Annotated in this window: 101 protein-coding genes and 5 pseudogenes (2 of these 106 running past the window's edge); 45 read left to right on the forward strand and 61 right to left on the reverse strand. The window is 70.9% G+C overall.

The features are described from left to right. From ACIRA5_RS25785 to ACIRA5_RS25835, 11 genes are all read right to left on the reverse strand, one after another. A protein-coding gene (locus ACIRA5_RS25785; protein ID WP_403694091.1) for a DUF3566 domain-containing protein crosses the window boundary here: on the reverse strand, positions 1-164 show its 5' portion. It extends 607 nt beyond the left edge of the window; the window shows 164 of its 771 coding nt (coding positions 1-164); its start codon is at positions 162-164; the stop codon falls past the left edge of the window. 285 nt (positions 165-449) lie between these two features. Next, positions 450-980, reverse strand: coding sequence for a hypothetical protein (locus ACIRA5_RS25790; RefSeq protein ID WP_403694092.1), 531 nt, complete (start codon positions 978-980; stop codon positions 450-452). A 309-nt stretch (positions 981-1,289) separates the two neighbouring features. Next, positions 1,290-3,383, reverse strand: a complete 2,094-nt coding sequence (locus tag ACIRA5_RS25795; RefSeq protein ID WP_403694465.1) for an SWIM zinc finger family protein — start codon at positions 3,381-3,383, stop codon at positions 1,290-1,292. A 110-nt stretch (positions 3,384-3,493) separates the two neighbouring features. Then, a complete protein-coding gene (locus ACIRA5_RS25800) occupies positions 3,494-6,352 on the reverse strand; it encodes a DEAD/DEAH box helicase (protein ID WP_403694468.1) in 2,859 nt (952 codons plus the stop codon). Between the two features lie 106 nt (positions 6,353-6,458). Continuing rightward, complete coding sequence (locus ACIRA5_RS25805) at positions 6,459-7,040, reverse strand: sugar kinase (RefSeq protein WP_403694094.1); 582 nt, start codon at positions 7,038-7,040, stop codon at positions 6,459-6,461. Then, entirely contained in the window at positions 7,037-8,182 is a 1,146-nt protein-coding gene (locus ACIRA5_RS25810; protein ID WP_075032911.1) for an ROK family glucokinase, read from the reverse strand. Before ACIRA5_RS25810 ends, ACIRA5_RS25805 begins: the two co-directional genes overlap by 4 nt. 150 nt (positions 8,183-8,332) lie before the next feature. Then, positions 8,333-9,157, reverse strand: coding sequence for an ATP-binding cassette domain-containing protein (locus ACIRA5_RS25815; RefSeq protein WP_403694471.1), 825 nt, complete (start codon positions 9,155-9,157; stop codon positions 8,333-8,335). Positions 9,158-9,174: 17 nt separating this feature from the next. After that, on the reverse strand, positions 9,175-10,236 hold the full coding sequence (locus ACIRA5_RS25820) for an ABC transporter permease (RefSeq protein ID WP_403694096.1): 1,062 nt from the start codon (positions 10,234-10,236) through the stop codon (positions 9,175-9,177). Beyond that, positions 10,233-11,237, reverse strand: a complete 1,005-nt coding sequence (locus ACIRA5_RS25825; RefSeq protein WP_095851797.1) for a sugar ABC transporter substrate-binding protein — start codon at positions 11,235-11,237, stop codon at positions 10,233-10,235. The genes ACIRA5_RS25820 and ACIRA5_RS25825 overlap by 4 nt, the downstream gene beginning before the upstream one ends. A gap of 140 nt (positions 11,238-11,377) precedes the next feature. Continuing rightward, positions 11,378-12,370, reverse strand: coding sequence for a sugar ABC transporter substrate-binding protein (locus ACIRA5_RS25830; RefSeq protein WP_403694097.1), 993 nt, complete (start codon positions 12,368-12,370; stop codon positions 11,378-11,380). A gap of 149 nt (positions 12,371-12,519) precedes the next feature. Beyond that, the gene (locus ACIRA5_RS25835; protein ID WP_352044860.1) at positions 12,520-13,257 is read right to left on the reverse strand and encodes a GntR family transcriptional regulator; all 738 of its coding nucleotides are present in this window, start codon (positions 13,255-13,257) and stop codon (positions 12,520-12,522) included. 128 nt (positions 13,258-13,385) lie between these two features. Between ACIRA5_RS25835 and ACIRA5_RS25840 the strand changes: the two genes are divergently transcribed. Beyond that, positions 13,386-14,396 (forward strand): Gfo/Idh/MocA family oxidoreductase, encoded by a 1,011-nt coding sequence (locus tag ACIRA5_RS25840; protein WP_060898450.1) that lies wholly within the window; start codon positions 13,386-13,388, stop codon positions 14,394-14,396. A gap of 58 nt (positions 14,397-14,454) precedes the next feature. Here ACIRA5_RS25840 and ACIRA5_RS25845 read toward each other — a convergent pair whose 3' ends face one another. Then, complete coding sequence (locus ACIRA5_RS25845) at positions 14,455-15,648, reverse strand: cytochrome P450 (protein WP_403694099.1); 1,194 nt, start codon at positions 15,646-15,648, stop codon at positions 14,455-14,457. Positions 15,649-15,689: 41 nt separating this feature from the next. Next, entirely contained in the window at positions 15,690-16,364 is a 675-nt protein-coding gene (locus ACIRA5_RS25850; RefSeq protein ID WP_403694100.1) for a response regulator, read from the reverse strand. A 114-nt stretch (positions 16,365-16,478) separates the two neighbouring features. Here ACIRA5_RS25850 and ACIRA5_RS25855 point away from each other — a divergent pair, with 114 nt between their 5' ends. After that, entirely contained in the window at positions 16,479-17,507 is a 1,029-nt protein-coding gene (locus tag ACIRA5_RS25855) for an aldo/keto reductase (protein WP_403694102.1), read from the forward strand. A 13-nt stretch (positions 17,508-17,520) separates the two neighbouring features. Here the strand turns inward: ACIRA5_RS25855 and ACIRA5_RS25860 are convergent, their stop codons facing one another. Further along, positions 17,521-18,783 carry a sensor histidine kinase gene (locus tag ACIRA5_RS25860; RefSeq protein WP_403694103.1) on the reverse strand — a complete coding sequence of 421 codons (1,263 nt, stop codon included), beginning with the start codon at positions 18,781-18,783 and terminating at the stop codon, positions 17,521-17,523. A 204-nt stretch (positions 18,784-18,987) separates the two neighbouring features. Continuing rightward, on the reverse strand, positions 18,988-19,380 hold the full coding sequence (locus ACIRA5_RS25865; RefSeq protein WP_403694105.1) for a ribonuclease domain-containing protein: 393 nt from the start codon (positions 19,378-19,380) through the stop codon (positions 18,988-18,990). A gap of 198 nt (positions 19,381-19,578) precedes the next feature. On the opposite strand from ACIRA5_RS25865, the gene ACIRA5_RS25870 reads away from it, so the two are divergent. Then, positions 19,579-20,586 carry a CorA family divalent cation transporter gene (locus ACIRA5_RS25870; protein ID WP_403694107.1) on the forward strand — a complete coding sequence of 336 codons (1,008 nt, stop codon included), beginning with the start codon at positions 19,579-19,581 and terminating at the stop codon, positions 20,584-20,586. A 34-nt stretch (positions 20,587-20,620) separates the two neighbouring features. Here the strand turns inward: ACIRA5_RS25870 and alc are convergent, their stop codons facing one another. Both alc and allB read right to left on the reverse strand, forming a co-directional pair. Continuing rightward, the gene (gene alc, locus ACIRA5_RS25875) at positions 20,621-21,736 is read right to left on the reverse strand and encodes an allantoicase (RefSeq protein WP_403694109.1); all 1,116 of its coding nucleotides are present in this window, start codon (positions 21,734-21,736) and stop codon (positions 20,621-20,623) included. A gap of 62 nt (positions 21,737-21,798) precedes the next feature. Beyond that, positions 21,799-23,130, reverse strand: coding sequence for an allantoinase AllB (gene allB, locus ACIRA5_RS25880; protein WP_403694474.1), 1,332 nt, complete (start codon positions 23,128-23,130; stop codon positions 21,799-21,801). 353 nt (positions 23,131-23,483) lie between these two features. On the opposite strand from allB, the gene ACIRA5_RS25885 reads away from it, so the two are divergent. Next, a complete protein-coding gene (locus ACIRA5_RS25885; RefSeq protein ID WP_403694111.1) occupies positions 23,484-24,287 on the forward strand; it encodes an IclR family transcriptional regulator in 804 nt (267 codons plus the stop codon). 16 nt (positions 24,288-24,303) lie between these two features. Here the strand turns inward: ACIRA5_RS25885 and ACIRA5_RS25890 are convergent, their stop codons facing one another. Continuing rightward, positions 24,304-24,804 carry a universal stress protein gene (locus ACIRA5_RS25890; RefSeq protein ID WP_403694112.1) on the reverse strand — a complete coding sequence of 167 codons (501 nt, stop codon included), beginning with the start codon at positions 24,802-24,804 and terminating at the stop codon, positions 24,304-24,306. Continuing rightward, positions 24,804-25,028, reverse strand: coding sequence for a hypothetical protein (locus ACIRA5_RS25895; RefSeq protein WP_403694114.1), 225 nt, complete (start codon positions 25,026-25,028; stop codon positions 24,804-24,806). Before ACIRA5_RS25895 ends, ACIRA5_RS25890 begins: the two co-directional genes overlap by 1 nt. A 106-nt stretch (positions 25,029-25,134) precedes the next feature. Between ACIRA5_RS25895 and ACIRA5_RS25900 the strand changes: the two genes are divergently transcribed. Further along, positions 25,135-26,610, forward strand: coding sequence for a PLP-dependent aminotransferase family protein (locus tag ACIRA5_RS25900; RefSeq protein WP_403694116.1), 1,476 nt, complete (start codon positions 25,135-25,137; stop codon positions 26,608-26,610). Positions 26,611-26,663: 53 nt separating this feature from the next. Here ACIRA5_RS25900 and ACIRA5_RS25905 read toward each other — a convergent pair whose 3' ends face one another. Next, positions 26,664-26,981, reverse strand: a complete 318-nt coding sequence (locus tag ACIRA5_RS25905; protein WP_054237073.1) for a DUF5955 family protein — start codon at positions 26,979-26,981, stop codon at positions 26,664-26,666. Positions 26,982-27,189: 208 nt separating this feature from the next. Between ACIRA5_RS25905 and ACIRA5_RS25910 the strand changes: the two genes are divergently transcribed. Continuing rightward, positions 27,190-27,789 (forward strand): NTP transferase domain-containing protein, encoded by a 600-nt coding sequence (locus tag ACIRA5_RS25910; protein ID WP_403694118.1) that lies wholly within the window; start codon positions 27,190-27,192, stop codon positions 27,787-27,789. A gap of 187 nt (positions 27,790-27,976) precedes the next feature. Beyond that, a complete protein-coding gene (gene aceB, locus ACIRA5_RS25915) occupies positions 27,977-29,611 on the forward strand; it encodes a malate synthase A (RefSeq protein ID WP_403694120.1) in 1,635 nt (544 codons plus the stop codon). Positions 29,612-29,624: 13 nt separating this feature from the next. Here the strand turns inward: aceB and ACIRA5_RS25920 are convergent, their stop codons facing one another. From ACIRA5_RS25920 to ACIRA5_RS25940, 5 genes are all read right to left on the reverse strand, one after another. Beyond that, positions 29,625-29,900: a SelT/SelW/SelH family protein gene (locus ACIRA5_RS25920; RefSeq protein WP_403694122.1), complete on the reverse strand. Its 276-nt coding sequence runs from the start codon at positions 29,898-29,900 to the stop codon at positions 29,625-29,627. Continuing rightward, entirely contained in the window at positions 29,897-30,811 is a 915-nt protein-coding gene (locus ACIRA5_RS25925; RefSeq protein ID WP_403694124.1) for a HipA family kinase, read from the reverse strand. Before ACIRA5_RS25925 ends, ACIRA5_RS25920 begins: the two co-directional genes overlap by 4 nt. A gap of 191 nt (positions 30,812-31,002) precedes the next feature. Beyond that, positions 31,003-32,943, reverse strand: a complete 1,941-nt coding sequence (locus ACIRA5_RS25930) for an FHA domain-containing protein (RefSeq protein WP_403694125.1) — start codon at positions 32,941-32,943, stop codon at positions 31,003-31,005. Positions 32,944-33,276: 333 nt separating this feature from the next. Continuing rightward, on the reverse strand, positions 33,277-35,043 hold the full coding sequence (locus ACIRA5_RS25935) for a protein kinase (protein ID WP_403694127.1): 1,767 nt from the start codon (positions 35,041-35,043) through the stop codon (positions 33,277-33,279). A 290-nt stretch (positions 35,044-35,333) separates the two neighbouring features. After that, a complete protein-coding gene (locus ACIRA5_RS25940) occupies positions 35,334-36,878 on the reverse strand; it encodes an IucA/IucC family protein (RefSeq protein WP_403694128.1) in 1,545 nt (514 codons plus the stop codon). A gap of 86 nt (positions 36,879-36,964) precedes the next feature. Between ACIRA5_RS25940 and ACIRA5_RS25945 the strand changes: the two genes are divergently transcribed. Genes ACIRA5_RS25945 through ACIRA5_RS25955 form a run of 3 tightly spaced genes read left to right on the forward strand, consistent with a single transcriptional unit; the run spans position 36,965 to position 40,591 of the window. After that, positions 36,965-38,461, forward strand: a complete 1,497-nt coding sequence (locus ACIRA5_RS25945) for an IucA/IucC family protein (protein ID WP_403694130.1) — start codon at positions 36,965-36,967, stop codon at positions 38,459-38,461. Between the two features lie 49 nt (positions 38,462-38,510). Beyond that, a complete protein-coding gene (locus ACIRA5_RS25950) occupies positions 38,511-39,776 on the forward strand; it encodes a VWA domain-containing protein (protein ID WP_403694131.1) in 1,266 nt (421 codons plus the stop codon). After that, on the forward strand, positions 39,776-40,591 hold the full coding sequence (locus tag ACIRA5_RS25955) for a hypothetical protein (RefSeq protein ID WP_403694132.1): 816 nt from the start codon (positions 39,776-39,778) through the stop codon (positions 40,589-40,591). Before ACIRA5_RS25950 ends, ACIRA5_RS25955 begins: the two co-directional genes overlap by 1 nt. Before the next feature lie 129 nt (positions 40,592-40,720). Here ACIRA5_RS25955 and ACIRA5_RS25960 read toward each other — a convergent pair whose 3' ends face one another. Both ACIRA5_RS25960 and ACIRA5_RS25965 read right to left on the reverse strand, forming a co-directional pair. Then, positions 40,721-41,107, reverse strand: coding sequence for a hypothetical protein (locus tag ACIRA5_RS25960; protein ID WP_403694134.1), 387 nt, complete (start codon positions 41,105-41,107; stop codon positions 40,721-40,723). A gap of 104 nt (positions 41,108-41,211) precedes the next feature. Further along, entirely contained in the window at positions 41,212-41,847 is a 636-nt protein-coding gene (locus tag ACIRA5_RS25965; RefSeq protein WP_403694136.1) for a winged helix-turn-helix transcriptional regulator, read from the reverse strand. 85 nt (positions 41,848-41,932) lie between these two features. On the opposite strand from ACIRA5_RS25965, the gene ACIRA5_RS25970 reads away from it, so the two are divergent. From ACIRA5_RS25970 to ACIRA5_RS25985, 4 genes are all read left to right on the forward strand, one after another. Beyond that, complete coding sequence (locus tag ACIRA5_RS25970; protein ID WP_403694138.1) at positions 41,933-43,141, forward strand: pyridoxal phosphate-dependent aminotransferase; 1,209 nt, start codon at positions 41,933-41,935, stop codon at positions 43,139-43,141. 89 nt (positions 43,142-43,230) lie between these two features. After that, positions 43,231-43,830, forward strand: a complete 600-nt coding sequence (locus ACIRA5_RS25975; protein WP_403694139.1) for a histidine phosphatase family protein — start codon at positions 43,231-43,233, stop codon at positions 43,828-43,830. Positions 43,831-43,873: 43 nt separating this feature from the next. After that, positions 43,874-44,503, forward strand: a complete 630-nt coding sequence (locus ACIRA5_RS25980) for a hypothetical protein (RefSeq protein ID WP_403694141.1) — start codon at positions 43,874-43,876, stop codon at positions 44,501-44,503. An 80-nt stretch (positions 44,504-44,583) separates the two neighbouring features. Next, positions 44,584-45,006, forward strand: a complete 423-nt coding sequence (locus ACIRA5_RS25985) for an acyl-CoA thioesterase (RefSeq protein WP_351306670.1) — start codon at positions 44,584-44,586, stop codon at positions 45,004-45,006. 20 nt (positions 45,007-45,026) lie between these two features. Here the strand turns inward: ACIRA5_RS25985 and ACIRA5_RS25990 are convergent, their stop codons facing one another. Further along, positions 45,027-45,428: a winged helix-turn-helix transcriptional regulator gene (locus ACIRA5_RS25990; RefSeq protein WP_403694143.1), complete on the reverse strand. Its 402-nt coding sequence runs from the start codon at positions 45,426-45,428 to the stop codon at positions 45,027-45,029. A 205-nt stretch (positions 45,429-45,633) separates the two neighbouring features. On the opposite strand from ACIRA5_RS25990, the gene ACIRA5_RS25995 reads away from it, so the two are divergent. After that, positions 45,634-47,040 (forward strand): MFS transporter, encoded by a 1,407-nt coding sequence (locus ACIRA5_RS25995; protein ID WP_403694477.1) that lies wholly within the window; start codon positions 45,634-45,636, stop codon positions 47,038-47,040. A gap of 157 nt (positions 47,041-47,197) precedes the next feature. After that, positions 47,198-48,025: a chitosanase gene (locus ACIRA5_RS26000; protein ID WP_403694145.1), complete on the forward strand. Its 828-nt coding sequence runs from the start codon at positions 47,198-47,200 to the stop codon at positions 48,023-48,025. A gap of 42 nt (positions 48,026-48,067) precedes the next feature. On the opposite strand, the gene ACIRA5_RS26005 is transcribed toward ACIRA5_RS26000, so the two are convergent. The 7 genes from ACIRA5_RS26005 to ACIRA5_RS26035 form a co-directional block, all read right to left on the reverse strand. Continuing rightward, positions 48,068-49,465, reverse strand: coding sequence for a nucleobase:cation symporter-2 family protein (locus ACIRA5_RS26005; RefSeq protein WP_403694147.1), 1,398 nt, complete (start codon positions 49,463-49,465; stop codon positions 48,068-48,070). 222 nt (positions 49,466-49,687) lie between these two features. Further along, positions 49,688-51,076 (reverse strand): 8-oxoguanine deaminase, encoded by a 1,389-nt coding sequence (locus ACIRA5_RS26010; protein WP_403694149.1) that lies wholly within the window; start codon positions 51,074-51,076, stop codon positions 49,688-49,690. 156 nt (positions 51,077-51,232) lie between these two features. Beyond that, positions 51,233-52,180, reverse strand: coding sequence for a factor-independent urate hydroxylase (pucL, locus tag ACIRA5_RS26015; RefSeq protein WP_403694151.1), 948 nt, complete (start codon positions 52,178-52,180; stop codon positions 51,233-51,235). Positions 52,181-52,185: 5 nt separating this feature from the next. Further along, entirely contained in the window at positions 52,186-52,584 is a 399-nt protein-coding gene (uraH, locus tag ACIRA5_RS26020; protein ID WP_352044525.1) for a hydroxyisourate hydrolase, read from the reverse strand. After that, positions 52,581-53,096, reverse strand: a complete 516-nt coding sequence (gene uraD, locus ACIRA5_RS26025) for a 2-oxo-4-hydroxy-4-carboxy-5-ureidoimidazoline decarboxylase (protein WP_403694153.1) — start codon at positions 53,094-53,096, stop codon at positions 52,581-52,583. The genes uraH and uraD overlap by 4 nt, the downstream gene beginning before the upstream one ends. Positions 53,097-53,229: 133 nt before the next feature. Then, complete coding sequence (locus tag ACIRA5_RS26030; protein WP_403694155.1) at positions 53,230-53,598, reverse strand: helix-turn-helix domain-containing protein; 369 nt, start codon at positions 53,596-53,598, stop codon at positions 53,230-53,232. Then, positions 53,595-53,846, reverse strand: a complete 252-nt coding sequence (locus ACIRA5_RS26035; RefSeq protein WP_054237051.1) for a hypothetical protein — start codon at positions 53,844-53,846, stop codon at positions 53,595-53,597. The genes ACIRA5_RS26030 and ACIRA5_RS26035 overlap by 4 nt, the downstream gene beginning before the upstream one ends. Positions 53,847-54,016: 170 nt before the next feature. On the opposite strand from ACIRA5_RS26035, the gene ACIRA5_RS26040 reads away from it, so the two are divergent. From ACIRA5_RS26040 to ACIRA5_RS26055, 4 genes are all read left to right on the forward strand, one after another. After that, complete coding sequence (locus ACIRA5_RS26040; RefSeq protein WP_403694156.1) at positions 54,017-54,874, forward strand: TIM barrel protein; 858 nt, start codon at positions 54,017-54,019, stop codon at positions 54,872-54,874. 44 nt (positions 54,875-54,918) lie between these two features. Then, on the forward strand, positions 54,919-55,845 hold the full coding sequence (locus ACIRA5_RS26045; RefSeq protein ID WP_403694157.1) for a 2-hydroxy-3-oxopropionate reductase: 927 nt from the start codon (positions 54,919-54,921) through the stop codon (positions 55,843-55,845). Positions 55,846-56,475: 630 nt separating this feature from the next. Further along, entirely contained in the window at positions 56,476-57,933 is a 1,458-nt protein-coding gene (locus ACIRA5_RS26050; protein WP_403694159.1) for a catalase, read from the forward strand. Positions 57,934-58,242: 309 nt separating this feature from the next. After that, the gene (locus ACIRA5_RS26055; protein ID WP_403694161.1) at positions 58,243-58,479 is read left to right on the forward strand and encodes a hypothetical protein; all 237 of its coding nucleotides are present in this window, start codon (positions 58,243-58,245) and stop codon (positions 58,477-58,479) included. A gap of 273 nt (positions 58,480-58,752) precedes the next feature. Here ACIRA5_RS26055 and gcl read toward each other — a convergent pair whose 3' ends face one another. Continuing rightward, positions 58,753-60,537, reverse strand: coding sequence for a glyoxylate carboligase (gcl, locus tag ACIRA5_RS26060; RefSeq protein WP_403694163.1), 1,785 nt, complete (start codon positions 60,535-60,537; stop codon positions 58,753-58,755). A 280-nt stretch (positions 60,538-60,817) separates the two neighbouring features. Here gcl and ACIRA5_RS26065 point away from each other — a divergent pair, with 280 nt between their 5' ends. Then, a complete protein-coding gene (locus ACIRA5_RS26065) occupies positions 60,818-61,705 on the forward strand; it encodes a hypothetical protein (protein ID WP_403694479.1) in 888 nt (295 codons plus the stop codon). Between the two features lie 21 nt (positions 61,706-61,726). Here ACIRA5_RS26065 and ACIRA5_RS26070 read toward each other — a convergent pair whose 3' ends face one another. Continuing rightward, the gene (locus ACIRA5_RS26070) at positions 61,727-63,334 is read right to left on the reverse strand and encodes an AMP-binding protein (RefSeq protein WP_403694164.1); all 1,608 of its coding nucleotides are present in this window, start codon (positions 63,332-63,334) and stop codon (positions 61,727-61,729) included. Then, positions 63,331-65,010: an AMP-binding protein gene (locus tag ACIRA5_RS26075; protein ID WP_403694165.1), complete on the reverse strand. Its 1,680-nt coding sequence runs from the start codon at positions 65,008-65,010 to the stop codon at positions 63,331-63,333. The genes ACIRA5_RS26070 and ACIRA5_RS26075 overlap by 4 nt, the downstream gene beginning before the upstream one ends. A 116-nt stretch (positions 65,011-65,126) precedes the next feature. On the opposite strand from ACIRA5_RS26075, the gene ACIRA5_RS26080 reads away from it, so the two are divergent. The 3 genes from ACIRA5_RS26080 (at position 65,127) to ACIRA5_RS26090 (ending at position 70,082) form a co-directional block, all read left to right on the forward strand. Next, positions 65,127-65,966, forward strand: a complete 840-nt coding sequence (locus tag ACIRA5_RS26080) for a LuxR C-terminal-related transcriptional regulator (protein WP_403694166.1) — start codon at positions 65,127-65,129, stop codon at positions 65,964-65,966. 264 nt (positions 65,967-66,230) lie between these two features. Further along, entirely contained in the window at positions 66,231-69,053 is a 2,823-nt protein-coding gene (locus ACIRA5_RS26085) for an AAA family ATPase (RefSeq protein WP_403694168.1), read from the forward strand. Between the two features lie 237 nt (positions 69,054-69,290). Next, entirely contained in the window at positions 69,291-70,082 is a 792-nt protein-coding gene (locus tag ACIRA5_RS26090) for a serine protease (RefSeq protein WP_352044513.1), read from the forward strand. A gap of 160 nt (positions 70,083-70,242) precedes the next feature. Here ACIRA5_RS26090 and dmpI read toward each other — a convergent pair whose 3' ends face one another. Further along, positions 70,243-70,425 (reverse strand): 4-oxalocrotonate tautomerase DmpI, encoded by a 183-nt coding sequence (gene dmpI / locus ACIRA5_RS26095; RefSeq protein WP_054237041.1) that lies wholly within the window; start codon positions 70,423-70,425, stop codon positions 70,243-70,245. 104 nt (positions 70,426-70,529) lie between these two features. Beyond that, positions 70,530-71,397: pseudogene (locus ACIRA5_RS26100) on the reverse strand (LysR substrate-binding domain-containing protein). 52 nt (positions 71,398-71,449) lie between these two features. Between ACIRA5_RS26100 and ACIRA5_RS26105 the strand changes: the two are divergent. After that, positions 71,450-72,097 (forward strand): LysE family translocator, encoded by a 648-nt coding sequence (locus tag ACIRA5_RS26105; protein WP_403694170.1) that lies wholly within the window; start codon positions 71,450-71,452, stop codon positions 72,095-72,097. A 9-nt stretch (positions 72,098-72,106) separates the two neighbouring features. Here ACIRA5_RS26105 and ACIRA5_RS26110 read toward each other — a convergent pair whose 3' ends face one another. Beyond that, positions 72,107-73,327, reverse strand: a complete 1,221-nt coding sequence (locus ACIRA5_RS26110; RefSeq protein ID WP_403694172.1) for a winged helix DNA-binding domain-containing protein — start codon at positions 73,325-73,327, stop codon at positions 72,107-72,109. Positions 73,328-73,494: 167 nt separating this feature from the next. On the opposite strand from ACIRA5_RS26110, the gene ACIRA5_RS26115 reads away from it, so the two are divergent. From ACIRA5_RS26115 to ACIRA5_RS26145, 7 genes and pseudogenes are all read left to right on the forward strand, one after another. After that, entirely contained in the window at positions 73,495-74,655 is a 1,161-nt protein-coding gene (locus ACIRA5_RS26115) for a CorA family divalent cation transporter (RefSeq protein WP_403694173.1), read from the forward strand. 295 nt (positions 74,656-74,950) lie between these two features. Next, a pseudogene (locus ACIRA5_RS26120) lies at positions 74,951-75,211 on the forward strand (mobilization protein); the annotation flags it as partial. 431 nt (positions 75,212-75,642) lie between these two features. After that, positions 75,643-77,286, forward strand: a complete 1,644-nt coding sequence (locus ACIRA5_RS26125; RefSeq protein ID WP_403694174.1) for a purine-cytosine permease family protein — start codon at positions 75,643-75,645, stop codon at positions 77,284-77,286. A gap of 1,033 nt (positions 77,287-78,319) precedes the next feature. Continuing rightward, positions 78,320-78,856 carry a GNAT family N-acetyltransferase gene (locus ACIRA5_RS26130; RefSeq protein WP_403694175.1) on the forward strand — a complete coding sequence of 179 codons (537 nt, stop codon included), beginning with the start codon at positions 78,320-78,322 and terminating at the stop codon, positions 78,854-78,856. 85 nt (positions 78,857-78,941) lie between these two features. After that, on the forward strand, positions 78,942-80,447 hold the full coding sequence (locus ACIRA5_RS26135) for an ABC transporter substrate-binding protein (RefSeq protein WP_403694177.1): 1,506 nt from the start codon (positions 78,942-78,944) through the stop codon (positions 80,445-80,447). Positions 80,448-80,497: 50 nt separating this feature from the next. Next, a complete protein-coding gene (locus ACIRA5_RS26140; protein WP_403694178.1) occupies positions 80,498-82,333 on the forward strand; it encodes an ABC transporter permease subunit in 1,836 nt (611 codons plus the stop codon). Next, complete coding sequence (locus ACIRA5_RS26145) at positions 82,330-83,643, forward strand: MDR family MFS transporter (protein WP_403694180.1); 1,314 nt, start codon at positions 82,330-82,332, stop codon at positions 83,641-83,643. The genes ACIRA5_RS26140 and ACIRA5_RS26145 overlap by 4 nt, the downstream gene beginning before the upstream one ends. A gap of 135 nt (positions 83,644-83,778) precedes the next feature. Here ACIRA5_RS26145 and ACIRA5_RS26150 read toward each other — a convergent pair whose 3' ends face one another. The 6 genes from ACIRA5_RS26150 to ACIRA5_RS26175 form a co-directional block, all read right to left on the reverse strand. Then, positions 83,779-84,063 carry a hypothetical protein gene (locus tag ACIRA5_RS26150; RefSeq protein WP_403694182.1) on the reverse strand — a complete coding sequence of 95 codons (285 nt, stop codon included), beginning with the start codon at positions 84,061-84,063 and terminating at the stop codon, positions 83,779-83,781. Positions 84,064-84,715: 652 nt separating this feature from the next. After that, entirely contained in the window at positions 84,716-85,093 is a 378-nt protein-coding gene (locus tag ACIRA5_RS26155) for a DUF5134 domain-containing protein (RefSeq protein WP_403694480.1), read from the reverse strand. A 34-nt stretch (positions 85,094-85,127) separates the two neighbouring features. After that, on the reverse strand, positions 85,128-85,535 hold the full coding sequence (locus ACIRA5_RS26160) for a copper resistance protein CopC (RefSeq protein ID WP_403694183.1): 408 nt from the start codon (positions 85,533-85,535) through the stop codon (positions 85,128-85,130). A gap of 3 nt (positions 85,536-85,538) precedes the next feature. Then, a complete protein-coding gene (locus ACIRA5_RS26165) occupies positions 85,539-85,724 on the reverse strand; it encodes a hypothetical protein (protein ID WP_403694185.1) in 186 nt (61 codons plus the stop codon). Beyond that, on the reverse strand, positions 85,703-86,293 hold the full coding sequence (locus tag ACIRA5_RS26170; protein ID WP_403694186.1) for a superoxide dismutase family protein: 591 nt from the start codon (positions 86,291-86,293) through the stop codon (positions 85,703-85,705). Before ACIRA5_RS26170 ends, ACIRA5_RS26165 begins: the two co-directional genes overlap by 22 nt. Positions 86,294-86,546: 253 nt before the next feature. After that, positions 86,547-87,818, reverse strand: a complete 1,272-nt coding sequence (locus ACIRA5_RS26175; RefSeq protein WP_403694188.1) for an FAD-dependent monooxygenase — start codon at positions 87,816-87,818, stop codon at positions 86,547-86,549. 62 nt (positions 87,819-87,880) lie between these two features. Between ACIRA5_RS26175 and ACIRA5_RS26180 the strand changes: the two genes are divergently transcribed. The 4 genes from ACIRA5_RS26180 (at position 87,881) to ACIRA5_RS26195 (ending at position 90,303) form a co-directional block, all read left to right on the forward strand. Further along, positions 87,881-88,177 carry a hypothetical protein gene (locus ACIRA5_RS26180; protein WP_403694189.1) on the forward strand — a complete coding sequence of 99 codons (297 nt, stop codon included), beginning with the start codon at positions 87,881-87,883 and terminating at the stop codon, positions 88,175-88,177. A 100-nt stretch (positions 88,178-88,277) separates the two neighbouring features. Continuing rightward, a complete protein-coding gene (locus tag ACIRA5_RS26185; protein WP_403694191.1) occupies positions 88,278-88,523 on the forward strand; it encodes a hypothetical protein in 246 nt (81 codons plus the stop codon). A 161-nt stretch (positions 88,524-88,684) separates the two neighbouring features. Next, the gene (locus ACIRA5_RS26190) at positions 88,685-89,449 is read left to right on the forward strand and encodes a DUF4142 domain-containing protein (RefSeq protein ID WP_403694194.1); all 765 of its coding nucleotides are present in this window, start codon (positions 88,685-88,687) and stop codon (positions 89,447-89,449) included. A gap of 113 nt (positions 89,450-89,562) precedes the next feature. Next, the gene (locus tag ACIRA5_RS26195) at positions 89,563-90,303 is read left to right on the forward strand and encodes a DUF4142 domain-containing protein (RefSeq protein ID WP_403694197.1); all 741 of its coding nucleotides are present in this window, start codon (positions 89,563-89,565) and stop codon (positions 90,301-90,303) included. Between the two features lie 24 nt (positions 90,304-90,327). Here the strand turns inward: ACIRA5_RS26195 and ACIRA5_RS26200 are convergent, their stop codons facing one another. The 3 genes and pseudogenes from ACIRA5_RS26200 to ACIRA5_RS26210 form a co-directional block, all read right to left on the reverse strand. Beyond that, the gene (locus ACIRA5_RS26200; RefSeq protein ID WP_403694200.1) at positions 90,328-90,975 is read right to left on the reverse strand and encodes a hypothetical protein; all 648 of its coding nucleotides are present in this window, start codon (positions 90,973-90,975) and stop codon (positions 90,328-90,330) included. A gap of 209 nt (positions 90,976-91,184) precedes the next feature. After that, a complete protein-coding gene (locus ACIRA5_RS26205; RefSeq protein WP_403694203.1) occupies positions 91,185-91,724 on the reverse strand; it encodes a MarR family winged helix-turn-helix transcriptional regulator in 540 nt (179 codons plus the stop codon). 34 nt (positions 91,725-91,758) lie between these two features. After that, positions 91,759-92,127 (reverse strand): annotated as a pseudogene (locus tag ACIRA5_RS26210) (PP2C family protein-serine/threonine phosphatase); the annotation flags it as partial. 4 nt (positions 92,128-92,131) lie between these two features. Between ACIRA5_RS26210 and ACIRA5_RS26215 the strand changes: the two are divergent. Further along, positions 92,132-92,395, forward strand: a pseudogene (locus tag ACIRA5_RS26215) (SpoIIE family protein phosphatase); the annotation flags it as partial. Continuing rightward, a pseudogene (locus ACIRA5_RS26220) lies at positions 92,393-92,485 on the forward strand (ATP-binding cassette domain-containing protein); the annotation flags it as partial. The pseudogenes ACIRA5_RS26215 and ACIRA5_RS26220, both read left to right, overlap by 3 nt. Before the next feature lie 39 nt (positions 92,486-92,524). Here ACIRA5_RS26220 and ACIRA5_RS26225 read toward each other — a convergent pair. Both ACIRA5_RS26225 and ACIRA5_RS26230 read right to left on the reverse strand, forming a co-directional pair. Next, positions 92,525-93,061 (reverse strand): MarR family winged helix-turn-helix transcriptional regulator, encoded by a 537-nt coding sequence (locus ACIRA5_RS26225; RefSeq protein WP_403694205.1) that lies wholly within the window; start codon positions 93,059-93,061, stop codon positions 92,525-92,527. A gap of 551 nt (positions 93,062-93,612) precedes the next feature. Further along, positions 93,613-94,119, reverse strand: a complete 507-nt coding sequence (locus ACIRA5_RS26230; protein ID WP_403694207.1) for a MarR family winged helix-turn-helix transcriptional regulator — start codon at positions 94,117-94,119, stop codon at positions 93,613-93,615. 146 nt (positions 94,120-94,265) lie between these two features. On the opposite strand from ACIRA5_RS26230, the gene lgt reads away from it, so the two are divergent. Next, on the forward strand, positions 94,266-95,150 hold the full coding sequence (gene lgt / locus ACIRA5_RS26235) for a prolipoprotein diacylglyceryl transferase (RefSeq protein ID WP_403694210.1): 885 nt from the start codon (positions 94,266-94,268) through the stop codon (positions 95,148-95,150). Positions 95,151-95,603: 453 nt separating this feature from the next. On the opposite strand, the gene ACIRA5_RS26240 is transcribed toward lgt, so the two are convergent. Continuing rightward, complete coding sequence (locus ACIRA5_RS26240) at positions 95,604-95,813, reverse strand: hypothetical protein (RefSeq protein WP_403694212.1); 210 nt, start codon at positions 95,811-95,813, stop codon at positions 95,604-95,606. Between the two features lie 453 nt (positions 95,814-96,266). Between ACIRA5_RS26240 and ACIRA5_RS26245 the strand changes: the two genes are divergently transcribed. The 5 genes from ACIRA5_RS26245 to ACIRA5_RS26265 all read left to right on the forward strand — a co-directional run bounded on the left by ACIRA5_RS26245 (position 96,267) and on the right by ACIRA5_RS26265 (position 102,088). Next, positions 96,267-96,473, forward strand: a complete 207-nt coding sequence (locus ACIRA5_RS26245) for a three-helix bundle dimerization domain-containing protein (RefSeq protein ID WP_403694214.1) — start codon at positions 96,267-96,269, stop codon at positions 96,471-96,473. Between the two features lie 57 nt (positions 96,474-96,530). Then, positions 96,531-97,079 carry a GIY-YIG nuclease family protein gene (locus ACIRA5_RS26250; RefSeq protein WP_403694217.1) on the forward strand — a complete coding sequence of 183 codons (549 nt, stop codon included), beginning with the start codon at positions 96,531-96,533 and terminating at the stop codon, positions 97,077-97,079. Between the two features lie 451 nt (positions 97,080-97,530). Further along, positions 97,531-98,793 carry an EfeM/EfeO family lipoprotein gene (locus ACIRA5_RS26255; protein ID WP_403694220.1) on the forward strand — a complete coding sequence of 421 codons (1,263 nt, stop codon included), beginning with the start codon at positions 97,531-97,533 and terminating at the stop codon, positions 98,791-98,793. Continuing rightward, positions 98,790-100,010, forward strand: coding sequence for an iron uptake transporter deferrochelatase/peroxidase subunit (gene efeB, locus ACIRA5_RS26260; protein ID WP_403694223.1), 1,221 nt, complete (start codon positions 98,790-98,792; stop codon positions 100,008-100,010). Before ACIRA5_RS26255 ends, efeB begins: the two co-directional genes overlap by 4 nt. Before the next feature lie 185 nt (positions 100,011-100,195). Next, complete coding sequence (locus ACIRA5_RS26265) at positions 100,196-102,088, forward strand: phospholipase C (protein ID WP_403694226.1); 1,893 nt, start codon at positions 100,196-100,198, stop codon at positions 102,086-102,088. Here ACIRA5_RS26265 and ACIRA5_RS26270 read toward each other — a convergent pair. The 5 genes from ACIRA5_RS26270 to ACIRA5_RS26290 all read right to left on the reverse strand — a co-directional run bounded on the left by ACIRA5_RS26270 (position 102,009) and on the right by ACIRA5_RS26290 (position 106,399). Next, complete coding sequence (locus ACIRA5_RS26270) at positions 102,009-102,626, reverse strand: class I SAM-dependent methyltransferase (protein WP_403694229.1); 618 nt, start codon at positions 102,624-102,626, stop codon at positions 102,009-102,011. The genes ACIRA5_RS26265 and ACIRA5_RS26270 overlap by 80 nt on opposite strands. A 30-nt stretch (positions 102,627-102,656) precedes the next feature. Then, complete coding sequence (locus tag ACIRA5_RS26275; protein ID WP_403694232.1) at positions 102,657-103,955, reverse strand: SLC13 family permease; 1,299 nt, start codon at positions 103,953-103,955, stop codon at positions 102,657-102,659. Continuing rightward, positions 103,952-105,202 (reverse strand): cation:proton antiporter, encoded by a 1,251-nt coding sequence (locus ACIRA5_RS26280; protein WP_403694235.1) that lies wholly within the window; start codon positions 105,200-105,202, stop codon positions 103,952-103,954. Before ACIRA5_RS26280 ends, ACIRA5_RS26275 begins: the two co-directional genes overlap by 4 nt. A 178-nt stretch (positions 105,203-105,380) precedes the next feature. Next, complete coding sequence (locus ACIRA5_RS26285; RefSeq protein ID WP_393025728.1) at positions 105,381-105,845, reverse strand: CBS domain-containing protein; 465 nt, start codon at positions 105,843-105,845, stop codon at positions 105,381-105,383. Positions 105,846-106,036: 191 nt separating this feature from the next. Beyond that, positions 106,037-106,399, reverse strand: a complete 363-nt coding sequence (locus ACIRA5_RS26290; RefSeq protein ID WP_403694238.1) for a hypothetical protein — start codon at positions 106,397-106,399, stop codon at positions 106,037-106,039. Positions 106,400-106,726: 327 nt separating this feature from the next. Here ACIRA5_RS26290 and ACIRA5_RS26295 point away from each other — a divergent pair, with 327 nt between their 5' ends. Further along, positions 106,727-107,293 carry a MaoC family dehydratase gene (locus tag ACIRA5_RS26295; RefSeq protein ID WP_403694241.1) on the forward strand — a complete coding sequence of 189 codons (567 nt, stop codon included), beginning with the start codon at positions 106,727-106,729 and terminating at the stop codon, positions 107,291-107,293. A gap of 41 nt (positions 107,294-107,334) precedes the next feature. Here ACIRA5_RS26295 and ACIRA5_RS26300 read toward each other — a convergent pair whose 3' ends face one another. The 3 genes from ACIRA5_RS26300 to ACIRA5_RS26310 all read right to left on the reverse strand — a co-directional run. After that, complete coding sequence (locus ACIRA5_RS26300) at positions 107,335-112,221, reverse strand: DNA repair ATPase (protein ID WP_403694244.1); 4,887 nt, start codon at positions 112,219-112,221, stop codon at positions 107,335-107,337. 79 nt (positions 112,222-112,300) lie between these two features. Continuing rightward, positions 112,301-114,379 carry a flotillin family protein gene (locus ACIRA5_RS26305; RefSeq protein WP_403694246.1) on the reverse strand — a complete coding sequence of 693 codons (2,079 nt, stop codon included), beginning with the start codon at positions 114,377-114,379 and terminating at the stop codon, positions 112,301-112,303. 66 nt (positions 114,380-114,445) lie between these two features. Then, positions 114,446-114,795, reverse strand: partial view of a hypothetical protein gene (locus ACIRA5_RS26310; protein WP_403694249.1) — the 3' portion only. The gene runs 265 nt beyond the window's last position; only the last 350 of its 615 coding nucleotides appear in the window; its start codon lies off the right edge, out of view; it ends in the stop codon at positions 114,446-114,448.

The following is a 114,795-nucleotide window of genomic DNA, read 5'->3' on the forward strand; positions in this document are numbered from 1 at the left end:
ACCGGCGCCGCCGGGTCGCAGGGGCGGCCGGCGGCCGGCAGCGGCTGTTCATCCCGGTGCAGGGGCGGGCCGTCGGCCACTGCGGTCACGGGCGCCGGATCCGTCTGGGAGCGGTCCTGCGCGTCGTTCTCGCGGGGCTGCGCCGGCTGCTGAGCAGCGGACACAGGTGCACCGTCCCTGGCGGCGTCTGCCGGTGGTCGCCCGGTGCGGCGGGGCACGTCCTGGGGGTCTCGTTGCCGGCGGCCGGCGGCACCGCCTTGTCCCGAGGTCTCTATGTTGCGGGTACCACGGGTCCTGCGCTTGGCCCGGCTCATGTCTTCCTCCCCGGGTGATCGGGCGCCCACTGGTCTCACGGCACACGTGACGCGCTGGGCTGGGTGCTTGGGCTGTGTCTGAGCGCTGATCCCCACGCGGTGGCGGGGGGCCTTGAGCGGCCGCCGGGCCTGGCCTCAAGCGACTGCGCGGACGCCGCTGGCGGCCGCTGTGCGGGTGATCCGGCCGACCTCGTGCCAGAACGGCCTCGCTGTCAGATATGCGCCCAGCACGGACAGCACGCCGAAGGAGACGTCGACACTGATGCGACCCTCGCTGGCCCAGTAGACGTCCTGCAGATCCAGCAGCAGCGCGAACTCGTCGCAGATCAGCGCGGTGCCGCATCCGTAGGCGGCCGCCACGACGGGATGTCCGATCGCCCGCTCGTCACCCCGGACGGCGATCAGGCCGAGCCCGGCGAGCGTAGCGATGCCGAAGTTGTAGTGGTGCAGATGCTCGCCGCCTGCGGAGATGTTTCCCCAGGGCAGCCACCCGCCGCGAATGCCGTGCGTGATGACCCGTACGGTGCCGAAGGTCACCCCGAACGAGATCCATGTGATCAGCAGCGACCGCTGCAGCGGCGTCAAATGCCGTTCCGCTGCCTGCCGCCACCGCCGCACCAGCAGCGGCCTGGTCCGGTCGCGGCGGCCCGCCGTGGCGAGTCTCATCACTGACGGACCTCCCATGCCGAACAGGCCCCTGCACACCGTCGGCAGATGCCCGCTTTCAACAACTCGTTTGCGAATCCGACGTTATGTGCAGGTTTGCGGTCATGCATCCGGAGCGCTTTCCACGAGGTGCGGACACCCACCCGAGCATGAGCTGCGCAACATCCCGGATGCGATCTCGTATGTGGACCGCATCGGTCACTCTGCCCGGCGCGACGATCCATGCCATGACGACCGTCACCGGGGCCCACGGACTGTGGGAGGCGGACGGTGGGATGCCGCGTGACTCGGTCGGCGCGGGCGGTCGGGTCAGAGTTCGTCCGGTGCGCCGAGGCCGGTCAGGGCGCCGACCGGGTCGAGGTCGGGGGTGCCCCGGGGCCACCAGTCCTCGTGGCCCGGTTCCGATTCGTAGGCGTACCAGAGACCGTCGTGGCCCAGGCGGAGCTGGGCGTGGCCGCGGGGGTGGGTGAGGTGGTTGCGCCAGGGGCGGAAGGCGGGGAGGTCGGCGGCGAGGAGGAGGGGGCGGGCGCGGTCGAAACGGCCCGCGGGCGGGTCCCAGGGCTCTTCGAGGACGGTGAGGCCCTCGAGCCCGCCCTGCCGCCAGGCGGCGACCGCGCGTGCCAGGTCGGCGGGGGTACGGTCGGCGGCGGAGGCCAGTGAGGAGTAGAGGGCGCGGGTCGCGGCGGTGAGGCCGGAACCGGGGCGGGCGGCGGCGAGCCGGACCGCGTCCTGCCACAGCGTCAGCTCGGCGACCGGGTCGCGGCCCGTGGTGAGCAGCGCGTGCGCGCGGGCGGCCGCGTCCGTGGCGAGCTGGTCCAGCGCGAACGGGTCGGGGTCGCCCGGCGCGCCCGGGTAGGTCGGCGGCTGCTCGGGATGCCCGGGGGCGGGCAGCGGCGCCGGGAGGGGCGGCAGCGACCGGCGCGCGAGGGCGTCACGGGCCCGTACACCGGGCAGCGGCGCCGCCTGCTGTTCCTGGGCGGCGCGGGCCGCGCGGGTGGCGTTGCGGCGGGACAGCGCGTCCAGCAGCTCGCGCTCGCCCCTGCCGCGCAGCAGAAGCAGTACGAAGGGGTCCTCGTCGAACAGACGTGCCGTCTGGTAGCAGAGGGCGGCGGCGTGTTTGCAGGGGTGGCCGTAGTCGGGGCAGCTGCACTGGGGCGCGAGGTCGCCGGGGCCGGGGAGCAGGTCGGCTCCGCAGTCCGCGAGCGACTTGGGCATCTCCTTGTCGAGGAGCGCCGCGATGTGCCCGGGGCGCTCGGCCGCCGCGTCGAGGAAACGGTCCCAGTCGCCGTCGTCCAGCGTCCGCAGTCGGACCTGGACGCGGTATGGCCGCGGGCGGCTCCCGTGGACATAGGCCAGCACGAGTCCCGGTGTGACGGTGATGGCGTCGACGTGCCCCTGGTCGGCGTACGCCCGTCCGCGCGCCAGCCGCGCCGCGTCCAGGGCCCCCTCTTCGAGGGCGCTCACCCAGGCGTTGCCCCACCAGGTCTCCGCGAAGGTGTCCGCGCGCGAGGTACGGGCGGGGAGCGCTTCGAACGTGCGGCGCAGCTCGCCGTCGCGGCGCGGGGACGCCATGGAGCGCGGCGCGGCGGCGGTCAACGAGAGCATGCTCGGCTCGCCGAGCCGGGGCTGCGTCGGGAGCATCGGCCGCGCCGGGCGCACCGACCTGCGGTGTCCCTTCTCGGCATCTGTTTCGGCGTCTGTTTCGGCGTCGGTCTTGGCCTCGGTCTTGGTGCCGCTGTTGGCGTCGGGGGCGGTCTCGGTGCTGGTGCCGATGTCGGTGTTGGTGCCGATGTCGGTGTTGGTGTTGGTCTCTGCGTCTGTCGTGGTGTCCGTGTCGGGGTGCGCCGGACGGCCGGTGGCGGTTGTGTCGCGGGGCGCTGCGGCGCCGGGCAGCTCGAAGGCCTCCGCGAGCACCTCTCGTACGTCCCGGACCCGGCCTCCCCGGTCGTGGTCCCGTCGGTCGCGCCGGGCCCGCGCACCGGCCGCCGCACGGTCTGCCGACCGGTGCGTGCCTCCGGCTGCCTTGGTTTCCGCCGCCGTCCGCGCCTGTCGGGCTTCCGTGCGCGCCGCGCGCAGTGCCTCGCGGGCGATGTCACCAGGACGCGTGCCGGCTACGGGCACGTCGGCGGACGGGGCGTCCGCCGTCTCCGCACGGGCGGAAGGCCGTACCGGGCCGGGTTGGGCGCCTGCCTCGGTCTCCGGATCCGGGACGGTGTCGGCACCCGCATCCGCACCCGCGCTCGGGTCCGGATGCGGATCGCTCCCCCTCGTGGCCGCCCGGCGCAGGGCCTGCCTGGCCGCGTCACCCGGTCGGGCCGCCGGGGAGGTCACGCCGTCGGACCGCGAACCCGGCTCGTCCCCTGCCGCCGCACCCCGGGTGTCGCGCTCCCGCGCGGCCCGCAGCGCGCGACGCGCCACGTCGGCGGGGCGCGGCCCGGCCGCGGGAGCAGACGACTCGGCGTCCGGCACGTCCACGCCCCCGGTCACCGGTGGTGTCTCCTCCTCGGCGCCGCTCACGACGACCTCCGCAGTGACACCAGGTCCGACAGCTCGCGGTCGGTCAGTTCGGTCAGGGAGGCCTCTCCGGAGCCCAGGATGGCGTCGGCGAGCGCCCGCTTCGCTTCGAGCATCTCGGCGATGCGGTCCTCGACCGTGCCCTCGGTGATGAGGCGGTGGACCTGGACGGGCTGGGTCTGGCCGATGCGGTAGGCGCGGTCGGTGGCCTGTTCCTCGACGGCCGGGTTCCACCAGCGGTCGAAGTGGACGACGTGGCCCGCCCGGGTGAGGTTCAGGCCGGTGCCCGCGGCCTTGAGGGACAGCACCAGGATCGGGGTGGCCCCGCTCTGGAAGCGGTCCACCATGTGCTCGCGTTCGGCGACCGGGGTGCCGCCGTGCAGGAGCTCCACCGGGACGGCGCGCGCGGCCAGGTGGGCGGTGATCAGCCGGGCCATCCCCACGTACTGGGTGAAGACCAGCGCCGAGCCGTCCTCGGCGAGCAGTGTGTCCAGCAGCTCGTCGAGCAGGGCGAGCTTGCCGGAGCGGGCGGAGGGTCCGAGGGCGGCCGCCCGGGCGTCCTCCTTCAGGAACAGCGCCGGGTGGTTGCAGATCTGCTTGAGGGAGGTGAGGAGCTTCAGGACCAGGCCCCGGCGGGCGATGCCCTCGGTCGTCTCGATGGCGAGCATCGACTCGCGGACCACGGCCTCGTAGAGGGAGGCCTGCTCGCGGGTCAGGGGGACCGGGTGGTCCGTCTCCGTCTTGGGCGGGAGCTCGGGAACGATCCCGGGATCGGACTTCTTGCGACGGAGCAGGAAGGGGCGGATCAGCCGGGCCAGGCGGGCGATCGCCTCCTCGTCCTCGCCGTTCTCCACGGCGCGCGCGTGGCGGGCGCGGAAGGACTTGAGGGGTCCGAGCAGGCCGGGCGTCGTCCAGTCCAGCAGGGCCCACAGCTCGGAGAGGTTGTTCTCCACGGGGGTGCCGGTGAGGGCCACGCGCGCGGGGGACGGGATCGTCCGTAGGGCCTTCGCCGTCGCCGAGTAGGGGTTCTTGACGTGCTGGGCCTCGTCGGCGACGACCATGCCCCACGTCTGCTGGGCGAGCCGGGGCGCGGCCGAGCGCATCGTGCCGTAGGTGGTGAGGACGAAACCGCCGTCGAGGTCCTCCAGGGTGCGGTCGGGGCCGTGGAAGCGGCGGACGGGGACGCCGGGCGCGAAGCGGTTGATCTCCCGCTGCCAGTTGCCCATGAGCGATGCCGGGCAGACGACCAGGGTGGGTTCGCCGCGCTCCCGGCGCAGGTGCAGGGCGATGACGGTGATGGTCTTGCCGAGGCCCATGTCGTCGGCGAGGCAGCCACCGAGGCCGAGCGAGGTCATGAGGTCGAGCCAGGCGAGGCCCCGCAGCTGGTAGTCCCGAAGCCGGGCCTGGAGACCCGGGGGCGGCTCCACCGGGGTGATGCCGGCCGTCAGACGGTCGCGCAGCGTGGCGAGGGCGCCGACCGGCACCGCCTCGACCGTCTCGCCGTCGACCTCCGCGGTGCCGGTGAGCGCCACGGACAGGGCGTCGACCGGGTCGAGCAGGCCCAGCTCGCGCTTGCGGGCCTTGCGGACGAGGGCGGGGTCGACGAGGACCCACTGGTCGCGCAGCCGCACGACCGGGCGGTGGGCCTCGGCGAGGGCGTCCATCTCGGCCTCGGTGAGCGGGTCGCCGCCGAGGGCCAGCTGCCAGCGGAACTGGAGCAGTTCCTCGCTCTCGAAGAATCCGGTGCCGTCCGTGGCCGAGCCGGGCGCGGGGCGCACCACCGCGGCGGCGCTGAGGTCGTGGGCGAGGTCGCGAGGCCAGTGGACGGCGACGCCGGCCGCGCCGAGGCGGGTCGCGGCGATGCCGAGCAGGTCGGAGAGCTCCTCTTCGGAGAGTGCGAGGACGTCGGGCACGTCCTGTTCGGACAGGCGGTCCAAAGGCGGCCAGACGCGGGCGGCGCGGCGCACGGCGAGCGCCGCGTCCACGCGCGCGCGGGGGCCGAAGGCCGTGTCGGCGTCGCCCGCCCACAGGCCCGCGGCGTCGACGACGAGAGTGGGGTCGGCGAGGCTGTGCACCTGGACGACGGCGGCGCCCGCGCGGTGCGCGCCCTCGCCGTCGTCGAAGAGCTGGTACGCCGACAGGTCCAGGCGGAGCGAGATCCGTACGCCCGCGTCCATGCCCGCGGCGACCTCGGCGGCCCAGTCGTGGGCTCCGGGCAGCCGCTGTGGCTCTCCGGCCGCGAAGGGTTTGCCTGAGGTGTGGGGAGCGGCGGGGGTGCGCGGCAGGATGTCGGCGACCGCGTCCAGGAAGGAGCGCATCAGCGCTTCCGGGTCGGGCAGCCGGAGGGGGCCCTTGCCGGGGAGCGGGACGGCATGCCCTTCGTACGGGAGAGCGGCGGCCACGGCCCGCAGGTGGGCGATGTCGTCCGGGTCCAGTGGGCCCGCGCGCCAGGCGTCGTGGCCCTCGGGGGTGAGCCCGGGCAGCAGTCGGCCCCGCGCGACGAGCCGCAGTGCGTGCAGCGCGACCGCACCCCAGCAGGTCGTGGCCGGATGCGCGGCGCGGTCGTGGCGGGCGCCGGCGAGCAGCGGAAGGGCCTCGGCGATCGGCAGGGTCAGCGCGGGGACGGTGCCGCGGCGGGCTCCCGAGCCGTGCGGTCGTACCACCGTCAGCTCGGTCGGCTCGGCGGACGACGTGTTCTCGGCGGGCGGGACGCTCCCGGCGCCGTCGCCGGAGGGCAGCGGCCCGCCGTCCGGGTCCCAGAAGGCGACGCGCCCCTGGCGGGGCACGGGTGCGGGCAGGAAGACGGCGGCAAGCCGCACCGGCACAGCCGTAACGCTCTTCACGGCCTCGTCGCCCATACGTCCGGTCACCTCCCGCCCCTCGGTCGCATCAGTTGTCTTCGACTCTACGGGCGGGCTCTGACAATCGGTCCCGACGGTGGCTCCGGCGCGGGGCCGGGGCGGCTCAGGGGATCGTGCGGGAGACGACGTAGACCATGGCGCGCCCGGGCTTCGGCCAGTTCACGACGATGTCCTGGGTGGGCGCCGGGTCCTTCTGTTCGTGGACCAGGCCCCACCACGAGCCGGGGCCCGTGAAGTCCCAGCCGACGACCTTCTGGTCACGGGTACCGATGGTGATGTCGTTCTTGCGCAGGGTATCCCGGCTGGTGCCGACCTCCGCGAGGAACTGCTCCAGCCCCACGCCGTTGGTGGCGAACTGCACGTAGAGACGGCTGGTCTTCCAGTTGTTCGTCTCGTAGTAGGCGACGGCGACGCCGTTCAACGGGATCGGCACCTGGTAGAGGCGGCGCTGGACGCGCGAGGGCCAGCCCACGGTGAGGCCGGTCGCCGAGTACTTCTCCTCCTTCTGCTTGCCGCTGTCGCGGCTCTGGTTGGCGGAGATCACCAGGTAGCCGGCCGGGACGCCGATGAGCAGCACGATGATCAGCAGCGTCAGGGCGCGGCGTCGGAACTTGTGGCGCGGGTCCTCCGGCGGGCGCCGGGGCTCGTCCGGAGGTGAGGCCTGGCGCGGCAGCGAGGCCGTCACAGCGTCCCCTGGGTCGTACGGCGCGACTCGGAGTAGCGCTCGTACCGCTCGTAGCGCTCCACACGGCGGCGCTTGGCGCGGCGGAAGCGGCGGGCGACGAGGCGGGCGAGGTCGGCGGCGCCGACCATGCCGGCCTCGGGGCCGAGCTGGGCGCGGGCGATACGGGCCTCGGGACGGTAGCCGCGGCCGGTCAGGTGGCGGCGGAAGGCGTCGCGCGCGGGGCCGATGAGGAGGTCGTCGGCCGCGCTGACGCCGCCGCCGATGACGAAGCAGGAGGGGTCCAGGGCCGCCGCCAGATTGGCGATGCCGACGCCGAGCCACTGGCCGATGTCCTGGAGCAGCTCGATGCACATGGCGTCGCCCTCGCGGGCGAGCTCGGTGATCATCGGGCCGGTGATGTCGCCGATGTTGCCCTTGACGTGCTCGATGATCCCGTACGCGACCGGGGAGTCCGCGGCGGCGAGTTCGCGGGCCTCGCGGACCAGCGCGTTGCCCGAGCTGTACTGCTCCCAGCAGCCGCGGTTGCCGCACGGGCAGCGGTGACCGCCGGGGACCACCTGCATGTGACCGAACTCGCCCGCGACGCCGAACTTGCCGCGCTTGACCTGGCCGTCCTCCAGCAGCGCGCCGCCGATGCCGGTGCCGAGCGTGATCATGACGAGGTTGTCCTCGCCACGCCCCGCGCCGAACCGCCACTCCGCCCAGGCGGCGGCGTTGGCGTCGTTGTCGACCAGGACCGGGACGGCGAGCCGCCCGGCGAGGCGGTCGCGCAGCGGCTCGTTGCGCCAGGACAGGTGGGGGGCGAAGAGGACGCGGTTGCGCTCGGCGTCGACCCAGCCGGCCGCACCGATGCCCACGGCGTGCACGTCGTGCCGGTCCGAGAGGTCCAGGACCAGCTCCACGATGGTGTCCTCGACGACCTTGGGGCTCTTGGACTTGTCCGGCGTCTCGGCGCGGAGCTTCTCCAGGATGTTGCCGTCGGCGTCGACGACGCCCGCCATCACCTTCGTGCCGCCGATGTCGATACCGACGGTGGGGACGCGGGGAGCCGTCAGGTGGGAACGGCGCTCACGCGTCCCTACGGTCCGCAGGACAGTGGCCCGCGCGGAGCCGCGGTGTGCGAGGTCGCGGTAGGTGCTCATCGGGCCGATTCTGCCTCACCGCGCCAGGGGGGCGCATGGCGGAGTCCCCCCTGAGCGCTCCAGGACGCTCCGCCGGAGCGCCCTGGAGAGCCTTGGGCCGTCTGTGAGCCGCGGGACGTGTGTGACGGGTTGCACAGTTCCCCGCGCCCCTTAAGAGGCGCTCCGCTCCAGCTCGTGCCGGAGGTCGTCCAGCTCGCTGCCGCCCGCCATCTGGCGGGTCAGCTCGTCGAGGGTGATCTCGTCGCGGGTGTGACTGCCGAACATGGCGCCGCGCTTCAGGAGGACGAAACGGTCGCCCACCAGGTACGCGTGGTGTGGGTTGTGCGTGATGAGGACCACGCCGAGGCCGGCGTCCCGCGCGGCGGCCACGTACTTGAGGACCACTCCGGACTGTTTCACACCGAGCGCGGCGGTGGGCTCGTCGAGGACGAGGACCTTGGCGCCGAAGTGGACGGCGCGGGCGATCGCCACGCACTGGCGCTCACCGCCGGAGAGGGTGCCGATGGGCTGGTCGACGTCACGCAGGTCGATGCCCATGCGCAGCAGCTCCGCGTGGGTGGTCCTGCGCATGCGGTCGACGTCCATGCGCTTGAAGGGACCGGTGCCCGTCGACAGCTCGGAGCCGAGGAAGAAGTTCCGCCACACCGGCATCAGCGGGACCACGGCGAGGTCCTGGTAGACGGTGGCGATGCCCCGGTCCAGGGCCTCGCGCGGGGAGGTGAGCCGGGTCTCCTCGCCCTCGATGCTCAGGGTGCCCGCGTCGTGCTGGTGCAGGCCCGCGATGATCTTGATCAGCGTGGACTTGCCCGCGCCGTTGTCGCCGAGCACGCACGAGATCTCGCCCGCGTGCACCACCAGCGAGACGCCCTCGAGGGCGCGGATGTTGCCGTAGTACTTGCTGACGTCGTCGAGTTCGACGAGCGCTGTGCGTTCCGTGGCGGCCGCGCCGGTCGTCTTTCCCGCGTCCGTCGTCATGCCGTCGCCGTCCGTCGTCATGCCGTCGCCTCCGCGCGCTTGCGGACCCAGTGGTTGAGCAGGGTCGCCAGGAGCAGCATCACTCCCAGGAAGAACTTGAACCAGTCCGGGTTCCACTCGGCGAACACGATGCCCTTGCTCACCATGCCGAAGATCAGCGCGCCGACCGCCGCGCCGACCGCGGAGCCGTAGCCGCCGGTGATCAGACAGCCGCCGATGACGGCCGCGATGATGTAGATCAGCTCGTTGCCGACGCCCTCGCCGGACTGCACGACGTCGAACGAGAACAGCAGGTGCTGCCCGGAGATCCAGGCGCCGAAGGCGACACCCATGTAGAGGCCGATCTTCGTCTTGTTGACCGGTACGCCGACCGCGCGGGCCGCGTCCTCGCCACCGCCGACGGCGTAGATCCAGTTGCCGAAGCGGGTGCGCAGCAGGATCCAGGTGGCGACGACGACCAGGGCCAGCCACCACAGGATGGTGATCTTGAAGTCGACGCCGCCGATGGTGAGCGTCGAGGCGAAGACGTCCCTGGCCGAGGAGAAGCCCTGCATGTCGGAGATCGACTTCGTGGACACCGTGCCGCTGATCAGCTTGGTGAAGCCGAGGTTCATGCCGGTCAGCATCAGGAAGGTGCCGAGCGTGATGATGAAGCTCGGCGGGTCCGTGCGGGTCAGCATGACGCCGTTGAAGACGCCGATCGCCAGCGTGACGACCAGCGACACGAGGACGCCGACCCAGACGTTCGCGGTCATCTGGTAGCTGAACATCGAGGAGATCAGCGCGGAGCTGGTCACCATGACGCCCGCGGAGAGGTCGAACTCGCCGCCGATCATCAGCAGCGCGACCGGTACGGCCATGATGCCGATCGTCGAGGAGGCGTACAGCACCGTGCTGAGACTCGCGGCCCGTACGAAGCTGTCGGCGAAGATCGCGAAGAAGAGGAAGACCGCGATCGCGCCGACCACGGAGCCGAGCTCGGGCCGGCCCATGAGTCTGCGCAGGGGCGAGGTCTTCAGGAGGCGCTCGTCGGCCTTGGTGTCGGGCGACGGCGCGGGTGCAGGCGCAGTGGCGCTCATCGGGTCCCCCGCTTGGTGTACTCCTCGAGCGCGGCGGCCTGATCCTTGGTGATGATCTGCGGGCCGGTGAGGACCGGCTTGCCGCCGCCGAGGACATCGGCGTTGTACTTGTAGAGCCACAGCAGGTCCACGGCCTCGTACCCCTGGAGGTAGGGCTGCTGGTCGACCGCGAAGCCGAGTGTGCCGTCCTTGAGCTCCGCGGCCACCTTCGCGTTCAGGTCGAAGGTGTCGATCTCCGCCTTGCTGCCCGCGTCGGCCTTCGCCTTCACCGCGGTGTCCGCGTACGGGGCGCCGAGCGTGACGACCGTGTCGATGGACTTGTCGGCCTGCAGCTTGGCGCCGATGGAGGACTGCACGTCGGGCATGCTGGTGCCCTGGACGTAGAGGTTCTGCACGGTGCCGTGGAAGGTGTTCTTCACACCCGCACAGCGCTGCTCGTGGCCGACGTTGCCCTGCTCGTGCAGGATGCACAGGGCCTTCTTGCGGCCCCGCTTGTTCAGCTCCTCGCCGACCGCCTCACCGGCGATCGTCTCGTCCTGCCCGATGTGGGCGAGCGCGCCGAACGCCTTGGACTGCTCGGAGCCGGAGTTCACCGTGATCACGGGAATGCCGGCCTTCTCGGCGCGCGCGACGGCCGCCTTCATCGCGTCCGGCTTGGCCAGCGTGACGATGATGCCGTCGACCTGCTTGTCCACGGCTGCGTCGACGAGCTGCGCCTGCTGCTGCGCCTCGGCGTTGTGCGAGTACAGGAAGTTGATGTTGTCCTTGACCGCGGCCTGCTTGGCGCCGTTCTGCACGATGTCCCAGAACGTGTCGCCATCGCCCGAATGGGTGATCATCGCGAAGGTCCACTTGGGCGTGTTCACCGCGGCCCTGCCCTGGGCCGCCGCCGCCTTACGGGCATCCTCGGCCCGCTTCCCGCCGGTGCTGCTGCATCCCGCGAGGGACACCCCCAGCGCCCCTGCGAGCGCGATGCTTACCCAGGTCCGAGTCCGTGCCACGAGGCCGTGCCCTTCTTGCTGTGTTCTTTGGTGCGCCGGGGCCCGCGAAGCGGCCCGGCGGGCCGTTCCGCAGGCCCCGGGGGCCGACATCTCGCCGGCCCCAAACGCCCAAGTATCGAACACTGGGATCGTGCACCCCATCAGCGGGTCCCGCGCGCGGTGTACTTCTCGAGGGTCGAGGCGTCCTTCTCGGTGATGATGGCCGGGCCGGTCAGGACCGTTTTGCCGCCGCCGAGGATGTCGCCGTTGGTCTTGTAGAGCCACAGCATGTCGATGGCCTCGTACCCCTGGAGGTAGGGCTGCTGGTCGACCGCGAAGCCGACCTCCTTGGCCTGGAGGCGCTTGACCACCTCGGCGTTCAGGTCGAAGGTGTCTATCTCCGCCTTGCTGCCGGCGTCGGCCTTGGCCTTCACCGCGACGGCGGCGATCGGGGCGCCCAGGGTGACGAGGGCGTCGATGCCCTTGGTGGCCTGGAGCTTCGCCTCGATGGAGGACTGGGTGGCGGGGGCGTTGGTGCCGTCGACGTTGAGGTTCTCGAGCGTGCCCTTGAAGGTCTTCTTCACACCCGCGCAGCGCTGCTCCAGCGAGACGTTGCCCTGCTCGTGGATGACGCAGACGGCCTTCTTCAGGCCCCGGTTGTTCAGCTCCTCGCCGACGGCCTCACCGGCGACCGACTCGTCCTGGCCGAAGTGCGCGAGGGCCCCGAACCGCTTGGAGAACTCGGCACCGGAGTTGATCGTGACGACCGGGATGCCCGCCTGCTCGGCCTTGGCGAGGACGTCCTTCATGGCATCGGGCTTGGCCAGGGTGACGACGATCCCGTCGACCTTCTTGTCGATGGCGGCCTGGACGAGCTGGGCCTGCCCGCCCGCTTCCTTGTCGTTCGAGTACAGGAAGTCGACGTTGTCCTTGCTCGCCGCCTGCTTGGCGCCGCTCTGCACGATGTCCCAGAAGGTGTCGCCCTCGCCGGAGTGCGTCACCATCGCGATCTTCAGACGGGGCGTACTCGCGGCCTTGCCGCCGCTCCCGCCGGCGCTCGCCTTGTTCTCGGAGTCCTTGCCACCGGAGTTGCTGCAGCCGGCCGCGAGCGCGATCACGGCGATCACCGCCGCTGCCGTTCGGGCTGTACGCATGGTCGGAACACCCTCTTTTCCGCCGCACCTTTGCGGCTGAGGGGAGTTCTAGCTTTGCGCCCGCACACCAGTCAATGGACTTTTTAGAACATTCTTACGATTCAAATTCGGCCTCGCCGAAGCCGATTCACCACCCCTTCACGACCGCTTCACGGCCGTACGAGGAGCTGGAATTCGAAGGAGTAGCGCGAGGCACGGTACATGTGGCTGCCGAACTCCACCGCGCGTCCGGTGTCGTCGAAGGTGGTGCGCTGCATGGTGAGCAGCGGCGCCCCCGCGGGCTCACCGAGCCGCTCCCCCTCCTCCGCGGTGGCCGCGCGGGCGCCGACGGACTGGCGGGCGCTGTGCAGCGTGATGCCCGCGGCCCGCATCAGCCGGTACAGACCGGTGGCCTCCATCTGCTCACTGTCCAGCTCCAGCAGCTCCGGGGGCAGATAGTTGCAGAGGTACGCCATCGGCTCCCCGTGGGCGAGCCGCAGCCGCTCCACCCGGTGCACGTCGCTGCCCTCGGCCACGCCCAGAGCGGCCGCGACCTCGGCGGACGCCGGTACGACGGTGTTGACGAGCACCCGGGTCGCGGGACGCTGTCCGGCCGCCTCCAGGTCGTCGTACAGACTGCTGAGCTCCAGGGGCCGCTTGACCTGGCTGTGCACGACCTGGGTGCCGACACCGCGGCGGCGCACCAGCAGACCCTTGTCGACGAGGGACTGGATGGCCTGGCGGACCGTGGGACGGGACAGCCCGAGCCGCCCCGCGAGCTCGATCTCGTTGCCGAGAAGGCTGCCCGGGGTCAGGGTCCCGTGCTCGATCGCCGCCTCCAGCTGTTGGGACAGCTGGAAGTACAGCGGGACCGGACTACTGCGGTCGACGCTGAGCTGGAGCGACACGGTCGGTTCCTCATCTGGTTTCGGCACGGGCCGAGCGTAGCTCCGCGAGATGTTGACGGGAAGTTGTGTAGTTCGATTGTCCGGACAAAGCATTGACAGCGTGCCTGGTGCGCCCTCACTTTGTTCCCATGCGCATCGGACTGATCGGAACGGGTCGTATCGGCACATTTCACGCGACCGTTCTCAACCGCCACCGCGAGGTCGGCTCCCTCATCGTCACGGACGCGGACTCGGTGAGGGCACATGCGGTCGCGGACCGGTTGGGCGCCACGGCCGCGCCCAGCGTGGACGAGATCTTCACCTGGGGTGTGGACGCCGTGGTGATCACGGCGGCCACCTCGGCGCACGGCGAACTGATCGGTAGGGCAGCGCGCATGGGGCTCCCGGTGTTCTGCGAGAAGCCCATCGCCGTCGACCTGCCGGGCACGCTGTCCGCGCTCGCCGAGGTCGACGCGGCCGGCACGGTCCTGCAGCTGGGCTTCCAGCGCCGCTTCGACACGGGCTACGCGACCGCGCGCGAGGCGGTGCGCTCGGGGCGGCTCGGACGGCTGCACACGATCCGCGCGATGACCTCCGACCAGTCGCCTCCCCCCGCCGCGTACCTCCCGATCTCCGGCGGCATGTACCGCGACTGCCTCGTCCATGACTTCGACATGCTGCGCTGGATCACCGGCCGCGAGGTCGTCGAGGTGTACGCGATGGGATCCGACGCCGGGCCCTCGATGTTCCGTGAGGCACATGACATCGACACGGCCGCCGCCGTCCTCACCCTGGACGACGGCACGCTCGCCACGGCGACCGCGACCCGGCTGAACGGCGCGGGCTACGACGTGCGCATGGAGCTGGCCGGCGAGCTGGACCAGATCGGCGTCGGCCTGGACGACCGTACGCCGATCGCCTCCACCGAACCGGCCGGACCGCCGGCCGCCGACAAGCCGTGGACCGGTTTCCTGGAGCGCTTCGGCCCCGCCTACGAGGCCGAGCTCGCCGCCTTCGTCGACGTCGTGCGCGGCGAACGCGCCAACCCCTGCGACGGGCAGGAGGCCCTGCACGCACTGCGCATCGCCGAGGCCTGCGAGCTGTCGCGGCTGGAGAGACGCCCGGTGTATCTGGCGGAGATCCCCGGCAGACGGGACTGAGCGGACACGTCGGTGCCGCTCCCCACCCGAGGCCGCCGCACCACCGTCACCCCTTCACTCACCCCCACGCACCACCACTCACCCAGCGCACGGGCAGACTGCGCAGACCGCGCATCAGCATGCCCGGGAGCCAGTCACCAGGGGGCCCGTCCAGCGCGAGACCCGGGCATCTCGCCAGCAGGGAGCGCAGCGCGACCCGGGCTTCGAGACGGGCCAGCGGCGCACCCAGGCAGTAGTGGATGCCGTGCCCGAAGGAGAGATGGCCCTGCGGGGCGCGGTGGATGTCGAAGCGGTCCGGATCCGGGCAGCGCGCCGCGTCACGGTTCGCGGCGTCGAGCCCGATCATCACCGAGTCACCCGCCGCGATGGCCCTGCCACCGATCTCCAATGGCTCCGCCGCATAGCGGTACGTCGCCGTCTCGACCGGTCCCTCGAAGCGCAGCACCTCCTCCACCGCGCCGTCGAGCAGCGTCATGTCGGCCCGCAGCGCGGCGAGCTGGCCGGGGTGGGTGAGCAGGGCGTGCACACCGTTCGTGATCAAGTTGACCGTGGTCTCGTGGCCCGCGACCAGCAGGATGAACGCCATCCCGCGCAACTCGTCACGGGAGAGCCGGTCGCCGTCCTCGGCCCGGGTGCGGATGAGGTCGCTGAGCAGGTCGTCGCCGGGTGCCGTGCACCGCTTGTCCTCGATGAGCTCATCGAGATAGGCGGCCAGCTGCCGCACGGCCGCCAGCTCGGAATCCCCGTCGGTCGGCGTCACGATCTCGTTCGACATCGCGCGGAACGCCACCCGGTCGATGTCCGGGACACCCAGCAGCTCGCAGATGACGGTGATCGGCAGCGGATAGGCGAACGAGTCGACGAGGTCGGCGCCCCCCTTCGGCACCATCTCGTCCAGCAGTTCGTCGGTGATCTGCTGGACGCGCGGGCGCAGCGCCTCCACCCGCCGCATGGTGAACGCGCCCGTGACGAGGGAGCGCAGCCGGGTGTGCTCCGGCGGGTCGGCGATCAGCACATACCGGCCCATCAGCTCTTCTTCGAGTGAACTCCACCCGCCTCTCCTCGTGTCCTTGGAGAGCCTCGGGTCGGCGAGAGCGGCCCGCGCCTCCTCGTACCCGACGACGAGCCAGCCCTCGTACGCGCCCGGCTGCGGTGTCCGCACCCAGTGGACGGGGCCGCGCTCGCGCAGCGCCGCGTACACCGGATACGGGTCCCTCGTGAACCCCGCTCCGTACTCCCCCAGATCGATCATGGTCCCCCTCCCGTTGTCCTTCCAACGTGCGGGCCCCACGCTCAGTGCCCGTCCTCTCCCTCCAGAAGTCCCGCGTCGTACGTCAACAGGGCGATCTGCACACGGTTGTTGAGGCCGAGCTTGGCGAGGATGCGTGAGACATGGGTCTTGACGGTGGCGACGCTCATGTACAGCGCGGCGGCGATCTCGGCGTTGGAGGAGCCCCGGCCGACAGCCACGGCGACCTCGCGTTCACGGTCGTTGAGCGCGCCGATCCGGTCCCGGGCGCCGGTACGCCGCCCACCCGGCGCCCCACCGGCCGCGTGCTCCATCAACTGGCGGGTGACGGCGGGCGAGAGCACGGGATCACCGGCCGCGACCCGGCGTACCGCGTCGAGGATCTGCACAGGCGGCGTGTCCTTGAGGACGAACCCGGCGGCACCCGCGCGCAGCGCCCGCAGCACCTGGTCGTCGGCGTGAAACGTGGTGAGGACCACGACCTGCGGCGCGTCCTCGCGCCCCCGCAGCCGTTCGGTGGCCGTGAGTCCGTCGATCACCGGCATCCGGATGTCCATCAGGACGACGTCCGGGCGGGTGCGGTCGACGAGCGCCTCGACCTCGCCGCCGTCCGCGGCCTCGCCGACGATCTCGATGTCGTCGGCGCCGCCCATCATGAAGGACAGGCCGGCCCTGACCAGCGGATCGTCGTCGACGAGAAGCAGCCGGATCGCGTTCATGGTGCCTACCGTAGGTGCCCGCCGGGGCATTACCCACGCCTCGACCGCGACGAACGACTACCGTCGGCCGCCACGACAGTCTCGACGGGGTCTCTCCCGGGAGTGAGGAGTTCAGTGCGCTATCGGCTCTTGGGCAGGACCGGCCTGCGCGTCTCGGAGCTGTTCCTCGGTGCCATGACGTTCGGGGAGCAGGGCGGGGTGGGAGCGCCGAAGGAGGAGTGCGCGCGGATCCTCGACACGTACGCGGAGGCGGGCGGCAACGTGGTGGACACGGCCGTCAACTACCGCGGCGGCGCCAGCGAGGAGATCGTGGGGGAGTTACTCAGAGGCCGACGCGACCGTTTCGTCCTCTCCACCAAGTACACCGTCTCCCGTGACGGCACCGACCCGAACGCCGCCGGGAACCACCGCAAGAACCTGGCCCTCTCCCTGGAGACGAGCCTGCGGCGCCTCGACACGGACTACATCGACGTCTACTGGGTGCACATCTGGGACCGGAACACACCGGTCGAGGAGACCATGCGCGCCCTGGACGACGCCGTACGGTCCGGCAAGGTCCTGTACGTGGGTATCTCGGACGCGCCCGCCTGGGTGGTCTCGCGGGCCAACACCCTTGCCGAGTGGCGGGGTTGGTCCCCCTTCGCCGCACTCCAGGTGCCCTACAGCCTGCTCAGCCGCGACGCGGAGCGCGAGCTCCTCCCCATGGCGGAGACCCTCGGCATGTCGGTGGCCGCGTGGAGCCCGCTGCACAACGGCATCCTGTCGGGCAAGTACACACGTCCGGGCGGCGTGGCCCCCGGCACGGCGACCCGCCTCTCCCCCGAGGCGATCGGGGAACTCGAACGGACGGTGGCCGAAGCGGTCCAGTCGGCGGCCGACGAGCTCGGCGCCTCCCCCGCCCAGGTGGCCATCGCCTGGACCATGGCCCACTCCCCCACCGTCCACCCCATCATCGGCGCCCGCCACGTCACCCAGCTCACCGACAACCTGGGCGCGGCCCAACTCGCCCTCCCCGACCACATACTGACGAACCTGGAGGAGGCCACGGCCTTCCGCACCGGCTTCCCGACGGACTTCATCAACGAAACAGCAAGCTGGGTGTACGGCACCGCGGGCCACCGAGTAATCCCCCGCAAGCCCTGACACACCCGCACCCTCACCCACCCCACGGCAGCCACGCCCGCACCAAGAAGCCCCCACCCCCGTCGGACCCGTGCTCCAGACGCCCCCCGGCCAGAGTGGCCCGCTCGGTCAGCCCGATCAGCCCCTGCCCGGAACCCGGCACATGCGGCACCTCCCCCGGAGGAGCGGGGTTGCGCACGGACACACTCACACCGTCGCCCGGGGCCCCCGAGACGCCCACCGTGACCTCGGCCCCCGGAGCGTGCTTACGAGCGTTCGTCAGCCCTTCCTGGGCGATGCGATACACGGTCCGCCCGACAGAGGCGGGCACCGCCGCGGCATCGGCGACCCGCAGATCGAGGGCCACCTTCATCCCCGCCTCACGCGATTCGCAGACCAGCGCGTCCAACGCGCCGAGCGTCGGCTGCGGCCGCCCCGCGTCGTCGGAGTCACCCGCCCGCAGCACCCCGATGATCTCCCGCAGATCCTGCAGGGCCTCGTGCGCACTCTCCCGGATCACCCCGGCGGCCCGCGCGACCTCCTCGCGAGGCGCGTCCGGACGGAACTCCAACGCCCCCGCGTGCACGCTCAACAGCGTCAGCCGGTGCGCGAGCACATCGTGCATCTCGCGCGCGATCGCCTCGCGCGCCAGCCGCTGCGCCTGCTCGGCCCGCAGCGCGGCCTCCGTCTCGGCCCGCCGTGCCCGGTCCCGCAGACTCAGCATGAGCTGCCGCTTGGACCGTACGAACATGCCCCAGCCGACGACCGACAGGGTCAGCAGCGCGGTGACGGCGATGGCGGCGGCGTAGGAAAGATCGGGATCGGGGCGCAGCCAGAAGTAGACCGGAAGCAGGGCGAGCTGGAGACCGGCGACCCAGCCCACGTACTTGAGGGGCCGGTGCACGGCGAGCGTGAAGAGAGCGACCATGCTCGCGCCACCCGCGGTGTTCGAGAGCACTCCGACGGGGATCATCGCCACGGCCAGCCCCAGCGGCCACCGACGGCGCGACCACACGGCGAGGCAGGCGAGTCCGCCGATCCACTGGTCGACGACGGCGAGGGCGTGCGGGGTGTCCGGGTCGCGGGTCAGCGTGTGCGCGGCCATCGCCCCGATGACGACGGCCAGCACGAAGCAGCCGAAGTCGACCACCCAGTCACGCGCGGTACGCCGGGGCCGTCCGCCCCGCCCCGTCCGCTCGGGGTCGAGCTCCGCGACCACGGCCGACGGCAGCAGCCAGCGCCGCCCGGGCAGAACGGGTGCCGTCGGCACCGGATTGTCACCACTCACGGTCGACAAATCTAGGAGGCCCGCCGCGCGGGCACCTCCCCCGCGGGGGCGATCGTCGACCAAAGTAGCGGCGCCGCATACTTTCGTCCGGACGTACCTCGCCCCGCGGCCCATGAACGTGGGGGGAACCGCGGGGCGAGGATCTTCCGCAAAGCGGTCAGAACAGTCGAACCGGATGAAGCGGTCGAACCGGTCGTACGCGCAACCCTTGGCTCAGCAGCCGAAGTTGATCAGCTTGAACGTGACGTAGTGGTCCGAGGTGTAGTAGTCCTCCTGCGTCTTCTTGCCGGTCACGATGCGCTTGGCGCCACGCGTCGAGGAGCCCGGCGTGATGACGGTGTACTCGTGGTAGTACCCGGTGGACTGGGAGGGCAGGACACCCTCCCGGTTCTGGAAGACGACCCCGTCCTGCGAGTACGGGAAGGGACCGCCGGACGCGATCAGGTCCAGCGTGTCGTACGCCTGCGACGGCAGCCTGCTGTAGCAGATGCTGCCCACGGCGGTGGCCGCCGCGTTGGCGGGGACCACGGTGGTGCCGCCGATGAGCAGCGCGGACATGAAGGCGACCAGGGCGCCGATACGAGTGATTCGTGGGGGGAATCTCATGACTTTAGGATGACGCGCGTAGACCCTGGCATGTCAATGTCAAGGCAGAGGATTTCTCCCGCCAAGTCCGATGAATTTTCCGGGAGTTAACGAAGCCCGACACGACGCCGTGTGCGGTCAGCTGCTCGCGGGGCCTTCGGCGGTAGTGTGCCGAGGGACGGTGCACTGCGCACACGACGCCATCCACGGTGAGGGGCGATGATCGTTTCGGTGGTGTCGATGCCGGAGGGCGTCGTCGCTCGCACCGGTCTGGCACAGGCCCGGGAGCGTCTCGCGGCGACGACCGGCTTCGTGATCGTGGACATCGACCTGGGGGACGAACCCCCGCCCGGCGAAGAGCCGCTCTCCCGTCGGCTCGGACTGGACGACGCGGCCGGCGAGTGGCTCGGCAGAGCGGACGAACACGTCCGGGCCGAGTACCACGACGGGACTGTCATCGGCGTCGTTCCGGTGGTCAGCGGAGACGACGTCACCCCTATCCATGTCCTTGCCGACCAGCGCCGCTTCATCACGGTGCATCACGGGCCCGTCGAACTGATCGAGGCCTTCCTCGACCAGGTGCCTCAGGACCTGCCCCCCGACGCGGTGACGACGCTGTTCCTGTTTCTGCAAGGGGTCCTGGAGACCTTTCGCCGGGCCGTCACGCAGGCCCATCTGGAGGTCGAGGACCTGGAGGAGGCGATGTTCGAGCGGCGGCAGCCGGAGCATGTCCAACGGCTGGCCCAGCTGCGACGGCGTGCGGCCCGTCTGCATCGCGCGTTCCTGCCGTACGCCGCGGTCGCCCAGGAGATCCTGGTGCGCCACAGGATGGCGGCGCACCACCTCTCCGAGGAGCGGCAGGCGATGAACCGGCTGCACGAGCACACCGTGCAGCTGGTCCTCGTGGAGATCGAGGCGCTGCGGGACGCGGCCCGGCGGGCCGCGGCCAGCTACGCGTCGCTCGTCGCCGATCAGCAGAACGTCGTGATCAACAGACTCACGATCGTCTCGATGATCTTCTTGCCGCTGTCGTTCCTGACCGGCTTCTTCGGCATGAACTTCGCCTACCTCACCAACCGGCTGATGAGCGAGGACTCCTTCCTGGAGTTCGGCGTGGGTCTGCAGGTGGGTGCCGTGGTCGTCGCCCTGTACTACGTGCTGTACCGCACGCACTGGCGGCAGCTGCGCGACAGCCGCACCCGTGACGCCGCCGACGACCAGTCCTGAGCGCAGCCCGCCGGGGCCCCCCGCGGCAGCGCGGCTAGCCGCCGAGCTCCTGGTACCTGGCCGTCAGGGCCGTGGCGCCCTCCTCCGTGAGGGAGCCGAACAGACGCAGGCGGGAGATGCCTCCGTCGGGGAAGATGTCCACGCGCGTGTGCGTCCCGGTCACGGGCGCGGCGAGGACGAAGCGGTGGTTGGTGTCGGGCTGGAGGCGGGTACGGGGGAGGACCTCCGTCCAGTCGCCGTCGTCGCCGTCCTTCACCGACACCGACGCCCAGCCGGCACTGTTGCCCTTCAAGTACGCCGTGTCGATCTCCAGGGCGCGGATCTCGGACTGGGCGACCAGCCGGTAGCGGATCCAGTCGTTGCCCTGGTCGCGGCGGCGGCGGGTCTCCCAGCCGTCGTCCATCTTGCGGGAGCGTCCCGGCTGGATGGTGTTCGTGGCGGGCGAGTAGAAGAGGTCGGAGGCGTCCTCGACCCGGCCGCCGTTCTCCAGGGCGAGGACGTCGAAGGTGCCGAGCGCGCAGAGCCACTCCGGGTCGGCCACGACCTCGCCGTAGACACGCAGTCGGGCGATGCCGCCGTCGGGGTGCTGATTGACGCGGAGGTGGGTGAAGCGCTGCTCGACGGCGACGGCGAAGCCGTTGGCGGCGTGGCCGCCGACCGCCGTGCGCGGTACGAGCGTCGTCCACTTCACGTCGTCCGCGAGGAGTTCCTCCGGCGACGGGGAGCCGGGCACCGAGGCGCCCTCGACCGACACCGCCTGGGGGTAGTTGCCGCGGAAGTGGGCCGTGTCGACCACCACCCCACGTACGACACCGGGTGCGCCGAGCCGGACGAGCGCCCAGTCGTGGTCCTCGGCCGTCGGCCACGGGTGCTCGGCCGAGGCGCCGCGGCGCCGTCGCGTCTCCCAGCCGTCCATGACCTTGCCCTTGTGCCCGAAGTGCTCGGGATCGAACTCGGCGCGCCCCGGCAGCAGGAGGTTCTCGCGCTGGGCGAAGAACTCGTCGTTGGCGGCGATGACCCCGGCGCCGAGCTGCCGGTCGGCGAGGTTGGCGTACTGGGTGAAGGGGAAGTCGGCGGTGCGGTGGTCCGCGTACGGGTCGCCGCCTCCGTAGGGGTTCGCGTCGCCGGTGAAGTGAGGAATCGCCGTCACGTTGATCAGGTCTGCCTTTCGAGGTCGGCCGCTACGGGGGCGGGTGCGGGTGCGTTCGAGGACTACGGGGTGCGCGTCAGGAGTTCACCACCGGGGGCGCCGAACTCGCCGTCGGCCACGATGCGCTCGCCGCGCAGCCAGGTGGACTTCACGACCCCGCTGAGCGATCGGCCGGCGTAGGCCGTGATCCGGTTGCGGTGCTGCAGCGCGGCGGGATCCACGGTGAAGGTCTCGTCGGGGGCGAGGACGGCGAAGTCGGCGTCATGGCCGACCACGATGGCGCCCTTGCGGGAGTCGAGGCCGACCAGTTGAGCGGTGCGCGTGGACATCCAGCGGACCACGTCCTCCAGGCTGTGACCGCGCTTGCGTGCCTCCGTCCAGACCGCCGACAGGCTCAGCTGGAGCCCGGAGATGCCGCCCCAGGCGGTCGCGAAGTCGTCCGTCTTCAGGTCGGCCGTGGACGGCGAGTGGTCGGTGACGACGCAGTCGATCGTGCCGTCGGCCAGCGCCTGCCACAGCAGGTCCTGGTTGGCGGCCTCACGGATGGGCGGGCAGCACTTGAACTCGCTCGCCCCGTCCGGGACTTCCTCCGCTGTCAGGGTCAGGTAGTGGGGGCAGGTCTCCACCGTGATCCGCACGCCCGCACGCTTGGCGTCGGCGATCAGGGGCAGCGCGTCGGAGGACGACAGGTGCAGCACGTGCACACGCGCGTGGAGGCGTTCGGCCTGCGCGATGAGGTTGCCGATGGCGGTGTCCTCGGCGTCGCGCGGGCGTGAGGCCAGGAAGTCCGCGTACTTGGTGGCCTTCCGCCCGCCCATCTGAGGGGCGGCGGCGAGGTGGTGCGGGTCCTCCGCGTGCACGATGAGCAGGCCGTCGAACGCGGCGATCTCGGCCAGGGACCGGGCCAGTTGTTCCTGGTCCAGCTCGGGGAACTCGTCCACGCCGGACGGCGACAGGAAGGCCTTGAAGCCGAAGACTCCCGCGTCGTGCAGCGGGCGCAGGTGCTTGACGTTGTCGGGGAGGGCACCGCCCCAGAAGCCGACGTCGATGTGCGCCTTGGAGCGGGCGACGTCCTGCTTCGTACGGAGATGCTCGACCGTGGTCGTCGGCGGGAGGGAGTTGAGCGGCATGTCGACCAAGGTGGTGATGCCGCCGGCCGCGGCGGCGCGCGTCGCGGTCCAGAAGCCCTCCCACTCCGTGCGGCCGGGGTCGTTGACGTGCACGTGGGTGTCGACCAGACCCGGCAGGAGGACGTCGTCGCCGAAGTCCTCCAGGCGGGCGCCGGGCGGCACCTCGGCGTCGTACGCGAGCACGGCCGTGATCTTGCCCGCGGCGACCGCGACCGTGGCGGCGCGCGTCCCTTCGGGAGTGATGACGCGCGTCGAGCGCAGCATCAGTTCGACCCATCCGACGTCGGACACCCGGACCCCTCTCTCTGCCGCTGTCGACTCCCGCTGCCGCGGTTGACTTCCACGTAACGGAATTCAACGTTCTGTTGAAGGAGTCTTCACTCAAGCCCTCACGTCGTCAAGGGCTCACCCCTCCACCCTGCCCCCGAACGCGCCCCTCTGGATATTTCCACAGTATGGAATTAGAATTCCACAGAGCAGAACTTAGCTACGCACCCCCCGAGGAGTCAACCAACAGCCGGGTAGGCTGCATCACTGCCCGCCCGTCACCCGCCACCGCCCTGTTCGAGGCCCTTCGGGCCGCCCTTCTTGATTCTGAGCCGCGAAAGGACCGCGCCGTGCCTGCGTCCAGCGCCAGCACCACCGACGCCGCCAAGTCATCCGCCCCGAGCGGTGGTGTCCAGTCCCTCGAGCGCGCCTTCGACCTGCTCGAGCGCATGGCCGACGCCGGCGGGGAGGTCGGCCTGAGCGAGCTCTCCGTGAGCAGCGGGCTGCCACTGCCCACCATCCACCGCCTCATGCGCACACTCGTGGCCTGCGGTTACGTACGCCAGCAGCCGAACCGCCGCTACGCGCTCGGCCCCCGCCTGATCCGCCTGGGCGAGTCCGCCTCCCGGCTGCTCGGCACCTGGGCGCGCCCCTATCTCGCCCGTCTGGTCGAGGAGACCGGCGAGACCGCGAACATGGCGCTGCTCGACGGGGACGAGATCGTCTACGTGGCCCAGGTGCCCTCCAAGCACTCGATGCGCATGTTCACCGAGGTGGGGCGCCGGGTGCTGCCGCACTCCACCGGCGTCGGCAAGGCGCTGCTCGCGAACACTCCGGCGGACGAGGTGCGCGCGCTGCTCGCCCGTACCGGCATGCCCGCCGCGACGGAGAAGACGATCACCACCCCGGACGGCTTCCTCTCCGCGCTGGAGGAGGTGCGCCGGCTCGGTTACGCGGTGGACGACAACGAGCAGGAGATCGGCGTGCGCTGCCTCGCCGTCTCGGTCCCCGACTCCCCCACGGCCGCCGCCATCTCGATCTCCGGTCCCGCGGGCCGGGTCACGGACGTGGCCACGGAGAAGATCGTGCCCGTGCTCCAGCAGGTCGCGGCGGAGCTGTCGGAGGCGCTGGCGAGCTCGGGCCCGGGGGCCTGACCGGAGCGCCTCCGGTTCACCCGGCGGCGATGTCGGCGAAGTCCCGCGCCATGGCCCGGCGCAGGGCACGGCGTTCGCGCCGCGCGAAGGCCGGTGCGGGCACCGTCAGGACCGGGCAGCGGGCGTGCGCCGACACCTGGCGGCGGACCGCGGCCCTGCGAGCCCCGGCGCGGGCACCGAGGACCAGCAGGTCGTCCGGGTGCGCGGCCAGTCGGCACAGCGCCCGGTCGGGACGGGCCCGAACCACCCTGCGGACGACGGTGACCCCGGAGGGCGTACCGCCGAAGGCCTCCTCGAAGGCGCGGTCGAGCCGGGCAGCGGCCTCGCGGGCGCAGCGGGCGGCCCAGGCGCTGTCGGGGCTGCGGACGTAGAGGACCTCGCCCTCGGGCGGCTCCCACGCGAGTACGGCCACGAGCACGCGGCCGCTGTCGCGGGCGGCGCGGGCGGCGGTCCGCAGCGCGGCGAGGCTGGCGAACGAGCCGCTGACGCCGACGACGACCTGTCCAGCGGCGGCCATCAGGACTCGCCTCGGCGTGGCCGCGGCAGCCCGAGCCCCCCAGCGGCACGGGCCGCGAAGCGCCCCCCGACCAGCCCGCGCAGCCACTCGCGCACCGGTACGCCCGGCATCCGCTCCTCCTGGCGCCGCTGCATCTCCCGCTCCCCACGATCGGTGAGGCAGTGGTCGCTTCCCTTGGCGCTGACGCTTCCCTTCTCGCAGACGTGTCCGGCGTCGATCGACATCGCTCCGCTCCCCTTCCCAGGCCAATATGGTGGGACGATTTCCCCTGGTCCCCGAAGTCTGTACGCTGATTGGCCTGCCCCACAGGGCCAATGCAAGGGAGTTGGCATGGTGAACGGACCGGTGGTCCACGGAATGGACAGGACGCTGGGAAGCCGCCAGCTCGCCGCACTGCTGTCCTCCGTGCTCCACGCCGACGGCCGCCCCGGGTATCGCGCGCTGGCCGACGGTGTACGCAGGCTGCTCCTCGACGGCCGGATCGCGCTGCACGTCCGGCTGCCCGCCGAGCGCGAGCTGGCCTCCGCGCTCACGGTCAGCAGGGCCACGGTGACGGCGGCGTACGACCTGTTGCGGGAGGACGGATTCGCGCGGAGCCGGCGGGGCGCGGGGACGTGGACGGAGCTGCCCGCCGGTCACCGCCCGGCCAATGTGGCCTCCTTCCCAGCCGACGACGGAGTGATCGACCTGGCCATCGCGGCCCCCGGCGCGCCCGAGGCGGAGCTCGCCGCGGCCTTCGCGGAGGCGGGCGTCCTGCTGGCCCGGCGGGCCTCGACGCCCGGCTATCACCCCTATGGAATCCCGGAGTTGAGGGCCGCCGTCGCCGAGCGGTTCACCCGGCGCGGGCTGCCGACACTGCCGGACCAGATCCTCATCACGAACGGCGCGCAGCAGGCCCTCTCGCTGACGCTCGGGCTGCTCGGGCGGCCCGGTGACCGGATCCTGGTCGAGAACCCCTCGTATCCGAACGCGCTCGACGCGATGCGCCGCGTGGGACTGCGCACCACTCCCGTGCCCGTCAGCGCGGAGGGCTGGGACCCGGGGCTGATCGACTGCGCGCTGCGGCAGGCGGCGCCCCGGCTCGCGTATCTGATCCCCGACTTCCACAATCCGACGGGTCATCTGATGCCGCTCGAACAGCGCCTGGCGGTACTGGAGTCGGCGCGTGCGACCGGCACCTGGCTGGTGATCGACGAGACGATGACGGACATCGCGCTGGATGTGCCCGGGGCCTCGCCGTTCGCCTCGCTCGCACCACGCGGAATGAGCGAACAGGTCGTGACGGTGGGGTCGTTGAGCAAGACGCACTGGGGCGGTCTGCGCCTCGGCTGGGTGCGGGCGGGATCCCGGCTGATCACGGAGCTGGCGACCGCGCGGGTGCCCACGGACATGGGCGGTTCGGTCCTGGACCAGCTGGTCGCGCTCGGACTGCTGGCGCGCACGGACGAGGTGCTGCGCGAGCGGCTGCCGCGGCTGCGCGCCCAGCGGGACGCGCTCGCCGACTCACTGGCCCGTCATCTCCCCGACTGGCGCTGGCAGTTGCCGCCCGGCGGACTGACGCTGTGGATCGACCTGGGCCGCCCGATCGCCTCGTCGCTGGCCCGCGCGGCCCTGGCCCAGGGTCTGCGCATCGAGGGCGGTTCCCGCTTCGGCGCCGACCCGGGCACCCATGAGCACCGGCTGCGTTTCCCCTACACCCTGCCGTCCGACGTGCTCGACGAGGCCGTACGCCAGCTCACGACCGCCCTGGACAGCGGGCTCACCGCGGCCGGAGTGGAGGCGGGCCGCCCGCACTGGGTGGCGTGAGCGGTACTGCGGAAACGCACCCGGAGCCGGAGCGGAACTCCCGCCCCGCCCCCTCAAGGGCGCCGGGGCGGTTCCCCGAACAGCTCCACCGCGCTGCGTACGCCCGCGAGGCCGGTCGACAGCGCGCTGACCGAGCCGATCGCGCCCGCGATCAGCAGCAGGGAGCGGCGCAGCCGGGGTATCTCGGGCATGCCGCTGAGGGCCATCGCCGCGAGCGCGGCGAGCTCGTCCTCGGCGATGCCCCGGTCGGGGAACTCGGCCGGATGCGTGGCGAGTTCACGGCGCAGCCGGGAGACGGCGGTCCGCAGTTCCGCCACCCTCGGATCCTCGTCGCTGCCGGTCACTGGCCTCTGTCCCAAGCTCCGCAACACAGCTCGCCCCCTCGCACGTCCTTGTGCGCACGCCCTCGCCGCTCTGCCCCACACCCCATGGCGATGGTCGGGCGCCGGGGGACGCGGGCCAGTAAACGCCACCCGATGCGGTGGCGCCACCGCGTGGACCGAAATTCAGCCCCGTGAACCCGTGCCCCCGGCGCCGGGTCAGGTATGCAGGAGGTATGACGCACAGGGAAGACGGCGTATGACGCACACAGAAGACCAGGTGGCCGGGCTGCTCCTCGCGGCGGGCGGGGGGCGACGGCTCGGCGGGCGGCCCAAGGCGCTGCTCGAACACCGGGGGCGCCCCCTCGTGGAGTACGCGGTGGGGGTGCTGCGCGCGGCCGGATGCACGCGCGTCCACGTGGTGCTGGGGGCGCGGGCCGACGCCGTACGGGAGCGGGCGCGGCTCGACGGGTGTGTGCTCGTGGACAACCCGGAGTGGGAACACGGCATGGGTTCGTCGCTACGGGCCGGGCTCGGCTCGCTGGCCGGCACGGGCGCGCGGGCGGCACTGGTCTCGCTGGTCGACCAGCCCGGCATCGGGCCGCGGGCGGTCGCCCGGGTGCTCGCCGCCTACCAGGACGACACCTCGCTGGTCTCCGCGGCGTACGACGGCGCGCGCGGCCATCCCGTCCTCTTCGGCGCCGCCCACTGGGCCGGTGTCGCGGCGAGTGCCACCGGCGACCGGGGGGCACGCGCCTATCTGCAGGAACACGAGGCCGCGATCACCCTCGTCGAGTGCGGTGATGTGGCGCAGCCGTACGACATCGACACGGAGGACGACCTGGGACACCTTGAGTGAACGGCGTGGCACTGAGCGCCACGGTGCCTCGGCCTGGAGAATCTCGACATCAACAAACCATTGAACTTCCACTATGAGGAAACTAATATCCACTGTTCAGAAGCGCCGGGCTGCTCTCCAGGCGCTGATCGCCCTACCCGGGTCGTCTGGCACCCGGTGCCACGCTCGCTGAAGGAAGTGACAGCTCATGTCCGCACCAGCGCCGTCCCCGCTGGCCATCGTCGACGCCGAGCCCCTGCCCCGGCAGGAAGAGGTCCTCACCGACGCGGCCCTCGCCTTCGTGGCCGAGCTGCACCGGTTGTTCACGCCCCGGCGTGAGACGCTCCTCGCCCGCCGCGCGGAGCGCCGCGCCGAGATCGCCCGCACCTCCACGCTCGACTTCCTCCCCCAGACCGCCGCCATCCGCGCGGACGGCTCCTGGAAGGTGGCCCCCGCTCCGGCCGCCCTGAACGACCGCCGTGTCGAGATCACCGGCCCCACCGACCGCAAGATGACCATCAACGCCCTCAACTCGGGCGCGAAGGTCTGGCTCGCGGACTTCGAGGACGCCTCGGCGCCCACCTGGGAGAACGTGGTCACCGGTCAGCTCAACCTGATCGACGCGTACACCCGCAGCATCGACTTCACGGACCCGAAGTCCGGGAAGTCGTACGCCCTGAAGGCGAACGACGAACTCGCGACGGTCGTCATGCGTCCACGCGGCTGGCACCTGAACGAGCGTCACCTCGTCGACGCGGACGGCACCCCCGTCCCGGGCGCGCTCGTCGACTTCGGCCTCTACTTCTTCCACAACGCGCAGCGCCTGCTCGACCTCGGCAAGGGCCCGTACTTCTACCTCCCGAAGACGGAGTCGCACCTGGAGGCCCGTCTCTGGAACGACGTCTTCGTCTTCGCGCAGGACTACGTCGGCATCCCGCAGGGCACCGTCCGCGCGACCGTCCTGATCGAGACGATCACGGCGGCGTACGAGATGGAGGAGATCCTCTACGAACTCCGCGACCACGCCTCCGGGTTGAACGCGGGTCGCTGGGACTACCTCTTCTCCATCGTCAAGAACTTCCGTGACGGCGGCCAGAAGTTCGTGCTGCCGGACCGCAACGCGGTGACGATGACGGCCCCGTTCATGCGCGCCTACACCGAACTCCTCGTCCGCACCTGTCACAAGCGCGGCGCGCACGCGATCGGCGGCATGGCGGCCTTCATCCCCTCCCGGCGCGACGAAGAGGTCAACAAGGTCGCCTTCGAGAAGGTCAAGGCCGACAAGGACCGCGAGGCGGGCGACGGTTTCGACGGCTCGTGGGTGGCCCACCCGGACCTGGTGCCGATCGCGATGGCCTCCTTCGACGCCGTCCTCGGCGAGAAGCCGAACCAGAAGGACCGGCTGCGCGAGGACGTGTCGGTCGCCGCCGGGGACCTGATCGCCGTCGACTCCCTCGACGCCAGGCCGACGTACGACGGGCTGGTCAACGCCGTCCAGGTCGGCATCCGTTACATCGAGGCCTGGCTGCGCGGGCTCGGCGCGGTCGCGATCTTCAACCTCATGGAGGACGCGGCCACCGCCGAGATCTCCCGCTCGCAGATCTGGCAGTGGATCAACGCGGGCGTCGAGTTCGAGCACGCGGGGCACACCGTGAAGGCCACCCCGGAGCTGGCCCGCGAGGTCGCCGCCGAAGAGCTGGCGAACATCCGCGCCGAGATCGGCGAGGAGGCCTTCGCGGCCGGCCACTGGCAGCAGGCCCACGACCTGCTCCTGGAGGTCGCGCTCGACGAGAACTACGCCGACTTCCTGACGCTGCCCGCGTACGAGCAGCTCAGGGGCTGACCTCCCGGGCGGCTCACTTGTCCGAGTGGCCCAGGGACCTTCCCGGGGCCACTCGGTCACGTACGAGCTTCTTCACGGCCGTCGGCTCCGGGAAGTCCTGCTCGCGCCGGTCCCAGACCACCTCGTCGTTCACGCGGACGACGAACACGCCGCCGGTGCCGGGCTTCAGGGACAGCTCGGTGAGCTCCGTCTCGAAGGTGGTGAGCAGCTCCTGGGCCAGCCAGGCCGCGCGGGGCAGCCAGCGGCACTGGGTGCAGTATTCGATCTGGACGCGCTGGACGTCTGTCATCCGAGGTGCACCGACCAATCCTGTTCCGCCGCCGGTTTGCCGTGCAGGTCGGGGACCCGCTTGAGCCAGTTCGGGCGGCCCTGCTGGGTTTTCGTCGCGCGGTCCGCGTCCTCGGCGGCGAGCTGTTCACGGCTCGGGAAGTCCGTGGGGAGCCAGTCCGCTGAGGCCTTCACGCGGGCGAGGAGATAGCGGACGTACGCCTCCCGCGCCTCGTCCGGGGTCGCGAAACCGGGTTCTTCCGCGAGCCAGGCGTCCGGCACCGCGGCGGTGACCTCGCGCAGCAGTTCCTCCGTCACCTTGGGCGCCAGCTGCGCGTCGGCGGCGCGGGTGTCCGGGGCGTAGCCGCCGAGGGCGTGGCGGCGGAAGTCGTACGCCTTCTCCGGGGCCGAGGCGTCCCAGCGGTGGTGGAAGACGAGGGCGGCGCCGTGGTCGATCAGCCACAGCCGCGGGGGCGCGATGCCGAACGTCGGCCAGACCATCAGGTTCGAGCTGTGCACCGTGCGGTCCACGTTGACCGTGAGGGCGTCCAGCCAGATCACCTTGCCCGCCTCCAGCGGGTCGACGGGGAACGTCCTGGCCATCTCCGGGGTGAAGTCCTTCGCGCCCGGCAGATAGTCCATGCCGAGGTTGAGCCCTGCGCTGACGCGCAGCAGGTCCTGGACCTCCTGGTGCGGCTCGTGCTCGGCGACGGCCGGGTCGAAGTGGACGAGGACCAGCTCGGGGAAGCGCAGCCCGAGGGCGCGCGCCAGTTCACCGACGATCACCTCGGCGACCAGCGCCTTGCGGCCCTGCGCGGAGCCCGTGAACTTCACGACGTACGTCCCCAGGTCATCGGCCTCGACGACTCCGGGCACGGAGCCACCGGACCGCAGGGGTGCGATATAGCGGGTCGCAGTGACCTCGTTCAGCATTTTCTCAGGCCATACATTTTCTTGACCTTACAATCCATGACCAACCTCAGACATATGCAACCAAGGTAATCGACGTGCGCCCCTTGCCTCCATCATGATCATGCCCTGGACGACTTCGAAGAACACGGCTCCTCCCCTTCAGGGAAGAGGAGGAGCCGTGTTCTCCTCGCCGCGGAATGTCCCGCCCGGCCTCAGACCGGGTTGGAGGGCACGGAATCCCGCGGCGTGCGGGCCGGCGGGCCGATGCGCGGGTCGGTGGGGCGAGGGACGTAGACGGGGGAGTCCGACTGGTAGAAGAGGTCGATGTCGGCCTCTTCGCCGCCGACGATCAGCGTGTCCCACGCGCCGCTTTCCTGGAGCGTGCGGAGCGTGGCCGGGTCCAGCGTCACGAGGTGGTCGCGCAGTTCCTCGTCCGTGGGCATATCAGGGAGACGGGTCGCGAGGCGCTCGCGGATCGCGCTCATGCGCTCCAGCAGGACGTCGAGGGACGCGTGCTCGGGTGCGGAGCCGTCGCCGGGTTCCGGTTCCATGCTGCGGGCGATGATGTCCTTGATGGCGCGGGTGACGCCCTGTTCGTCAGTGGTGACCATGGCGTTCCAGGCCCGGCTCTTGTGCCGGTACTGGAGCATGGACATGGCCGCCTCGTGCCGGATGAAGTCGGCGTCACGCAGCGGCTTTCCCTGCCAGGTGCGGCTGAGGGAGCGAGCGAGCGAAGTGGCGGAGGCGAGACCGCTGTTGAGACCGCGACCCGGCCAGAAGTGGATGGCGTTGGCCGCATCGCCCAGCAGGAGGCCGTACGTGCCGGGGCCCGTCGCGGTCGGGCGGCTCAGCTGCGCCGTGAACCGCGGGCGCTGCACCATGTCCAGTCGGAACGACGTGATCGCGGTGAGGTCGTTCTCCGGGACGCCGAACAGCTTCAGTCCCTCCCGGATCCGCCTCCACAAGGGCGAACTGCGCAGCAGGGCGGGCAGGAAGAGGGTTCCGTGCGTGGGACAGCGGAACTCGTGGTCCTCTTCGCGGCTCATGACGCAGGGGCGAGCGGCGATGCACTCCTCGAAGACCTGACGGACCGGGTCGATGCCGATCACGTTGCGGGCCTCCTCGCGGGTGAGCCGCATGTTCAAGAAGCCCTCGCCGCGCAGCGAGTTGAGAAGAAACCTGTTCTGCGACACGGTCAGCAGGACGCTCATCCGGTCCGAGAGCGGGGACTTCACCCGGAGCCCCAGCACCACGTCCTGCAAGTGGTCGCCGTCAAGGGAGTAGATCGAGGCGTCGGCCGCGCCGAAGCGGTCGGCGTAGTGCTCCCGCGTGCGGGATCGTCCGCCTTCGCAGATCGCCAGGACGTGTTCCTGCGAGAGCCGGCCCTGATGCTCCGACGGGTCGAAGCGCTCCGGCACCAGCCGGATCGCGGCGTTCTCGTTCGCCAATTCCAGCAGGCGGTCCTCGATGTACGCGATCCGGATGTTGCGGGGAGGCAGGCCGTCCACGGAGTCCGGTCCGACGGGCCACATTTCCGAATAGTCGCCCACGTCGCCGAACAGCGCCGACTGGATGTCCTCGGGCAGAGCGAGGTACTGCCGGCTCTGGACGGTCACGACCTGTTGGCGGCGGACGTTTCCCTGGGTCTCGTCCTTCCAGACGACGCTGGAGCCGTTCTTGGTCCACCGCCCTTCGTAGACCGTGATCGAGACCCTCCCGCGCAGCATGTTCTCCAGCGTCAGCGCGAAGGCGAGGCCCACCGGGCCTCCGCCGGTGATGGTGACCCGGAGGACGCCAGGGTCCGCGGAGGCGCTCACCCGGGGTGTGTCGAGGTGGGAGAGATCCATCATCGTCTCGATGGCGTCCTCCGACTCGAAGAGGAAGGTCTCCTCACCGATTCGGATGCGGTCGCCCGAGCGCAGTGCATGCCGTGTGATGCGCTGGTCGTTGACGAAGGTGCCGTTCCGGCTGTTGCGGTCGTGGAGCACGAAGCCGGCGTCCTCCTCGAGGATTTCGGCGTGCAGACGGGAGGCGTTGGCGCTGACGATCACGACGTCGTTGTCGCTCTTGCGACCGAACGTCAGTGGAGCAGCGCTCAGGACCACGCTTTGACCAGTGAAGGGGCCCGTTTGCCCCAGGATGACCGATGGCACTGATACTCCTTATGAACGACATCCAACTGCGAAAGAGAGGCCGCACGACGCGGCTGACCCGACACGAGACCGGAGCCTTCACTCAAACGTGAACGTGACCTGGTTTAGTTCGATTCTTGCGACAAATTCGTTCCGCGCCTCGTCGCGGGGCCGCGATCCGGACACCTCGCCGCGCCGCAGAAGAACTCCGGGCACGGGGCGGCAGGGACCGAGGGCCGCCCCGATCCACGCACTCTGCATGCGGCGAAGAGCGGTGGAACCCTTTCCGCGGCGGCCCGTTGCGATCGTCGGCACCGCGGTCCGAGCCGTCGGTCGGTGCCCGGACGGCGTGCCTCAGCCCGTTCCGGCCTCGCAAGTCAGCGACAGGGGCACCGTGTTGGACTTGCCGTTCAAGGGTGCCTTGAACTCCACGCCGATGTCGCTCTCGAGCTTTCCGGCTTCCGCCCACGTGGTCAGGCTCACCGTGTCCTGCTTGCTGAGCCCTCCGTCGTCCGAGAACACCAGCGTCCTCCAGTGCGGATCGGTCACCGAGCCGTCCTTGGACACCCACCGGTAGGAGAACTGGGCCGGGAGCCGGTCCACCGTGAACGTCGCCGTAAAGGTGGGTGCCTGCTCGCTCGGTGGCGGGCACGGTCCCGAGTACGTCGTGTGCGAACCCGCCACCGTCACCCGTACCCCCAGCGTGCCGGAGGCGCCTTGGCTGTCGCCCTGTGTGCTCGCGGCGGTGGCGTTTCCGGCGTTCTGCCGATCTCCGCTTCCCTTTCCGTTTCCGCCGTTCATGAGCGCATAGCCCACCCCGGCCAGCGCCAGCACGCACAGGGACACGCCCGCGGCGACGAGCGCGACGCTGCGCCGGCTGCGCCGCGCGTCAACCGGGGGGACGGTGGGGGCGGGTGTTCCGGCGGCGCGCGGATCCGGCACCGCAGGGTCCGCGACCGCGGGCCGTGCCCCAGGATCCGCGTCCGCCGCCCGCGCCAGGGGATGCGTGACCGTGGGCTGCGCCGAAGGATCCGCGACCGCCGCCTGCACCGAGGGATCCGCGAGCGTGGGCTGCGTCACGGGATCCGTGTCCGCCGCCTGCGTCGAAGGTTCCGCGACCGTCGCCTGTGCCAAGGGATCAGCGACCGTGGGCTGCGCCAAGGCTTGCGTGACCGTGGGCTGTTCTCCGGGATCCGCGGGAGACGTTCGTGTCGTGGACTGCGTCGATACGGTCGTGGAGTCGGAGGAGGGCTGCGCGATTCCCGTGTCGGGGATGCCGCCCTGGCCGATGAGCCGCAGGTCCCGTTCCGCCTGCTCGGCGGTGAGGCGTTCGTCCGGATCCTTGCGCAGCAGCCCCTCGATGACCGGAGTAAGAGCGCCGGCCCGGCGGACTTGCGGCAACTCCGCGTCCACGATGGCCCGCAGGGTGCTGAGCGGGGTGTTCTGGCGGAAGGGGGAGCGCGCCTCGACGGCCGCGTAGAGCAGCACGCCGAGCGACCACAGGTCCGACGCGGGCCCGCACCGCCGGCCCAACGCCCGCTCCGGAGCCAGGAACTCGGGCGATCCGACGACTTCACCGGTCATGGTGAGCGCGGAGTCGCCCTCGATCATGGCGATGCCGAAATCGGTGAGCACCACCCGGCCGTCCTTGGCTATCAGCACGTTGGCCGGTTTCACGTCGCGGTGCAGCACGCCCGTCCCGTGGGCGGCGTGGAGCGCGGCGAGCACCTCGAGGCCGATGGACGCGGCACGCTGCGGGGAGAGCCGGCCCTCGGCCTTGAGCAGGTCGGCCAGCGACTGACCGCGGACCAACTCCATGACGATCCACGGGCGGCCCTCCTCCATGGCCACGTCGTAGACGGTCACCACGTTGGGATGCGCCACCCGGGCCGCGGCCCACGCCTCACGCTCCAGCCGCGTGTACATCCGCTCGATGTCGGGCGCCGCCAGTCCGCCGGGCGCCCGGACCTCCTTGATGGCAACCTCGCGGTGCAGCACCTTGTCGTAGGCGCGCCACACGGTGCCCATGCCGCCCGCGCCGAGGGGCGACAGCAGACTGTAGCGGCCGGCGATCACACGCTCGCTGCCCGACTCTTGGGACGCGGCGTCCTCATTGGCCATCGGAGCGATTCTCCCTTTCCCTACCCGAGCTGCTCGTCAGAGCGCGGACATCGCACGTGGACCATGCACCTGGTCTGCCCGGAAAGCAGGGTACGGACGGAGTGACCCCACAGCGGAGGAACCCGCGGCGACCCAACGGACCAATCCGACGGTGATCGTACCGTCGTTCACCGGACGCGGGTGCCGACGTGTGCGCGGCACCGCCCGGGTCAAAACGCTCCCTCATCACGTTCATCCGCCGTTCCCTGCTGGTCAATCACCAGGTCGGGAGCGTGAAGAGCAACCCGGTACTAGGCGCGGGCCAGCGGGTTCGGCAGCGGGAGGTAGCGGGCGTCCGCGCCGTCCGCGCCCGTCCAGCGAAGCAGCAGGTTCGTCTTGCCGGGGAGCGTCGGGGCGTCGAGCAACTCCGTGATCTCGTGCGCGATCCCGGGCAGGCCGTGGTGGGCGAGCTCGGTCCGTACGGCGGGCCACGGGTCCCAGCCCGGGTGGTCCTCCGCGAGCAGGGCGGCGAGTTCTGACACGTTGTTGACGATCAGGCAGTAGACAAGGCGCTCCCATCCGGCGGCCCGGTCCACGTCCGTGAGCAGCTTCACGCCCTCCGCGTCCCGGAACAGCGCCTGCACGGGGATGCCGTCGGCGTCCACGGCGACCACCGTGTTCTGCAGATGCGCCTCCAGAACGACTCCGTAGCGCGCGAACGCCTCCAGGGCCGGGGGGACGACCTGGCGCAGATACGCCGTCCACCAGGCGGACGGGTCGGCGAGACCGTCGAGGGGGCTGCCCTCGAAGCCCTCGACAAGGGCGGCGGCGAGGAGCGGGGTCGCGCCGGGGACGACGTGCTCGCGCAGCCCGTCGCGGACGAGGACCGCGAGTTCTTCGAAGGCGAAGTCGGCGGTGCGGTAGCCGCGGTCGCTCAGCCAGGCGGCGCCCTTGCCCGTGCTGGTCCCCGTGGTCGTGGTCGTCGTCGCGAACGCGGCGGCTGTCGCCTCGTCCGTACGGCGCAGTTTCAGCAGATCGTGGCGCCACAGCCGGCGGATGTCGTTGGTGATGCGCACGTCGAGGCTGAACTTGACGAAGACGTCGTCCTCGGGGGCGTAGAGCGTGCGGATGGCTGCCGTCGGCCACAGCGGACGCGCGGTGGGGCCCAGGCGGATCAGCCGGCCGTCCGCGAAGGCGGCCCGGATCTCCGGGCGGGCGCCGACCAGGTCGAGCTGCCAGGGGTGGGCCGGAAGCAGCCGGTAGCCCTCCGGGGACGGCCCGAAGTCGTCCAGCGCCGAGGTGTCGCCCTCCTCGACGACCACGTCCTCCCGCACGCCGAGCAGCTCCAGCGGGAAGCGGGCGTACGCCTCGGGCGCATACGGCAGCCAGCCGGCGACGGGGCCGCCGCCCCTGGCCTTGGGCGCCGGGTGGTACGGGTGCCCGGTGATCAGGGACTGCTCGGAGCGGAGGTACGGGTCCGCGGGCGGCGTCGCGCGCAGGCGGGCGGCGAGCAGTGCGGCCACCGTGTCCCGGCTGTCGATCATCTCGGCGGGCAGCTCGGGGTTGGACAGACCGGTGGATCCGCGCAGTTCCTCGGCGGTGAGTTTGACCAGTTCGGCGTGGGTGAGCCGGTGCCAGGCCCCGTCGGCGTACGCCTCGGGCACCAGGGGCCTGCGCGTCCCCCGCACCCGCAGCAGCCGCCCGCTGGAGCGGAGCCGGAACACACCGGAGCCCTCGGCGGGCTCCCCCACCTCCCGCAGCAGACAATTGAGCAGCGGCGCGGCGGCGTACTCGTCGGCGGCCTCGTCTATGTCGTCCCTGAGGTACCTGGGGGGCATGGAGTCCACGCGATCCATTCATTCCATACGGTGCACTGGTGATCAGTATGTCTGTCGGTGCGGGCGACCGCGACGCGCAGTCCCCGTACCCAAGGAGCCCGACCGTGCACCGTCCCCCCACGCCCGACGCCGAGGCAGCGCTCGCCGACGAGCTGAGCGCCGTACGCCCCGCCCTGTCAGCGCCGTACGCGGCCGGGCTCCCCGGCGCCCGGGCGGCCGTGCTGAGCCGTCTGTGGCGTGCGCTGGCGTACGAGCCGATGCCGTGGATCGCGCGCCGCGAACCGGGGGCCGACGGGCTCACCCTCCACCTCACCGACGGCCGCCGGCTGCACGGCCCGCGCCCGGATCCGTACGCGACCACCTCGTACGTCACCGAGGTCCGGCTGGACGACACGGTGTACGAGCGTCCGGCGCGGCTCATGACGGCCCTCGGCGTACCGCACGCGACCGCCTTCGCCGCCGAACTCGACGACAGCGTCGCCTCGTTGGCCCTGTCGCGCGCGCACCAGCCCGCTGTCGACCACGAGCCCCTGACCAGCTGGGAGTGGGAGCAGCGGGTGGTCGACGGGCATCCCTACCACCCCAACTGCCGTTCCCGGCCGGGGTTCTCGGTGGGTGAGCAGCTCGCTTACGGGCCGGAGCACCGGCCGGTCGTGGAACTCGGCCTGGTCGGCGTGGACGACTGTCTGGTCCGGGGTGAGTGGCCCAAGTGGCTGAGGGACGAGGACCGTTTCCTGATCCCCGTCCACCCCTGGCAGCTGGCGCACGTCCTGCGCACCGCGCCCCAGGAGGCCGTCCCCGCACACCCGTTGATGTCTCTGCGCACCCTCGCCCTGCCCGACGGACCACACGTCAAGACCGCGCTGCGCGCCCGGCTGACCTCCTCCGTGCGGGACATCTCGGTCTACTCGATCGAGACGTCGGCGACGGTGTCGGCGTTCGCGGAGGACATGGCGGCCCGTACGGACGGCCTGCTGCACGTCACCCGCACCCTGGGCGCCGTCACGGCCCACTCCCCCGACCTGGCGGCGGTGCTGCGCGAGTCCCCGGACGTGTACGCGCAACCGGGAGAGCGCGTCCTGCCCGTGGCCGCCCTCGCCACCACCGAGCTGCCCCGATCGGCCGCCTGGCTGGCCGACTTCACCCGCCTCGCCCTCACCGTCTGTCTGCGGATGCTCGACCTGGGAGTGGCCCTGGAGGCGCACGGCCAGAACCTCCTGGTCGTACTGTCCGCCACCGGCGCCCCGGTCCGGCTCGTCTACCGCGATCTGGCCGACATCCGCGTGAGCCCGGCCCGGCTGGCCCGGCACGGCATCCCGGCCCCGGCGCTCTCCGGACGGATCGTCACGGACGACGTGACCACCCTGCGCCGCAAGATGTTCGGCTCGCTGATCGGCGGGTCGCTGGGGGCGACGGCCGGCTCGTCGGCCGTACTGCGGGAGGCCCTGGAGAACGTCGTACGGGATCTGCCGCGCACCCCGGACCTGCCTGTCCTGCTCGACGAGCCGCTGCCGACCAAGGCGTTGAGCCTGATGCGGCTGTCTCCGCAGACTCCGGGGGACATCTGGGCGCGGCTTCCCAACCCGTTCGCCACCCAATAGTTCGTAGATCGTTTTGAAGCCCGGCACCTTTGCTCCATAGGATCCTGCGATGATCACAAGACAACGGCTGGCGGCAGGAGTCTGCGCCCTGCTCGCCGCCCTGACGGCCGGGATCGCCTTCCCGACCGGAGCGGTCGCCGACGAAACGGCGGAGCAGGCCGCTCCCAAGGTCGAACTCGTGCTGGACGTCAGCGGTTCGATGCGGGCGCGCGACATGGACGGCGGGTCGCGCATGTCCGCGGCGAAGCAGGCGTTCAACGAGGTGCTCGACGCGACACCCGAGGAGGTCCAGCTCGGCATACGGACCCTCGGCGCCAACTACCGCGGCAACGACCGCAAGACGGGCTGCAAGGACACCGCCCAGCTGTACCCGGTGGGCACGCTGGACCGCACCGAGGCGAAGACCGCCGTCGCGACGCTCACGCCCACCGGCTGGACGCCGATCGGTCCCGCGCTGCTCAAGGCGGCCGACGACCTCGACGGCGGCAACGGCACCCGGCGGATCGTGCTGATCAGCGACGGCGAGGACACCTGCCAGCCGCTCGACCCGTGCGAGGTGGCCCGCGAGATCGCCGCCAAGGGCATCGGGCTCACCATCGACACCCTCGGGCTCGTGCCCGACGCCAAGACCCGCGACCAGCTCAGCTGCATCGCGGACGCGACCGGGGGCACGTACACCTCGGTCCAGCACAAGGAAGAACTCACCGACCGTGTCGGTCAGTTGGTGGAGCGCGCCGCCGACCCGGTGGTGACGCCGGTCGCCGTGGCGGGCGCCACCGCCTGCACGAGTGCCCCGACGCTGAAGTCCGGGCTGTACACGGACCGCGAGGAGTTCGGGCAGCACCGCTACTACCGCGTGGACGTCAAGCCGGGCCAGGAGCTGCGCGCCTCGGTGAGCGTCGCGGCCGACCGCGAGGTCAACCCGGACTACGGGGTGCTGCTGCGCGCCGTCACCGTGCACGGACGTGAGATCGTGCGCGGCGAGGCGGCGGGCAACGGCCGTACCGACGTCATCTCGACCGGTCTGCGCTATCCCAAGGCCGACAGCGACGACGAGAACGCCCCCGCCGAGACCGTGTGTCTCCAGGTGTCCAACTCCTTCTCGGCGGCGAGCGGCGTGAAGACGACGCCGGGCATGCCGGTGGAACTGACGGTCGACGTCGTGGACGGGCCGGACCAGGCGAGCGACGTGGCCTCCTTCGGCCTCGGCCGCGGCTGGTGGCTGCTCGGCGCCCTCGTGCTCACCGGCTTCCTGGCGGGTGTGCTGTGGGGCTGGGTCTCGCGCCTGCGGATCGCGGTCTGGAGGACCAACTGATGCGTGTCACAAGAGTGTTGAGCACCGCCCTGCTGCTGCTCGGGATCGCCGCGGCACCCGCCGCGGCCGACTCCTCACCCTCCGCAAGCCCCTCGGGCGACAGCGCCGCGCCGACCCAGGCCGGCACGTCGTTCCGTACGGCGACCGAGATCGAGCAGGGCCGGCAGGCCACCGCCAGCGGGTCCACGGGCGACTACCTGTACTGGTCGTTCCCCGCGGACGCCGGGCAGCGGCCCACCGTGAAGGCGACGGTGAAGCTGCCGGAGGCCGCCACGCGGCACGCCGGCCAGACCTGGCAGCTCGACGTCTACGACGGGCTGCGGCGCCGCCAGGCCTGCCAGTACGGGGCACAGACACGGACGGCGGCGCAGGACGCGGCCTCCGTGGAACTGGCCTGCACCCTGCGCACGGTCCGTTCCTGGTCGGAGACCTGGGCCAACGACCCGCTGCCGGGCACGTACTACGTCCGGCTGACCGTCACCGGGCTGCAGGCCTCCGACCTGGGTCTGCCGGTCGGGGCCGAGGTCAAGGTCGACTCCAAGGACATCGGCGGGTCGGCGGCCGTGGACGGTTCGCTGGCGAAGCCGCTGGTGCCGGGCATCGCGACGAGCGCCGGGAAGTCCGACTCCGGCTCCGGTTCGTCGACGGCCGCCCTGTCGTCCATCGAGCCCGACGACGGCTGGTCCTCCGGCTGGTGGTCCGACCGCTGGGTGTGGACCGCGATCGGCGGCATCCTCGCGGCGCTCGCGGGCATCGGCGGGTACGCACTGACCCGGGGGTCGGGACGGCCTTCCCGGGTGCCGCCGGGTGCGTAGGCGCACGTAGGGCGTCCGTGACGGCTCCGTGACGGCGAAGGCCCGCCGTGCCCCCTCGGCACGGCGGGCCTCGTCCCCCGCCCGGGTTCCGGTCCGGTGAGGTGCTGGGGGGCGAGAGGTGTGCCCCGGCTACCAGCAGGCCGGAAGCGTGTTGGTCTCGCTGCCGATGGCGGTGTCCTTCATCCAGCCGTACTGCCCGTTGTCGGCCTCGGTCCACTCCCAGCGGTAGGGATGCGGGCCGCCCACGTACTCGTCCGGGTTGCCGCCGTCGTAACGGCACTCGAACCAGCTGGGGTTGGAGTACATGTGGCCGACGATGCGGCTGGAGTCCGGGTAGAACCGGGCCAGGTCCTTGTAGCCGTAGACCGGGGCGCCGGAGCGGTTATTGCACCACCAGTGACTCCCGCTGTACCAGCAACTGCTCGCAGCGGACGCGGAAGGCGCGGCGGTGGTTCCGAGGCCGACGGCGAGCGCCGCGGCGCTGAACAGCACCGTCAGGGGCTTCTTGATACGCATGCGAGTCACCCTGTGGCCGCCGCCCCGCCGCCCGCAATGTTTTCGAACGCGCTGGAAGTGTCTGGCGCGAGCGGCACGCGGCGGCTACGGGGACCGTAGCGGCGTCACTCCCCGCGCAGCACCTTGGCGAGGGTGCTCTCCCCCGTGACCTCGATCCGTCCCGCACGCACCGCGTCCAGCACGGTCGAGATCCCGCGGCTCACCTCCGTGCAGGTTCCGGTGTCCAGGCTCAACCGGACGTCCGGCTCCTCAGGGGCGGGCCCGTCTCCGTACACGGGCCCCTCCCCGGCGCCCAGCCACACATGGAACTCCCCCTCTTCCAGGCGGACTTCGACCAGCCCTTCGGCGCCCTCCCCCGCGAGGCCCCGCAGCAGCGGCAGCGCGAACCAGTGCGCCCGTACGGCGTCCGTGGCCCCGCGCTCACCCAGCGAGTGTGCGCCCCACTCGCCGAGCGCCTGCAGCACGGGCAGCAACTCCCGTCCCCGGCCGGTGAGTTCGTAGACGTACGCGGCGCCCGGCGGCGGCAGCCTGCGCCGGGTCGTCAGTCCGTCGCGCTCCATGTCCTTGAGCCGGGAGGCGAGGACGTCCGTGCTCACGCCCGGCAGATCCGCGTGCAGATCGGTGTAGCGGCGCGGGCCGCCGAGCAGCTCGCGGACGATCAGGAGGGTCCAGCGGTCACCGACGGCGTCGAGCGCTCGGGCCGCGGAACAGTACTGGTCGTAGCTTCGGCGAGGTGACATGCGACGCAGTCTAGACATGTTGTTGGACTTTCCAAGCACTCACTTGGTAAAACCAAGCAACACCACGAACCGGAGGGCACAGCGCATGGAGTTCCGGCAGTCGAGCAAGCTCAGCGAGGTCTGTTACGAGATCCGCGGCCCGGTGATCGAGCAGGCCGACGCACTGGAGGCGGCAGGCCACAGCGTGCTGCGCCTCAACACCGGAAACCCCGCGGCCTTCGGTTTCGAGGCACCGGAGGAGATCCTCCAGGACATGATCCGGATGCTGCCGCAGGCGCACGGCTACACCGACTCGCGCGGCATCCTCTCCGCCCGCCGCGCGGTCGCCCAGCGCTACCAGGAACGGGGCCTCGAGGTCGGCGTGGACGACGTCTTCCTCGGCAACGGCGTCTCCGAACTGGTCTCCATGGCGGTCCAGGCGCTGGTGGAGGACGGTGACGAAGTCCTCATCCCCGCCCCGGACTTCCCCCTCTGGACGGCCGTCACGACCCTGGCGGGCGGCAAGGCCGTCCACTACCTCTGCGACGAACAGTCCGACTGGTACCCGGACCTGGCCGACATGGAGTCGAAGATCACCGACCGCACCCGCGCGGTCGTCATCATCAACCCCAACAACCCGACCGGCGCGGTCTACCCCCAGGAGATCATCGAGGGCATCCTCGACCTCGCCCGCCGGAACGGCCTGATGGTCTTCGCGGACGAGATCTACGACCAGATCCTGTACGACGACGCGGTCCACCACTCGGCCGCGGCGCTCGCCCCCGACCTGGTGGTCCTCACCTTCTGCGGCCTGTCCAAGACGTACCGGGTGGCGGGCTTCCGCTCGGGCTGGCTGGTGGTGACGGGCCCCAAGCAGCACGCCCGCAACTACCTGGAAGGCCTGACCATGCTGGCCTCCATGCGGCTGTGCCCCAACGCGCCCGCCCAGTACGCCATCCAGGCCGCGCTCGGCGGCCGCCAGTCCATCCACGATCTGACCGCTCCCGGCGGCCGCCTCCACGAACAGCGCAACCGTGTCTGGGAGAAGCTCAACGAGATCCCGGGCGTCTCCTGCGTCAAGCCCAAGGGCGCGCTGTACGCCTTCCCCCGCATCGACCCCGAGGTCCACAAGATCCACGACGACGAGAAGTTCGTCCTGGACCTCCTCCTCCGCGAGAAGATCCAGGTCGTCCAGGGCACCGGCTTCAACTGGCCCCGCCCCGACCACTTCCGCATTCTCACCCTCCCGCACGCCGACGACCTGGACGCGGCGATCAGCCGGATCGGGCGGTTCCTGGGCGGGTATCGACAGTAGGCCGCCGTATGGCGCACTCCGACCTGCGCACCGCCGGGGGCGATGACACCGTACGGAAGGAGTGACAGGAGCGGAGAAGGGTGTCGGCCATGGGTGACCTGCTCCTCGTGCGGCACGGCGAGACCGAGTGGTCCTTGTCCGGACGGCACACCGGATCGACCGACATACCGCTGACGGAGAACGGCCGCGAGCAGGCCAGGCGGCTGGCCCCGCTGGTCGCCTCGCACCCCATCGCGGCGGCGTTCGTGAGCCCGATGCAGCGGGCGCGGGAGACGGCGCGGCTGGCCGGGCTCGAGGGGGCGCGGGTCGACGCGGACCTGCGCGAGTGGGACTACGGCGGGTACGAAGGGATCACGACCGTGGAGATCCACCGGACCCGGCCCGACTGGTTCCTGTTCGACCACGGGGTCGCGCCGGGACCTCCGGAGCACCCCGGGGAGAGCCCGGAGCAGGTCGGGGCACGGGCGGAACGGATGCTCGCCAAGGTCGACGCGGCACTCGCCGAGGCGGAGGGCAGTGTCGTCCTGATCTCCCACGGGCACTTTCTGCGGGTGCTGACCGCGCGGCGGCTGGGGCTGCGGGCTTCGGACGGCGCGCTGTTCCAGCTCGCCACCGGGACGGTGAGCCGGCTGAGCACCGAGCATCGGCGGCATGTCGTGGCCGGATGGAATGTCAGACCCCCGTCGTAGTCTTCGAGTGCGCCGCGGCCGAGGTACGGAAAGGGGTGCCGTCATGACACGACCGCCGACCGTCGCGCAGCGGAGTGTCATCGATGCGGCGGATCCGGTGACCGGGCGGCTGAAGGGGACGGACGCGCAGCTCGCCGCGCTGGTGAAGCGGGGGCTCGCCTTCCGGCATCCGCGGCCGCCGCACGACCACTTCCTGACGCCCGCCGGGCACCGGATACGGGAGGCGCCCGAGCCGACGGCAGCCCCTGAGTCTCCCGCCGCCCCCTCCGACTCGGGCGTGTTCGCCGCGCGGATCGGCGGCGAAGAGAACGCCATGGGCGGCCCCTCCCGCACCCGCGAGGTGCACAGTGCCTGGCAGGGGCTGCTGGAGCTGCGGCGGATGACCCATCGGGACGGGGCGGTGGACCGCCCGTGCGGATGGGAACGTACGCATCTCGTGCAGGCCGCCGCACTCGCCCTGGAAGCCGCCGGGCACCGCCCCGCGGCAGGGGAGGGCCCCGGCTATCGCGTGCGGGCGACTCCGCAGCCCGAGGCCGTCGCCGTGCGCGAGTCGGACGCCGAGGCGCTGCGGGCCTGCGCGGCCACGCTGGAGAAGGCGGGCTGGCAGGTCGGCGAGCACACGGAGCCGCGTACGGGAGCGCGGTATGTGCTTGCCTCACCCCGGCGGGCGTGAGGTCCCTCGATTCCCTTCCACCCCTCAGTAGAGTGGCGTCCGTTCCGGCCGTCGTACACACGATCGAAGATGGGAATGCTGTGGCTGAGCCGTTTTCCGTGCCCGTGACCGTTCGCGGGTACGAGACCGACACCCAGGGACATCTGAACCAGAGCGTGTATCTGCAGTATGCCGAACACGCCCGCTGGTGCTTACTCGATGCGGCCGGGATAGGCCAGACCGATCTGGTCTCCAAGGGTGTGGGACCGGTGACCCTGGAGACGACCATCCGCTATCTGCGGGAGTTGCGTGCGGGGGACCGGACAGAGGTGACCTGCGCGTTCACCTGGGGTGAGGGCAAGACCTACCGGATCGGGCAGACGATACGGAAGGCGGACGGCACGGTCGCCGCCGAGTTCACCGCGGTGGGTGGGCTGCTGGACCTCAAGGAGCGCAGGCTGGTCGCGGACCCCCGCGTGTACTTCCGCGCGCTGGCCACCGATCCGGGCGTCTTCGGCCTCTGAGCCCACCCGCGTGGCGCGGTCTACACGTCCAGCAGCTCCGGGCTGTGCTGGGCGTCGTAGGCCGCGCGCGACTCGGCGATCGTGACGCGGTGCCGCTCCGCCCAGTCCGTCAGGGACAGCAGGGTGGCGTGCAACTCGGTGGCCACCGGTGTGAGTTCGTATTCGACCTTGGGCGGGACCATCGGGTGGACGGTACGGGTGAGGAGCCCGTCGCGCTCCAGATTGCGCAGCGTCAGGGTGAGCATGCGGCGGCTGATGCCGTCGATGCTGCGCTCCAGTTCGGTGAAGCGGATCGGGCCGTGCGCGGCGGCCACGATGATCTGCACGCTCCATTTTCCGGCGACCCTGTCAAGAACCTCGCGGACGGGGCACGCCTGCGCGTGCACGACCTGCGGGGTAACACCGGTGTTCCCTTGGGACATTGAGGTGCCTCCTTATGCCGATCTCCATGGTCACTCACGATGTACCCCGTTACAAGTCGTGCACCTATGGAAGCGCGTCGTACACGTGGTCGCATACATGGAGGTCGTCGTCATGCCGTTCCGGGCCGAGTCACCGTCCGAGCCGCCGGTCCCCCGACCGTACTCCCGCTGGGCCTCGCTCGTCGTCCTGTGCGCGGGCACCCTCATGACGATCCTGGACGGGAACATCGTCACCGTCGCGATGCCCGCGATCCAGAGTGATCTGGGGTTCTCGGGGCCGGGTCTCGCCTGGGTGGTGAACGCGTATCTGATCCCGTTCGGGGGGCTGTTGCTGCTCGTGGGCCGGCTCGGGGACCTCGTGGGACGCAGGCGGATGTTCGCCGCCGGGCTCGTGGTGTTCACGGCGGCGTCCGTGCTGTGCGGGGTCGCCACCGACCGGGGCCTGCTGGTCGCGGCCCGCGCCCTGCAGGGTGTCGGCGGGGCGATGACCTCGGCCGTCGTCCTCGGCATGCTGGTCGCGCTCTTCCCCGAACCGCGTGAACAGGCCCGCGCCATCGCGGTGTTCAGCGCGGTCGGCGCGGCGGGCGGGGCGCTCGGCACCTTCCTCGGCGGGGCGCTGACCCAGACGGCCGGCTGGCACTGGATCTTTCTGATCAACCTGCCGATTGGAGTGGTCGCGTGGCTCGCCGCGATCCGGATCCTCGCCCCGGACCAGGGAGTCGGGCTCGGCAAGGGCGCCGACTATCCGGGCGCGGCACTGGTCACGGGCGCGCTGATGCTGACGGTGTACACGATCGTCGGCGCCGGCGACCGGAATCCGGGGACCACGCTCGCGCTGGCCGTGGTCTCGCTCGGCCTCTACGTCGGCTTCTTCCTGCGTCAGGCGCGGGCCGCCCGTCCGCTGCTGCGGCTGCGGCTCTTCCGCTCCCGCACCCTGAGCGGCGCCAACGGGGTGCAGATCCTGATGATCGCGGGGATGTTCGGCTTCCAGTACATCGGTGCGCTCTACCTCCAACGCGTCCTCGGGTACAGCGAGTTGGCCACCGGCACCGCGTTCCTCCCCGCGCCGATCGCGATCGGGGTGCTGATGCTGACCCTGTCCGCGCGGACGATCGCCCGGTTCGGTCCGTACCGGGTGCTGCTCGCCGGGCTCGTCCTCATCACCGCGGGCATGGGCCTGCTGAGCCGGGCCCCGGCCGACGGCTCGTACGTCGCCGACGTGCTGCCGGCGATGCTGCTGCTCGCCGCCGGTTTCGCGGCCGCGATGCCCGCGGTGACGGGGCTCGCCATGACGGGCGCCCGGGAGGAGGACGCGGGACTGGCCTCCGGACTCTTCAACACCACGCAGGTGGTGGGCGGTTCGCTGGGGCTGGCCGTGCTGACGACGCTGGCGGCAAGTCGTACGGAGCGTCTGACCGGCAGGGGTGAGGGGGCCGCGACTGCCCTGGCGGACGGTTACCGGCTGGCGTTCACGGTGGCCACGGGGATCGCACTGGCGGCCCTGGTCCTGGCGGCGGCGATCCTGCGGCCGGGGCGGGGACACGTCCCGCACATCTCCTCCGCCCGGCCCGAGCGATTGATGACCCACCTTTCCCCTCGCGGCCGGTCCTGACCAGGACTGCGCGCCCACCCCCTGCCCCAGGGGCACCCGGCAGCCGTAAAGGGAGCGCCAACTCGGCGTCGCCCAGCGGGTGTACGCCGCCTCCAATCTCTGGTAGGAAACTTTCCTAACAGTACGTGGACGCAACACTCCCCTCATCGGAGGTACCGTGCACACCCCCCACACAGGTCCCCAGCTCCACACCTCACGGCGCACCCTGCTCACGCTGATCGGAGCCTCGCTGGTGGCAGGCCCCCTCCTCGCCACCCAGTCCCAGGCCGCCGCCTCCGGCGGTCTGGACGACCCGGCGAAGAAGGAGATCGCGATGAAGCTGGTCTCCAGCGCGGAGAACTCCTCGCTGGACTGGAAGGCGCAGTACAAGTACATCGAGGACATCGGTGACGGGCGCGGCTACACGGCCGGCATCATCGGCTTCTGTTCGGGCACCGGCGACATGCTGGACCTGGTCGAGCTGTACACCCAGCGCAAGCCGGGCAACGTCCTCGCCAAGTACCTGCCCGCCCTGCGCAAGGTGAACGGCGGCGACTCACACCAGGGCCTGGACCCGGGCTTCCCCGCCGACTGGCGCAAGGCCGCCCAGGACACCGCGTTCCAGCAGGCCCAGAACGACGAGCGGGACCGGGTCTACTTCAACCCCGCCGTCGCCCAGGGCAAGACCGACGGCATCGGCGTCCTCGGCCAGTTCACCTACTACGACGCCATCGTGATGCACGGCGACGGCGGCGACAGCACCAGCTTCAGCAACATCCGCAGGCGTGCCCTGGCCAAGGCCAAGCCGCCGGCCCAGGGCGGCAACGAGGTGACGTATCTGAACGCCTTCCTCGACGCGCGCGTCTGGGCGATGAAGCAGGAGGAGGCCCACTCCGACACGACCCGGGTCGACACCGAGCAGCGGGTGTTCCTGCAGAAGCGGAACCTGAATCTCGATCCGCCACTGAACTGGAAGGTGTACGGGGACAGTTACCACATCGGCTGAGACCGAGACCCGGCCCCGGGGTGCGGGGCCGGGCCCGGCCCGCTACGCGCCCACCACCGCGGGGCCGGGACCGGTGCGCCGGTCCGAGATCTCCTCGCCCGGCTCCATCGGGGCCGTGACCTCGTCGTCGTCCCGGTTTCGGCCCAGGTGGTTGAAGACGAGGTTGAGCAGGACGGCCGCCACGCACCCCGTGGAGATCCCCGAGTCCAGGACGATCCGCGCCGTCTGCGGGAACGCGTGGTAGAAGTCCGGCGCGGTGATCGGGATGATCCCGACGGCCAGCGACACCGCGACGATCAGGACGTTGTTGTCCTTCTCCAGGCCGGCCCTGACCAGGGTCTGGATGCCGCTGGCCGCGACCGAGCCGAACAGGACGACGCCCGCCCCGCCGAGGACCGGGCGCGGTACGACGGCGATCAGCGACGCTGCCATCGGGCACAGGCCCATCAGCACCAGGAAACCGCCGCCGGTGGCGACGACGTACCGGCTGCGGATCCGCGTCATCGCGACCAGCCCGATGTTCTGCGCGAAGGCGCTGCACATGAAGCCGTTGAAGAGCGGGCTGAGGGCCGAGCCGAGGGTGTCCGCGCGCAGGCCCGCCGCGATGGTCCGCTCGTCGGCCGGACGCTCCACGATCTCGCCCAACGCCAGCATGTCCGCGGTCGATTCGGTCATCGAGACCACCATGACCACGCACAGCGAGAGGATCGCGGCGAGCTGGAACTGCGGGGCGCCGAAGTGGAACGGCGTCGGGAAGCCGACCACGTCCGCGTCGGTCACCGGACCGAAGTCCGTGGCACCGAACGGGATCGCCACCAGCGTGCCGATGACCAGGCCGAGCAGCACGGCGATCTGCTTGACGAAACCGCGGGTGAAGCGGCGCAGCAGCAGCACGAGCACGAGCGTGGCCGCCGCGAGGCCCAGGTAGGTCGGCGAACCGTAGTCGTGCGCCGCGGGATCGGGTCCCTGCGCCCAGCCGAAGGCGACCGGCAGCAGCGAGACACCTATGAGGGTGATGACGGTGCCGGTGACGACGGGCGGGAAGAAGCGGACGGCCTTGCTGAAGAAGGGGGCCGCCACGAAGCCCAGGACGCCCGCGACCATGACCGCGCCGAAGATGATCGGCAGGGCGTCGGACCTGTCCTTGGTGGAGGCGGCGACGGCGGTCATGGGGGCGACGCCCGCGAAGGTGACGCCGTTGACGAACGGCAGCCGCGCTCCGATCTTCCAGAGGCCTAGGGTCTGGAGGAAGGTGGCGAGGCCCGCGGTGAACAGGCAGGCGCCGGTGAGGAAGGTCAGCTCGGCGGGGGACAGACCGACGGCGGCGCCGACGATCAGGGGTGGGGCGACGACTCCGGCGTACATGGCGGCCACGTGTTGCAGGCCCGTGGTGGCCATCTTGAGTGCGGGCAGTTTCTCGTCGACGGGGTGGGCGGTCACGGCGGCTCCTCCGGGCGGGTAACACGTCGGCTCTGACGTGGGTTTCAGGAGGTGGTGCGCGGTCGTGCGGGACCGAGGGACGGAGCCCCCCAAAAGGGGCAAAGGTGACCGTTCCGGGGCGCGCACGTCCATGCACGCCCCGGAGACGGCCGCCATGGACGCGCTCGGGTCCACGGCTACCGGCCGAGGGCCGTCCCCCTCGGCCGGAGTTCTTTCGGTGGGTCAGGCCCCCGCGGCGATCCGCGCGAGGCGCTGTGCCTCTTCCCGCGTGGCGCGGGCGACGGCGTCCTCGTCGACGTGCAGGAGCCGGCTGTTCTCCACCACCGGCTCGCCGCCCACGAGCGAGAGCGTGACCGGGGCCGCCGCGCCGAAGACCAGCGCGGTCACCGGGTCGGCGATCGAGGCGTGCGCGAGGGTGTCCAGCTTCCACAGCACGAGGTCGGCGAGCTTGCCCGGCTCCAGGGAACCGATCTCCGCCGCCCTGCCCAGGACCTGGGCGCCACCGTAGGTACCCAGGCGCAGCGCCTGACGGGCGTTCAGGGCGGCTTCGCGATGGGCGCCGAGGCGGTTGATGAGGAGGGCGTTGCGCAGTTCGGTGTGGAGTTCACCGGACTCGTTCGAGGCGGTGCCGTCGACGCCGAGGCCGACCGGGACGCCGGCCGCGAGCATGTCCGGGACGCGGGCGATACCGGCCGCGAGACGGGCGTTGGACGAGGGACAGTGGGCGACACCGGTCTTCGTACGGGCGAAGGCGGCGATGTCGGAGTCGTTCATGTGGACGCAGTGCGCCATCCACACGTCCTCGCCGAGCCAGCCGGTGGACTCGAAGTACTCGGTGGGGCCCATGCCGAACAGTTCCTTGCAGAACTGCTCCTCCTCCACGGTCTCCGAGCCGTGCGTGTGCAGTCGTACGCCCTTGCGGCGGGCCAACTCGGCGCCCTGACGCATGAGTTCGGTGGAGACGGAGAAGGGCGAGCAGGGTGCGACGGCCACCTGGGTCATGGCGCCGAAGGAGGGATCGTGGTGCTCGTCGACGGTCGCCTCGGTGGCGGCGAGGGCGCCTTCGAGGGTCTCGACGGCGAAGTCCGGCGGCAGCCCGCCGTCCTTCTCGCTGCGGTCCATGGAGCCGCGGGCGAGGGTGAAGCGGACGCCCATCCCGCGGGCGGCCCGGATGATGGCGCCGGACAGGTCGCCGGAGCCCTGCGGGAAGACGTAGTGGTGGTCCATGGCGGTGGTGACACCGCCACGGGCCATCATGGCGAGGGAGCCCTGCGCGGCGGCGGACACCATCTGCTCGTCGATCCGCGCCCAGGTCGGGTAGAGCGCGACGAGCCAGTTGAAGAGGTTGTGGTCGGTGGCCAGGCCGCGGGTGATCCACTGGTAGAAGTGGTGGTGGGTGTTGACCAGGCCGGGGGTCACGAGGTGGCCCGTGGCGTCGATACGGCGTACGACGTTCTCCAGGCCCTCCGGGGCCCTGCCCGCGCCGAGCGACTCGATGCGGTTGTCCGCGACGACGACATGGCCCGACGCGTACTCGGTGTCGCCCGCGTCCACCGTCGCGATCGCACAGTTCTCGATGACGATGCGCCGGTTTTCTGCCGATGCTGCCATGGTGCGTCCTTCTTCGTTTCGAGGGGTGGGCACGGCAGGACCCTAGGAGGTTTGAGTGCCGCGGCTGTCGACGCCACGGGTGCCGAAGGAGGGGCCTTCGCCGAGGCCTCGGAGGCCGGCGCAGAGGTGGGGGCAGAGGCCGGCCCAGAGGGTGGCTCAGAGGTTGGTGAGGTCCACCGGGATGTGCGGCTCGCAGCCGTCGCGCAGGATGGTGGCCTCGATCAGTCCGTAGGGCCGGTCGGCCGCGAAGTACACCTCATTGTCGTTCTCGAGCCCGAACGGCTTGAGGTCGACCAGGAAGTGGTGCTTGTTGGGGAGGGAGAAGCGCACTTCGTCGATCTCGCTGCGGTTCTCGATGATCCGCGAGCCCATCTGGTACAGGGTCTGCTGCAGCGACAGGGAGTAGGTCTCCGCGAAGGCCTGGAGCATGTGCTTCCTGACCTGGTCGTAGGACTTCTCCCAGTTGGGCATCTTCTGCTCGTCGCCGGTCCAGTTGAAGCGCCAGCGGGCGGAGACCTGGGTGGCCAGGATGCGGTCGTACGCCTCGGGGAGCGTCGTGTACTTGTCCTTGACGTAGCCCCAGAACTCGGAGTTCGTCGAGTTCATCACGACGAGGTCCTTCAGCCCCGAGATGACCTCCCACGACAAGCCGTCATAGGTGATCTGGGTGACCCGGGTCTCCTGGCCCTTGCGCACGAAGGAGTGCTTGACGTCGTCGGCGCCGATGAACCTGGAGTTGGCGTCGGAGGTCTCGATGCGCTCCCAGGTGTACTCCTCGATGCGGATGCGCGCGGTCTTGATCGGCTCCTGCGAGGTCACGAAGTGCCGGGCGAGATGGATGCCGAACTGTTCGGCGGACTCGATGCCGTACTCCTTGGCGAAGGCGTACACCGTGTTCTTGGTGGTGTCCGTCGGCAGGACGTTCGCGTTGGAGCCCGAGTAGTGGACCTCTTCCATGTCGCCGCTCAGCGCCACGGACACGTTCAGGTCCTTGATGTGGTGCGTCGCGCCGTCGCGGGTGATCTTCACGACGCGGTTCTCGGCCTTGCCGTACTGGTTCTGTCCCAGCATCACAGGGCGGCCGCGGTGGGAATTGTCAGTCATTTCTGCTAGCTCCCTCGGTAAACGGAGTAGCCGAACGGGTTGAGCAGCAGCGGTACGTGGTAATGCTCGCCCGGCCTGACGGCGAAGGTGATCGTCACCTCGGGGAAGAACACTCCGCTCGCACCGCTGTCCCGATTCGCGGGGGCGTCCTGCTGCGCATCGGCTTGCTTCTTCTCGAAGTACGCCTCGACCTCGAAGTCGAGCCGTACGTGGGTCGTCCCCTCCGGCAGCGCCGGGAGGTCCTTGCACCGCCCGTCCGCGTCGGTCGCGGAGCCGCCGAACTCCCGCCAGTCCGCCGTGCGGCCGCCACGGGCCGCGAGCCGGACGGCGACGCCCTCGGCGGGGCGTCCGACGCTGGTGTCCAGGATGTGCGTGGACACGGATGCGGTGGTGTCGGTGCTCATACGTTCTCCTCCTCCACGAGACGGGCCAGCCGGATGCGGTTGATCTTGCCCAGTTCGGAGCGGACGATCTCACGCTCCTGCTCGGGCGAGTTGCCGATCCGTTCCTTGACCGCGTCGCGCATCTGCTCGCCGGTCCGGCCGGTGGCACAGATCAGGAAGACATGGCTGAACCTCTCCTGGTACGCCAGGTTCAGTTCGAGCATCTCCTCCTTGAGCTCCGCGGAGGCGCCGGCCATGCCGCGCTGCTCCCGGGAGGAGGTGGGGTCCCCGGGCTTCGGCCGCCCGATCGGCGGGTGCCCCGCCATCGCCTCCGCCAGGTCCTCGGCGGTCAGCGCGGCCATGGCGGCGTCGCTCGCGGCGAAGAGGTCGTCGGGGGTGGTGTAGGGGCGGTGGGTGAGCAGGGTGCGCACCCAGGCCGTCGACGCGCACGCCTCATGGAGGGCGGCGTGGGCCGCGCGCTCCTCCAGGGCGTTGAACCGGGCGAGGCCGCCGGGTGTCGTACTCGAAGTCACGGGAAGCCTCCGTGGCCTTGTGCTGGACGGGCTGCGGCTAGCTAACGCCCTCGGAAACACCACGTCAACACTTTGTTGAAAAATCGAGGTAACAACCGCCGCCCCGCGCGCGGCGACCACCGAAGCCCGGCGCTCAGGCCTCCTTCTCGCGGTTCAGATAGTTGTAGACGGTGAAGCGGCTGACGCCCAGCGCGCTCGCCACCGTCTCCACGCCGTGCCGCACCGAGAAGGCTCCGCGGGCCTCGAGCACCCGTACGACCTCCTGCTTGGACTTGCGGTCGAGGTCGGCCAGCGGCCTGCCCTGCTTGCGCTCCAGGGCGGCCAGGATGTGATCGAGCGAGTCGGCCAGCTGCGGCAGCCGTACGGCGACCACGTCCGCACCCTCCCAGGAGAGCACGACATCGTCGGGGCCGGCCCGGTCGGGCGCCACCATCTCGCCCCCCATGGCGTCGACCAGCGGCTTGACCGCCGCGATGAAGGGGTCGTCTCCGATACCGGTCACTTATCGCCCTCCCCGACCGCGTTCACCTGCAGCGAGACCCTGGTGGCGCCGGCCGCCAGAGCCCGGCGCAGCAGCGCGTCGACCGCGGTGAGCACCGCGTCCGCGTCCCCCTCGGCGGTGTTGCCGAAGGGGCCGACGTCCACGGCGTCCAGTTCGGCCGCCTCGATGACCTCGCGGGCGACCAGCGCGTGCGGGGGCGCCTCGTCGAGGTCGAAGGGCTCGGTCGTGAACTCCACTCTCAATCGCACGCGCTCAACCTACTGCGCGGTGCCGATTTCCCGGCAGCCCCCTCTTGACAAGCCTCGACACCCGACGGCAGTCTTCCATTAAGCAGAAACTAACTTCCGCAATACGGAATTCAATGACGTCTCGACTCTCGCCGGCGAACGTCTCGACACGGAAGGGAGCGCCGAGCCACATGCCGGGTTCCGAATGGGGCACAGCCACCGAGCAACGCTTCAGCGTCAACCTGTCGATCCTCTTCACGGAACTCCCGCTCCTGGAGCGCCCCGCGGCCGCCGCCGCGGCGGGCTTCACCGCGGTCGAGTTGTGGTGGCCCTGGGTCGACTCCCCCACCCCCGAGCGGTCCGAACTCGGCGCCTTGAAGAAGGCGATCGAGGACGCGGGCGTCCGGCTGACGGGGCTGAACTTCTACGCCGGACAGCTGCCCGGCCCCGACCGGGGCGCGCTGTCGATACCCGGCGCCGAGTCGGAGCGGTTCCGCGCCAACATCGACGTGGCGGCCGACTTCGCGCGGTCGCTGGGCTGCAGGGCCCTCAACGCGCTGTACGGCAACCGTGTCGAGGGCGTGGAGGCGGCCGAGCAGGACGCGCTCGCGCTGGAGAACCTGGTCCTCGCGGCGCGGGCCGCCGACCGGAGCGGCGCGATCCTCCTGATCGAGACCCTCAACCAGCCCGAGTCACCGCGGTATCCCCTGGTGAGCGCCCCGGCGGGAGTCGCCGTCGTCGACAGGGTCAACGAGGCGTCCGGCCTGGGCAACGCCAGGTTCCTCATGGACCTGTACCACCTGTCCATGAACGGCGAGGACCTGCCGTCGGTGATCGAGCGGTATGCCGCGAAGACCGGCCACGTGCAGATCGCCGACAACCCCGGGCGCGGCGCCCCGGGCACCGGGACCCTGCCCCTGGAGGACCTGCTCGGCCGTCTCAGGAAGGCCGGTTACGAGGGCTGGGTCGGCCTGGAGTACAAGCCGGGCGACCGCCCGAGCGCGGCGGCCTTCGACTGGCTGCCGGCCGAGGCCCGAGCCGCCCGCTGAGCGGCAACTCATCGACGTATCACAGCAGTCAGAGAGGCACCCTCATGAGCAGCACTCTTGCAGATTCTTCCCACCCGAACCGCCCGGCCCGCCCGGCGGTCGCCTGGATCGGTCTCGGCATCATGGGCTCCCCCATGTCGGAGAACCTGGTCAAGGCCGGGTACGACGTCACCGGGTTCACGCTGGAGCGGGACAAGCTGGAGCGTCTCGCCGCCGCGGGGGGTACGGCCGCCGGTTCGATCGCCGAGGCCGTGCGGGACGCCGACGTGGTGATCACGATGGTGCCCGCCTCCCCGCAGGTCGAGGCCATCGCCTACGGCCCCGACGGCATCCTGGAGAACGCGAGGTCCGGCGCGCTGCTGATCGACATGTCGTCGATCACCCCGCAGACCTCCGTGGACCTCGCGAAGGCGGCCGCCGCGAAGGGGATCCGGGTTCTGGACGCTCCCGTGTCCGGCGGCGAGGCCGGGGCGATCGAGGCCGTGCTGTCGATCATGGTCGGCGGTGAGCAGGCCGACTTCGACGAGGCCGAGCCGCTCTTCGAGGCGCTCGGCAAGACCATCGTGCTCTGCGGTCCGCACGGCTCCGGCCAGACCGTGAAGGCCGCGAACCAGCTGATCGTCGCCGTGAACATCCAGGCGTGCGCCGAGGCCGTGGTCTTCCTGGAGAAGTCCGGCGTGGACCTGAAGGCCGCGCTCGACGTCCTGGGCGGCGGGCTTGCCGGCTCGACCGTACTGACGCGGAAGAAGGACAACTTCCTGAACCGTGACTTCAAGCCGGGCTTCCGCATCGACCTGCACCACAAGGACATGGGCATCGTCACGGACGCCGCCCGCACGGTCGGAGCCGCGCTGCCGGTGGGCGCCGTGGTCGCCCAGCTCGTCGCCTCCCTGCGCGCCCAGGGCGACGGCGGCCTCGACCACTCGGCCCTCCTCCGCTCCGTGGAACGCCTCTCGGGCGCCCAGCTCTGACACGACTCCGTCACGCCAGGCACGGGCCCGCTTGTTCAGACGCAACCCCGACACCTCGGGCACGGCCCTGGCGCCTCGGATGCGTCGGCCGCGGACTTGAGACACATGGGGCGAAGCCCTGACACCTCGGGAGCGGCCTGACGCGTCAAGCACCGCCCCGGCACGAGGGGCACAGCCCCGTGCCCCGATACACCGAGCACGGCCCCTACGCCTTGGGCCCAGCCCGACACGACGGGCACAACCCCGGCACACCGGCACGGCCTGACGGCGTCGGACGCCGCCCCGGGACACCGGGCGCGGCCCCTGCACCTCGGGCGCGGCCCGACACGACGGGCGCGGCCCGGACACGGTCGGCGCGGCCCGGACACGGTCGGCGCGGCCCGTACGTCGGGCGCGGCCGGATGCGTCGTCGGGCGCAGCCCGCTATGCCGAGCGCGGGCCCGAGTGCTTCGGGGTGGCTCTGAGACTTCCGGGTGGTGTCGTCGCTGACACCTGTCCTGTCGCGCCCAAGCGGTGGCGCCACCCGGAACCCAACCCACTTCAACAAACTGTTGACGTTCGGAACGCCCCAAACCTAGGCTCCACAAAGCGGAAGTCGGTTTCCGCTGCCCCTCGCATGGAAGGTCCACGATGTCGAAGCGCGTGCTTACGACCGAGTCCGGTGCTCCGGTCGCCGACAACCAGAACTCAGCCACCGCCGGCGCAGGCGGCCCGCTCCTCCTCCAGGACCAGCACCTCCTGGAGAAGCTCGCCCGGTTCAACCGCGAGCGCATCCCGGAGCGCGTGGTGCACGCCCGCGGCTCCGGCGCGTACGGCCACTTCGAGGTCACGGACGACGTCACCGGCTTCACCCACGCCGACTTCCTGAACACGGTCGGCAAGCGCACCGAGGTCTTCCTGCGCTTCTCCACCGTGGCCGACAACCTGGGCGGCGCGGACGCGGTCCGCGACCCACGCGGCTTCGCGGTCAAGTTCTACACGGAGGAGGGGAATTACGACCTCGTCGGGAACAACACCCCGGTCTTCTTCATCAAGGACCCGCTCAAGTTCCCCGACTTCATCCACTCCCAGAAGCGCGACCCGTTCACGGGCAAGCAGGAGCCGGACAACGTCTGGGACTTCTGGGCGCACGCCCCCGAGGCCACGCACCAGGTGACCTGGCTGATGGGCGACCGTGGCATCCCCGCCTCGTACCGGCACATGAACGGCTACGGCTCGCACACCTACCAGTGGACGAACGCCGAAGGTGAGGCCTTCTTCGTCAAGTACCACTTCAAGACGAACCAGGGTGTCCGCAGCCTCTCCACCGAGCAGGCGCAGGAGATCGCGGGCAAGGACCCGAACTCCCACCAGACGGACCTCCTCCAGGCCATCGAGCGGGGCGTGCGCCCGTCCTGGACCCTCCACGTCCAGATCATGCCCGCGGCCGACGCGGCGGACTACCGCTTCAACCCCTTCGACCTCACCAAAGTGTGGCCGCACCAGGACTTCCCGCTCCAGCGCGTGGGCCGACTGGTCCTGGACCGCAACCCCGACAACGTCTTCGCCGAGGTCGAGCAGGCCGCGTTCGCCCCGAACAACTTCGTTCCGGGCATCGGCCCCTCCCCCGACAAGATGCTCCAGGGCCGGCTGTTCGCCTACGCGGACGCCCACCGCTACCGCCTCGGCGTCAACCACACCCAGCTCGCGGTGAACGCGCCGAAGGCCACGACCGCGGACAACTACGGCCGCGACGGCTTCATGGCATCCAACACGCAGGGCCGCGCCGCCAAGAACTACGAGCCGAACTCCTACGGCGGCCCGGCCGAGACCGGCCGCCCGCTGTCGGCCCCGCTGGCCGTCGCCGGCTGGACCGGCGCCCACGAGGCTCCCCTCCACACCAAGGACGACGACTTCTTCCAGGCCGGCGAGCTCTACCGCCTGATGTCGGCCGAGGAACGGTCCCGGCTGATCGCCAACATCGCCGACGGCCTCGCACAGGTCTCCCGCGACGACGTCGTCGAGAAGAACCTCGCCCACTTCCACGCCGCCGACCCGGAGTACGGCCGGCGCGTGGCGGAAGCGGTCCACGCCCTGCGCGAGGACTGACCCCTGACCGCGTCACCGGGCCAGACGGGAGGTCGGCCCGGTGACGCGCGGCCCGCGAGGACCCGAGCGACCCGGATGAGGGGTGGTCGCCGGTGGCACGCGGGCACGACGAGGACCGCGGCGGATGTGAGCCAGTGCGGTGGTGAAGGTCCCGGGACCCCCTTCTCGACCTGAGGGAAGGCGCCCCGGTTCCGTCGCGGCCGCCGCGGTCCCCGTCACGCACCGAGGCGCCGGGTACGGACTGACGTACCCGGCGCCTCGGTGTGCTCCCGGGGTGCGGAGTCGGCCGGAGCGCAGCAGCCTGAAAGCATGGACTATCCCAGCATCGTCGTGCACGCCCCGGCACTGGACGGCTCGCGACGGGTCACCGCGGGGGACGAGACGCTCGGTGTCGCCTATCACCTCGACGACGTCATCGAGATCCTGCGGCGGGCCGAGGTCGACCTGGACGAGATCGAGGTCGACAAGACCGACATCATCGACTGGCAGGGCGGCGGACCCGACCACTGGCCGGGATTCGAGGAGCTCGAGCTCCCGGACGACTGAGAACACGCCCCGGACACGTACTCGAGAGGACGTACGCCGGCTACGCAACCCTCAAATCAAGCTCTGAACACGCCCCCAGGGGCTTCAACTCACCCCGGTGGTGGGCACATTCTCGGCACACGAGGCCCGCCGGCACGGGGGCGGCGGGCCTCGTGACGGGGGTACGGGGGATCACGGGGGAACAGCACGAGGGGCGGCTCACCCACAGGGTGAACCGCCCCTGGTACGTGCGCGACCGGTCCGTACGCGACCGGTACGCGAGGAACGCGTACGTCAGACCTTCAGCGTCCTGATGGACGTGGGCGCGTGGCCCGGCTCGGTCGCGATCTCCTCGAACTCCACGACGTTGCCGATGTCGTTCGTCGTGGACATCGAGATGTTGGTGACGCGCTCCAGGATCGCCTCGACGACGACCGGCACCCGGTACTCGGCGGCCAGCTTCTTGGCCTGCTCGAAGGCGGCGCCCAGCTCGGCCGGGTCGGTGACACGGATCGCCTTGCAGCCAAGGCCCTCGACGACCTTGACGTGGTCGACGCCGTAGACGCCGAGCTCGGGCGAGTTGATGTTCTCGAACTCCAGCTTGACCTGGAAGTCGATGTCGAAGGCCCGCTGCGCCTGGCGGATCAGGCCCAGGTAGGCGTTGTTGACCAGGACGTGGACGTACGGGATCCGGTGCTGGGCGCCGACGGCCAGCTCCTCGATCATGAACTGGAAGTCGTAGTCGCCGGAGAGGGCGACGACGGAGGCCTCCGGGTCGGCCTTGGCGACGCCCAGCGCGGCCGGGACCGTCCAGCCGAGCGGTCCCGCCTGGCCGCAGTTGATCCAGTGCCGGGGCCGGTAGACATGCAGCATCTGGGCGCCGGCGATCTGCGAGAGGCCGATGGTGGAGACATACCGGGTCTCCGGGCCGAAGGCCTTGTTCATCTCCTCGTAGACGCGCTGCGGCTTGATCGGGATGTCGTCGAAGTGCGTACGGCGCTGGAGGGTCGCCCTGCGCTCCTGGGCGGAGGCGGCCCACGCGGAGCGGTCCGGCAGCCGGCCCTCCGCCCTGAGCTCCTTCGCCACCTGGACGAACAGTTCGAGCGCGGCCTTCGCGTCGGAGGCGATGCCGTAGTCCGGGGCGAAGATCTTGCCGATCTGGGTGGGCTCGATGTCGACGTGGACGAAGGTGCGGCCCGCGGTGTAGACGTCCAGCCTGCCGGTGTGGCGGTTGGCCCAGCGGTTGCCGATGCCCAGGACGAAGTCGGACTCCAGGAAGGTCGCGTTGCCGTAGCGGTGCGAGGTCTGCAGGCCCACCATGCCGGCGTTCAGCTCGTGGTCGTCGGGCAGGACACCCCAGCCCATCAGGGTGGGGACGACCGGGATGCCCGTCAACTCGGCGAATTCCACGAGGAGTTCGCTGGCATCGGCGTTGATGACACCGCCGCCGGCGACGATCAGGGGCCGCTCGGACTCGTTCAGCAGCCCGATCGCCTTCTCGATCTGGGCGCGGGTGGCGGCGGGCTTGTACGCCTGGAGCGGCTCGTACGTCTCCGGGTCGAACTCGATCTCGGTGAGCTGGACGTCGATGGGCAGGTCGATGAGGACCGGGCCCGGACGGCCGGAGCGCATGAGGTGGAAAGCCTGCTGGAAGACGCCGGGAACCTGGGCCGCCTCCAGCACGGTGACCGCCATCTTGGTCACCGGCTTCGCGATCGAGGCGATGTCGACGGCCTGGAAGTCCTCTTTGTGGATCACGGCGGTCGGCGCCTGGCCCGTGACGCACAGGATCGGGATCGAGTCGCCGATCGCGGAGTAGAGGCCGGTGATCATGTCGGTGCCTGCGGGTCCCGACGTACCGATGCAGACGCCGATGTTGCCCGGGTGGGTGCGGGTGTAGCCCTCCGCCATGTGCGAGGCGCCCTCGACATGGCGGGCGAGGGTGTGGCTGATCCCCCCGGCGGCCTTGAGAGCCGCGTAGAACGGGTTGATCGCCGCGCCCGGGACGCCGAACGCGTCGCTGACGCCCTCGCGCTTGAGGATCTCGACTGCCGCGCGGGCAGCGGTCATACGAGCCATGGAGTACTCCTGCTTCGGCTGTCGGATTCGCGCTCCCGTCGCGCCCCTCGGAGAGCTGGTGATTCCTGGTGATTCCGCAGTGCGGAAATTCCACATTGCGGAAATTAACTTCTACTATCTGGAAATAATGTAGGTGGCGTGCCGAAGAGCGTCAAGGGTGCACACCCGGCTGGATCCGCAGGAGGGAAGGGCGGGGGCTGTCGGAGCGTTTCGCTCCCGCGGGCCCGCCACCTGGAGGACGATGGACACGCTGTCCCGACGTGACGTCCTGGAGTGGGCCATGGCCGAGAGCGTGCCGGTGCGGTGTCCGGCCTGCCGTCGCGAGCATCTCTTTGCCGCGCCTTCGTACCCGTGCGTGTGCGGCGCCCCCGTCACGCCTCCGCTCGACCGCCTCGCCGATCCCGCGCCGGTCACCCACCGCACCTGGGACGAGGACTGGGTCACGGTCCCCTGCGACACCTGTGGGCGCGCGGACCAGTGGCCCCATCCGGAACTGGGCTGCCCCTGCGGAGCCATGCTGCGGATTCCGGTACGAGGGGTGCTGCGCCCCCTGCGCGCGGAGGTCGTGCCGGGCACCGGCGCCCCCGCGGACCTGGAGACGGAACCGGACACCAAGGCGGCACCCCACACCCCCGAGCCACCGCCCCCCGGTACCAGCGGGTTGCCACCCCTCGGTACCACAAAGTCGCCACCCCTCGGTACCGCAGGGTCGTCACCCGCCCCTGCCACACCCGGCAGCCCTCTCATCCCCGACCACGTCCCGCTGCCCCGCACCACCCCGGCCCCCCGCCCGGTGTTCCAGCCGGTGACCATCCGCACCGCCCGTGACGCCGTCACGGCGGCTGCGCTGTATCTGCGGTGGCTCGGCTACCGCGACATCCGCAGGGCTGACCAGCGCCCGCCCTCGGGCATCGGGCTCGCCGCCCGCGGCATGCTGGCGCAGGTGGACCCCACCGTCCGCCCGGCCACACTGCGCGACGTGGAGTGCCTGTGGCTGACGGCCATGTCGGAGTCCACGGGATGCGTCTACTTCTCCCTGGCCGGGTACGCGGACGACGCCCGTCGCCGCGCCGACGCCCTCGGGATCCCCCTCTTCGTGCTCGACCTCACGGGCACCCCCCAGCCGGCGAACACCCACGCCGACGAACTCCTCGCCACCGGGGCCTGAACCCCGGCGGCGGGGGGCGCTCTATTCGGCGTACGTCTGCCGCAGTTCGATCTTGCGGATCTTCCCCGACACCGTCATCGGGAAGGACTCCAGGACCTGCAGGCGGCTGGGGATCTTGTAGTGGGCCAACCGGCCCTCGCAGAAGGCGCGCAGTTCCTCCAGCGTCAGAGGGTCGGCCGGGTCCAGCGGGATGACGCAGGCGAGCACCTCCTCGCCGTAGCGCTCGTGGGGCACCCCGACCACCTGGACGTCGGCGATCTTCGGATGGGCGTAGAGGAACTCCTCGATCTCGCGCGGGTAGATGTTCTCGCCGCCGCGGATGATCATGTCCTTGATGCGGCCGACGATCTCGACGTACCCGTCCTCACGCATCACGGCGAGGTCGCCCGTGTGCATCCAGCGCCCCGCGTCGACGGCCTCGGCGGTCTTCTCGGGCTCGTTCCAGTAGCCGAGCATCACGCTGTAGCCGCGGGTGCACAGCTCTCCGGCGGTGCCGCGGGGCTGTGTCACCCCGTCCACCGGTTCGACGACCTTCACCTCCAGGTGCGGGAGCACCCGGCCGACGGTGCCGGTGCGGTGCTCCAGGTCGTCGTCCCTGCGCGTCTGCAGGGACACGGGCGAGGTCTCGGTCATGCCGTAGCAGATGGAGACCTCCGCCATGTGCATCTCGGCGACCACCCGCTTCATCACCTCGACCGGGCACGGCGAGCCCGCCATGATGCCGGTGCGCAGCGAGGACAGGTCGTACGACGCGAAGCCGGGGAGGTTCAACTCCGCGATGAACATGGTCGGTACGCCGTACAGCGAGGTGCAGCGCTCGTCCTGGACCGCGCGGAGTGTCGCCGCCGGATCGAAGGAGGGCGCGGGGATGACCATGCAGGCGCCGTGCGAGGTCGCGGCGAGGTTGCCCATCACCATGCCGAAGCAGTGGTAGAAGGGCACGGGGATGCAGATCCGGTCCTGCTCGCTGTAGGCGATCGACTCGCCCACGAAATAGCCGTTGTTGAGGATGTTGTGGTGGGAGAGGGTCGCCCCCTTGGGGAAGCCCGTCGTGCCCGAGGTGTACTGGATGTTGATGGGGTCGTCGCAGGACAACTCGCTCTCGCGAACCCGGAATTCCTCGTGGAGATCCGGAGTCCCGCGTCCGATCAGGGCGTTCCAGCTCGGGTCGCCGATGTGGACGGTCTCCCGCAACTGCGGGCATCTGCCGCGCACTTCCTCGACCATCGCCCGGTAGTCGCTGGTCTTGTGGCTGAGGGAGGCGAAGAGCAGTGAGATACCGGCCTGCCGGAGGACGTACTCGACCTCGTGCGTGCGGTAGGCGGGGTTGATGTTCACCATGACCGCGCCGATGCGGGCGGTGGCGTACTGGACGAGCACCCATTCCGGGCAGTTGACCGCCCAGATGCCCACCCGGTCGCCCTTGGCGATGCCGGTGGCCAGCAGCGCGTACGCCAACTCGTCGACGTCCGCGGAGAACTGGGCGTACGTCCAGCGCCGCCCGGACGGCACGTCGACGAGCGCCTCCCGGTCCGGCCAGGCCGCGACCGCCCGGTCCAGGTTGGTCCCGATGGTGTCGCCGAGCAGGGTCGTCGCACTGGTCCCGTGCGCGTAGGAGAGTGCGCTCACCGGAAGTCCTCCTCGCGGTACTCGGCGTCCGAGCCGGCGGCCGTGGCCTCGCGCAGCTCGATCCGGCGGATCTTGCCGGAGATAGTCTTGGGGAGCGTGCCGAACTCCAGACGGCGGATGCGCTTGTACGGCGCGAGGACCGTCCGTGAGTGTTCGAAGAGCAGCTTCGCCAGGTCGGGGCCCGGCTCGTGGCCCGCGGCGAGGACGATGTACGCCTTCGGGACGGCGAGCCGCAGTGCGTCGGGGGCCGGGACGACGGCTGCCTCCGCCACCGCCTCGTGCTCCAGCAGGGCGCTCTCCAGCTCGAAGGGCGAGATCTTGTAGTCGGAGGCCTTGAACACGTCGTCGGCGCGGCCGACGTAGGTGATGTATCCGTCCTCGTCCCGGGCGCCGATGTCACCGGTGCGGTAGTAGCCGCCCGCCATCGCCTCCGCCGTACGGTCGGCATCGCCGTGGTAGCCGGTCATCACACCCACCGGTCGCGCCGACAGATCGAGCGCGATCTCCCCCTCGACCGCCCCGGGCGCACCCGTGACCGGGTCGAGGAGTTCGACGCGGAAGCCGGGACTGGGCCGTCCCATGGAGCCCGTCTTGAGCTGCTGCCCGGGGCTGTTGGAGACCTGGACGGCCGTCTCGGTCTGCCCGAAGCCGTCCCGGATGGTGACGCCCCAGGCGCGCCGCACCTGCTCGATGACCTCCGGGTTCAGCGGCTCACCGGCGGCGACGGCCTCGCGTGGCGGGGTGCGCAGCTGCGTCAGGTCGGCCTGGATGAGCATTCGCCAGACCGTGGGCGGCGCGCAGAAGGTGGTGACGCCCGCCCGGTCCATCTCCGCCATCAGCCGGCCCGGGTCGAAGCGCGTGTAGTTGTGGATGAAGACGGTCGCCTCCGCGTTCCAGGGCGCGAAGAGGTTGGACCAGGCGTGCTTGGCCCAGCCGGGCGAGGAGATGTTCAGGTGCACGTCGCCGGTCTTGAGCCCGATCCAGTACATCGTCGACAGATGACCGATCGGGTAGGAGGCGTGGGTGTGTTCGACGAGCTTGGGGCGGGCGGTGGTGCCGGAGGTGAAGTAGAGCATCAGGGGGTCGTCGGAGTGGGTGACACCCTCCGGCTCGAAGCTCGCGTCGGCGGCGTACGCCTCCTCGTACGACCGCCAGCGGGGCTGGGCTCCCCCCACCGTGATCCGGGTGTAGCGACCGGGCACCTCGTCGAACTTCCCGGCGTCCTCGGCGCGCGCGATCACATGCCGGATGCGGCCGCGCTCGACCCGGTCGCGCAGGTCGGCGGGGCCCAGCAGGGTGGTCGCGGGGATGACGACGGCGCGCAGCTTCATCGCGGCGAGGGCCGTCTCCCACAGCTCGACCTGGTTGCCGAGCATGACCAGCACGCGGTCCTCGGCGCGTACGCCCTGCGCGCGCAGCCAGTTGGCCACCCGGTTCGAACGCTCGGAGAGGGCGGCGAAGGAGAACTCGGCGCGCTCTGCGTCCTCCTCGACGATGTGCAGGGCGGTGCGGTCGTTGCCTCGTGCGATGACGTCGAACCAGTCGAGCGCCCAGTTGAAGGACTCCGGGCGGGGCCAGTCGAAGCCCTCGTACGCCGTGGCGTAGTCCGCACGGTGCTCCAGCAGGAAGTCCCGCGCGGCGCGGAACTCGTCCGTCGCACCGTTCGTCACCGTCATGTGTCCTCCTCGTTGCCGCACGGCCGCCTTCGACAAAGGCCCCTAGCATCGTGTATTCCGTGATGGAGGTCTCACCACCCCCGAACGGGGGTACGCCGCGACGAAGGGGCGAACACGTGGCAGCAGACACGGCCGAGGCGGTGGAGATGCGTGGTGCGCTGGTACGACTGCGGCGCGCCACGGGGCTGCCGGTCGCCTTCGGCGGCCTCGTCGAACCCGGTCGCGCCCAGGTACGTATCAGCGAACTCAGTGGTACGGCGACGCCCGCGCTCAGCGCCCTCGCCGTGTCCTCGGGCAACGGCCTGGGCGGCAAGGCCGTCGCGCTGGCCCGGCCCTGCGCAGTGACGGACTACTCCGCCTCCCGGCAGATCAGCCACGAGTACGACGTGGCGGTCGCCACCGAGGGCCTGTGCTCCGTGATCGCCGTACCCGTCGTCGTACGCCGCCGGGTGCGTGGGGTGTTGTACGGCGCCCTGCGCACGGCCCAGCCCCTGGGTGACCGCACGCTCGGCGCGGCGGTGGCGGCGGCCCGGGACGTGGAGCAGGCGCTGGTCGTACGGGACGAGGCGCAGGGGCTGTTGACCGTCGCCCGGGAGCCCGAACCGGCGGTCGGGAGCCCCGCGTGGGAAGAGGTCCGTGCGGCGCACGGGGCGCTGCGGGCACTGGCGCCGCGCATCGTCGACCCGGCGCTGCGGGCCGAACTGCTCGACGCGTGCGGGCGGCTGGCGGGTGCGGCGGCGTCCGACGCCCGGACGCCTCGCGTCGACCTCGCCCCGCGCGAGGTGGACGTTCTCGCCTGCGTCGCGGCGGGAGCCACCAACGGGGTTGCCGCCGAGCGGCTGGGGCTGCGGCCGGAGACGGTCAAGGGGTACCTGCGCTCGGCCATGCGGAAGCTCGGTGCGCACACGCGGTGGGAGGCGGTGGTCGCCGCGCGGCGGGTCGGGCTGTTGCCGTAGCTTCCGGCTGCCCCGGCTTCGGCCGCTCCGCGGCCTCTTCTCCGCCGCTCCGCGACGATTTCCCACCCAACCGCCCCTTATGACCGCTTCACGGCCCCCCATTCCGGCCGCTCCGCGACCCCCACCTGGCGTTCTTCATTCAGGCGGCGACGTCCTGAAATACGTTATGCCAACACTCTTGTTATTTCCCTCACCACCGCGAGACTCCGAAATTCAAAGAGTCGTTGCCTAATATTGGCTCGGACACGACATGCGAGGGGAGCGGTGACCGTGCGAGGGGACTTCAAGGAGCCTGCGAGACCCCGCCCCGACCTGGTCATCGGCCGGGAGGAGCTCTTCGCGGGCGCCCGCGAGCAGCTCTCCGACGGAGGCAGCGTGCTGGTGCACGGCCCCGCGGGAATAGGAAAGTCCACCGTTCTGCGTGCGCTGGCAGCGGAATGCGCCGAATCTGCACACACCGTCTTGCGCTGCTCGGCGACCGAGTCCGAATCCCATCTGCCCTTCCTCGCCCTGGCCGACCTCCTCGGCCTGGTGGTGGACCAGGTCTCCGACCGGCTGCCCGCCCCGCAGCGCACCGCCCTCGAATCGGCCCTCACCGGCCGCGGAGAATCGACCCTGCAACGCGACGGCCTCGCCCTGCGCCTCGCGGTCCTCTCCGTGCTGCGCGCGCTGGCAGCCCAGGGCCCGGTCCTGATCGTCGCCGACGACCTCCAGTGGCTGGATCCGGCCAGCGCCGAACTGCTCGGCTTCGCCGCCCGCAGGCTCGGCGAGATGCCCGTACGGATGCTGTCCGCGGTGCGCACCGACACCGAGCCACGGGACCAACAGCACGATCGCCATCTACGCGCGTCCCCGCCGGACACCCTGGCCGTGCGGCTCAACCCGCTCTCCCGCGCGCAGGTCGCCGAACTCCTCGGCCGGCGCGGCTACACCGGGCTGCCCCGCACGACCGTCCGCGACATCCACCGCACCAGCGGCGGCAACCCGCTCTTCGCGCTGGAACTCGGCCGCGCGCTCGCCGAGAATCCCGCCCGGCCGAGCCCCGGCGAACCACTGCCCGTGCCGACCTCGTTGCGCGCGCTCGTGCTCAGCCGTCTGGAGATGCTCTCGGCCGAGGCCCGCCGCACCCTGCTCGTCGCGAGCGCGGGCGCCCGCCCCACGCTGGCGCTGCTGCACGCGGCCGGCCGCGAGAACGCCGAGGCCGAGACCACGCACGCCGCCTCGCTCGGACTGCTGGCGACCGAGCGCGAGACACCGGGCATCCGGTTCGCGCATCCGATGATCTCGGCCGCCCTGTACGCGGAGGCGAGCGCCCAGGAACGCCGCGCCGCCCATGCCGCGCTCTCCACGGCCGCCTCCGACCCCATCGAACGGGCCCGGCATCTCGCCCTGGCCACCACCGGTACCGATCCCCAGGTCGCCGCCCGGCTCGGGGAGGCGGCGGCCGTGGCCAGGGACCGGGGCGCGCCCTCGGTCGCGGCCGGGCTCGGGCTGCTCGCGGCCCGGCACACTCCCCCGGAGACCGTTCCCGGCCCGGACGAGCGGCGGTTGCAGGCCGCCGAGGACGCGCTGACCGCCGGGGAGTCGGACCTCGCGCGGGACATCGCCCGCGACGCGCTCCGCCGGGTCACCGCGCCGGCCGAACGCGTCCGCGCCTGGATGGTCGTCATCGACGCGGCGGGGCAGGCCATGGCCGAGGTCGACGCGGTCTTCCCGCAGGCCCTCGCCGACGCGGGCGAGGATCCCCGGCTGCTCGCACTCGTGCGCTACCAACTCGCCTGGCGGGCCCTGCTGGTGGAGGGCGAGATGGCCAAGGGCCGCGAGGAGGCCGCGATCGCCGCCCAGCTCGCCGCCCGCGCCGGGGACCGACCCACCGAACTCCTCGCGCTCGGCTTCCAGGCCCAGATGGAGACTCTGATGGGCCATCCGGGCGCACCCGCGACCATCCAGCGGGCGATGCGCGAGCCGCAGGACCCCCGGGTGGCGTGCGACCACAACGGCGCCGGCGCCGCCCGCTTCCGCTGGCTGATCATGGGGGACCAGCTCGCCGAGGCCCGCACCACGATCACCGCCCTGCTGCGCGAGGTGCGGCGGCGCGGGATGGTCGAGAGCGAGGTGCACTTCCTGCGCGGGCTCGCCGAGACCGAGCTGCGCTCCGGGCACTGCGGGCAGGCGCTCGACCTGGCCCGGGAGAGCCTGCGGCTGGCCCGCGACACGGGAATCGGCGAGGCGGCCACCGCCATGTTCACCTCACTCGCCGAGGCCGCGGGCGGTGACGTCGACCGGTCGCTGGTGCTGGCCCGGGAGGCCGTGGACCGCGCCGAGGAGGACGGCGACCTGGTCTACCTCTCGCGAGCCCTGGGCGCCCTCGGGCACGCCCAGCTGGTGGCCGGGGACTCGCTCGCGGTCGTGCGGTCCCTGCGGCGGGTACGGGAGCTGGAGGAACGGCTCGGGGTCACGGACCCGGCCCGGGGACGCTGGCACGGCGACCTCGCCGAGGCGCTGGTGCGGATCGGTGAGCCGGTCGAGGCGCAGGACGTCATCGACGCCACGCGGGCGCAGGCGCTGCGGCTCGGGCGGGAGAGCGTGCTCGCCGTGCTCGACCGGGCGGAGGCGCTGGTGCGGGCCGCGCGCGGTGAACAGGGGCCCGCGGTACGTCAGCTGACGGCCGCTCAGGACCGGCTGGGCAAGCTGGGCTACGGCCTGGAGGAGGCCCGGGCGGCGTACGCCCTCGCCGGGCTGCGCACCCACCGGCCGGGGCCGACCTCCTACGACGAGGCGACGCGGCTGTTCCGCCGCTGCCGGGCGCTGCCGTGGCTGCGGCAGGTGGAGTCCGCGAGTGCGGCCGGTCCCGCGGTGGCCCCGGCCACGACGCCGCTCGCTCCCGCCGCGCTCGAGGGCCTCGCCGCGACGGAGCGTCAGGTCGCGGCGCTGGTCATGGAGGGCGCGACCAACCGGGAGATAGCCGCGCGGCTGTTCATCAGCGTGAAGACCGTCGAGGCGACGCTGACGCGGGTGTACCGGAAGCTGGGGATCCGGTCGCGGGTGGACATCGTTCGGCTGGCTGCGGGGCGCCAGAGCGGGTGAACTTTCCCGCCTCCACCGGCCAGCAGTCGAAGGATCGGTGGCTAAACCCCGCGTCTCTCAAGCAAGGGTTTTCCCTCCCGCAACTCGCCTAGGGGGTTCCCCTCTTGGATGCGGAACGTTCCGCCTTCTAGCGTGAGCGTCGTGCCGCTCGCTCGGGCACACGGCGTCAGCCCACAGACGCCGTGCCTCACCCCCCACACCCGCGCGTCCCCCCACCGGCAACTTCTGAGGAGATCCATGTTCGGGCTCAACCGTGCCAAGAAGACCGCCGCTCTCTGTGTGGCCACCGCTGCCGCCGCCGCGACCGCTCTCCTCGGCGCACCCGGCGCCGTCGCCGCCCCCCAGCCGATCGTCGGCGGCACGACGACGACCACCACCGCGTACCCGTTCATGATGCAGATCACGGACGCCTCGCAGAACCAGTTCTGCGGTGGCACCCTGGTCGCGGCCAACAAGGTGGTCACCGCCGCCCACTGCATGGTCGGCGAGACCACGAGCAGCGTCCGCGTCGTCGGCGGCAGAACCTACCTCAACGGCACGAACGGCACCGTCAGCAAGGTCAGCAAGATCTGGATCAACCCCGGCTACACCGACGCGACCAACGGCGACGACGTGGCTGTACTGACCCTGTCGACGTCGATGTCGTACACCCCGGCGTCGTACGTGGCCTCCACGGACACCGGCGTGTACGCCACCGGCGCCACCGCCCGCATCATCGGCTGGGGCACCACCTCGGAGAGCGGCAACTCCTCCAACCAGCTGCGCACCGCCACCGTCCCGATCGTGTCCAACTCCAGCTGCGCCGGCTCCTACGGCTCCGACTTCGTGGCCAGCGACATGGTCTGCGCCGGTTACACCAACGGCGGTACCGACACGTGCCAGGGTGACAGCGGCGGCCCGCTGCTCATCGGCGGCGTCCTCGCGGGCATCACCTCCTGGGGCAACGGCTGCGCCGAGGCCGGCTACCCGGGCGTCTACACCCGCCTGACGACCTTCTCGAACCTGGTGAAGACGCAGATCAACTCATAGCCGACAGTCGCCGGTGACTGTTCGTCAGACACCGGCGGCCGACGGGTTCCCAGACTCCTGAGCACCCCTCAGGTGAAAGCCAGGGGGCGTTGCGAGCCTCCACGAGCGGCCCGCAACGCCCCCTCTCCACGTCCCCCCTTCCTTCCCCCCGTTCCCCCCTCTACTTGTCGGCGGTCAGCTTCCCCGCACTGCCCCAACTGTCCGCCGGCACCTCGTGGATCCAGACGTGCACGCTCTCGGCGGGGATCCTGTACGCGTCGACGAAGGCGTCGGTGACGCGTTTGACGAGGTCCCGCTTGAGCTCGACGTCGCGCGGACCCTGCTGGATGGTGACGATGGGCATGGCTGAACTTCCTCTCCTGGGGCGGCTTGGGCCGCTTTCCGGCTACAGGTTCAGTTCATCGCGCGGGGACTCGTCGACCAAGAAGCGGACCGCGACCACAGCGATCAGTTCTCGTGATCGCCGCAGGCCGCGAGCAGGGCGTCCAGGTGCGGCGTCGGCGTCGCGCCCTGCACGGCGAGTCCCGTGGTGAGCGCGAGTCCCGGTGCCCGGAAGGGGACGAAGGCGACCCGGGGGCTGTGCAGGACGCGGGCGTGCGAGGCGTAGACGACCGTCCACAGCGGCCGGGTACCGATGCTGGCGAGGGTGTCCTGCAAGGAGCCGCTCACCGGTCCCGGCAGAGGTTCGAAGCCGGCGTCGTGACAGGCCCCGACGACCAGGTCGACCAGGGCGGGGTTGGTCCGGCGCGCGGTGAGGCTCAGCGGGAGTGGGGCCAGTTCGGCGAGGTCGATCCCGTCGCGGGCGGCCAAGGGGTGCCCGGCGGGCAGCGCGGCCACCAGCGGATCGGGCCACAGCGGCAGCACGCGTACGCCCGGCAGGGGGCTCCGCGCCCCGGACGAACGCGGCGTCGAGGCGGCCGTCCACGACCCGCGCGAGCCGCTCCCGCACGGGAAGCGAGACCAGCTCGACCTGGACCGCGGGCTTGCGCCCGGCAAAGCCCGCGAGCACCCGGTCCAGATGAGCGCCGAGGCCGGTACTGGTGCCCAGGCGCAGCACCTCGGACGGGGCGACCGCCGCGCGGGCCCGGTCCACGGCGGCGAGCACCGCCCGCGCCTCGGGCAGCAGCCGCTCCCCCGCCCCCGTCAGCCGTACGTGCCGCGGTGAACGGTCGAACAGCTCGGCGCCCAGCTCCCGCTCCAGCCGCTGTATCTGCTGGCTGACGGCCGACTGCACGATGTGCAGACGCTCCGCCGCCCGCCCGAAGTGCAGTTCCTCGGCGACCGTGACGAAGTAGACGAGTTGCCGCAGTTCCATGTCCGGGACTGTAGGGCCCCTGTTTGAATGGCGGCCGTTGGGGGTGATGGACATGGTGTCCACGGACCGGTTCCTGGCGTTCGCGGCGATGTCGCTGCTGGTGATCGTGATTCCCGGGCCGAGTGTGCTGTTCGTGATCGGGCGGGCGCTCGCGCACGGCCGGCGCACAGCGGTGATGACCGCGCTGGGCAATGTCGTCGGCTCGTATCTGCTGGTGGCCGCGGTCGCCTTCGGGATCGGCTCGCTGGTGGAGCGCTCGCTGACCGTCTTTCTGGTGGTGAAGCTGGCGGGTGCCGCGTATCTGGTCCTGTTGGGGGTGCGGGCGTTCAGACACCGCAAGGAGATGAAGGCCTCGGCGTTGCGGCAGGAGCCCACGGCCGCGGCGCGCGGCGATCTGCGGACCGTCCTGGACGGCGCTCTCGTCGGCCTCACCAACCCCAAGGGGCTGGTCTTCTTCGCGGCGGTGCTGCCGCAGTTCGTGGACCACTCGGCGGGGCGGGTGCCCGTGCAGATGCTGGTGCTCGGTCTGATCCCGATCTCCATCGGGCTGGTCACCGACACCCTGTGGGGGCTGACGGCGTCGGCGGCCCGCTCCTGGTTCGCCGGCTCGGACCGCCGGCTGTCGCTGATCGGGGGCGCGGGCGGCTGCACCCTGATCGGGCTCGGGGTGACGGTGGCGGTGACGGGTCGCGCGGACTGAGTCCTCCGGTCACATGACTGACGCGGCCACGGTCCCGAAGCGGATGTCGTACGACGCCGACGCGCCGGACAGCGTCCGGAGCAGCCCCTCGGCCTCCGCCACCACCTCCTCCCGCTGGACCTTCGTGAGCCGGCCGAAGGTTTCGATGGTGAGTACGTCCCCCTCCTGTCGCCACAGGCCCCCCAGGAAGCCGTCGACGAGCAGCGTGCAGTACGCCTGGTTGCCCGCCCAGGTACGCCCTTTGAGACCGGCGGGCACCACCCGAGAGCGGTCGGCGTGCGAGAGGAGCAGGTTGTCGAACTCGGGCAGGAAACGGGGTGGGGCCGGGGTGTCGGCGTCGGGGCGGGGCGCGTCGGGGAGGTCGAAGAGTTCGACGCCGTTCTCGTCACGGAAGGTGAGCAGTCGCGGGCGGAGTCGTTCGAAGGCCTCGCGCAGCCGGGTCAGCCCCGCCCAGGTCTGCATGTCCTTCACGGAGGCGGGCCCGAACGCGGCGAGGTAGCGCAGGACGGCCGCGTCGGAGCCCGGGGACGGCTCGGCGGGACGGTCCAGCCAGTGTTCGGCGGTGGTCAGCGCGACCTGGCCGCTGCGGCCCCACAGTCCGCGCGGGGTGACCTGGACGAGCGGCAGCCGGCAGCGGGCGGCGACCGAGAGCGCGAAGGGGTCGGCGTCCGGCCAGTGCACGAGCAGTTCCTCACGCAGCTGTTTCATGGTGCGCGGCTCGGCCTCCACCAGCTCCCGGGCGATCACGGCGAGCCGGTCCAGGTCGACACCGGCGAGCCCCTTGCGGAAGTTGTTCAGCTCCCGGTCGCGGGCCCCCTGCACGAGCGGTCGCAGGGTGAGGGCGTCGTCGGCGGTGTGGGTGTGGATGGTGGAGCGCAGGGTCACGATGCGGACGACGGCACGGTCTTCCATGGCCGTCGACAGCTCCTCGGGCCGGAATCCTTCCAGTCGGGCGGCGAGGGCGTAGTACGGCGGCTTCACGTTCTGCGCCTGAAGACCCACGAGGTGCCGCACGGCGTCGGTGACGCCACGGCCGACGGAGCGACGCAGGAGGAGCTGGCGGGCGAGGGTCGCGCGGTTGAGGGCGCGGGGGTCGAGTACGGGTGCGGTGTGGGCCCCGATGCCGCGGCTCCCGGTCCCACCCCCGCCGCCCGCCTTCCCACTCCCGCTCTCACTCCCACTCCCGCCGCCGCCCACGCCGCTCGTCTTCGCCTTCGCCCTCGTCGTCATGCGGTGCACGCTAACGGGGCTTGCGGACACCTTCTGTCCGCAAGCCGTGAGGCCCTCCACGGGCACGCCCGCCCGGACGGTACGCCCACTGCCCGTCCGCGACATTTGACCCGTATATCCTTCTCCGTGATCACAGCGACGTACCTGCGACTTGGGAGGCAGCCGCAATGTCCGAGCGACGCCCCCGTCCGACCGCCAAGAACGGCAGAAAGCCCGTCTGGCGACGCGCCCTGAACCCGCCGGCCGCGACCGGCGTGACACCGCCGGCGCCGCGCGCCGACCCGCCGGAGCCGGAACCCGCCGCCGCCGACAGCGTCGTACAGGCGGCGCTGTACCGCGACGGCGTACGGGTCTCGACCCCCGCCTCCCTGGCCGACACCTTCCGAGAGCTGCGCGACCAGCCGTCCGGCATGGCATGGATCGGCCTGGCCCGCCCCACGGAGGCCGAACTCCTCTCCCTGGCGGCCGAGTTCGACCTGCATCCACTCGCCGTCGAGGACGCGATGGAGGCACACCAGCGTCCGAAGCTGGAGCGCTACGGCGACACGCTCTTCGTCGTGCTGAGCGCGGCCCGCTATCTGGACGCGGCCGAGGAGGTCTACTTCGGCGAACTGCACGTCTTCGTGGGCCCCGACTTCGTGATCACCGTCCGGCACGGCGCGGCGCCGGACCTGTCGGCGGTGCGCCGCCGCATGGAGGACACCCCGGAGCTGCTGAAACTCGGCCCCGAGGCCGTCCTCTACGCGATCCTCGACTCCGTGGTCGACGGCTACGTCCCCGTCGTCGCCGGCGTCCAGAACGACATCGACGAGATCGAGACCGAGGTCTTCCGCGGCGACCCCGAGGTGTCCCGCCGCATCTACGAACTCTCCCGCGAAATGGTCGAGTTCCAGCGCGCCACCCGCCCGCTGGTCGGCATGCTGCACGGCCTGATGGCGGGTTTCGCCAAGTACGGCACCGAAGAGGAACTCCAGCGCTACCTCCGCGACGTCGCCGACCACGTCACCCACACCAGCGAACGCGTCGACGGCTTCCGCCAGGCCCTCACCGACATCCTCACCGTCAACGCCACCCTCGTCACCCAGCAGCAGAACGCCGAGATGCGCGCACTGGCGGAGGCGGGCTTCGAGCAGAACGAGGAGATCAAGAAGATCTCTTCCTGGGCGGCCATTCTGTTCGCCCCAACACTCGTCGGCACGATCTACGGCATGAACTTCAGGGAGATGCCGGAGTTGCACTGGGTGTGGGGATACCCCTTCGCAATCGTCCTGATGGCGGTGGTGTGCACCAGTTTGTACTTCATTTTCAAGCGGAAGGACTGGCTCTGAGTAACTGGCCGCCCAGGGCCCGCGCCAGGGCGTCACGGGGCCGCAATCGCTGACAACCGCCACCTCCTCCAGGAACCGTTCGCCGCCCGCCGCGCCCTCACCCAGTACGGCAACCTCCTCAACCAGGCCGTCGCGGCTCTCAACGCCAGAGCGGAAGTCCCGTACCTGAACGAAGCCATCGAGCGAACGGCCACCACGCGCGAGCGCGTCGACGAAGCCGCCAGCGGTTCATCGCCCTGATCGACCCGAGCAGCACCCAACCCCGACCGCAGCGAAGCCAGTACGGCGAGGCCGCATGATCCCGAAGATCCACAAACAGGGCAGCAACACCTACGGCCTGCTCACCTACCTCTACGGCAAGGGCACCAAGGAAGAGCACGTCGACCCGTATCTGGTCGCCTCGTACGACGGCTTGGCCCTCGATCCGGGGCGGGATGCGAACGTCAGCCTCACCGCTCTCCGGCAGATCCTCGACCAGCCCCTTCACCTCCTGGACGATGACCAGCGCCCGCCCCGCCACGTCTGGCACTGCTCGGTGCGCGCCGCACCGGGCGACCGCGCTGGTCGGGCAAGAACCCCGCGCACCTGGCCAAGTACGCGGACGACATCAAGGCGGGAAGGCGCCCGCGGAGCCGCCAGGTACTCCGCCCGGACTACGTCGACCATCTGCGGGAATTGGCCGCCGACGAGGCATAGTCATCGCCCCCGAGGCGAACCTTCACGCTTTGACCACCGTCCCGGCCTGTACTGCACACCGGAGGCCCCGAAAGAGCCGCCGGAAACATTTGCTTCACCCAGGAAGTATTCAGAGGTAACGACTCCTTCCTAGCGTCCCTCCTCGTGGCCACGAGGGCGTGGCCCCGACCGGAGAGACGCAAGAGCCGCCGGACACCCCTCGCCGACCCCACCTCGGCCACGCCCTGCTCGTGCTGCCCTCCCGGTGACGCACCCCCACGCAGTCCCCAACCCGCAGCAAGGAGGCGTGACGTGAGCGCAACCGAGTCACGGCCGACAACGGCAACCCCGACGAAGACGACCGACCAGGCGGCCAAGGAAACCCTGGAGGACTACACCCTCCGCTTCGCGCCCCGCAGTTACCGCCGCTGGACCCCCATGGTCGTGGCCACCACGGCCCTCGGCGGCATCGCCTACATGGCCGACTTCTCCATCGGCGCCGGCATCGGACTGGCCCACGGCACCGGCAACGCGCTGGTCGCGATCGCCGTCGCGGCCGTGGTCATCTTCGTCACCGGCTTCCCGCTCGCCTACTACGGCGCCCGCTACAACATCGACCTCGACCTGATCACCCGCGGCTCCGGTTTCGGCTACTACGGCTCGGTCCTCACCAGCGTCATCTTCGCCAGCTTCACCTTCATCTTCTTCGCCCTCGAAGGCTCGATCATGGCGCAGGGTCTGAAGCTCGGGCTCGGACTGCCGCTGTGGCTGGGCTACCTGGTCTCCACCTTCATGGTGATCCCGCTGGTGATCTACGGCATGAAGGCGCTCAGCAAGCTCCAGGTGTGGACGACGCCCGTCTGGCTGCTGCTGATGGTCGCTCCGCTGGTCTACCTGATCTCCAAGGACCCGGGCACGGTCGACCGCTTCCTCGCCTACGCGGGCACCGACGGCGACGGCGGCGTCAACACCGCCTCGGTGCTGCTGGGCGCGGGCGTGTGTCTCTCGCTCATCGCGCAGATCGGCGAGCAGATCGACTACCTGCGCTTCATGCCGCCCAAGACCGAGGCGAACAAGCGCAGTTGGTGGACCGCGGTCATCATGGCCGGACCCGGCTGGGTGGTGCTCGGCGCGCTCAAGCAGGCCATCGGCGTCTTCCTCGCCGTCTACATCCTCGCCAAGGTCGGACCGGACGTCGCGCCCGAGCCGATCCAGCAGTTCAAGGGCGCCTTCGACGCGATGATGCCGTCCTGGCTGGTCCTCCCGCTGGCCGTCGTCCTCGTCGTGATCAGCCAGATCAAGATCAACGTGACCAACGCGTACTCGGGCTCCCTCGCCTGGACGAACTCCTTCACCCGCGTCACCAAGCACTACCCCGGCCGCATGGTCTTCGTCCTGGTCAACCTCGGCTTCGCGCTCGCCCTGATGGAAGCCGACATGTTCAGCTTCCTCAACAACATCCTGGGCTTCTACTCGAACTGCGCCATCGCCTGGGTCGTCACCGTCGCCACCGACATCGGCATCAACAAGTACCTGCTCAAACTCTCCCCGCTCCAGCCGGAGTTCCGCCGCGGCATGCTCCACGCCGTCAACCCGGTCGGCGTGGTCTCCTTCGCCGCCGCCTCCGGGCTGTCCATCGCCCTGTACTTCCACGCCCTCGGCGACACCCTCCAGCCGTACTCCCCGGTCGCCGCCGCCGTCATTGCCTTCGTCCTCACCCCGCTGATGGCGATCGTCACCAAGGGCCGCTACTACCTGCGCCGCACCGACGACGGCATCGACGAGCCGCTCCTCGACACGGACGGCAACCCCAGCGCGGTCACCTACGACTGTCACGTCTGCCATCAGCCCTACGAGCGCCCCGACCTGGCCGCCTGCGCCACCCACGACGCGGTGATCTGCTCGCTGTGCCTGAGCACCGACAAGATCGGCGACCACGTACTACCCGCCGCGTAGTCACCCAGGAACGCCGGTGCCGGGCAACGCACGTGCCCGGCACCGGAGCACGCGCCGATCCCGCACCGCCCCTGTCCCCTGTCCCCGGACGCCAAGGAGGTCTGTGGATCTCCTTGCCTACGGATCACTCCGATCCCTTTGTCAACGTGATTGTTGACGGCTTTCATGCTCTGCGGAGCGGACGCGCCCTGGCCCGCCCATCCCCAGACGCAAGGCAGCGTGCCCTGGCACCGCCATCCATCCCTCAGCAGGAGCCCACGTGTTGGCGCGGAGTCGGCGGGCTCACCGGCTGAACCGCGACCACGCCTGGCCAACTCGTGCACGGGAGGTTGTGAGACGTCGAGGATGGCGACGGGGCGCAGCGTTCACGTCTGCCGTGGCGAGTTCAGGTCCGCGCTCCATTGCCGGGACAGCGGACCGGCGACGGGCCCGGCCGGTGTCGTTCGCATAGGGTCCTCGGTGCCGTGCTCGACCCGGACAGGCCACGAGGAAGCGCCTGCCTTCCGGTTCCACGCCATGCCGCTTCGCGTCATTGACGGCCCTGCGGCACTCAGCGACTCCGTCGTCGGGCTCGGCAAACTGGACATGCGCTTGGGTGACAAGCCCCTCGGCCAGTTCCTGCGTCACCGCGCGCCGCACCCTGACGACAGACCGCTCGCTGGATGACGTCGGCGGCTCCGGGGCACCAACGCCCCGCCGTCATCGGCGATTGCCGAGTCGTCGGGATGATGACCACGCCGAAGGTGGAGCCGTCCAGCCTCGGTGACCTCCATGTGGAGAGCGCAGCCGTCCTTGTCCACCGTCAGAAGCCCACGGTCCCGCTGGGCATACGCCGAACGCCGGTCTCCGAGGTCCCAGGCTCCGGGTCCTTGACCGGCCGCGAGCCGTCCACGCCGCACCCCGCCCTCCCTGCAACCAGAATCCAGAACCCAGCGGAAACCCGAGGATCACACCGCTGTCGACGCCCCGCCTCGTGTCCGTCCGACCTGCGCAACCACTCCGGCACACAGAAACTACTGCATATGATTTGCAGGTGCTTGACTATCGCATCAGAACGGCCACCACGGCGCACCTCGGCGAGGCGCGGGCCGTGATGCTCGACACCGTCTACCGGGACTTCGGGACCGGGTACGTGCCGCGCTGGCACGCGGACATCATCGACCCCGAGTCGTTCTACATGACCCCGCCCCGGCACACGCTGCTGGTCGCGGTGGACGAGACGGACGGGACGGTGGCCGCCACCGCCGCGCTCGACGCGCGGGGTCCCGCCCATCCGCCGAACCCCCGATGGCTCGCCGAGCGCTATCCGTCGGGGGCGACCGCCCAGTTGCGACGGGTGTACGTGCGCCCGGAGCACCGGCGGCGCGGGCTGGCCCGGCGGCTCGTGGACGGGTTGCTGGACTTCGCGCGGGCGGACGGGAGTTACCGGGCCGTCTATCTGCACACCTATCCGCATTCACCCGGCGCGGTGGGGCTGTGGCAGGCGCTCGGCAAGGTCGTCTGCGACGAGCGGGAGGAGGTGCCCGGCGGCGGCAGCGGCGTCGTGCACTTCGAGATCCCGCTTGCTTGAATGAAAATCATGTTCATATGATGCCGGTCGGTGTCTGCCGAGACGCCATGCCCTGCGAAGGGCCCTGAAAGACAGAACGAGGACCATGAGATCTCCCCGCCTTCGGCTGATAGCCGGCCTGCTGCTCACCCCTCTGCTCTCCGGCTGTTTCTCCTCCTCCGGCGACAACTCGTCCTCGGGCTCCTCCGACTCCGATGGCGACGGGCGCGTACGGGTGGCACTGGCCTTCCCGCCCGCCGAGAACTACTCCCCCTACGGCCAGGACGCCGTCGCCCTGTCCCGGCTCGGAGTCGTCGAGGGCCTGACCCGCCTGGACGCCAACGGCACCGCCGTACCCGCCCTCGCCACCTCCTGGAGCAGCGAACAGGGCGGAAGGAGCTGGCTGTTCACCCTGCGGGACGCCAAGTTCCAGGACGGCACCGACGTCACCCCGAAGGCCGTCGCCACCGCGCTCACCCGCGCCGCGGCGGCCGACCCCGCCCCCGCCGTCCTCTCCGGTGTGAAGCTCACCGCCGAGGCCGTCGGCGACGACCAGGTGAAGGTCGGTACCGCCACCGCCGACACGGTGCTGCCGCTCCGCCTGACCAACCCCAACCTGGCGGTGTTCTCCCCGAAGGCGTACGCGCAGAACGGCAAGGTCGACCCCGTCGGCACCGCCACCGGCCCCTTCGAGCTCACGAAGATCACCGGTGACACGGCGGCCACCCTGGACCGCTTCGACGACTACTGGGGCGGTCGCACCCAGGCATCCGGCGTCGACGCGAAGTACGTCTCCGACGGCACCGCCCGCGCCAACGCCCTGCGCACCGAAGACGTGGACATCGCCGAGGCGCTCCCCGTCGCCCAGGTCGCCTCCCTTGACCAGGACACCGTCCACGAGATCAACACCGCCCGGAACACCAGCCTGTACCTCAACACCCGCAAGGGCGTGTTCAAGGACGCCGGTCTGCGTGCCGCCGCCCGCGAGGCGATCGACACCTCCGCCGTCGCCAAGGGCGTGTACGAGAACTACGCCGAGCCCGCCCAGGGGCTGTTCGGTCCCGCCCTGACCTGGGCGTCCGGCAAGCGGACCGAGCCGGCCGGCCGGGCGAAGCCCGCCGACGCCAAGGGCAAGAGCATCACCGTCGCCACCTACAACGACCGGCCCGAGCTGGCGGAGGCCGCCCAGGTGCTCCAGCAGCAGCTGGAGGAGGCCGACTTCACCGTGAAGCTGGATGTGCGCGCCTACGCCCGGCTCGAAAGCGACCTGCTGGCGGGCAAGTTCGACGCCGCCGTCGTCTCCCGCAACATGATGCTGGACACCGGCGACCCGGTCACCGTCCTGGCCGGCGACTACACCTGTGCCGGCTCCTACAACCTGTCGCTCCTGTGCGACAAGGGCGTCGACAAGCTGGTCGCGGACGCCCAGGCCGAGTCGGACCCCGCCAAGCGCCAGGACGCCGCGATGAAGGCGGAGGCCGCGATCCTCGGCACCGACGCGGTGATCCCCCTCGTCCACCTCAAGGTCGTCACCGGCGTCGGCACGTCCGTCAAGGGCGCCGTACTCGACCCGTACGAGCGGGAGTTCGTCGGCACCGGGACCCGGCGCTGAAGCCCGCGGCGGCACCCGGAAGGACCGGAGTCACCGCCGCCCTGCGCAGCTTGGCGCGGGGCGGCGGCCCCACACTGCTGTGGCGGGCCGTGCTCACGGCGGCCCTCGTCGGCGCGATCGGCTTGCTGCCCTGGCTCTCGCGCACCGACCCGGCACTGACCGTGCTCAAGGCCCGTTCAGCCGAACGCACCCCGACCCCCGAGACGCTGCGCGCCATCCGAGACCACATCGGCCTGGACGACGGCCCGTTGGCGCTGCTGGGGAGCTGGCTCGGCGGGCTGCTGCGGGGCGACGCGGGCCGGTCCTGGGTGTCGGACACCGAGGTGCTTCCGGCCGCCGTACAGGCCGTCGGTGCGTCCCTGCTGCTGATGGCCGGTGCCGTCGTCGTCACCCTGGCCACGGTCGCGGTGGTGTGTGCCCGCACCTTGTGGCTGGGCTCGCGGCGCCGCCTCGGCGCCCGCGGCCCCGGCGGTACCGGGTCGGCGGTCCTGGCCGCGCTGCCCGAGTTCCTCGTCGCCTCCGTCCTGGCCTCGGTCGTGGGCGTGCAACTGGGCTGGCTGCCCGCGCTCGGCTGGTACGGCCCGCGGTGGATGGTCCTGCCCGCTCTCGCCCTCGGCCTGCCCGCCGGGGCGGTCCTCGGGCGGATGCTGGACGACCTGCTGCCCGCCGCGTTCGCCGAGCCGTGGGCGCTGGCCGCCGCCGCGCGCGGCATCCCGCCCGCGTCGATCGCCCGCCAGGCCCTGCGCCGCGCGGTGCCCGCACTCCTGCCCAACCTGGGCCTGTTCGTGGTCGGCCTGACCGGCGGCTCGGTCGCCGTCGAGCAGATCTTCGACATCCCCGGTCTCGGCCGGCTCACCCTGCGCGCCGCCCTCGCCCAGGACCTGCCCGTCCTGCAGACCGGCACCCTCGCCCTCGTCGTCCTCGCGGCCGTCGCCGCGCTGCTCGCCCGGCTCGGCGTGCGGTGGCTGACCGGGCCCGCGCTGCGCGACGGCGCCCTGCACTCCCTGCACCGCCCCACCCCGCCCGCACCACGGGTCGTACCGGTCGTCCACGCCCTGCTGCTCACCGCCGTCATCACCCTCGGGCTGCCCCGCGACCCACTCGCTCTCGACACCACCGCCCGCCTCCAAGCCCCGTCCTGGGCCCACCCGTTCGGCACCGACTCGCTCGGCCGGGACGTGCTGGCCCGGATCGCGCACGGCGCGCTCACCACTCTCGGTACCGCACTCGCGGTGAGCGCCGCCGCCCTGCTGGCCGGCGTCCTGGTGGGGCTGCTGCCCCGCCTGTCCGGGCCGCTGGTCGACACCGTGAACGCCGTACCGCCCGTGCTGGCCGCCCTCCTCGTCACCGGCATCACGGCCAGCGGTTCCTGGACACCGGCCCTGGCGGTGGCCGTCGTGGCCTGGTCACCGCTGGCCACCCACACCTCGGCCCTGCTGCGCCAGGAACGCGCCACCCTCCATCTGACCGCGACATGGGCCCTGGGCGCAGGCCGTGGATACCTCCTCCGGCACGAACTCCTCCCCGCGGTCCTGCCACCCGTGATCCGACACGCCCTGCTCCGGCTGCCCGGCATCGCGCTGAGCCTGGCCGCGCTCGGCTTCCTCGGCCTGGGCGCCCAGCCGCCGTCCCCCGAGTGGGGCCTGCTGCTCGCGGAGAACCAGCCCTACGTCGAACGCGCGCCGTGGGCCGTACTCGCCCCCGCCGCCGTCCTCGCCCTCCTCGGCGCGCTGGCCGTCACGGCGGCAGGAGGGATGCGTCTGCCCCGCCGGAAGCGGACACCGGCGCCACCACCCGCGGTGCCCAGCGGCCCGGAACCCCCGGCCGCGCCCGAGCCGCCCCACCTTGCCATGACCAGCGTCACCGCCCCCACGGACACGGCATGACAGAACACGCCTCCGGCAACCCGACGCGCGCGGCCGCCCCCGCCACGAAACGTCCGCGCGAACGCGTCTGGAAGCACCTCTCCCCGCTCCTGCGCCTGCTGATCCTGACCCAGCTCGCCTTCAACATCGGCTTCTTCGCCGTACTGCCGTTCCTCGCCGAACACCTCGGCACCTCCATCGGCATGGCGGGCTGGCTGGTCGGATTCGTGCTCGGCCTGCGCACCTTCAGCCAGCAGGGACTGTTCGTGGTCGGCGGCTGGCTCGTCGACCGCTACGGCGTACGCCCGGTCGTCCTGATCGGATGCGCGCTGCGGGTTGCCGGGTTCGCCTGGCTCGGGTACGCACAGACCCCTTGGGCGGTGATCGGCTCGGTGCTGTGCATCGGCTTCGCCGCCGCGCTCTTCTCCCCCGCCGTGGAGTCCGAGGTGGCCCGGCAGGCGGTGGTGTGGGAGGAGGAGGGGCACGGCCCCCGCACCCGGGTCCTGGCCCTGTTCTCCGCCGCGGGCCAGGCAGGCGCCTTCGTCGGCCCCCTCCTGGGCGGTCTGCTGCTCGCGGTGGACTTCCGCGCCGCCTGCCTCGCCGGGGCAGCGGTCTTCGTCCTCGTCCTCGCCGGACACGCCCTGCTGATGCCCCGGCACATCCCCGGCCGGGAGCGGGTACGGGACCAAGGCGGGGTGCGCGCCCTGCTACGCAACCGCCGCTTCCTCGCCCTGTGCTGCGCCTACGGCAGCTACCTGCTCGCCTACAACCAGCTCTACCTCGCCCTCCCCGCCGAGGTGGAACGGGCGACCGGCTCCCAAGCGGCCCTGTCCTGGCTGTTCGCTCTCTCCTCCCTGCTGGTCGTCTCCGCCCAACTGCCCGTCGCCCGCTGGGCCGGCGAACGACTCGACCCGCGCCGCTCCATGGCATGGGGGCTGCTGCTCGTCGCCGCCGGGTTCGCGGTCGTGGCCGCGGCACGGCCCGCGGGCTGGACCGGACTCGCGGGACTGCTGCCCGCCGCCGGATACGTCGTCCTGCTCACCCTCGGCCAGATGCTCATCACCCCGGCCGCCCGCGCCTGGGTCCCCGACCTCGCCGAGACCGGCAGACTCGGCCTCTACACCGGCGCCCTCTCCTCCGTCTCCGGACTGATCGTCCTCGCCGGCAGCTCGGCCACCGGCACCCTCCTCGACCTCGGCCTCCCGCCCGCCGTGCCCTGGCTGATCCTGGCCGCCGCTCCCGCCCTGGCGGTGTCCCTGCTGCCCCGCCCGCCACACCGGTCTGGGTCCGAGGACACGGCACGCCAACGGGGCAAGGGCGGGAATCGATAACTGATGGGGCATCACGGCACCCGCACACCGGCCGGGTGGGCAACGTGGCCGACGAGAGAGCCCATGAGGACGACCCCGGACTTGGCGTCTGCGTCACCGATCTCTGCGGGCTGTTCTGCGGGAACAGGTCGGGTGTCAGTGGGCGCCGGGAGATTCGGGCAGGTTGAACCGCGCCGCCAGGTCCGGGTGGACGGAACCCCCGCGAGGGAGGAAGGCGGACAGCTGACCCGGGCTGAGCAGATCCAGATGCAGCGGCTCACCGAGTCGGAACCCGTAGCCGGTGGTGTCAGGGACCTCGAAGAGGCTGCGCTCGGCGGGAATGGGCCCGCATCCGTGGACGATGACGGAACGGCCCTCGTGTGAGGGCAGTAGCACAGTCCCCCAGCCGGCGAACGTCCACAGTTCTCCAGGAGCGGACATCGTCCCGCTGTTATGGAGCTGCCAATGCTGGGATGGCCAGGTATCGACACGCTCGGCCGCCTGCTCGGCACAAGTTGAGATGGGCGAAGACGGATGCGAAGGCAAGGTCCTTCCGGCTGTCCGCGGGCAGCATCTGCTCGATGTCGAGAGCATCATCGACGGTACGTACGATCAGTGCCGTCCCGGCGCGGGGTGACCGGCCGGTTTCTTCACGGCTTTCATCCTGTCATGACGCTCGTTTGGGGGAGTCGAGAGGAAGCGCGGGCCGGCGTGCTGAAACGTGCGGGCGGGTGCCGGCTGTGCACGGTCTCTCAGGTGAGCCCGCCGGGCTTGTCCCTGACCCTGGCCGGAACGCGGTCACCGCCTGTCGCGATCACGGCCTCGGCCGGCTGGTCGTGGATGGGCGGCGTCGCAGCCGACTCGCAGGGGGCGGTCGTCGGCCGAGGAGCGCTGCGGGGCAGGAGCGAGCGTACGAGGAACAACGTGCCGACGCGGCAGTCCCGCACCCACCGCTACCGGCAACGAGCCTTGCCGGAGGCGCGGACGGACTGCGCGGCCGGCGACGGCGACCCGCGCAGGGAACTCGCAGGCACCGGAACGGCCCGAAGCTCCCCGCGCAGGCGATCATTCGCACCCCGCCGAGCGGCGCGGTTCAGAGGAGCAGCACGAACATCAGGGCCATCCCCAGAGCCATGGCCGCATGACAGGCCGGCGACCACGCGTCGGCCCTGATGTCCGCCACCGGCCCAGGCCCGGTCGCGGGCAGGGCGCGGGCGGCGTCGAAGGCGCGGGCCAGCCAGCGCAGCGTGAAGGCCAGCAGGACGAGGGCCAGCACGGCCGCTGTCAGCTTGCGTCCGGTGCCGACGAGGCTCATGGTGGCCAGGCCCCCGCCCGCCGACATGTCCATTCCCGCCATGGCGTGCCCGGCCCCGCCCGATCCCTGCCCCGCGGTCATGTCACCGGAGTCCATGACGGCGACCATCCACGCCATGGCTCCCATCATCACGCCATGGAACAGCGCGCCGAGCAGCGACCTGAGGCGGAAGCCGCCGTCGGCACGCCGTTCACCCGGTCACGGCGTCACCGCCTCCCACGGTCGCAGGGCCTCGCCGCTTCCTGCGCACGACCAGCACTCCGACCACAGCTGTCAGCACGGCCGTCGCGGCCGAGGCACCGACGACAGCGGTCCCCTGCCGCTCCAGGAAGCCGCTCGCCTGCTCCTGCGGTGGACTCGGCAGCCGTCGGCCTCGGCACGCCGCGGGCACCGGCGCCGCTTTCGTGCCCTCCGCCACCTGGAACAGGAAGCGGTGGGTCTGCGCGTCGCCGTCAGCCGCCAGCACCGTGTAGGTGATGGAGTCGACTCCGGCCGGCCGCCCCCGCACGGCCGCGCACACGGTGGAGCCCGGGACCACGACGGGTTCGCCGACGGGCACCGGTTCGCCGTCGGGTCCGGCCGCGGAGACCTTGGGCACGGTTCACTTCAGGAGGGTTCCGAAGGTCAGCGCGATGACCTGGGTGTCGGACCCGACCTTGGCCCCGGGAGCCGGGGATGCCGACCGCAGGGCGGTGTGGGCGTAGGCCGGCGTACCGCCGGCGGAGAAGAACGCGCACGCGGCCGCGCAGAGCACGGCCGGTGCCCTCAGAAGTCGAAGTCCGCGCATGCGATGCGGTTGTCGAGAGCGTCGCTGGGGTGGACCACGATGGCGACCGCGCCCTTGCCGGTCTTGCGGTCGTTGTTCACCGTGGTCATCCCGATGCCCTTCGTGTCTGCCTTGAAGGCCAGGTGCACCTCGTTGGGCGGCATGGCGGGGCCGCCCTTGACGAACTGGAAGTGCTCGCCGCCGTTGTCGGCCGCGCAGTGCTGGGCGTGCAGATGCGCCATGTAGGAGGCCCCGGGCTGAAGTCCCGTCAGTTTCACCGTGACGGTCGTGCCCTTCGGCCCCTGCGCGAGCCACGCCGTTCCCTTGACGTGGTCCAGTCCCGGCGGCCGGGTGTCCAGCAGCTTGAACGTGCCCTCGACCACGGTGGCGTGAGGCATCTGGTAGGCGGGCGTGGCCGAGGGGTCGCCCATCGCCATGCCGGACATGTTGTCCATCTTCGGAAGAGCGGGCTCGCCGTGCTCCCATTCGCAGCCGCACCGGTGCTTCACGACCTTACGTCCGTAGTCCAGGGCGCGGACCAGTGCGATGTCCTCGTCGTCACCGCACAACGGGCACATGGCCAAACCCATGGCACCCCCACTGCGCGGTGTCCGTGCCGCCCGCGGTCCGGCGTGTCCCCTGGCCCGAGGGCCGCATGGTGACATCCGGCTCGGGCAGGCGGACGTGGGAGCGGGCGTGGCAGGCTGTTTCGCCTCCCTCTGGTGGGCCCCGGTGAACGTTCGGATGCGGGAGGTCTGCGAGCAGTCGGCAGTCGGCGGCTTCCAGGGCCTCGCGCAGCCGGGCGGTGACAACGCGCAGGCCGGGACTGGGACTTGATGACATCTAACTCTCCGCCCGACGGGTCTGCTCGCCGGAACTCTTCGCCGCCTGCGCATGTGTGCCGCGATACGGGCGCTGTACGCTCATGTCCGGAGTTCCCGCCCAGGCCGGTACCGAGGCGAGTTGGCGCAAGTACGGTCGTTGCCGGCCCGCGAGTGTCGTGCCCGCGATGCGGCTCGCTCCGGGCAGGCCGACAGACCGCAGGCGCAGTTGCCGGGCCGACGCGGGGATGAACCAGCGGGCGGCTCTGCGGGCGGATCGCTGCCTGCGCGTGATGACCGGCCGCCAGAGTCGTTCATATCCGGCGAGCGCCTCCTCGATGCCGCGGGTTCCGGCGAGCTGGTCGGCCAGGACGTAGGCTCCGGCGATCGCCAGCGAGGCGCCCTGTGCGGCGAGCAGGGACACGGCGTGGCAGGCGTCACCGACCAGGACGACCCGCCCGCGACTCCAGCACGGCAGGTCGGTCTGGGCGACCTGGTCGTAGTAGATCCGTGAGGGCGGCGGACAGTTGGCGAGGGCTCGGGGAACCAGCCAGCCGACCGAGCCGTACTCGCGGCGAAGAGCGGCCCGGGTGTCGTCGGGCAGGCGGGGTTCGGTGGCGTGGTGCACGGCGAACGCGGCGACCCGGCCGTCCCGCAGGGCGTAGAGGCCCATCTGTCTGCCGACGGTGTCGGTGAGGCAGAACCGGTCTCCGAGTTCGGCGTGCGCGGCGGGGTCGTCGAAGGTGAACGCGGCTGTGTGGTAACCCAGATACCGTACGTACCGCTGTTCCTCGCCGAAGGCCAGAGCCCGCACGGTGGAATGGATGCCGTCGGCCCCGACAAGGAGGTCGGCGTCGAGGCTGCTGCCGTCGGTGAGCGTGACGCGGACGCCGTGGGCGTCGGTGTCGACGCGCGCCGGGCCGACACCGAAGCGCAGGCCCACGGCGAAGGACAGCCGCTCCCGCAGGGCGAGTTCGAGGTCGGGCCGCATGATGCTCAGCAGGCGCCCCTTCAGGGACCGGGCGAACCGGTCGTACCCGAGCCGGGCACGGCACCGGCCGTCGTCGTCGACGAACGCCGCCCCGGAGACCGGATAGCTCAGTTCCTCCAGCCAGGGCAGCACACCCATGGCCTCGGCCGCTTCGTAGCCCGGGCCGAAGAAGTCGATCATGTATCCCTCGGTGCGCGGTCCTGGCGCCTTCTCGACGACCACGACCTCCCAGCCGAGTACGTTGTGCAGCCGGCCGGCGAGCGACAGCCCGGCGATACCGGCTCCGCAGATCACTGCCTTCATCGGTGTGCATCGCCTCTTCCACGCCCGGGGCACTCACGCACTCACCCTCCCACTTTTGCATTATGCAAAACTTAGGCGCAAGAAGACCTCGAACGGCCGACCGCAGGAGCCAGTGGCCTTTCCCCCGTTCGAGCCAGGGCGTCCCCGTCGCCGAGGCCCTGGCGGAGGAACCGGAGGCGGCCCCGGCCCGGGTCGGCCAGCTCGCCGAACCGCCCGTCCCGGTCACCGCCGACCAGTCCCTGCACACCCTGCCGACAGCCGCGGGCACCGGCCTGCCGGTCCTCGACCCGGCGCTGAGCAAACCGGTCGGCCGGCTCAGTCACCAGAGCGCGCTGCGCACGGTGCACGCGACGGCCTGAGGGCACGGCTACGGAGCTCCGGCCTGATCCCCTTCAATTTTGCATTGTGCAAAAATGGATACAGGGGCCCCGAAGGACACATCGCTCCAGGGAGGTGGCCATGCACACCGAACACGTCCGGCGCGCCTACTCGTTCGTGTGCCTCGACTGCGGACACGGCTGGGAAGACACCTACGACATCGACGTGACCGTGGACGACCAGGCGCGGATCATCGCCGCCTACCACCTCGACGGAAAGGCCGTGCGGTCACCGCTGCAGTCACCTCGCTGCCCCGCCTGCGAGCGCGGCAAGATCCGCATCATGCGGCCGGGGCGGGTGGCGACGGCGCACCTCTACGAGAGGTGACGGCGACCCAGCCATACCGCCAACCGCCCAGCCGACGGGAAGGGACGGATGCGACCCCTCCCATTTGGCATCATGCAATCTTTACCTTGAACAAAGGTTCTTTTGCGCTTCGCACGCGTACCTGCTGACGACGCCCACTCCGTCCCGCATCGGGAGGCACCGTGCCCATCTCGCGCAACACGATCGGAACCACCGTCGTCGGCGGAGCCCTGAGCCTGACCCTCGCCGCCCTCGCCTACCCGAGCATGCTCGGGGTACAGAACACGGCCTCCAACCAGTCCCGGATCATCGCCAACACCCAGTGGGGGCCGCTCACCGAGGCCGACCGCAACTTCGTCGTCTTCGTGCGCTCCGCCGGGCTCTGGGAGGGCCCCTCAGGGGACCTGGCCATGAAGAAGGGCACGACCACGGCCGTACGCGAGGCAGGGCGGCACCTGGTCATCGGGCACGCCGCGCTCGACGCAAGCTGCCGCAAGATCGCCCCCGAGCTGAACATCACCATCCCCAACCAGCCCACTCCCCAGCAGCAGGGCTTCCTGGCGACGTTCCAGTCGGACACGGGCAAGCAGTTCGACACCGACTTCGCCAACACCCTGCGCGTCACCCACGGCTCGATCTTCAACACCATCGCCAAGATCCGCTCCACGACCGAGAACACCCTCGTGCGCCAACTGGCCGACCAGGCCAACGACGTCGTCCTGGACCACATCACGCAGATGGAGAACACCGGACTGATCAACTTCGACCAGGTCAACTTCCAGGAGACGACCCCGCCGAAACTTCCGTCCGCCCAGGTCACGCCACCTGTGCCGCAGCCGGGCGCACCCATGGTCGCGCTCGCCGTGCCTCCCGGACTGTCGACCCAGGGAGTGCCGACGGGCCCGACCACGTCCCCCTCCCCCTCGGCGTCCCCGACCGCGGGATGACCCCGCCACAACGAACCTGTGTGGCAGCGTGCAAGTTTTACCTTGCGCAATGATTGGTCGGCGTGACTCCTACGTACCTCTTGACGAACACTTTGCTCGAGTCAGGAGGCATCATGCCCATTGCCCGCAACACGATCGGAACCCTCGTCGTCGGCGGAGCGCTCACCGCCACACTGGCCGCACTCGCCTACCCGAGCATGCTCGGCGTCCAGACCACGGCCTCCAATCCCTCCCGGATCATCGCCAACACCCAGTGGGGGCCGCTCACCGAGGCCGACCGCGACTTCGTCGTCAAGGTCCGCTCCGCCGGGCTCTGGGAGTACCCACTGGGCGAACTGACGCTGGAGAAGGGCTCGACACCGGAGATGAAGGAAGCGGGCAAGCATCTGATCGTCGGTCACGCGGGGCTGGACGACCTGTGCCGCAAGATCGCACCCATGCTGAACATCACCCTGCCCAACCAGGCCACCCCGCAACAGCAGCAGTTCGTGGCGACCTCGGCGGCCCAGTCGGGGCGGCAGTTCGACTCGACGGCCGCCAACATCATGCGCGTGACCCACGGCCAGATCTTCCCGACCATCGCCAAGATCCGCGCGAGCACCACCAACACCCTGGTGCGCTCGCTCGCCGACCTGGCCAACGACACCGTCCTGGACCACATCACGGTCCTGGAGAAGACCGGAGTGGTCAACTTCGACCAGGTCAACTTCCAGCAGACCACCCCGCCGAAGCTGCCCAAGGACCAGGTCACCCCGCCCGCCCCGCAGCCCGGCACCCCGGTCGTCGCCCTCACCCCGCGTCCCGACCTGGGTGTCAACACCGCGTCACCCACGCCCAGTCCGACGGCGGGCTGATCAGCCGCGCACGACATCCCCCCGTCAGGACGGGGCCGGAGACGGGGAGATCCGGTGGGAGCGGACGACGGCGACCAGGCTCACGGCGACCAGGGCGGCGGCCCACGGGGCCAGATCGCGGGCCGCCCCCGTCACCCCGCTCCCTGTCCCGGCGCCCCGCTGCGGCACCCGCCCCAGCGGGTCGTAGACGACGGCCAGCACGTCCCCGGGCCGGGTCGTCCGCTCGCAGCCGCGCCAGATGCGGACCTTCAGGGGCAGACCCTCGGCGTCCGTGACCGAGCACAGGTACCGGCCTCGTCCGCCGCCCGTTCCCCGGCCGTTCTCGACCGACGTCACCACCGCGGACTCGACCTGTCCCCGCTGGGCCAGCACCACGCCGGCGGCGGCCTGCGGGACCTGGAGGGCGAGACACACGCCGAGTACCGCCGCGATGCCGACCAACGCGCGTCCGGCTCCCACACACCGGAGATACAGCGCAAGGGTCACCGCACACACCAGCCCGGCCTCACCGTCGGCCAGCGAGGGCCGACCCGCCCAGGCCCCGAAGAGCGCCGTGCCGACGATCGCCCCGACTCCGAGAGTCCCGGCGAGGATCCCCTCGCCCACCAGCCGCCGCGGCGGCCGCCCGACGAACTCCGCGGGCCCCCACACGGTGGTCCGCAGATGCGCCATCAGGTGTGGCTCAACGACGGACGAGGGCCGATGTCTTCGACGCACGCCTGTCACACCTCCGCGTCCTTCCCCGCTGCCGCTCAGCGGCCTGTCCGTGCCGCAGCCGACGGCAAAGCCCTCGTCCCCGGTTTCCTTGCATCATGCAAAATCTAGCAAGCCGTGGATAGGGACGACCGTGACGCGTTGAAGACCAGTCGGGCAGAGGGAGGTCAGGCGTCGTGCGCCAGCGCACCGTCCACGATCCAGCCGAGCGGATGCGGTTCGGGATCGTGGACGGCGGGCGCCGCCGGGGGCTCTCCTCCCGCCCGGTTGAAGGCACCCAGGGCCTCGATGAGCGCGAGGCGCTGCGTGGGGCCGAGCCGGGCGACGATCGCCGCGATCTCGGAACGGCGCCGGGCGGTGACGTCCTCGACCGTGCACCGCCCCTCCTCGGTGAGCTGCAGCAGGGTCTCGCGACGGTTGTCGGGGTTGGTCTGCCGGTCGGCGAGTCCGGCCGCGATGAGCCGGTCGACCATCCGCATCGCCGTCGACGGCGCCACCTGGAGCAGGTCGGCGAGCACCACGAGTTTGGTGGCCCCCCGGGTGGCCAGCACGACCAGCATCCGGAACTGCGGAAGGGTCACCGCCTCCTCGACCTCCGCGAGGGAACGGGCAGACACCGCCACCAGCAGGCGGGAGGCGGTCAGCACCGCCCGGGTCACCGCGTCGACGTCGTCCATGGCCCCCGCGGGGTTCTCACGCTCCGGCATACGTCCTTTCTACCGTGCCGACGTCGGTGCCCTCTCACGCGATGGGAACAGATTTTCCTTCCCCATGACCGTGATAGCGCAGCAGCAGCATCGCGGCGTCGTCGTGCAGCGGTCCGGCGGCATGCCGCACCAGGTCCTCGCGCAGTGCCTCCAGCGCCCGGTCGGCGTCGGGCTCCTTGAGCAGGTCCGCCCGGTCGCCGAGGGGATAGAAGCAGCCGCTCTCGTCCCGGGTCTCGGTGACGCCGTCGGTGTACAGCAGCAGCTGGTCGCCGGGGGCGAAGGCCACCCGATAGGGCTGGGGCCGGTCGCCGCCGTGAGCGCCCAGCCCCAGCGGGAGGGCGTACGCGGGCGGCTGCGGAAAGTCGGCGCCGCCGTCCTGTCGTACGACCATCGGGGCCGGATGGCGCGGGATCCGGGTGATCGTGGGGGATGTGCAGGGCAAAGGGCCGGCCGCGGTGGAGACGGCGGCCGTGGTGCTCGGCGCCTTCCGGGAGGCGGCCCACGATGAACCCGATCTGGTGGGGCTGGGCGAGCGACTGGAGCGCTTTGCCGAGATCGGATCCGGTCACGAGGTTGTCGCAGGACGGGGCGCTTGCCGTAGGACTTGTGGAGGTTTCGGGCCTGGAAGTGTGGCGCGAGAGCTGGAGGGTGAGAAGTTCGTCACCGCCGTGCGCGGCGCCGACCTCACGGTCGCCGCCGGCCAGCTCGTCGCCGTCGTCGGCGAGAACGGCGCCGGCAAGTCGACCCTGCTGAAGCTCCTGGCCGGCACCCTGCCCGCCGACCGCGGCGAGACCGTGCCGTCAGGCGTCACGTACCGCCGGGACGTCCACCACCCAGCCCAGCGGATGCGGTTCCGGCTCCTCCAGCGCCGACGCGAGAGGTTCTCCGCCCGCCTCGTTGAAGGCGGTCAGCGCCTCGATGAGCGCCAACCGCTGCGTGGGCGAAAGCCGCGCCACGATCGCGGCGATCTCAGCGCGGCGCCGGGCGGTGACGTCCTCGACGGTGCGCCGTCCCTCCTCGGTGACCCGCAGCAGGGTCTCGCGGCGGTTGAGGGGATTGGCCTGCCGGTCAGCGAGTCCCGCCGCGATCAACCGGTCGACCATGCGCATCGCCGTCGAGGGAGCCACCTGCAGCAGGTCGGCGAGCACGACCAGCTTCGTGTCTCCGCGGGTGGCCAGCACGACCAGCATCCGGAACTGCGGCAGCGTCACCCCCTCCTCCACCTCGGCGAGGGAACGGGCGGAGACCGCCACCAGCAGCCGGGACGCGGTCAGCACCGCTCGGGTGACCGCATCGACATCGTCCATCGCCCAGGTGGGGGTCTCGTGCTCCGGCATGTGTCCTTTCTACCGTGCCGAAGCCCCTGCCCTCTCACGTGATGGGAACAGATTTTCCTCCCCCGTGACCGTGATGGCGCAAGAGGAGCATCGCAGCGTCGTCGTGCGGAGGGCGCCGACATCATGGCCCGCTACGCCGACCACCACCCGCGCACAGCCGGTCACCCGTGCGCATGATGTGCGCCTTCAACGCCGGGCGTTCCGATCCCGCGATCTTCGACAGCCCTGACGGGAGAAGCTCAACCGCGCGGTCAGCCGTGACACGGTCCTACCTGTCGTCGAACGGCACTTCGCCGCCGTCGTGGCTTCCCTCGACGGGACCGAGAAGCAGACCGCGGAAAGCCTGGCGAGGGTAACTGGCAGCAAAGAGGCCCAGCTCCGGCGCTTCGCCTACAACCCGCTGCCAGGCCGACCGGCGGTCGCCGGCTTCAGGCCCGGCCTGCTCCGCCCGGCGCCCCAATTCGTCTGGCGCAAGGCGACCCCTGTCGGCGTCGACCACGCGGGGGCTTCTCGAACGCGTTGACCCTGGCCCGGCGGCCGGGTCTCGTTCGTCAGCCTGACGCCGAGCCGTCTTCCAGCTTGCCCAGCCTCTCAGCGAGCTGGAAGAAGGCTGGCAGCGCGCCTGCGATGGCCGCGCGTGCGCTGTCGTCGAGGGCTGCAAGAGCCGTGTCCATACGGCGTTCGTGCGCGGCGGTCCAGGCGGCGAGCTGTTCGCGGCCGGCGTCGGTGAGGGTGACGACGGAGGCGCGGCGGTCGGCCCGATCGACCTCGCGGGCGACGAGCCCCGCTGTGATCATCTGGCCGATCAGCCCGCTGACGGTGCTGGGAGCCAGACGCTGGCGGGTGGCCAGGTCGCTGATCCGGGCGGGCGAGTACTCGCCGAGCACCTGCAGCAGCTCGACCTGCGCCATCGGGAGGGTCTCCCACGGGTAGTCCGTGCGGATCGAGGCCCGCAGGGCGCGGCGCAGCCGGGTGACGGCCTCGGTCAGCAGCCGGGCGTCCGACGCCTCAGCGGTGGGCCGGGACAGAGGAACTTCGGAGCGGGGCTGCACGGACATGGGGCAAGGGTAGCCGGATCACCCCTGTACACCCGTTCGTCCCGCACGACGTCCGCACGCCAATTACTTCGGTTGCCGATGTATTGTCGTGCGGGTCGTCCCCGGTCAGTGGGCCGGGGCTTTGCGCGTGCAGAACGGTCGAGCTCATGAACCTGGCGTACCTGCCGAGCCCTTCCCAGGGCGTCTGGCATCTGGGACCGGTGCCGATCCGCGCGTACGCGCTGTGCATCCTGGCCGGCATCTTCACCGCCGTGTGGTTCACCGGCCGGCGCTGGGAGGCCCGGGGCGGGCGGCGGGAGGACATCGCGGACATCGCGATCTGGGCGGTGCCGTTCGGCATCCTCGGCGGCCGCCTCTACCACGTGATCACCGACCCCGAGCTGTACTTCGCGGCCGGCAAGCAGCCCCTGCACGCCCTGTATATCTGGGACGGCGGCCTGGGTATCCCCGGCGCCGTCGCCCTCGGGGCCGTGGGCGCCTGGCTGGGCTGCCGCCGCCGCGGCATCCGCCTGGCCGACTTCGCCGACACCGCCGCCCCCGGCCTGGTGCTGGCCCAGGCGATCGGCCGTTGGGGCAACTACTTCAACCAGGAACTGTTCGGCCGCCCCACCCACCTGCCCTGGGCGCTGTACATCGACCCGGCCAACCGCCCCGCCGACAGCCCCACCGTCGCCCTCTACCACCCGACATTCCTGTACGAGTCGCTGTGGGACCTCGGTGTGATGGCACTGCTCCTGTGGCTCGACCGCCACCACCACGCACGCCTGCGCCGCGGCCGGCTGTTCGCCTGCTACGTCCTCGCCTACACCACCGGGCGGGCCTGGATCGAGGCGCTGCGTATCGACCACGCCAACAGCTTCCTGGGCCTGCGGCTGAACGACTACGTCTCCCTGCTGCTGTTCACCGGCGCGCTGGCGTACCTGATCGCCACCCGGCGCCCGCGCCCGGACGATGACGCGCCGTACCGGTCCGCGGACGACGCGGAGGCAGTGGACGTGCCGGCCGAGGCGTCCGGCGGGAAGCGGTCGTGACGGTCGTCCCAGGCGCAGGATCACGCGCCGCGGCCGGGCGGCCGTCTCGGACCCCGCGCATCGGTCCACTGCTGCCCGCCCGCCTGCGTCGGCTTCAGCGGCCCCGACTGTAGGGGGAACTGGCCTTCACGGCGCTGGGCTACTGGGCCTGTACCCTCACTCGCAACGCCGTGCCCGCCCACCGCGGCGCCGCCCTGCACCGCGCCCGGTGGATCCTGCACACCGAACACGATCTGCACCTGAACATCGAGCCATGTTGACCAGTCCGCCGCCGGTGCCGGAGCTGCGCGCGGGGACCGCCCCCATGATCAGCGTGTTGTTGGCCGGCGTGAACGTACCCGGCCCCACCCCGGTCAGTACCAGCACGGGCACCAGCCAGAACGCGGTCAGCGGCACCACCAGCAGCGCGGACGCCGCCGCGGTGAAGACGGCAGAGCCGAGCAGACAAAACACTCAGCGCCGGCCCAGGATGGACACCACCGCCCCGCCCACCGTCGGCCCCAGCGCCTGCGCGGCGGCCTGCACCTCGAGCGCCGCCCGGATCCGCTCCCGCGGGGCGCTCGTGGTCACCAGCGCCACGCTGTTGGCCTGCATCAGCGCCGCCCCGGCCGCCTGTACGACCCGGAAGACGACGAGCGCGGGCAGCGAGGGGCCACCCCGCACGCGGCGGAAGCCAGCGTGAACACGGCGAACCCGTACAGCTTCAGCAGCTTGCGGCCATGGGCATCCACCAGCCGCCGACGAGGCAGGGAACTCGGCGCGCAGGCCGCCGTAGGTCAAGGTCACGATGCTCGCGTCCAGCTGCCCCACGGACGCCCGGAAGCACACCGTCCCCCACCGCCAGCCACCAGGTGTCGGGGCGCGACCGTATGCCCTGCGGGCAGGCCCGTTCCCGGGTGAGGACGGCGGGCCGCCGGTTCCTGGAGCGGCGGGGCGTCATTTGCGTGACCATGACCGACGCATTACATCGGACACAGAACTATTCTGCTACCGTCCCGTTTCGGGGCCCGCGGCACCACCGTCGACGCCGCCAACCGGGCGGCAGAGGAGTGTCCAACCGGTGCCGCCGCGGGCCCTGTCCGCAGCCCGAGAGCCCCGATACCGCGAGGGGGAGTCATGCTGATCGAACCGGACGAGGATGTCGCCATCCGGCGCGTCACCGAACACCTCAAGACCTCACACCGCGACGGCCACGCACCCGAGGAGATCGAAGCCGCAATCGCCACGGCCTACGCGTCCTTCGAGGCCCTGCCGATCCGGACGTACGTCCCCGTCCTCGTGGAACGCCAGGCTCGCCGCATCCTCAGCGAGCATTCCGGCTGAACATCGGTGACGTCTGAAGCCCCGCCGGCTCGGCTCCCTGCAGCCCAGGGTGCACCCATGCCCGACGACGCCATCCTCAGGCAGGCCGAAGCCGACCTGCTCTCCACGCCACACACAATGGGCGCCGCGGCCGCCGCCCTGCCCACCACGGTGGGCCTGTACGCCTGGTGGGCGCCGCCCGAGGTGCCGGCTTCCTTCGACGGGCCTGCCAGTTCGGGCGATCCCGCGAAGCGGCTTCTGTACCTGGGCAAGGCCACCCGGCTTCGGTCCCGCATCGCCGGCAACCATCTCAGGGACTCCGGCCGCTCCACCCTGCGCCGCACACTGGCCGGACTCCTCATGGCAGACGAGGGCTACCGCACCGTGTGGACCGACCGCGTCGTCCTCGCCCCTGCACACGAGCAGCGCCTCACCGAGTGGATGCACCGGCATCTCGCCGTCACCTGGAGCGAGCGCCCCGATCCCGCCCCGCTGGAGACGGCGCTCATCTCCCGACTGCGCCCGCCGCTCAACGTCGTCGGAACCGAGCACGGCACCACGCGAGAACGCGTCGAGCGGGCACGGGCCCTCTACTACGCCAGCGCCGGGCCCCGCCCGGACAAGTGACCCACGCACCTGGGGAGAGACAGCCGTCCTGGCGGAGGACACCGCGCCGACGACACCAGGAGCCATGACGGCGACCGGCTGCTGGGCGAGGACGAGACACGGTTCGTGCGAGCCAATGTCGCGTACGTCGTCGCCCAGGTGCTCGGCAGCCAGGCCCTCGGCTTCGACACACGAGTCCGCCGACACGTGCGGCACCCCCACCCCACCGGCGGACGCGGGAACACGGCCATCGGCGCGGGCCCGGCAGGGACAAGTACGGGCGCCGCGTGCGCCCCGCACCGCCGCCGGCCGGCCGAACAGGCCGTGGCTGGGCCGGACGGCCCAGTGAACTGCGGACGAATTCTGGCTATTGGTCTGGTCAGAACGTGGCCGGGGAGGCGGTTTCGCCCCTGTGACGTGCCTAGGATCATCGGCGCCGCCTCGTGCGTACGACTTTCTCTGGAGGACCGGCGTGCCCGAATCCCCATCCGACGCCGGCACCGAACCCGACCCCATACCTACGCCGCCCAGCCGTGCCGTCCGGCGGCGTACGGTACTGATCGGGGTCGGCGCCCTGGTGGCGGCGGCAGCCGTCGGTGCCGGCCTGCTGGCGGCCGGGAGTTCCGGCGGGAGCGGGCATCAGACACGCACGGCCGGCGGTCTGCGGCACACCGCCGTCGAGGTGACGCCCGCCGGATGCGGACACGGCTGGACCCGTCCGGCACCCGGCCGGCAGGTCTTCGATATGCGCAACACCTCGAGTACGGCAGCCGAGGTGTATCTGACCGACGCGAAGACGGGCGCGGTCTACGGCGAGGTCGAGGGGCTCGCTCCGGGCACCGTCCGCCCGATGCGGGTGACCCTCGGCAACGGCTCGTACGCCTTCAAGTGCCTGCCCGACGACGCCGACGCCGTGACCGGCCCGACCGTGCGGATCACCGGAGGCGGAACGGTGAAGAGCGGCCCGGCCGCCGTCCCGGTGACGCAGCAGGACCTCATCCCGCCCACCCTCGCCTACCAGAAGTGGATCCAGGCCCGCACCGTCGAACTCGCGAAGAAGACCGACGCGTTGCGCGACGCCGTCGACCGTGAGGACCTTACGGCGGCCCGCGCAGACTGGTTGCCCGCGCATCTGGTGTACGAGCGGATGGGCGCCGCCTACGGCACCTTCGGCGATGCCGACGCGGCGATCAACGGCACCACCGCGGGGCTGTCCGGCGGGGTCCACGACCCGGGCTTCGCCGGGTTCCACCGCGTCGAGCACGGCCTGTGGCACGGCGAGTCGGCGAGCAGCCTGCGCGGCCCCGTCGACCGGCTCGCCAAAGCCGTACACGCGCTGCGCGACAGCTGGCCCGACCAGCGGATCGACCCGGCCGACGTCGGGTTGCGCGCGCACGAAATCGTGGAGAACACCGTGCAGTTCGAGCTGACCGGCCGCACCGACTACGGCAGCGGCACCAACCTGGCCACCGCCCGCGCCAACCTCGACGGCACCCGGGAACTGCTCACCCGCCTGCGCCCGCTGCTCAAGAGCCGTGCCTTTGGGCTGGCCGGCCTCGACTCCTCGATGAACCGTGCTCAGCACACGCTCGACGCCTTCGACCACGGCGACCGCTGGACGCCGCTGGCCCAACTCACCCGTACGCAGCGGGAGAAGGTCGACGCGGACATCGGCGGACTGGTCGAGCGACTGGCCGACGTGGCCGCCCTCACGGACGTACGGAGGACCGCGTGAAGCGCGTGAACGAGGTCGGGCGCCGGGGTTTCCTGACGAGCGCCGCGGCCGTCGCCGGTGCCGGGCTCGTGGCCGCCGACCACGGTGCCGCGTCCGCCGCGCCGTCCAGCGCGGGCGCGAGCGTGGCCTTCCACGGCCGCCACCAGGCCGGCATCATCACCCCGGCACAGGGTGCCACGGCGTTCGTGTCGTTCGACACCATCGCCGAGAATCGCGCCGAACTCGCCGACCTGCTGCGCTCGTTGACCGACCGGGCCCGTTTCCTGACCGCCGGCGGCAGCCCCGACGAGTTGGGCATCACGGCCCCGCCCGCAGACTCCGGCACTCTGGGCCCCACTCTCCCGGCTGACGCGCTGACGGTCACGGTCGGCGTGGGCGCCTCGCTCTTCGACGAGCGTTACGGCCTCGCGGACCGCAGGCCGCGCCGGCTCACCGCCATGCCGTCGTTCCCCGACGACGACCTGAACGCCGACTGGTGCCACGGCGATCTGAGCGTGCAGTTCTGCGCAGGCAACCCGGACACCGTGCTGCACGCCCTGCGCGACGTCGCCCGGCGCACCAGGGGCGGCCTGCAGGTGCGCTGGCGGATGGACGGCTTCGTCAGCCCGCCCCGCCCTTCCGGTACCCCACGCAACCACCTGGGCTTCAAGGACGGCACCGCCAACCCCGACGTGCGGGACGCCCGCGTGATGGACCGTCTGGTGTGGGTGGGGGCGGACAGCGGCGAGCCCGCCTGGGCGACCGGCGGCAGCTATCAGGCCGTACGCCTCATCCGGATGCTGGTGGAGTTCTGGGACCGTGTCTCGATCACCGAGCAGGAGCGGATGTTCGGCCGCGCCCGCGACACCGGCGCGCCCCTGGACGGGCGGCACGAGAAGGACGTCCCCCAGTACGCACAGGATCCCAAGGGCGACATCATCCCGCTGGACAGCCACATCCGGCTGGCCAACCCGCGCACGTCCGCCACCACGGACCAGCTCATCCTGCGCCGCGGCTACAACTACGACCGGGGCATGGACAGCAACGGCAACCTCGACATGGGCCTGCTGTTCTGCAGCTACCAGCAGGATCTGGCCCGGCAGTTCGAGACCGTGCAGAAGCGGCTGGCCGGCGAGCCGCTGGTCGACTACATCACCCCGTTCGGCGGCGGCTACTTCTTCGCCCTGCCCGGCGTGCGGGACACCTCCGACTGGCTGGGACGCACCCTGCTGGCCTGATCCCGCCGGCCGACGCGGGTCAAGAAAGGGCTAAAAGGCCATGAGCATTTCCTGACCGTACGTTCGCTCGCCTGTCATTGCCGCTCCCCCGCCCCGCCGTCACCATTGCCCAGGATCCGGCCGTAGACGTCTTGGCCACGGATGACGTGGCAGCGGAACTCGGTGCTCTCGGAAGGCGAGACAGCATGATCGGCACAGGAAGAATCCACGGCGCGCGGCACCGGTTGACGCGCGTCGGCGCCCTCCTCGGCGCCGCCGCCCTGGCCACGGCAGGCGGAGCCGTCCCCGCGGCGGCGAACTCCGGGCACGGCGGTCACGGCCACTCCGGCACGCACACCTCCACACCGATCAAGCACGTGGTGGTGATCTACGACGAGAACATCTCGTTCGACCACTACTTCGCCACGTACCCCAAGGCCGCCAACACCGACGGCACCACCTTCAAGGCGGCCAAGCACACGCCCAAGGCGGACAACCTCGCCAACGCCGGGCTGTTGACGAAGAACCCGAACCTCTACGCTCCCAAGCGGCTGGCCAGTTCGCAGGCCATGACCTGCGACCAGAACCACTCCTACGGTCCCGAGCAGTACGCGGCCGACGGTGGCAAGGCCGACAAGTACGTCGAGAACACCGAGGTCAACAAGTGCACCGGGCTCTTCGGTGAACCCGGCCTGGTGATGGACTACTACGACGGCAACACCGTCACCGGCCTGTGGAACTACGCCCAGCAGTACGCGATGAGCGACAACTCGTTCAGCTCGGTCTACGGCCCCTCCACGCCCGGCGCCCTCAACCTGATCTCGGGCCAGACCCACGGCGTGATCTCCGTCGACCCGGCCTCCGGCACCGAGAACCCGAAGCAGACAACGACCCCGGACTCGTACACCGTCGTCTCCCCGAACGCCAAGGGCGTCGGAACGGTCATCAACGACCCCGACCCGGCCTACGACGACTGCGCGGACAAGGACCACACCGCCACCAACGCGCTCGCGGTCATGCAGGGCAAGAACATCGGTGACCTGCTCAGCACCAAGGGCGTGTCCTGGGGTTGGTTCCAGGGCGGCTTCCGGCCGTCCACTGCCTGGGACGGCAAGAGCGGCGACTACGCGAAGTGCGCCGGTACCACCCACACCAACGTCGGCGGCGCGGCCGTGGAGGACTACAGCCCCCACCACAACCCGTTCGCCTACTACAAGTCGACGGCCAACCCGCACCACCTGGCTCCCAAGAGCGTCGCCGAGATCGGACACGCCGGCCGGGCCAACCACAACTACGACCTGACCGACTTCGACGCGACCCTCAAGGCCGGCAACCTCCCCGCGGTCAGCTTCCTCAAGGCGGGCGAGTACCAGGACGGCCACGCCGCCTACTCCGACCCGATCGACGAGCAGCACTTCCTGGTCAAGGAGATCAACGCGCTGCAGAAGTCCCCGGAGTGGAAGTCCACCGCGGTCGTGGTCGCCTACGACGACTCCGACGGCTGGTACGACCACGTCACCTCGAAGGCGCTCAACGGCTCCAAGGACTCCACCGTCGGCTCCAACGGCAAGGCCCTCGACAGCCCCGCCTGCCAGTCCGGCCCGGCCGCCACGGGCGGCTACGCGGACCGCTGCGGCCCCGGCACCCGGCAGCCGCTGATGGTCATCTCGCCCTACAGCAAGGTCAACAAGGTCAACCACACCGCGACCGAGCAGGCGTCGATCACCAAGTTCATCGAGGACAACTGGTCGACCGGCCGGATCGGTGACGCCTCCTTCGACCAGCGCGCGGGCAGCCTGACCGGCATGTTCGACTTCCGGCACCCCAACAACAAGCAGGTGCTGCTGAACTCGGACGGCTCGGTCAAGTCGGTGAAGCGGATCCCGCACTACAGCCAGACGGCCACGTCCGCCTCCTCCGCCGCCTACCCGCCCTACGTCCAGGACCTCAAGGCGCAGAACGTCGCCGACAGCAGCACCGCCGCCCCGGCCCTGCCGATCGCCATCGGAGCCGGCCTCCTCACCGCCGGAGCGGTGACCACCGCGTTCGCACTGCACCGCCGCCGCAACCGCAGCTCGGGCACGACCGCGGCCATGTGAGCGACCGCCGATCGACGAACAGATGCGCGTGCTCGGTTGCGCACCCGAGCGCGTCGATGGGACGGCCCCGGGACCCGCACAGGTCCCGGGGCCGTCCCATCGGGACCGGGTCGGCGAGGAAGTGCACGGCGAACCCGCCGTGTTCGTGGATGCCGTCGCCATGGGCGGTGCCCGTGCCGTAGTGGGCGTCTGCGGTGTGGCGGACCGTGCAGACGAACCCACCGCCCGGGCGCGAGACTCGCCGGACCTCGCCGACCAGGGCGTGAATCTCCTTGGTGGACAGGGCCATACACAGGAGCATGTGCGCGAAGACCGCGTCCATGCACGCGTCGGCCAGGAGCAGCGGATCGCGCACGTCGCGCACCGTGGTGCGCACGTTCCGGGACAACCCGGCCTTCCGGGCGGAGGCGGTGAGCTGAGCAAGGCCGGTGGCACTGAAGTCGGTCGCGTGGACGGCGAAGCCCTCGCCTGCGAGGTACAGCGCGTCGCGGCCGTGCCCGGCGCCCAGCTCCAGGACGTCCCTGGCTCCGGCAGACACGCGACCGTACGCCGCACGATCGGCCGCGAGTCAGCCGAAGGCGAAGTAGCGCAGCCACACGTAGCCGAGGGAGATCGTCACGGTGACGGCGGTGACGATCAGGCCGTACTTGGTGAACTGCCAGAAGGTGATGGGCTGGCGGTTGCGTTCGGCGATACCGAGGACGACGACGTTCGCGGAGGCGCCGATCGCGGTGGCGTTGCCGCCCAGGTCGGCGCCGAGGGCGAGGGCCCACCACATGACGTGGTCGCTGCCGCCACCCATGTTGTGCACGAGATCGCTGGTGATGGGCGCCATGGTGGCGACGTACGGGATGTTGTCGACGACGCCTGACAGCACCGCCGAGGCGCCCAACAGGGTCAGGGAGCCGCCGAGTTCGTTGGTGCCGATGGCGTCGGCCAGCGCCTTGGAGACCTCGTCGATCACACCGGTGTCGATCAGGCCCCCGATCATGATGAACAGGCCGGCGAAGAAGGCGAGGGTGGGCCACTCGACCTCGGCCAGGACCTCGCTCGTGTCGACGGTGGAGACGGCGACGAGCAGTCCGGCGCCGAGCAGGGCGACGATGCTCGGCTCGTAGTGCAGCACCGGGTGCAGGACGAAACCGGCGACCACCAGGGCGAGCACGATCAGGCCCTGGATCAGCAGGCGCGGGTCCTTGATGGCCTCGCGTTCCTCCAGGGCCATGATCTCGGCGGCGCGGTCCTCGTCGTACACGAACGCCTTGCGGAACATCACCCGGCACAGCACGACAAGGACGACGACCAGCACCGCGGACAGCGGGGCGAGGTGGACCAGGAAGTCGTTGAAGGTCAGGCCGGCCCGGCTGGCGATGATGATGTTCGGTGGGTCGCCGACCAGGGTCGCGGTGCCGCCGATGTTCGAGGCGAACACCTCGGCGATCAGGAACGGCGCGGCGGGCAGCGCGAGACGCTCGCACACCAGCAGGGTCACCGGGGCGATCAGCAGGACCGTGGTGACGTTGTCGAGGAGGGCGGAGGCGACCGCGGTGATGACGACGAGCATGGCCATCACCCGGAAGGGCTTGGCCTTCGCCTTCTTCACGGACCAGATGGCCAGGTACTCGAACATGCCGGTCTTCTTCAGCACGCCGACGATCATCATCATGCCCATCAGCAGGAAGATGACGTTCCAGTCGATGCCGGAGTCCTCGGAGTAGAACGCCGAGACGTCGTCGGTCGCCCCGATCGCCAGCATCAGGCCCGCGCCGCCCAGGGCCACGGCGACGCGGTGGATCTTCTCGCTGATGATCAGGGCGTACGCGCCGACGAACACGACGATCGCCGCCCAGCTGTGCCAGTCGTTCACGTTTCTCCGGTTCCTCCGAGCGGTTGCAGAGCTTTGCTCCCGGTGTCGTCCCCAGCGGGTCCGTCCGGGATACCCGCCAGGTCCTCGATGTCGAAGGCGCGGGCGATCGGCACGTCGGTGGAGCTGTGCGCGATGATCGAGAAGGCGACGCACACCGCGATCAGCGTGAACGCCTCCTCTGCCTGCGGGATGCCGGACTGGAGAACGAGCAGCCCGTACACCACGGAGGCGAAGCCCTTGGGGCCGAACCAGGCCGCCACCAGCTTCTCCTGGCGCGAGATCCGGGTGCCGAGCAGCGAGAGCAGCAACGAGGCCGGACGGATCAGGAAGATCGCCAGGATCACCGCCGCGTAGCCGCTCCACGACAGGTCCCCGAACAGCCGCGGAGTCAGCAGCGCGCCGAAGACCAGCAGCGCAGCGAACTTCGCGAGCTCCGCCAGTGCCTCGCCGAGCGGCTCGAAGGACGCCTTCGCCTCCGGTGAGGTGTGTGCGAGGACCGCGCCTGCGGAGAACGCCGCCAGGTAGGGGTTGGCGTGCGTGAGATGGCAGGTCGCGTACAGGATGATGCCCGTCGCCAGCGGCAGCAGCGGCTGCAGCTTGGGCTCCGCGCCCAGCAACCGGAAGCGGACCAGTCCGTTGACGAAGAGCGGCAGCAGGACGCCGAAGGCCAGGCCCAGCACGAGTTCCAGGAAGATGGTGGAGCCGGAGGCGTCCGCGCTGCCCGCGGTCGGGCCGGCCGCGGCGATCAGAACGAGGACGACCGGGAGGGCGAGTCCGTCGTTGATGCCGCTCTCCACGTTCAGCAGTTGTCGCAGTTTGGCCGGGACCTCGGCACGTCCGACGATCGCCGAGGCGAACACCGGGTCGGTCGGCGCGAGGACCGCGCCCACCAGGAACGACGTCGTCCAGTCCAGGCCCACCAGGTAGTGGGTGACGAGCGCCATGAAGACGAACGCGAGCGGCATGCCCAGGCCCAGGGCGCGCGCCGGGTGCCTCCAGTTGGCGCGCAGCTTGGGCAGCGAGACGTGCATGCCGTCCGTGAACAGCACCGCGAACAGGGCGAGGTCGGCGGTGACGGACACGATCTCACTGTCCGGGGTGATGTGGATCAACCCGAGGAAACCGTCACTGACGAGCGCGCCGCCCACCAGGAACAGGAAGGACGTGGAGAGCACGGTGCGTGCCGCCAGGCCCGACAACAGCACCGCCACCAGCAGCGCGGCCCCGAACACCACCACGAGCACCATGCTGAACGCCCCGATCGGAAGAGAGAGTGATCCCCTGCTCGCCGACCAGGCTTCCCGGCACACCGCTGGGAACCTTACAGGCCCTTGACGCGTCTCTAACAGATTCTTGGCGAGCACCTTGAGGGCCGTCAGGTTGCCGGATTCCGGCAACCTGACGGTTCACTCGTGACGGTGGCCGTCAGCACGCCGCGGCGGCGAGCAGCCGCTCCAGCAGGTGCGAGGCGGTGATGACTCCGAGCAGCCGCGTACCGCTCTTGTCCTTGTCGACCACGGCCACCAACGGGCTGCGGACCTGTGCCATCTGGGCCGCGACCTCCAGTGCGGTGTCGTCCGGGGCGGCGATGGCGGGCGGCGGCGCGGTCTTCGACAGACAGTCGCGGACCTTGCGTCCCGCCAGCGCCTCGCACAGCCGGTCGGCGTGGCGCTCGTCGACGACCGCCGCGAGCGTGGGGTCCTCCACGACGTACCCCGGCACCAGGATCTTGATCATCTGGGAAGCGGGCAGGATCGCCTTCGGCGCGCCCCGCTCGTCCAGTACCAGAAGGGCGGGCAGCCGGTGTTCGGCCATCAATCGTGCGGCGTCCAGGGCGTCGCTGTCGACACCGACCGTCTCGTACTCCACCGCCAAGTCACGCGCACGCACCCTCGGCTCCCGTCTCGCTCTCGACCCACCGGCAGACACGGCCACGAGGACGTGCCACCAGGCCGGCACTTCGAACGATACAACCGGCCTGCCCATATGGAGTGTGCCCGAGGACCGGCCTATCGCTGCCCGAGGGAGACGCGCCGCCGTGGACCAGATGATCGGTTCCAAGGGTAGGTGGTCGTAGGCGGTCAGTGAGCGAAGGACGGGTTGCCCGGTGTGGTCGTTGTGCCGGATCGCGGCGGTCCGCGCGAGGCGACGAGGCCCGGTTCGGCCGCGAGGGGGTTCAGCGGAGTCTCGCGCTCGTCGAGCGGAGTCTCGCGCTCGTCGGCCTTGGCTCCCGTCAGGGCGACGGCGAGGGGCACGCCATGGAGCGTGCACACCAGGCGCAGCCGATGGCCCCAGAAGAAGCGGCCGTGGCTGGCGCAGTACCCGTACGCTGCCCATCCGGCCAGGTCGGAGGGTTTGACGGTCACGCGTGAGCGGCCGTACCCCACCGACGTGGAGTGCACGATCCACACGTCGCCGCTCCAGACGGAGGTGTCGGTGGCCACCAGCCGGGTGGGGCCTGGCGGAGCAACCCGGCGCCTTGCGCAGGCGCATGGTGCAGCCGGGCCGCTTGGGCAGGCACGGGAAGAGATGCCGCAGGTGAAAGCGGGCGTGGCGGAGCCACGTGGCCTCGGATGTGAAGCCGAGCGTGGCCTGCATCAGCGCGAGCGTGGCCAGTTCGGCATCGGTGAGCTTCGAGGTGATCCCCACGGCCGGCCGCCACGATGTGCGATGAGGCGAGTCCTTCAGCAGGTCGTGAGTTCTCACGTAAAGTGCGGTCGCGAGGGAGTCCAGCTCTGTCTCCACATGGCGACGTCGGGTTCCATCGCCCCATGCGCGCGCCTGAACCATCGATCACCTGGAGCTGCCCCGGCCAGCGACGAAGACAGGTGAGATTGCGAACCGTGATGACGACATCGGTGACTCCAGCCAGCGACTTCGCCAAGCCGATCGACGACCGCTACTTCGAGGACTACATCCCTGGCTCGGTCCACACATACGGCAGCATCACCGTCACCGAGGAGGAGATCCTCGAATTCAGTCGGCGTTTCGACACGCAGAGCTTCCATACCGACCCCGTGGCTGCCGAGCGCGGACCGTTCAAAGGTCTGATCGCCAGCGGGTGGCACACCACGGCGGTGATGATGCGGCTCTACGCGGATCACTACCTCAGCAAGGTGGCGAGTCTGGCGTCCCCCGGTATCGACGAGCTGCGCTGGCTCCAGCCGGTCAGGCCGGGCGACGCCCTGTCGATCCGCGCCACGGTGAAGCAGGCCCGTGCCTCCCGGTCCAAGTCTGACCGGGGGCTGGTACACACGTGGGTCGAGGTGCTCAACCAGCGGGAGGAAGCCGTCATGACGCTGACGATCATGAACATTCTGCGTCGTCGGCAGGAATAGGCGCATCACTCGGTGGGCGAGCACAGCCCTCTTGGATTCCTTCAGCCAGTGTCCTGCGCTCGATCCCGCGGCCCGGCGGCGTGCCTGGCGGTGGGGTTGGCCATCGGGTGGCGGGGGTCGGCGGCCCGGTTGATCGCGGACTCGACGGCGGAGATCCGGTCGGCGAGCAGGCCGAGCGCGGCGACCGCGCGGGGCAGGGGGGTCTCGTCCGTGCCGCCGAGGGCCTGCGCACGGAGATACGCGGCCTTCACCTCCGTCCAGCGGAGCGCCTGTCCGGGGCTGAGGGTGCCGCGCAGTTCGGCCAGCTTCAGCAGGTTCGCCTCCGCGTCGGTCGTGAGGGTCCCTGCCTCGGCCGTGTAGTGGTCGTCGATGACGGCGCCGAGTTCGGCGTCGTTCATGACCGGCTGAATGCGTTGGGCGATCTTGTTCAAGGTGCGGTAGGAGCCCTGGAGCCGGAAGGGCGGCTCCGTGCGGGTGGCGTCGGTGCGGGCGGCGGAGGCGATGTAGGCCGCGTTGACCGCGAGGACGGTCGCGCGGGCGGTGAGCAGATGGCGCAGGACGGCGAGGATCCGGTCCAGCTCGGCGGCGGCGTACGGGTGGGTGAGGCGGTCAGCCCGGGCGGTCGGGTCGCCCTCGGCCAGCCGGATCAGCAGGTCCAGGTCGGTGCGCTCTCGCCCGGCGAGCGGCGCGAGGACCGGGTTCGCGGTGAGGGCGTTCTCGACGAAGCTGACGGCGAAGGCGTCCTCCTTGCCGGTCAGGACGTCTCCGAGGTTCCAGACGTCGGCACGGTTGGCGAGCATGTCGGGGACGTGGAAGCGGCTGCCGGACTCGGTGTAGGGATTGCCCGCCATGCAGACCGCGAAGCGCTTGCCGCGCAGGTCGTAGGTGCGCGGCTCACCGTTCCACACGCCCTCGACTCGGCGCGTGGCGTCGCACAGCGGGATGAACCGCTGGAGCAGCTCGGGCGACGTGTGCTGAATGTCGTCCAGGTAGAGAAGGGTGTTGTTGCCCGCCTCCCACGCGAAGTTGATCTTCTCCACCTCCTGGCGGGCGGTGGCGTTCGGAGCCTCGGCCGGGTCGAGTGAGGTGACGGCGCTACCGAGCGAGGGTCCGTTGACCTTGACGAGGACGAGGCCGAGGCGGTCGGCGACGTACTCCATGAGGGTCGTCTTGCCGTAGCCGGGCGGGGAGATGAGCAGGAGCAGGCCGCCGGTGTCGGTGCGCTTCGCATCGCCCGTGGTGCCGAGCTGTTTGGCGAGGTTGTCGCCGATGAGGGGGAGGTAGACCTCGTCGATGAGGCGGCCCCGGACGAACGAGGACATCACCCGGGGGCGGTACTCGTCCAGCCGTAGCCGGGTGCGTTCGGCCGTCACGAGGGTGGTGCGCTGCCGCTGGTAGGCGCGGAAGGCCGGGGTGTCCTTCGCCCTGAACTCCCGGGTACGGGAGAGGAGTTCGTCGATGCGGATGGTCAGGGATCGGTCGGTGATGCGCGGATGCGTGCCCAGCAGCCCCCTGACCGTCTCGGTCAGCGGCGCGTCGGACTCGTAACGCGGCAGGTCCGGGCAGAGTTCGGCGGCCACCGCCTCGGCGAGGTCTCCGGGGGTGATGTCCGTGCCGGTGGCGGAGCTGTACGAGGACAGCCACGCCTCGACGAGCTGGCGGCGCGCGGCGAGGTCGCCCAGGGCGGTGAGGTCCTCGTCGTACGCCGACGTGCCCACCGTGCGGCGGAACTTGTCGAGCAGGGTGCGGGTGGCCGCGCTGACGACGAAGCCGTCGGGGCCGGTCGTCAACTCCTCGAAGAGGTACACGGCGGACGCCTCGCCGACGTGAACTGCCAGCTCCGTCCGGAAGTCGGCGATCGCGGGCGTGAGGCCGAACGTGTCGCGGGCGCGGGCGAGCGACAGCGCGCGGCGTTTCAGGGTCGCGCGCTCCTCGGCCGGAAGCGTGTGGGCCCAGAACAGCTGGGCGGCCGCGCGGGCGCCGGGCTCGTGACGGAGGAGGCCCGCCCTCTCGTGCAGGCGCAGCACCGCGGTGAGGATCGCGGTCGCGTCGTGGTCGTGGACGCCGCGCTCGTGGCCTTCGTCGTACGCCGTCTGCGCGGCCTGTCGTACGAGGTCGGGGAGGTCGGCGTCCGCGAGGGCCGCCGGGCCGTGCTCGTCCAGCAGCCGGGCCGCGAGGTGCTCGGCGCGGTAGACCTGGGGCGATTCGGAGGGCAGGGCCCGGTCCCAGTAGGGGCGGGTGGCGGCGAAGTCCGGGTCCGTGACCGGAGAGCGGTAGTCGGTGCCGGTGAGCGCGAAGGCGAGGCCGTCGGCGGCCGGGACCAGGGTGAGGTCCAGGGGCTCGGTGTTCACGGCGAACCGGTGGCTGCCCAAACGGATGATGCGGCCGTCGTCGGTGTACAGGTCGGTGCGGTCGCGCAGGGCGCGGAACGCTTCCTGACGGGCGGCCTTCAGCCGGCCGTCCAGTTCCTCCGCCCGTACCCGGTCGCCGAGTTCGCGCAGCTCGTCCGCGGTGCGCCGGACCTTGGCGACCATCGGGTCGGAGGCGAAATACGTACTGACCGCGTCGGTGTCGGCGAGCGCGGCGGCCCGGCGCGCGACTGTTTCCAGGACCCGGTACGCCGAGGCGACGAGCTGTTCGGCCCGGCGGCCCCGGGCGTCGGCGAGGGTCTGCTTGCGGGCCGCGAACGCTTCGTACACCTCGGTCCGCTTGTCCGCCAGCTCGCCGAGGAAGTCGTCGAACTCCGGGAAGCGGGCTTCCAGGTTCTCCACCTGCACCAGCAGCCGCGCGAGTTGCTCGTCACAGGACTCCGGGCTCCCCGCGGCGGTGAGCGCGCTCGTGACCGACTGGCCGAGCAGAGCGAACTCGGCGGCGAACTCGGCGCGTCCCTCGTGCTCGAGGAGTTCGCGGCGGCGCGCGTCGAGCGTGGCGCGGGCGCGGTTGACGCCGCCCAGTACCTCGGCGGCGCGTTCCAGGACGGACGTCCGCACCGTTGCGTCGCCGATGTCCAGCCCCGCGACGACCTCGGTGACGGTCCGCAGTCCGTCGGTCAGTTCGTCGATGCGGGCGGTGACCGGAGCCGTCTCGGCGACGGTGGCGAGCGACTCGGCTTCCGCGACGAGTTGTTCGACGGCCTGGTGGTGACCGGTGAAGGCATCCTCACGGGCCAGGAAGGCGACGGCACGCTGCCCGAACGAGGCGAGGTCGGCCTCCGCGTCGGCGGCGAGCTCGTCGATACGGACGGTGTCGGCGTACCGCAGCTCCTTGAGCGTGAGCAAGTGACCCTGGGCGCGGCGAAGTTCGGCCAGGCCGTTCACCCAGGCGGCGGCGTCACGGGGCGTCTCACCGCGCAGGCGCCGTACCACCGTGGCGATGTGCGCGGCGGCCTCCGCGAGTGCGTCGGTGGCCTGGCGGGTGAGGGCCTCGACCGTCTCGAATTCGGCCAGTACCTGCTCGGCCGTGGCGCGGACCGCGTCCAGTGGGGTGCGCAGGTCTCCCAGGTCGGGGTCGCCGAGCCAGTGGTAGGTGTCGGCCGCGCGGACACAGGCGGCGAGCAGCGCCTCGTACACCTCGGCTGTCGGAGCGGTCTCCGAGACGGTACGCGTGAGGGACAGGCACTCGGAGATGCCCCGGACGAGGTCGGCGTTGCCGACACGTCCCAGCGCACCCGCTGCGGAACGCGGGGCGTCGGCGTAGGTGTCCGAGACGTACGGGGACCGCCAGAGCTGCAACGGGTGCACGCGTGTCGGCTCATCGGAGTCCGCCCGCAGCACCGTCAGCGTGCCGTCGTCGAAGAGCGCCCAGCCGTGGCCGGACAGCGGAGCGGCGAACTCCTTGCGGATCATGTTGTACGGGAGCAGGAGGCTGCGGCCCTCCACACGCGTGTGGAAGGCGAAGAGGACGTCCTCGCCGTTGGGCGAGCGGATCACCCGCTCGTACTCCAGGGCTGCCGTATCCACAGGGGCGGCGGTCCCGTCGAACGTCTTGTACGCCCCCGTGGCCAGGCAGTAGCCGCCGGGGAAGACGATTCCCTGGTCGGCGGGGAGGCGGCGGCACGCCTGCCCGATGCCGTCGAGGCGGACCACGGACCTGGTGAGTGTGTTGAAGACCAGGTAGCGGTGCGCGTCCTCCTTGTAGGGGCGGATGCGGAGCAGCATCAGGACGCCCACGCGCGCGTACGCGATGTCCGCGTCGGCGAGGGACTGGAGCGGTTCGTCGACCGGCTCGGCGTAGATCCCCTCTCCCGTCTCGGTGTTGTCCTCGATCTTGACAGTGAGGTTGCCACCGACCGTCTCGACGAAGACCTCGCCCTCGATGGAGACGTGCGGGTGGCGGCCGAGGACGTGGTCCTCCCGGGTCGTCTCGCGCCACTCGAAGTCGTGCGAGGGCGGGAAGACGTGATCGCGCTCCCCGCGTGCGTCCAGGAACGACGGCCGGCCGTCGGCCGAGAGGGCCCACCGAAGGACGCGGATGTCGTCGGTCTTCTCACCGGTCTGGAAGACGGCCAGCACCTTACCGTCCACGTGCCGCAGTTGGAGGAGGTGAGCCGCACGGTAGTAGCGGTACAGAGCGGCGAGTTCCCGTACGAAGGCGGGGTCGTCGAGGAGGCCGGGAACGGCGTCCTCGGGCAGCCGGTTCAGGTCTCGGTCGTACAGCGCGAAGACGTCGCCCACCGTCGTCTCCGGCCTGAGGCCGAGCAAGACGTCGTATCCGAAGAGCAGGACGTCACCGACGGAGACGATGTCGCGGGGCACACAGTGGTGCTCGGTGAGGATGCGTGCGGTGCCGGTGAGCTCCAGCCGGGTCGAGCCGAACTGCTCGGTGCGGCGGATGTTGAGCGCCTCGGCACGCCGGGCGAGTTCGCCTGCCTGTGCGGCGAGCCGGTCGCGCAGCACGTCGTACGTACCGGTGTCCAGGCCGGTGGTCATGGGATCCCTCTCAGGAAGGCGGGACATGAGGTCCGGAGCCGCCGTCCCCTGTTCGGCGGCTCCGGACCTGGCTTGGTGGTCAGACTCTGACGCTGCCGTTCAGGGCGGCGAGTGGCATGTCGGAGAGACCCAGCTCGCCTGCCTTGTCGAGCAGTTGCTGCACCTGCCCGGCGCCGGCGCCGCCCGTCCTCATCAGCTTCGTCAGCAGCGCGGAGACCGTCAGGTTCTGCACGTCGGCCGTGGACGCCGAGCCGAGGATCCGGCTCAGGTCGTCGGTGAAGCTCGACGTGCCGTCCAGCCACGGCTTCGCCAGCGCCTGCGCGGTCTCGGAGTGCCGCATGAAACCGTCGACGCCCTTGCCGAGTGCGATCGAGGAGACGAGGCGGTCGAAGAAGACCGAGTCGCCGCCGACGATGTTGATGTCGGCGTTCTCCAGTCCGGTGGCGAGCACCGTGGCCTGCGCTTCGGCGACCTGCCGCTGGACTTCGAGTCCGGCCAGCCGGATCTCCTTCTCGGCCTGGATCCGCAGCCGGTACTCCTCGTGGCCACGAGACGCGTCGTCCAGCGCCGCCATCGCGACGGCCTTCTGGCCGAGACCCTCCGCCTCGGCCTTGAGCTTCTCGCCGATACCGGTGGCCTCGGCGAGCGCTTTGGCCCGCGAGCCCTCGGCTTCGGCGCGCAGCCGGGCCTCGGTGCCCTCCGCCTCGGCACGCAGCCGCGCCTCGGTGGCCACGGCTTCGGCACGGCCGGCCTTCTCGGTGACCTCGGCCGCCTTGTCGCGGACCTGCACGTCGGCGAGGCCCGCGGCGGCGGACTCGGCCTGGATGCCCTCGGCGAGCCGCAGCTTGGCCCGCGCGTCGAGGTCGGCCGACTTCAACCGGGCCTCGGCAAGCGTCAGTTGCTCGGCGGCGCGGTGTTTGGCCGCGGTCTCCGCCGCCTCGGCCGCCTTGATGTCCTTGACCAGCTTCTCCTGGGCCTGTGCCTCGGCGGCGATGATCACGGTCTGCCGTCCGCGCTCGGCTTCCTCCACGGCCCGCAGCTTCTTGATGGACTCCTCCTGCTCGGCGACCGTACGGTCCACCGCCACCCGCTCCCGGACGACCTCGGCGATGTCCCGCTTCTCGGCCTCGACCTCCTTGTCGGCGGCGATGCGCGTCAGGCCCGTCTCCCGTTCCCGGGCGATGACCTCCAGCAGCCGGTCCTTCTCGATGCGCTCGTTCTCGATGGCGATGACCCGCTCACGGTTCTTCTGCGCGACGGCGATCTCGCGGGCCTGGTTCTCGCGCTGGATGCCGAGCTGCTCCTCGGTGCGGATGAACGCGCCCTGCGAGCCGAGCCGTTCCTCCTCCTGCACCTTCGCGGTCGCGGCCTCCTCGCGGGCGCGGAGGGTCTCGACCTCGCGCCGCTGCTTGATCTCGGCCTCGGCCTGCCGGCGCTCCAGCTCCAGGATGGTCTCCCGGGCGTCGACGTTCTGCCGGGTGATCTCCTTCTGCTCGGTGCGCTGGAACTCGTTCGTGCGGACGTGCTCGATCGTCGTCAGTTCGGTGATCTTGCGGATGCCCTGGGCGTCGAGGATGTTCTGGTTGTCGAGCTGCGTCATCGGCGTCTGCTCGAGGAAGTCGATGGCCGCGTCGTCGAGGTGGTAGCCGTTGAGGTCGGTGCCGATGACCTGGATGATCCGGTCCCGGAACTCCTCGCGCTTGGTGTACAGATCGACGAAGTCCAGCTGCTTGCCGACCGTCTTGAGTGCCTCGGAGAACTTCGCCGCGAAGAAGTCCTGGATCGCCGCCGCGTCGCTCGCGGTCTCGGTGCCGATGGCCTGCGCGACCTTGATGACGTCCTCGACCGTCTTGTTGACCCTTACGAAGAAGCTGATGTGGATGTCGGCGCGGATGTTGTCCTGGCAGATCAGACCCTCGCGGCCGGTACGGCGGATCTCGATGGTCTTCACCGAGATGTCCATGTACTCGGCCTTGTGCAGCACCGGCAGCACCACGGCGCCGGTGAAGGTGACATCCACCTTCTTCGTCTTGGAGATGATCAGCGCCCGCCCCTGCTCCACCTTGCGGAACAGCCGGCCGACCACCAACAGCATGGTGATCGCGATGAGGAGGACAACGGCGACGAGCACGCCGATGCCCAAGGAGATGACATCCATGGCAAACGTCCTTGAGGCGTAAGGAACTTCAAGCGGGTGAGAAAGTGCGGAGCGGGCGCGGGCGGCTCACGTGCCGTGGCCCCGCGGGTCGAGCGCCGTGTCGTACGGCGCGACCCAGAAGAACTCGCCCACCTCGTCGTAGGCGTACAACAGGCCGGTGCTGCCGCTGGTGAGGACCTCGTCCGCGGTCTGGCGCACCTGCACCACCGCGGTGGAGCCGTCCTTCGCCGCGACCTCGGCCTGCCCGAACCCGGCGTCCACCCGCCCCGTGCGGATGGTGCAGGTGAGTCCCACGAAGTCCAGCCGGGACGGGCCCGGTTCATCGGGGAAGAGGTGGCGCAACGGCCGTACGAGCAGGCGGGTCACTCGCCAGGCGATCAGCAGTGCCCCCGCCAGGACCACCAGCCCGGCCGCCC

Source organism: Streptomyces sp. NPDC096311 (genome assembly GCF_044763085.1).
In the GTDB taxonomy this organism is placed as follows: domain Bacteria; phylum Actinomycetota; class Actinomycetes; order Streptomycetales; family Streptomycetaceae; genus Streptomyces.

Excerpts from the sequence above, each read along its gene's own strand:
- ACIRA5_RS25790 (WP_403694092.1), bottom strand. The coding sequence starts at position 980 with ATGAGACTCGCCACGGCGGGCCGCCGCGACCGGACCAGGCCGCTGCTG.
- ACIRA5_RS25800 (WP_403694468.1), bottom strand. The coding sequence starts at position 6,352 with ATGGGCGACGAGGCCGTGAAGAGCGTTACGGCTGTGCCGGTGCGGCTT.
- ACIRA5_RS25810 (WP_075032911.1), bottom strand. The coding sequence starts at position 8,182 with ATGAGCACCTACCGCGACCTCGCACACCGCGGCTCCGCGCGGGCCACT.
- ACIRA5_RS25815 (WP_403694471.1), bottom strand. The coding sequence starts at position 9,157 with ATGACGACGGACGCGGGAAAGACGACCGGCGCGGCCGCCACGGAACGC.
- ACIRA5_RS25820 (WP_403694096.1), bottom strand. The coding sequence starts at position 10,236 with ATGAGCGCCACTGCGCCTGCACCCGCGCCGTCGCCCGACACCAAGGCC.
- ACIRA5_RS25830 (WP_403694097.1), bottom strand. The coding sequence starts at position 12,370 with ATGCGTACAGCCCGAACGGCAGCGGCGGTGATCGCCGTGATCGCGCTC.
- ACIRA5_RS25840 (WP_060898450.1), top strand. The coding sequence starts at position 13,386 with ATGCGCATCGGACTGATCGGAACGGGTCGTATCGGCACATTTCACGCG.
- ACIRA5_RS25845 (WP_403694099.1), bottom strand. The coding sequence starts at position 15,648 with ATGATCGATCTGGGGGAGTACGGAGCGGGGTTCACGAGGGACCCGTAT.
- ACIRA5_RS25850 (WP_403694100.1), bottom strand. The coding sequence starts at position 16,364 with ATGAACGCGATCCGGCTGCTTCTCGTCGACGACGATCCGCTGGTCAGG.
- ACIRA5_RS25865 (WP_403694105.1), bottom strand. The coding sequence starts at position 19,380 with ATGAGATTCCCCCCACGAATCACTCGTATCGGCGCCCTGGTCGCCTTC.
- ACIRA5_RS25870 (WP_403694107.1), top strand. The coding sequence starts at position 19,579 with ATGATCGTTTCGGTGGTGTCGATGCCGGAGGGCGTCGTCGCTCGCACC.
- allB (WP_403694474.1), bottom strand. The coding sequence starts at position 23,130 with ATGCTGCGCTCGACGCGCGTCATCACTCCCGAAGGGACGCGCGCCGCC.
- ACIRA5_RS25890 (WP_403694112.1), bottom strand. The coding sequence starts at position 24,804 with ATGGCCGCCGCTGGACAGGTCGTCGTCGGCGTCAGCGGCTCGTTCGCC.
- ACIRA5_RS25895 (WP_403694114.1), bottom strand. The coding sequence starts at position 25,028 with ATGTCGATCGACGCCGGACACGTCTGCGAGAAGGGAAGCGTCAGCGCC.
- ACIRA5_RS25900 (WP_403694116.1), top strand. The coding sequence starts at position 25,135 with ATGGTGAACGGACCGGTGGTCCACGGAATGGACAGGACGCTGGGAAGC.
- ACIRA5_RS25910 (WP_403694118.1), top strand. The coding sequence starts at position 27,190 with ATGACGCACACAGAAGACCAGGTGGCCGGGCTGCTCCTCGCGGCGGGC.
- aceB (WP_403694120.1), top strand. The coding sequence starts at position 27,977 with ATGTCCGCACCAGCGCCGTCCCCGCTGGCCATCGTCGACGCCGAGCCC.
- ACIRA5_RS25920 (WP_403694122.1), bottom strand. The coding sequence starts at position 29,900 with ATGACAGACGTCCAGCGCGTCCAGATCGAATACTGCACCCAGTGCCGC.
- ACIRA5_RS25925 (WP_403694124.1), bottom strand. The coding sequence starts at position 30,811 with ATGCTGAACGAGGTCACTGCGACCCGCTATATCGCACCCCTGCGGTCC.
- ACIRA5_RS25935 (WP_403694127.1), bottom strand. The coding sequence starts at position 35,043 with ATGGCCAATGAGGACGCCGCGTCCCAAGAGTCGGGCAGCGAGCGTGTG.
- ACIRA5_RS25940 (WP_403694128.1), bottom strand. The coding sequence starts at position 36,878 with ATGGATCGCGTGGACTCCATGCCCCCCAGGTACCTCAGGGACGACATA.
- ACIRA5_RS25950 (WP_403694131.1), top strand. The coding sequence starts at position 38,511 with ATGATCACAAGACAACGGCTGGCGGCAGGAGTCTGCGCCCTGCTCGCC.
- ACIRA5_RS25955 (WP_403694132.1), top strand. The coding sequence starts at position 39,776 with ATGCGTGTCACAAGAGTGTTGAGCACCGCCCTGCTGCTGCTCGGGATC.
- ACIRA5_RS25960 (WP_403694134.1), bottom strand. The coding sequence starts at position 41,107 with ATGCGTATCAAGAAGCCCCTGACGGTGCTGTTCAGCGCCGCGGCGCTC.
- ACIRA5_RS25965 (WP_403694136.1), bottom strand. The coding sequence starts at position 41,847 with ATGTCACCTCGCCGAAGCTACGACCAGTACTGTTCCGCGGCCCGAGCG.
- ACIRA5_RS25970 (WP_403694138.1), top strand. The coding sequence starts at position 41,933 with ATGGAGTTCCGGCAGTCGAGCAAGCTCAGCGAGGTCTGTTACGAGATC.
- ACIRA5_RS25975 (WP_403694139.1), top strand. The coding sequence starts at position 43,231 with ATGGGTGACCTGCTCCTCGTGCGGCACGGCGAGACCGAGTGGTCCTTG.
- ACIRA5_RS25980 (WP_403694141.1), top strand. The coding sequence starts at position 43,874 with ATGACACGACCGCCGACCGTCGCGCAGCGGAGTGTCATCGATGCGGCG.
- ACIRA5_RS25990 (WP_403694143.1), bottom strand. The coding sequence starts at position 45,428 with ATGTCCCAAGGGAACACCGGTGTTACCCCGCAGGTCGTGCACGCGCAG.
- ACIRA5_RS25995 (WP_403694477.1), top strand. The coding sequence starts at position 45,634 with ATGACGATCCTGGACGGGAACATCGTCACCGTCGCGATGCCCGCGATC.
- ACIRA5_RS26010 (WP_403694149.1), bottom strand. The coding sequence starts at position 51,076 with ATGGCAGCATCGGCAGAAAACCGGCGCATCGTCATCGAGAACTGTGCG.
- pucL (WP_403694151.1), bottom strand. The coding sequence starts at position 52,180 with ATGACTGACAATTCCCACCGCGGCCGCCCTGTGATGCTGGGACAGAAC.
- uraH (WP_352044525.1), bottom strand. The coding sequence starts at position 52,584 with ATGAGCACCGACACCACCGCATCCGTGTCCACGCACATCCTGGACACC.
- ACIRA5_RS26040 (WP_403694156.1), top strand. The coding sequence starts at position 54,017 with ATGCCGGGTTCCGAATGGGGCACAGCCACCGAGCAACGCTTCAGCGTC.
- ACIRA5_RS26045 (WP_403694157.1), top strand. The coding sequence starts at position 54,919 with ATGAGCAGCACTCTTGCAGATTCTTCCCACCCGAACCGCCCGGCCCGC.
- ACIRA5_RS26050 (WP_403694159.1), top strand. The coding sequence starts at position 56,476 with ATGTCGAAGCGCGTGCTTACGACCGAGTCCGGTGCTCCGGTCGCCGAC.
- ACIRA5_RS26055 (WP_403694161.1), top strand. The coding sequence starts at position 58,243 with ATGGACTATCCCAGCATCGTCGTGCACGCCCCGGCACTGGACGGCTCG.
- gcl (WP_403694163.1), bottom strand. The coding sequence starts at position 60,537 with ATGGCTCGTATGACCGCTGCCCGCGCGGCAGTCGAGATCCTCAAGCGC.
- ACIRA5_RS26065 (WP_403694479.1), top strand. The coding sequence starts at position 60,818 with ATGGCCGAGAGCGTGCCGGTGCGGTGTCCGGCCTGCCGTCGCGAGCAT.
- ACIRA5_RS26075 (WP_403694165.1), bottom strand. The coding sequence starts at position 65,010 with ATGACGGTGACGAACGGTGCGACGGACGAGTTCCGCGCCGCGCGGGAC.
- ACIRA5_RS26090 (WP_352044513.1), top strand. The coding sequence starts at position 69,291 with ATGTTCGGGCTCAACCGTGCCAAGAAGACCGCCGCTCTCTGTGTGGCC.
- dmpI (WP_054237041.1), bottom strand. The coding sequence starts at position 70,425 with ATGCCCATCGTCACCATCCAGCAGGGTCCGCGCGACGTCGAGCTCAAG.
- ACIRA5_RS26105 (WP_403694170.1), top strand. The coding sequence starts at position 71,450 with ATGGTGTCCACGGACCGGTTCCTGGCGTTCGCGGCGATGTCGCTGCTG.
- ACIRA5_RS26110 (WP_403694172.1), bottom strand. The coding sequence starts at position 73,327 with ATGACGACGAGGGCGAAGGCGAAGACGAGCGGCGTGGGCGGCGGCGGG.
- ACIRA5_RS26115 (WP_403694173.1), top strand. The coding sequence starts at position 73,495 with ATGTCCGAGCGACGCCCCCGTCCGACCGCCAAGAACGGCAGAAAGCCC.
- ACIRA5_RS26135 (WP_403694177.1), top strand. The coding sequence starts at position 78,942 with ATGAGATCTCCCCGCCTTCGGCTGATAGCCGGCCTGCTGCTCACCCCT.
- ACIRA5_RS26145 (WP_403694180.1), top strand. The coding sequence starts at position 82,330 with ATGACAGAACACGCCTCCGGCAACCCGACGCGCGCGGCCGCCCCCGCC.
- ACIRA5_RS26150 (WP_403694182.1), bottom strand. The coding sequence starts at position 84,063 with ATGTCCGCTCCTGGAGAACTGTGGACGTTCGCCGGCTGGGGGACTGTG.
- ACIRA5_RS26165 (WP_403694185.1), bottom strand. The coding sequence starts at position 85,724 with ATGCGCGGACTTCGACTTCTGAGGGCACCGGCCGTGCTCTGCGCGGCC.
- ACIRA5_RS26170 (WP_403694186.1), bottom strand. The coding sequence starts at position 86,293 with ATGGGTTTGGCCATGTGCCCGTTGTGCGGTGACGACGAGGACATCGCA.
- ACIRA5_RS26175 (WP_403694188.1), bottom strand. The coding sequence starts at position 87,818 with ATGAAGGCAGTGATCTGCGGAGCCGGTATCGCCGGGCTGTCGCTCGCC.
- ACIRA5_RS26180 (WP_403694189.1), top strand. The coding sequence starts at position 87,881 with ATGCAAAACTTAGGCGCAAGAAGACCTCGAACGGCCGACCGCAGGAGC.
- ACIRA5_RS26185 (WP_403694191.1), top strand. The coding sequence starts at position 88,278 with ATGCACACCGAACACGTCCGGCGCGCCTACTCGTTCGTGTGCCTCGAC.
- ACIRA5_RS26195 (WP_403694197.1), top strand. The coding sequence starts at position 89,563 with ATGCCCATTGCCCGCAACACGATCGGAACCCTCGTCGTCGGCGGAGCG.
- ACIRA5_RS26200 (WP_403694200.1), bottom strand. The coding sequence starts at position 90,975 with ATGGCGCATCTGCGGACCACCGTGTGGGGGCCCGCGGAGTTCGTCGGG.
- ACIRA5_RS26205 (WP_403694203.1), bottom strand. The coding sequence starts at position 91,724 with ATGCCGGAGCGTGAGAACCCCGCGGGGGCCATGGACGACGTCGACGCG.
- ACIRA5_RS26225 (WP_403694205.1), bottom strand. The coding sequence starts at position 93,061 with ATGCCGGAGCACGAGACCCCCACCTGGGCGATGGACGATGTCGATGCG.
- ACIRA5_RS26230 (WP_403694207.1), bottom strand. The coding sequence starts at position 94,119 with ATGTCCGTGCAGCCCCGCTCCGAAGTTCCTCTGTCCCGGCCCACCGCT.
- lgt (WP_403694210.1), top strand. The coding sequence starts at position 94,266 with ATGAACCTGGCGTACCTGCCGAGCCCTTCCCAGGGCGTCTGGCATCTG.
- ACIRA5_RS26245 (WP_403694214.1), top strand. The coding sequence starts at position 96,267 with ATGCTGATCGAACCGGACGAGGATGTCGCCATCCGGCGCGTCACCGAA.
- ACIRA5_RS26250 (WP_403694217.1), top strand. The coding sequence starts at position 96,531 with ATGCCCGACGACGCCATCCTCAGGCAGGCCGAAGCCGACCTGCTCTCC.
- ACIRA5_RS26265 (WP_403694226.1), top strand. The coding sequence starts at position 100,196 with ATGATCGGCACAGGAAGAATCCACGGCGCGCGGCACCGGTTGACGCGC.
- ACIRA5_RS26280 (WP_403694235.1), bottom strand. The coding sequence starts at position 105,202 with ATGGTGCTCGTGGTGGTGTTCGGGGCCGCGCTGCTGGTGGCGGTGCTG.
- ACIRA5_RS26295 (WP_403694241.1), top strand. The coding sequence starts at position 106,727 with ATGCGCGCGCCTGAACCATCGATCACCTGGAGCTGCCCCGGCCAGCGA.
- ACIRA5_RS26300 (WP_403694244.1), bottom strand. The coding sequence starts at position 112,221 with ATGACCACCGGCCTGGACACCGGTACGTACGACGTGCTGCGCGACCGG.
- ACIRA5_RS26305 (WP_403694246.1), bottom strand. The coding sequence starts at position 114,379 with ATGGATGTCATCTCCTTGGGCATCGGCGTGCTCGTCGCCGTTGTCCTC.